The organism is Paenibacillus sp. CF095, from assembly GCF_900101225.1.
Lineage (GTDB): Bacteria > Bacillota > Bacilli > Paenibacillales > Paenibacillaceae > Paenibacillus.
In genome coordinates this window covers 692058-807400 of the sequence record NZ_FMZN01000001.1, presented here as the reverse complement: position 1 = coordinate 807400, position 115343 = coordinate 692058, and the positions used below count along the sequence as shown (strand labels likewise).

The 115343-nt window shown below is 46.6% G+C and carries 104 protein-coding genes and 1 tRNA gene (2 of these 105 cut by a window edge); 22 read left to right on the top strand and 83 right to left on the bottom strand.

Features of this window, described 5'->3' with window-relative positions; genetic code table 11:
- From BLS69_RS03540 to BLS69_RS03515, 6 genes are all read right to left on the bottom strand, one after another.
- A protein-coding gene (locus tag BLS69_RS03540; RefSeq protein WP_091028680.1) for a LytR/AlgR family response regulator transcription factor crosses the window boundary here: on the bottom strand, positions 1-391 show its start. It extends 404 nt beyond the left edge of the window; the window shows 391 of its 795 coding nt (coding positions 1-391); it begins with the start codon at positions 389-391; its stop codon lies beyond the left edge, outside the window.
- 10 nt (positions 392-401) lie between these two features.
- Positions 402-2054, bottom strand: a complete 1653-nt coding sequence (locus tag BLS69_RS03535) for a LytS/YhcK type 5TM receptor domain-containing protein (protein ID WP_091034814.1) — start codon at positions 2052-2054, stop codon at positions 402-404.
- Positions 2055-2723: 669 nt separating this feature from the next.
- On the bottom strand, positions 2724-4277 hold the full coding sequence (locus BLS69_RS03530) for an alpha-L-rhamnosidase-related protein (protein ID WP_091028679.1): 1554 nt from the start codon (positions 4275-4277) through the stop codon (positions 2724-2726).
- 12 nt (positions 4278-4289) lie between these two features.
- Positions 4290-5126, bottom strand: a complete 837-nt coding sequence (locus tag BLS69_RS03525) for a carbohydrate ABC transporter permease (RefSeq protein ID WP_091028676.1) — start codon at positions 5124-5126, stop codon at positions 4290-4292.
- Positions 5123-6001 carry a carbohydrate ABC transporter permease gene (locus BLS69_RS03520; protein WP_036614579.1) on the bottom strand — a complete coding sequence of 293 codons (879 nt, stop codon included), beginning with the start codon at positions 5999-6001 and terminating at the stop codon, positions 5123-5125. The genes BLS69_RS03525 and BLS69_RS03520 overlap by 4 nt, the downstream gene beginning before the upstream one ends.
- A gap of 85 nt (positions 6002-6086) precedes the next feature.
- Positions 6087-7418: an ABC transporter substrate-binding protein gene (locus BLS69_RS03515; RefSeq protein WP_091028675.1), complete on the bottom strand. Its 1332-nt coding sequence runs from the start codon at positions 7416-7418 to the stop codon at positions 6087-6089.
- A 131-nt stretch (positions 7419-7549) separates the two neighbouring features.
- Here BLS69_RS03515 and BLS69_RS03510 point away from each other — a divergent pair, with 131 nt between their 5' ends.
- Entirely contained in the window at positions 7550-9358 is a 1809-nt protein-coding gene (locus BLS69_RS03510; protein ID WP_091028672.1) for a sensor histidine kinase, read from the top strand.
- Positions 9359-9365: 7 nt separating this feature from the next.
- Positions 9366-10946 carry a response regulator transcription factor gene (locus BLS69_RS03505; protein WP_091028671.1) on the top strand — a complete coding sequence of 527 codons (1581 nt, stop codon included), beginning with the start codon at positions 9366-9368 and terminating at the stop codon, positions 10944-10946.
- 33 nt (positions 10947-10979) lie between these two features.
- Here the strand turns inward: BLS69_RS03505 and BLS69_RS03500 are convergent, their stop codons facing one another.
- From BLS69_RS03500 to BLS69_RS03480, 5 genes are all read right to left on the bottom strand, one after another.
- Positions 10980-15416 (bottom strand): glycoside hydrolase family 3 C-terminal domain-containing protein, encoded by a 4437-nt coding sequence (locus BLS69_RS03500; RefSeq protein ID WP_091028669.1) that lies wholly within the window; start codon positions 15414-15416, stop codon positions 10980-10982.
- A 627-nt stretch (positions 15417-16043) separates the two neighbouring features.
- Entirely contained in the window at positions 16044-16331 is a 288-nt protein-coding gene (locus BLS69_RS03495; RefSeq protein WP_036614589.1) for a stage VI sporulation protein F, read from the bottom strand.
- A gap of 115 nt (positions 16332-16446) precedes the next feature.
- Positions 16447-18492, bottom strand: coding sequence for an ATP-dependent DNA helicase RecG (gene recG, locus BLS69_RS03490; protein ID WP_076250891.1), 2046 nt, complete (start codon positions 18490-18492; stop codon positions 16447-16449).
- A 10-nt stretch (positions 18493-18502) separates the two neighbouring features.
- A complete protein-coding gene (locus tag BLS69_RS03485) occupies positions 18503-19366 on the bottom strand; it encodes a DegV family protein (RefSeq protein WP_091028666.1) in 864 nt (287 codons plus the stop codon).
- Positions 19367-19394: 28 nt separating this feature from the next.
- The gene (locus tag BLS69_RS03480) at positions 19395-21206 is read right to left on the bottom strand and encodes a DAK2 domain-containing protein (RefSeq protein ID WP_091028664.1); all 1812 of its coding nucleotides are present in this window, start codon (positions 21204-21206) and stop codon (positions 19395-19397) included.
- Between the two features lie 637 nt (positions 21207-21843).
- Here BLS69_RS03480 and rpmB point away from each other — a divergent pair.
- Entirely contained in the window at positions 21844-22032 is a 189-nt protein-coding gene (rpmB, locus tag BLS69_RS03475) for a 50S ribosomal protein L28 (protein ID WP_017687459.1), read from the top strand.
- A 194-nt stretch (positions 22033-22226) separates the two neighbouring features.
- Here rpmB and spoVM read toward each other — a convergent pair whose 3' ends face one another.
- From spoVM to BLS69_RS03380, 19 genes are all read right to left on the bottom strand, one after another.
- Positions 22227-22307: a stage V sporulation protein SpoVM gene (gene spoVM / locus BLS69_RS03470; protein WP_019424875.1), complete on the bottom strand. Its 81-nt coding sequence runs from the start codon at positions 22305-22307 to the stop codon at positions 22227-22229.
- Positions 22308-22474: 167 nt separating this feature from the next.
- Positions 22475-22726, bottom strand: coding sequence for a hypothetical protein (locus tag BLS69_RS03465; RefSeq protein WP_091014322.1), 252 nt, complete (start codon positions 22724-22726; stop codon positions 22475-22477).
- 3 nt (positions 22727-22729) lie between these two features.
- Complete coding sequence (rpe, locus tag BLS69_RS03460) at positions 22730-23389, bottom strand: ribulose-phosphate 3-epimerase (protein ID WP_017687456.1); 660 nt, start codon at positions 23387-23389, stop codon at positions 22730-22732.
- Position 23390: 1 nt separating this feature from the next.
- Positions 23391-24299, bottom strand: coding sequence for a ribosome small subunit-dependent GTPase A (gene rsgA, locus BLS69_RS03455; protein WP_017687455.1), 909 nt, complete (start codon positions 24297-24299; stop codon positions 23391-23393).
- A 61-nt stretch (positions 24300-24360) separates the two neighbouring features.
- The gene (gene pknB, locus BLS69_RS03450; protein ID WP_091028661.1) at positions 24361-26571 is read right to left on the bottom strand and encodes a Stk1 family PASTA domain-containing Ser/Thr kinase; all 2211 of its coding nucleotides are present in this window, start codon (positions 26569-26571) and stop codon (positions 24361-24363) included.
- A complete protein-coding gene (locus tag BLS69_RS03445; protein ID WP_091028658.1) occupies positions 26568-27344 on the bottom strand; it encodes a Stp1/IreP family PP2C-type Ser/Thr phosphatase in 777 nt (258 codons plus the stop codon). The genes pknB and BLS69_RS03445 overlap by 4 nt, the downstream gene beginning before the upstream one ends.
- Before the next feature lie 7 nt (positions 27345-27351).
- Positions 27352-28392, bottom strand: coding sequence for a dual-specificity RNA methyltransferase RlmN (rlmN, locus tag BLS69_RS03440; protein ID WP_036614609.1), 1041 nt, complete (start codon positions 28390-28392; stop codon positions 27352-27354).
- Positions 28393-28645: 253 nt separating this feature from the next.
- A complete protein-coding gene (rsmB, locus tag BLS69_RS03435) occupies positions 28646-30124 on the bottom strand; it encodes a 16S rRNA (cytosine(967)-C(5))-methyltransferase RsmB (protein ID WP_091028656.1) in 1479 nt (492 codons plus the stop codon).
- Entirely contained in the window at positions 30121-31074 is a 954-nt protein-coding gene (fmt, locus tag BLS69_RS03430) for a methionyl-tRNA formyltransferase (protein ID WP_091028654.1), read from the bottom strand. Before fmt ends, rsmB begins: the two co-directional genes overlap by 4 nt.
- A gap of 12 nt (positions 31075-31086) precedes the next feature.
- Positions 31087-31575 (bottom strand): peptide deformylase, encoded by a 489-nt coding sequence (gene def, locus BLS69_RS03425; RefSeq protein ID WP_017687449.1) that lies wholly within the window; start codon positions 31573-31575, stop codon positions 31087-31089.
- A gap of 116 nt (positions 31576-31691) precedes the next feature.
- On the bottom strand, positions 31692-34241 hold the full coding sequence (gene priA / locus BLS69_RS03420; RefSeq protein WP_091028651.1) for a primosomal protein N': 2550 nt from the start codon (positions 34239-34241) through the stop codon (positions 31692-31694).
- Positions 34242-34244: 3 nt separating this feature from the next.
- Entirely contained in the window at positions 34245-35480 is a 1236-nt protein-coding gene (gene coaBC / locus BLS69_RS03415; RefSeq protein ID WP_091028648.1) for a bifunctional phosphopantothenoylcysteine decarboxylase/phosphopantothenate--cysteine ligase CoaBC, read from the bottom strand.
- A 138-nt stretch (positions 35481-35618) separates the two neighbouring features.
- Entirely contained in the window at positions 35619-35831 is a 213-nt protein-coding gene (rpoZ, locus tag BLS69_RS03410; RefSeq protein WP_091028645.1) for a DNA-directed RNA polymerase subunit omega, read from the bottom strand.
- A gap of 157 nt (positions 35832-35988) precedes the next feature.
- Positions 35989-36561, bottom strand: coding sequence for a guanylate kinase (gene gmk, locus BLS69_RS03405; protein ID WP_017687445.1), 573 nt, complete (start codon positions 36559-36561; stop codon positions 35989-35991).
- 13 nt (positions 36562-36574) lie between these two features.
- Positions 36575-36835 carry an extracellular matrix/biofilm regulator RemA gene (gene remA / locus BLS69_RS03400; RefSeq protein ID WP_006209218.1) on the bottom strand — a complete coding sequence of 87 codons (261 nt, stop codon included), beginning with the start codon at positions 36833-36835 and terminating at the stop codon, positions 36575-36577.
- 51 nt (positions 36836-36886) lie between these two features.
- The gene (locus BLS69_RS03395; RefSeq protein ID WP_076211386.1) at positions 36887-37786 is read right to left on the bottom strand and encodes a YicC/YloC family endoribonuclease; all 900 of its coding nucleotides are present in this window, start codon (positions 37784-37786) and stop codon (positions 36887-36889) included.
- Positions 37787-37805: 19 nt separating this feature from the next.
- Positions 37806-39695, bottom strand: a complete 1890-nt coding sequence (locus tag BLS69_RS03390; protein ID WP_091028643.1) for a bifunctional homocysteine S-methyltransferase/methylenetetrahydrofolate reductase — start codon at positions 39693-39695, stop codon at positions 37806-37808.
- Positions 39696-39909: 214 nt separating this feature from the next.
- Entirely contained in the window at positions 39910-40743 is an 834-nt protein-coding gene (dapF, locus tag BLS69_RS03385; protein WP_091034812.1) for a diaminopimelate epimerase, read from the bottom strand.
- A gap of 182 nt (positions 40744-40925) precedes the next feature.
- Entirely contained in the window at positions 40926-43784 is a 2859-nt protein-coding gene (locus BLS69_RS03380; RefSeq protein WP_091028641.1) for a calcium-translocating P-type ATPase, SERCA-type, read from the bottom strand.
- Positions 43785-44141: 357 nt separating this feature from the next.
- On the opposite strand from BLS69_RS03380, the gene BLS69_RS03375 reads away from it, so the two are divergent.
- On the top strand, positions 44142-45914 hold the full coding sequence (locus BLS69_RS03375) for an Rqc2 family fibronectin-binding protein (RefSeq protein WP_091028639.1): 1773 nt from the start codon (positions 44142-44144) through the stop codon (positions 45912-45914).
- A 192-nt stretch (positions 45915-46106) separates the two neighbouring features.
- Positions 46107-46553 (top strand): GNAT family N-acetyltransferase, encoded by a 447-nt coding sequence (locus tag BLS69_RS03370; protein ID WP_091028636.1) that lies wholly within the window; start codon positions 46107-46109, stop codon positions 46551-46553.
- Between the two features lie 144 nt (positions 46554-46697).
- Here BLS69_RS03370 and BLS69_RS03365 read toward each other — a convergent pair whose 3' ends face one another.
- The 8 genes from BLS69_RS03365 to BLS69_RS03330 all read right to left on the bottom strand — a co-directional run bounded on the left by BLS69_RS03365 (position 46698) and on the right by BLS69_RS03330 (position 54987).
- Complete coding sequence (locus BLS69_RS03365; protein ID WP_091028633.1) at positions 46698-47567, bottom strand: PHP domain-containing protein; 870 nt, start codon at positions 47565-47567, stop codon at positions 46698-46700.
- 67 nt (positions 47568-47634) lie between these two features.
- Entirely contained in the window at positions 47635-48558 is a 924-nt protein-coding gene (locus BLS69_RS03360) for a selenium metabolism-associated LysR family transcriptional regulator (protein ID WP_091028630.1), read from the bottom strand.
- Between the two features lie 132 nt (positions 48559-48690).
- On the bottom strand, positions 48691-49128 hold the full coding sequence (locus tag BLS69_RS03355) for a hypothetical protein (RefSeq protein WP_017687436.1): 438 nt from the start codon (positions 49126-49128) through the stop codon (positions 48691-48693).
- 165 nt (positions 49129-49293) lie between these two features.
- On the bottom strand, positions 49294-49557 hold the full coding sequence (locus BLS69_RS03350; RefSeq protein ID WP_026080981.1) for a YlbG family protein: 264 nt from the start codon (positions 49555-49557) through the stop codon (positions 49294-49296).
- 30 nt (positions 49558-49587) lie between these two features.
- Complete coding sequence (locus BLS69_RS03345; RefSeq protein ID WP_036614642.1) at positions 49588-50025, bottom strand: YlbF/YmcA family competence regulator; 438 nt, start codon at positions 50023-50025, stop codon at positions 49588-49590.
- A 152-nt stretch (positions 50026-50177) separates the two neighbouring features.
- Positions 50178-51896 (bottom strand): helicase-associated domain-containing protein, encoded by a 1719-nt coding sequence (locus tag BLS69_RS03340; protein WP_091028628.1) that lies wholly within the window; start codon positions 51894-51896, stop codon positions 50178-50180.
- Between the two features lie 34 nt (positions 51897-51930).
- A complete protein-coding gene (locus tag BLS69_RS03335) occupies positions 51931-53625 on the bottom strand; it encodes a DNA repair helicase XPB (RefSeq protein WP_091028625.1) in 1695 nt (564 codons plus the stop codon).
- 192 nt (positions 53626-53817) lie between these two features.
- Entirely contained in the window at positions 53818-54987 is a 1170-nt protein-coding gene (locus BLS69_RS03330; RefSeq protein WP_091028622.1) for a M20 family metallopeptidase, read from the bottom strand.
- Between the two features lie 210 nt (positions 54988-55197).
- On the opposite strand from BLS69_RS03330, the gene BLS69_RS03325 reads away from it, so the two are divergent.
- On the top strand, positions 55198-55545 hold the full coding sequence (locus BLS69_RS03325; protein ID WP_017687430.1) for a YugN family protein: 348 nt from the start codon (positions 55198-55200) through the stop codon (positions 55543-55545).
- A 13-nt stretch (positions 55546-55558) separates the two neighbouring features.
- Positions 55559-56848 carry a putative lipid II flippase FtsW gene (ftsW, locus tag BLS69_RS03320; RefSeq protein ID WP_091028619.1) on the top strand — a complete coding sequence of 430 codons (1290 nt, stop codon included), beginning with the start codon at positions 55559-55561 and terminating at the stop codon, positions 56846-56848.
- Between the two features lie 175 nt (positions 56849-57023).
- Here the strand turns inward: ftsW and BLS69_RS03315 are convergent, their stop codons facing one another.
- Positions 57024-57386 (bottom strand): Asp23/Gls24 family envelope stress response protein, encoded by a 363-nt coding sequence (locus BLS69_RS03315; RefSeq protein ID WP_017687428.1) that lies wholly within the window; start codon positions 57384-57386, stop codon positions 57024-57026.
- 183 nt (positions 57387-57569) lie between these two features.
- Here BLS69_RS03315 and cax point away from each other — a divergent pair, with 183 nt between their 5' ends.
- Positions 57570-58640, top strand: a complete 1071-nt coding sequence (gene cax / locus BLS69_RS03310; protein WP_074095776.1) for a calcium/proton exchanger — start codon at positions 57570-57572, stop codon at positions 58638-58640.
- Positions 58641-58826: 186 nt separating this feature from the next.
- Here the strand turns inward: cax and BLS69_RS03305 are convergent, their stop codons facing one another.
- From BLS69_RS03305 to BLS69_RS03285, 5 genes are all read right to left on the bottom strand, one after another.
- Positions 58827-59120, bottom strand: a complete 294-nt coding sequence (locus BLS69_RS03305; RefSeq protein WP_017687426.1) for an Fpa/YlaN family protein — start codon at positions 59118-59120, stop codon at positions 58827-58829.
- 225 nt (positions 59121-59345) lie between these two features.
- Entirely contained in the window at positions 59346-59591 is a 246-nt protein-coding gene (locus tag BLS69_RS03300) for an HPr family phosphocarrier protein (RefSeq protein ID WP_036614658.1), read from the bottom strand.
- 96 nt (positions 59592-59687) lie between these two features.
- Positions 59688-60803: an aminopeptidase gene (locus BLS69_RS03295; RefSeq protein WP_076211404.1), complete on the bottom strand. Its 1116-nt coding sequence runs from the start codon at positions 60801-60803 to the stop codon at positions 59688-59690.
- 111 nt (positions 60804-60914) lie between these two features.
- Positions 60915-61772: a hypothetical protein gene (locus BLS69_RS03290; RefSeq protein ID WP_091028617.1), complete on the bottom strand. Its 858-nt coding sequence runs from the start codon at positions 61770-61772 to the stop codon at positions 60915-60917.
- A gap of 136 nt (positions 61773-61908) precedes the next feature.
- A complete protein-coding gene (locus BLS69_RS03285; RefSeq protein WP_091028615.1) occupies positions 61909-63900 on the bottom strand; it encodes a sensor domain-containing diguanylate cyclase in 1992 nt (663 codons plus the stop codon).
- 465 nt (positions 63901-64365) lie between these two features.
- Between BLS69_RS03285 and rpsD the strand changes: the two genes are divergently transcribed.
- From rpsD to BLS69_RS03270, 3 genes are all read left to right on the top strand, one after another.
- Complete coding sequence (gene rpsD / locus BLS69_RS03280; protein WP_062835377.1) at positions 64366-64965, top strand: 30S ribosomal protein S4; 600 nt, start codon at positions 64366-64368, stop codon at positions 64963-64965.
- Between the two features lie 188 nt (positions 64966-65153).
- Complete coding sequence (locus BLS69_RS03275; RefSeq protein ID WP_091028613.1) at positions 65154-67259, top strand: methyl-accepting chemotaxis protein; 2106 nt, start codon at positions 65154-65156, stop codon at positions 67257-67259.
- Positions 67260-67488: 229 nt separating this feature from the next.
- On the top strand, positions 67489-70590 hold the full coding sequence (locus tag BLS69_RS03270; RefSeq protein WP_091028610.1) for a transglycosylase domain-containing protein: 3102 nt from the start codon (positions 67489-67491) through the stop codon (positions 70588-70590).
- 237 nt (positions 70591-70827) lie between these two features.
- Here the strand turns inward: BLS69_RS03270 and acsA are convergent, their stop codons facing one another.
- On the bottom strand, positions 70828-72552 hold the full coding sequence (gene acsA / locus BLS69_RS03265) for an acetate--CoA ligase (protein ID WP_091028608.1): 1725 nt from the start codon (positions 72550-72552) through the stop codon (positions 70828-70830).
- A gap of 294 nt (positions 72553-72846) precedes the next feature.
- Between acsA and BLS69_RS03260 the strand changes: the two genes are divergently transcribed.
- Positions 72847-73479 (top strand): GNAT family N-acetyltransferase, encoded by a 633-nt coding sequence (locus BLS69_RS03260; RefSeq protein ID WP_091028605.1) that lies wholly within the window; start codon positions 72847-72849, stop codon positions 73477-73479.
- Between the two features lie 138 nt (positions 73480-73617).
- Here the strand turns inward: BLS69_RS03260 and BLS69_RS03255 are convergent, their stop codons facing one another.
- From BLS69_RS03255 to BLS69_RS03240, 4 genes are all read right to left on the bottom strand, one after another.
- Complete coding sequence (locus tag BLS69_RS03255; RefSeq protein WP_091028604.1) at positions 73618-74313, bottom strand: 5'-methylthioadenosine/adenosylhomocysteine nucleosidase; 696 nt, start codon at positions 74311-74313, stop codon at positions 73618-73620.
- 119 nt (positions 74314-74432) lie between these two features.
- Positions 74433-75446 (bottom strand): catabolite control protein A, encoded by a 1014-nt coding sequence (gene ccpA, locus BLS69_RS03250; RefSeq protein ID WP_062835383.1) that lies wholly within the window; start codon positions 75444-75446, stop codon positions 74433-74435.
- 92 nt (positions 75447-75538) lie between these two features.
- A complete protein-coding gene (gene ytxJ, locus BLS69_RS03245) occupies positions 75539-75886 on the bottom strand; it encodes a bacillithiol system redox-active protein YtxJ (RefSeq protein WP_091028599.1) in 348 nt (115 codons plus the stop codon).
- Between the two features lie 122 nt (positions 75887-76008).
- A complete protein-coding gene (locus tag BLS69_RS03240; protein WP_091014249.1) occupies positions 76009-76422 on the bottom strand; it encodes a hypothetical protein in 414 nt (137 codons plus the stop codon).
- A gap of 275 nt (positions 76423-76697) precedes the next feature.
- Between BLS69_RS03240 and BLS69_RS03235 the strand changes: the two genes are divergently transcribed.
- Entirely contained in the window at positions 76698-77222 is a 525-nt protein-coding gene (locus tag BLS69_RS03235) for a type 1 glutamine amidotransferase domain-containing protein (RefSeq protein WP_036674874.1), read from the top strand.
- 120 nt (positions 77223-77342) lie between these two features.
- Here the strand turns inward: BLS69_RS03235 and ptsP are convergent, their stop codons facing one another.
- The 4 genes from ptsP to aroA form a co-directional block, all read right to left on the bottom strand.
- Positions 77343-79103, bottom strand: a complete 1761-nt coding sequence (ptsP, locus tag BLS69_RS03230; RefSeq protein WP_036614699.1) for a phosphoenolpyruvate--protein phosphotransferase — start codon at positions 79101-79103, stop codon at positions 77343-77345.
- Positions 79100-80980 (bottom strand): glucose PTS transporter subunit IIA, encoded by a 1881-nt coding sequence (locus BLS69_RS03225; protein WP_036674872.1) that lies wholly within the window; start codon positions 80978-80980, stop codon positions 79100-79102. The genes ptsP and BLS69_RS03225 overlap by 4 nt, the downstream gene beginning before the upstream one ends.
- A 197-nt stretch (positions 80981-81177) precedes the next feature.
- A complete protein-coding gene (locus BLS69_RS03220; RefSeq protein WP_017687409.1) occupies positions 81178-81612 on the bottom strand; it encodes a CoA-binding protein in 435 nt (144 codons plus the stop codon).
- A 59-nt stretch (positions 81613-81671) separates the two neighbouring features.
- Positions 81672-82967: a 3-phosphoshikimate 1-carboxyvinyltransferase gene (gene aroA / locus BLS69_RS03215; protein ID WP_047843705.1), complete on the bottom strand. Its 1296-nt coding sequence runs from the start codon at positions 82965-82967 to the stop codon at positions 81672-81674.
- A gap of 105 nt (positions 82968-83072) precedes the next feature.
- Between aroA and BLS69_RS03210 the strand changes: the two genes are divergently transcribed.
- Positions 83073-83378, top strand: a complete 306-nt coding sequence (locus BLS69_RS03210) for a rhodanese-like domain-containing protein (RefSeq protein WP_017687407.1) — start codon at positions 83073-83075, stop codon at positions 83376-83378.
- A 136-nt stretch (positions 83379-83514) separates the two neighbouring features.
- Here BLS69_RS03210 and BLS69_RS03205 read toward each other — a convergent pair whose 3' ends face one another.
- Together BLS69_RS03205 and gndA are read right to left on the bottom strand one after the other, a co-directional pair.
- Positions 83515-84024, bottom strand: coding sequence for a shikimate kinase (locus tag BLS69_RS03205; protein ID WP_223868845.1), 510 nt, complete (start codon positions 84022-84024; stop codon positions 83515-83517).
- A gap of 591 nt (positions 84025-84615) precedes the next feature.
- Positions 84616-86025: an NADP-dependent phosphogluconate dehydrogenase gene (gndA, locus tag BLS69_RS03200; protein WP_036614715.1), complete on the bottom strand. Its 1410-nt coding sequence runs from the start codon at positions 86023-86025 to the stop codon at positions 84616-84618.
- A 270-nt stretch (positions 86026-86295) separates the two neighbouring features.
- Between gndA and BLS69_RS03195 the strand changes: the two genes are divergently transcribed.
- Complete coding sequence (locus BLS69_RS03195) at positions 86296-86901, top strand: suppressor of fused domain protein (RefSeq protein WP_091028598.1); 606 nt, start codon at positions 86296-86298, stop codon at positions 86899-86901.
- Positions 86902-86977: 76 nt separating this feature from the next.
- Here BLS69_RS03195 and BLS69_RS03190 read toward each other — a convergent pair whose 3' ends face one another.
- Positions 86978-87577 (bottom strand): hypothetical protein, encoded by a 600-nt coding sequence (locus BLS69_RS03190; RefSeq protein ID WP_091028595.1) that lies wholly within the window; start codon positions 87575-87577, stop codon positions 86978-86980.
- Positions 87578-87830: 253 nt separating this feature from the next.
- Positions 87831-89123 carry an MFS transporter gene (locus BLS69_RS03185; protein ID WP_091028592.1) on the bottom strand — a complete coding sequence of 431 codons (1293 nt, stop codon included), beginning with the start codon at positions 89121-89123 and terminating at the stop codon, positions 87831-87833.
- Positions 89124-89299: 176 nt separating this feature from the next.
- Between BLS69_RS03185 and BLS69_RS03180 the strand changes: the two genes are divergently transcribed.
- Positions 89300-90775 (top strand): aminotransferase class I/II-fold pyridoxal phosphate-dependent enzyme, encoded by a 1476-nt coding sequence (locus BLS69_RS03180; protein WP_047844430.1) that lies wholly within the window; start codon positions 89300-89302, stop codon positions 90773-90775.
- A 209-nt stretch (positions 90776-90984) separates the two neighbouring features.
- Here BLS69_RS03180 and BLS69_RS03175 read toward each other — a convergent pair whose 3' ends face one another.
- From BLS69_RS03175 to BLS69_RS03150, 5 genes are all read right to left on the bottom strand, one after another.
- Positions 90985-91302, bottom strand: coding sequence for a DUF1292 domain-containing protein (locus tag BLS69_RS03175; RefSeq protein ID WP_036614722.1), 318 nt, complete (start codon positions 91300-91302; stop codon positions 90985-90987).
- A 97-nt stretch (positions 91303-91399) separates the two neighbouring features.
- Positions 91400-91954, bottom strand: coding sequence for a copper amine oxidase (locus tag BLS69_RS03170; RefSeq protein ID WP_036614723.1), 555 nt, complete (start codon positions 91952-91954; stop codon positions 91400-91402).
- 474 nt (positions 91955-92428) lie between these two features.
- A complete protein-coding gene (locus tag BLS69_RS03160) occupies positions 92429-92608 on the bottom strand; it encodes a hypothetical protein (protein ID WP_017687398.1) in 180 nt (59 codons plus the stop codon).
- A gap of 110 nt (positions 92609-92718) precedes the next feature.
- Entirely contained in the window at positions 92719-93285 is a 567-nt protein-coding gene (locus BLS69_RS03155; protein WP_091034810.1) for a YdhK family protein, read from the bottom strand.
- 171 nt (positions 93286-93456) lie between these two features.
- Complete coding sequence (locus tag BLS69_RS03150; RefSeq protein ID WP_091028591.1) at positions 93457-93876, bottom strand: organic hydroperoxide resistance protein; 420 nt, start codon at positions 93874-93876, stop codon at positions 93457-93459.
- Between the two features lie 257 nt (positions 93877-94133).
- Between BLS69_RS03150 and BLS69_RS03145 the strand changes: the two genes are divergently transcribed.
- Positions 94134-95345, top strand: a complete 1212-nt coding sequence (locus BLS69_RS03145; RefSeq protein WP_091028588.1) for a chromate transporter — start codon at positions 94134-94136, stop codon at positions 95343-95345.
- 171 nt (positions 95346-95516) lie between these two features.
- On the opposite strand, the gene BLS69_RS03140 is transcribed toward BLS69_RS03145, so the two are convergent.
- The 5 genes from BLS69_RS03140 to BLS69_RS03120 all read right to left on the bottom strand — a co-directional run bounded on the left by BLS69_RS03140 (position 95517) and on the right by BLS69_RS03120 (position 100129).
- Positions 95517-96203 (bottom strand): hypothetical protein, encoded by a 687-nt coding sequence (locus tag BLS69_RS03140; RefSeq protein ID WP_091028587.1) that lies wholly within the window; start codon positions 96201-96203, stop codon positions 95517-95519.
- Positions 96204-96205: 2 nt separating this feature from the next.
- The gene (locus BLS69_RS03135; protein WP_091028584.1) at positions 96206-97201 is read right to left on the bottom strand and encodes a glycoside hydrolase family protein; all 996 of its coding nucleotides are present in this window, start codon (positions 97199-97201) and stop codon (positions 96206-96208) included.
- Between the two features lies 1 nt (position 97202).
- A complete protein-coding gene (locus BLS69_RS03130) occupies positions 97203-97460 on the bottom strand; it encodes a hypothetical protein (RefSeq protein ID WP_091028582.1) in 258 nt (85 codons plus the stop codon).
- Positions 97461-97659: 199 nt separating this feature from the next.
- On the bottom strand, positions 97660-99870 hold the full coding sequence (locus tag BLS69_RS03125) for a M1 family metallopeptidase (protein ID WP_091028581.1): 2211 nt from the start codon (positions 99868-99870) through the stop codon (positions 97660-97662).
- Between the two features lie 186 nt (positions 99871-100056).
- Positions 100057-100129 (bottom strand) — tRNA-Val (locus tag BLS69_RS03120).
- 144 nt (positions 100130-100273) lie between these two features.
- Between BLS69_RS03120 and BLS69_RS32395 the strand changes: the two genes are divergently transcribed.
- The 3 genes from BLS69_RS32395 (at position 100274) to BLS69_RS03105 (ending at position 101562) form a co-directional block, all read left to right on the top strand.
- Complete coding sequence (locus BLS69_RS32395) at positions 100274-100531, top strand: hypothetical protein (RefSeq protein WP_091028579.1); 258 nt, start codon at positions 100274-100276, stop codon at positions 100529-100531.
- A gap of 238 nt (positions 100532-100769) precedes the next feature.
- A complete protein-coding gene (locus BLS69_RS03110; RefSeq protein ID WP_091014406.1) occupies positions 100770-101213 on the top strand; it encodes a GNAT family N-acetyltransferase in 444 nt (147 codons plus the stop codon).
- A gap of 112 nt (positions 101214-101325) precedes the next feature.
- On the top strand, positions 101326-101562 hold the full coding sequence (locus BLS69_RS03105; protein ID WP_017687389.1) for a DUF3892 domain-containing protein: 237 nt from the start codon (positions 101326-101328) through the stop codon (positions 101560-101562).
- Positions 101563-101981: 419 nt separating this feature from the next.
- Here BLS69_RS03105 and BLS69_RS03100 read toward each other — a convergent pair whose 3' ends face one another.
- The 4 genes from BLS69_RS03100 to BLS69_RS03085 all read right to left on the bottom strand — a co-directional run bounded on the left by BLS69_RS03100 (position 101982) and on the right by BLS69_RS03085 (position 103299).
- Complete coding sequence (locus BLS69_RS03100) at positions 101982-102263, bottom strand: hypothetical protein (RefSeq protein ID WP_176872553.1); 282 nt, start codon at positions 102261-102263, stop codon at positions 101982-101984.
- The gene (locus tag BLS69_RS03095; protein ID WP_017687387.1) at positions 102247-102468 is read right to left on the bottom strand and encodes a hypothetical protein; all 222 of its coding nucleotides are present in this window, start codon (positions 102466-102468) and stop codon (positions 102247-102249) included. The genes BLS69_RS03100 and BLS69_RS03095 overlap by 17 nt, the downstream gene beginning before the upstream one ends.
- Positions 102469-102613: 145 nt before the next feature.
- Entirely contained in the window at positions 102614-102934 is a 321-nt protein-coding gene (locus BLS69_RS03090) for a DUF3889 domain-containing protein (protein ID WP_091028576.1), read from the bottom strand.
- Positions 102935-102990: 56 nt separating this feature from the next.
- Positions 102991-103299, bottom strand: a complete 309-nt coding sequence (locus BLS69_RS03085; protein ID WP_091028573.1) for an ABC transporter permease family protein — start codon at positions 103297-103299, stop codon at positions 102991-102993.
- A 262-nt stretch (positions 103300-103561) separates the two neighbouring features.
- Here BLS69_RS03085 and BLS69_RS03080 point away from each other — a divergent pair, with 262 nt between their 5' ends.
- Positions 103562-104464 (top strand): manganese catalase family protein, encoded by a 903-nt coding sequence (locus BLS69_RS03080; RefSeq protein ID WP_091028571.1) that lies wholly within the window; start codon positions 103562-103564, stop codon positions 104462-104464.
- A gap of 201 nt (positions 104465-104665) precedes the next feature.
- Here the strand turns inward: BLS69_RS03080 and BLS69_RS03075 are convergent, their stop codons facing one another.
- The 9 genes from BLS69_RS03075 to BLS69_RS03035 all read right to left on the bottom strand — a co-directional run bounded on the left by BLS69_RS03075 (position 104666) and on the right by BLS69_RS03035 (position 112976).
- Positions 104666-104959 carry a DUF6809 family protein gene (locus tag BLS69_RS03075; protein ID WP_091028568.1) on the bottom strand — a complete coding sequence of 98 codons (294 nt, stop codon included), beginning with the start codon at positions 104957-104959 and terminating at the stop codon, positions 104666-104668.
- 143 nt (positions 104960-105102) lie between these two features.
- Entirely contained in the window at positions 105103-105282 is a 180-nt protein-coding gene (locus BLS69_RS03070; protein WP_017687382.1) for a ribbon-helix-helix domain-containing protein, read from the bottom strand.
- 300 nt (positions 105283-105582) lie between these two features.
- Positions 105583-106668 carry a DUF3626 domain-containing protein gene (locus BLS69_RS03065; RefSeq protein ID WP_091028566.1) on the bottom strand — a complete coding sequence of 362 codons (1086 nt, stop codon included), beginning with the start codon at positions 106666-106668 and terminating at the stop codon, positions 105583-105585.
- 179 nt (positions 106669-106847) lie between these two features.
- Positions 106848-107429: a DUF3221 domain-containing protein gene (locus tag BLS69_RS03060; protein ID WP_091028563.1), complete on the bottom strand. Its 582-nt coding sequence runs from the start codon at positions 107427-107429 to the stop codon at positions 106848-106850.
- A 126-nt stretch (positions 107430-107555) separates the two neighbouring features.
- A complete protein-coding gene (locus tag BLS69_RS03055; RefSeq protein ID WP_091028560.1) occupies positions 107556-107885 on the bottom strand; it encodes a hypothetical protein in 330 nt (109 codons plus the stop codon).
- A gap of 231 nt (positions 107886-108116) precedes the next feature.
- Positions 108117-109832, bottom strand: a complete 1716-nt coding sequence (locus BLS69_RS03050; protein ID WP_091028558.1) for an ABC transporter ATP-binding protein — start codon at positions 109830-109832, stop codon at positions 108117-108119.
- A gap of 44 nt (positions 109833-109876) precedes the next feature.
- On the bottom strand, positions 109877-110908 hold the full coding sequence (locus tag BLS69_RS03045; protein WP_091028555.1) for a FecCD family ABC transporter permease: 1032 nt from the start codon (positions 110906-110908) through the stop codon (positions 109877-109879).
- A 2-nt stretch (positions 110909-110910) separates the two neighbouring features.
- Entirely contained in the window at positions 110911-111966 is a 1056-nt protein-coding gene (locus BLS69_RS03040) for a FecCD family ABC transporter permease (RefSeq protein ID WP_036614761.1), read from the bottom strand.
- A gap of 272 nt (positions 111967-112238) precedes the next feature.
- A complete protein-coding gene (locus BLS69_RS03035) occupies positions 112239-112976 on the bottom strand; it encodes a glycerophosphodiester phosphodiesterase (RefSeq protein WP_091028554.1) in 738 nt (245 codons plus the stop codon).
- Positions 112977-113207: 231 nt separating this feature from the next.
- On the opposite strand from BLS69_RS03035, the gene BLS69_RS03030 reads away from it, so the two are divergent.
- Positions 113208-113474 carry a hypothetical protein gene (locus tag BLS69_RS03030; RefSeq protein WP_036614763.1) on the top strand — a complete coding sequence of 89 codons (267 nt, stop codon included), beginning with the start codon at positions 113208-113210 and terminating at the stop codon, positions 113472-113474.
- 218 nt (positions 113475-113692) lie between these two features.
- Here the strand turns inward: BLS69_RS03030 and BLS69_RS32485 are convergent, their stop codons facing one another.
- The 3 genes from BLS69_RS32485 to BLS69_RS03020 all read right to left on the bottom strand — a co-directional run.
- Positions 113693-113821, bottom strand: a complete 129-nt coding sequence (locus BLS69_RS32485; protein ID WP_255319930.1) for a hypothetical protein — start codon at positions 113819-113821, stop codon at positions 113693-113695.
- Positions 113822-113941: 120 nt separating this feature from the next.
- The gene (locus BLS69_RS03025; RefSeq protein ID WP_091028552.1) at positions 113942-114526 is read right to left on the bottom strand and encodes an LOG family protein; all 585 of its coding nucleotides are present in this window, start codon (positions 114524-114526) and stop codon (positions 113942-113944) included.
- Between the two features lie 423 nt (positions 114527-114949).
- On the bottom strand, positions 114950-115343 hold the 3' portion of the coding sequence (locus BLS69_RS03020; protein ID WP_017687369.1) for a hypothetical protein. 26 nt of this gene lie beyond the right edge of the window; 394 of the gene's 420 nt are visible here — the last part of the coding sequence; the start codon falls outside the window, past its right edge; its stop codon occupies positions 114950-114952.

Here is a 115343-nt window from a genome sequence, read left to right as displayed (position 1 = left end):
CAACATGTTGCTCCACCTGCGTATGATCACGTTTGAAAGCCATCTCCAGCTTATGGAGCATTGCAGCAATTCGTTTCTCGTCATACGGCTTCAGAATATAATCAAACGCCTCCAACTCAAAGGCTTCCGCTGCATGTTCCTTATACGCCGTAGTAAATACAATGTAGGGTTTCGTTGCAAACTTTCCAATATGATGGGCCAGCATCATACCGTCCAGCGAGGGAATATTGATATCGAGAAAAATCACATCTACTTCTTGTTCCTGCAAAAACTTCAGTACATCCAGCCCATCTTCAAGGCGATCCACCACTTCAATCTGACTATGTTCCTGGATTAAATAATTCAATTCCTCACTTGCCAGAATCTCGTCTTCCACAATAAGAGCTCTCATTGATCCATCATCACCTTGTTACGACATCTCCTTTGGGCACATCAAATAAAATATCGGTTCCTTGTTCCAGCCTTGTAATGGTTACACCTTGTCCGTAGATAAGCTTAACGCGGCGATGCACATTATATAGCCCGATCTGGTTACCAGGCATACGGTCATGGTAGACACGTTCAATAATATCTGCACTGATGCCTGCCCCTGTATCACTGACACTGATTCGCACAAACTCCGGATAATCCTGTACCCGAATTCGAACAGTCCCGGGTCCTTTGACCTTGAGAATGCCATGAATAATTGCATTTTCGACGAGCGGTTGGATAACAAGACTCGGAATATGCACCGCGACCTCATCAATGTCATAGATCACGTTAAGTCGGCTACCAAAGCGAGCTTTCTCAATCTCTACATAATTACGGACCTGCTCTAGTTCCTTATGAATATCGATCAACTCATCCGACAGCTCCAGATTGTAACGCATGTACCCGGATAGATTCACAATCAGCTCGCGTGCTCGATCCGGTTTGGTTCGGATGGACGAAGCAATCGCATTTAACGCATTAAACAGAAAATGAGGATGAATAGTTGTCTGTAACGCACGCAGCTCCGCTTTGTTGGCAGCAGCCTTGATCTCCTCTACCCGCGATACCTCCATCTGGGTTGAGATGATCTGCGACAGACCTACAGCCATCGTTTGTAATGGATACGTAATTTTGTACGCTTTGCGATAATAGATTTTGAGCGCACCTGTAATGTCTCCTCGTTCTTTGAGCGGAATGATTAACAGCGAGTGGATATCGGGTGTTTTTTCATCAATGACATCATTACTGATCGTAATCTCCCCGCTGGATATCGTCTTCTTGGTCATCTCACTTATAATTTCATTACCGATATGATATCGTTCCTCACCAAATCCTACATAAGCCAGTACATTCCGGGTATCCGTAATTGCAACCGCATCAGCCTGAATATCCTCCTGAATAATCCGGCAGATTTTGCGCAGAGAATCCTCGTCAATCGAACGGAAATACGGCAAGGTTTTGTTTGCAATCTCCAGCGCGAGCTTCGCCTGACGGGCTGCAATCATTTCCTTTTCCCCTTCGACACTCTGTACCAAGAGCACAATCAGCCCAATGTTGACTTCACCCAGAATCATAGGCAGCGCAATCTTCGAAACAATGTCGGCACCCAGTGGATCGGGATAGGAAAATAGCAGGATGAATAACATCGTGAGCGCTTCACAGATCATTCCGGCACCAATACCGATAATCCATCGCTTGGGCTTGGGCGTGTACTTATGTATATATCCGGAGACCAGACCCGCAAGAATACTTGTAATGAGACAAGGTATGGCTGTGACGCCATCCATATCGATCAAATACCGATGCACCCCGGAGACAATCCCCGTAATAATACCCACAGGCGCTCCGAACAAAATACCACCCGATAACACGGCGATGATCCGTACATTCACCAGTGAACCTTCAACATTAATGCCCGTATATGTCCCGAAAATGGCAAAAGCACAGAATAACAAGGTAACCGCAATAGACTCCTGCCACCTTAATTTCCCCTTTTGCAGAATCTGCCTAAATCTCGGCACCCTCGACAGAAAGAATAAAAATATAATCAACAGCGCCGCCCGTTCAAACAAACCCAGCAGCATCGTAAACATTTCCAATCGTACTTCCTCCACATCTGTCTGAAAATAACATGCATACCAACACAGCCACGCCTTTTTGAAAGAACATCCAGGACATTAAACCATAAGGCTCTTATACTCGTATGCAACAGTTTACCGCTCCCCCCAGAGGAAAGCAAAGTCCATCTTGTGAAAATGCATCAACAAGACTGCACCAAGCACACAATAGTTCATCCCTTAACTTCTATGAAAATCTGCGATTCCAGAAAAACCTATGTTATAATTAGTTGTCATGTTATTCCAATTATTGAGTGAAATTAATTACAGAAAGGTGTTCATGCATGCTTGCCATTCTACTCCTGGGTTCACTTCTGCTTTTTAGTTTTCTATGGTACACCCTGTACTTTATCTCCAAACGAAGCCATCATCCTGATCGCTCATCGGCGATTGTCCTGCGAATAATCTTAAGCATCTCAACTCTGACACTCATCGTTCAAGTCTACATACTTAAAGGAAACCCATATAACTTTATTTTAATATTCGTATTAATCGCTTCATTAATAGCCACTCGTTCTTTTAACGGTACGAACAAAAACAGATAAATAAAAACAATAGGCCATGGCAGGCTCTATGCTACCTGAAACTAATCCAAAAAGGCCAACCAGACGTTCCCGGTTGACCTCAAGTCCAAAATTATAAAAAATTTCGCCTGATAAAATAACTTGGTGTGCAGCTCCAAGCATGGCAATAACTGTTGACCAAATTGCTGCCATAAGGAGAATACGTTTTGTCGTCCGGGTCGTAGAGCTCCCAGAAAGTGTCCGCTCCATCCTTCAGCATACCGCCCCAATACCTTCGGATCTGCTCCAGTGCCTTCTCCTCTTCCCCGCACATAAGCAATGCATCAACATAATGATGAACCATGTACGGCGTGGTCATGCCAATAGCTTCTCCGTTACCCGTTAACCGATCAAGTAATTGCCGGGCCGTCGGAGCATCCATGATCTCAGCCAGAACCATCCATACTTGCGATGCCCAGGATACCTGTCTTTTTTCACCACTGACGAAAAACCCCTGATCACCATCCCACAGATATGTGAGGGCTGCTTGCTCAGCGTCTTTGATGTATGCGTTAATCCATTCCTCATACTCCGGCAGCCCTAGTTCTTTGGCAATCGACCTTCCCCTTTTCATACTATAGATGAGAACTGCCTGAGCACCAGCCTGTTTATTTAATTCTTCATGCCAGTCCAGAAAACAATACCACGTATCGTCATCCTGCACGATGCCCCGCTCATCAAGCCGACTCAGTGAAATGTCAATCTGTTCTCGAGCCACCGGCCAAAGTTCTTCCAGCGTTTTCCTGTCCTTGGTAGCTTCAAAATAGTCCCATAACGTCGCAATAAAGAATAACGCATAGTCATATAGGTAAATATCGTCCACGTACGGTTCCGGTTGTTCGTACAAACAGGCTCCTACCTGGCCGCCTTCCAATCTCGTTCCGGCAAAGAGATACAGACAGCGCTTGACAAGATCATTACAGCCGAATGTTTCATAATTGACGAGGGCCTGAAGGCGAAGATCCCCAATCCATAAACGTCGATCACGCTTCGGCCCATCTTCGAATACCGTCTGCATGCAATCCCCGAGTGTCTTCACGGACACGCGATCCATTTCCACCAGCTCCATGTCGATACCTTCAGGCAATCGAGGTACTGACCTCATGTCTGCTGAGGTCACCGTCATGCAATATACATCGTTAATTCGAATATCGTAACGAATCGACGTTTCTACGACTTCGATTTTCAGATACCGAAAGGCATACCGACGGTTAAGTGTTAGCGTACTGGGTAACACGTCCACATTCACAATCTCATCCTGAAACCACGAACGGCTAAGCCAACCCGAATATGTTGCAAAATCCTCACCGACCTCACAGGGCATTTCTCCGAATGTGAGCTTCAATCTGAGAGGTGCATCTGCATTACTGCGCTCGTTAAGTAGCGACAAGGTCAGAAAACCGACGAGATGCTCCCCGAAATCCAGCGTAACACTGTCTCCCTTACACAGCACTTGATCGGACAAGTGCTCCGCTGGGCCAAGCGGCTCAATACGCCATCCCTGAAAAGCCGCTGCATCCGGAACTGCGCTCACGATATGTTCCGGATAGACCTTTTGCTGGTGAAGCTCCGGAATCAGCTCTTGGGCCTTCTCCAGCCAGGCTGTGTTTATCACTTTTTCACGCATTACAATGCCTCCTTATCCTTTGACCGCCCCAACGGTCATGCCACCGATAAAATATTTTTGCAGGAACAGAAACGCCAGCAGCAACGGTAGTGCGCACAGAAAGCACGCTGCAAACAGGACATTCCACTGCGTGGGGTTTTGCTGATCGCCCAAAAATCCGAGCATGGCCAGCGGTAAGGGTGAATCTCCTGCGCTGGAAATAAAGATCATATTGAAGAAATAATCGTTCCAGATCCAGACACCTTGCGTAATAATGACCGATACCGTTACCGGAATGAGCAAAGGGAATACGACGGTCCAGAACCGTTGGAATAATCCCGCCCCGTCGATGTGCGCCGCTTCTTCTACCTCCTCAGGCACACCGCTTCGAATGAAGCCCGTGTACAGGAAAGTTGAAAACGGCAGACTGCACGTAATGAACATGAAAATAGGCGTATATTGATTCGTTGGAATATGTAGCGCATTAATCATTTGCACAATCGGTATCAATACCATTTGCGCAGGTACCACGAGTCCGGACAAAAAAAACAAATACATGAACTTACTTAGCTTTGTCTTCAAACGGGCCATCGGGTAGGACGCCATCGCCGCAAACAGGACAACGAACACGACCGATACCCCGGTTAACACCACGCTGTTCCATAGTGCTTCCGGAAAGTGCATGCGGTCGAAGGCAGCCTTGTAACTTGCAAAGGACATCTCCCGGAACAGGACCAGCGGATTTGTGTTGTTGCTTGGATCGCGGAGTGATGTCGAAAAGGCAATAATTAATGGAATCAGATTTAACACCATCACCAACAACACGACGACCTGAACGGACCCTTTCCCCAAAACTTTACGAAGCGTCATGCCGACACCTCCCGTTTGTTCATTTTCAGGACAAAGACAGCGGTAATGACGATGATCACGGCAAAGGAAATGACACCAAGAGCCGAAGCTTTACCAAAGAGTTGTTCGGTAAATGCCATCTTGTAGATGGTATAAATCAGCGTGTTGGTAGCCGTGCCGGGACCGCCATTCGTCATGATAAACGGGAAGTCGAACGCTTTGAGTCCATTGATCAAACTTAACGTCACGTTGATTGTAATCGCTGTTGCCAGTAATGGAATTTTTACATGTCGCAGCAATCTCCATGAGCCGCAGCCATCAATCCGTCCGGCTTCCAACAAGTCGCTCGGAACAGTCTGTAGTCCTGCAAGGAAGATAATCATTGTCGTTCCGATCGTCTTCCAGATTTCCACGAAGATAATAGAATACAGCGCGGTCGAGTAATCACCCAGGAAATTCAGTTCATTTGCGATACCCAGTTTATCGAGAAAGGAAGAAATCAGCCCGTAATCCGGCATATAGACGTAGCTCCACAAAAATCCGACGACGATCGCACTGAACAATGTGGGAATATACGCCAGGGAACGGTAAATCCCGGTTCCTCTTATTTTCATGTTTAACAGCAATGCCATTGCCAAACCGATGATATTGCCAGCTATGACGGTGACGAACGTATAGATCAGTGTATTTTTTAAAGAAATGCCTAGGATGTCGCTCCGGAACAATTCCTTATAGTTGTCGAAACCGATATAGTTATAGGCTTGGGCGTACCCGTTATAGTCCGTTATACTGTACTGGAACAACCGCAGGATCGGGAAGATCCAGAAGGTCAGGTAGAAGATCAATGCCGGCAAAGCAAACCAGTACATGGACTTTTTCATTACAGTAGAGCTCATCCTGCTCCATCCTTTCCAAGAGGGCCTGCGGCAAGGGAAGAAGGACAATCATTCTCCCCTTTACAGCAGACAGCATCGTTTTGTTCTAATTTTTCCACAGCTCTCTGAACTTGGTTTCCATGGCGTTTGCCACATCTTCTGGTGTTGTTTTCTGTCCAGCAATAATTTCGGCAAACTTTGCCTGCATGACGTCCGATACTCCAGCTGGCCACATCTGGTTGCTGAAGTAGACGGAATTTCCAGTTTGTTGATAGTTGTCATTCACTTCCTTGAACAATTCATTTTCAAGTTCTACGTCCTTATACACGCTGATGGAACTGTTGGCTTCCACAAATGCTTTGAACAGATCTGATTCACCATCAAACAGGTAGTTCAGTACTTCCTTGGCTGCATCCAGGTTTGCCGATTTGGCGTTCAAAGCGTATCCGGCAGATGTTGCAGCAGATACAAACACCGGCTGTTCCGACTCGTTACCTGGCAATGAAGCGAATCCGCGAGTAAAATCGGTAGCGCCTTTGGACGTCATGGAGGCATAATCCCATGTTCCCGTAAAGGTCATTGCTGCTTTCCCGTCGATAAACAACTGCGCAGATTGGGCACTACCAATGCCAAGCGAGTTTTTGACGACGTAGTTGTTATCATAGAGCTCTTTGTATTTGGATATGGTTTGAACCCACTTTGGATCAGTCAGCGATTTTTCGCCGTTCTGCAGTTTGACATCAAAATCCAGTTCATTTGGATACACGACATTGGCTGCAATCGGATACATTCCGAATTGGATCATCCAAGGGTCCTTGTCTCCCATCGCAATTGGTGTTACGCCCGCTGCCTGCAACTTTTGACACAAATCCAGAAACGAAGGCCAATCCTTCGGAAACTCGGAATATCCTGCCTGCTGTAACAACTCCTTGTTGTAGTAAACGCCGAGGAAGTCCAGTCCTTCGGCCACGCCGTAAGGTTTACCCTCATAGGACATATCTTCCTTCGCTCCTTGGCTGATGTTGTCCCAGAACTTCAGATCTGACAAATCCGCAGCGAAGCCTGCCTTTGCAAAATCAATGACACCGCCAGCCGCATTTTTCGGGAAAATCCAGAAAATGTCCGGTCCCTGTCCAGCCGCAAGCTTGGTTCGAACAGATGTATTGTATTGATCATCAGGCAACTTTTGTACTTCCAAGTTAATGTTCGGGAACTTCTCTTTGACTAGGCGCGGCAAGGTCTCCAGCTCAAAATCCTCTCCCTCGGATGCCTTGTTTCCCGAAAGCATCATCGTCAGCGTAATTGGCTTTTCTGAATCATCTATACTCCCGTTATTGGTATCCGTACCGCCCCCCTCCTCGCTACTGGAGCTGCATGCGCTCAGAAACATCATGAGCAGTACCAAAGTTAGGGACCACAGTCGTTTTCTTTTTTTCATCTTGTCATTCCCCCAATTCATGTTTATTCTTGCTTTGTGCACATTCTCATCATACTGTGGGCAAAAGTGCATTTGCTTTGGCTCGTATGGTGCACTATTTTTAGAATTGACAAATGGCGGGAGGAGCACGTATGATTCTGTTCAACATCAAAACTAAACTTTTTCTGGTCCTCGTCCTCGTATCGATCGTGCCAATTATCGTTGTTTCTGTCAGTTCCTATCGCAGTTACACGAAGCTGGTGAATGAGCAGACCTCTCTCGTGACGTCGACAACTATAGGCAATTCGGTCAAGAGCATGGAGGAAATTTTGCAGAACATCGACCGGATCTCCGTCACACTCCTTCAGCAGTCTTCAAATGCAACCGCTTACAGCACTGTGAGTGATGAACTAATCAAGTTGAACGGTACCAACGATCAATATGAAATCTTCATGATCCGCAGCAAATTGAAACTGATCTTTGAAAACATTCTGCTTGGTTACAATTACATCAATGGTTTGTACCTTTTCACACCTGATGGCAAATGGATAAGCTATGGCAGTAGCGGCACAGACCTACGCCTTGATTATGTCGCACTTCGCGATGAGTGGTATCTGGATACGATCAAGCGCAAAGGCGATTTGTATATTGGTGAAGTTGGCGTCAAACCTTACATCATTAACGCCAAGGAATCCATTGGCTTCTCCAGAGCTCTCTACGATCCCAACAACAACGAGTTCCTAGGCGTGTTTATGCTGGATTGCAGTATGAACATTTTTGACGGTCTAAAACGTAATCCGGCACCAAGCTTGTCCAATCTATATCTGGCGAACGACGCTGGCGAGATCCTGTACTCCAGCGACGGAAGTAGAGTTGGCACTCCTCTCTCCGATACTCTGGCTGCGGCAACGCATCAAGTCAGCAACAATTCACAGTACAAATCCATCCAAGATAACATGATGACGGTAATCCAGAAAGTTCCCGGCCGCAATTGGAACGTGATTGCCAACATCTCTATGGATCGGTTGTATGAGGAGTACAACATCTCGCAAAAGTTGCTGTTATACGTGGCCATAAGCTGTGCCGTCATTTTCCTTCTACTTTCCTTTTTCTTGTCCAATCTGATTACCAAACCCATCATTGAATTGACCAAACTGATGCGCAAAACCAAATCTCATCGCTTTGTGACCATCAAGCCTCAAGTAACGAGGCAAGTCGACGAGATTGGAATCCTTTACCATGAGTTCAACAAAATGATGAAAGACATCGATACGCATATCCGAGAAAGTTACCAGAATAAAATCCTCATGCTGGACTCCCAGATGAAGGCATTGGAGGCACAGATCAACTCCCATTTCCTCTACAATACGCTGGAGTCGATTAATAGCATTGCCGAGATCGAAGAAGTTGAGAGTATTGTGGTGATGACCAAGTCACTCGGGGACATGTTCCGCTACAGCATCAAAACGGATAGCGAGCTGGTCCCGGTCAGCGAAGAACTTCAACATGTAGAAAACTACATGGCCATCCAGCAGATTCGGTATGGTGACAAGTTCGCGTTCAACCTTAATGTAGACCCGGAAATTCGGAGTCGTCGCATGCTGAAGCTTCTGTTGCAACCACTCGTGGAAAATGCCATCTATCACGGGTTGGAGAACAAACGTGGGAAGGGTTCCGTTACCATTACCGGTTTGTTTCAGGAGGACAGCATCGTGTTCGAGATCTGGGACGATGGCGTGGGCATGTCCTCAACACAAGCGGAAGAACTTCGACAATTGCTCCAGCAGCCACCTGAATTCGTCGCCGTTGGTCAAAGGCATAAACAAAGCATCGGCATCAAAAACGTGCATTCACGAATTGCTTTGTATTACGGAGAGGGTTACGGCCTTTCGTTTCATACCGATTTGAATACAGGAACTCGAATTACACTCGAAATTCCGGCCAATTGGGAAAAGAGGTGACCAAGAGATGTACACGTATATCGTTGTGGACGATGAACCCTTGATCCGCAAAGGTTTGTTGAAAAAAATCGGGACTTTTGAGCACTCGCTTGAACTCTTAGGCGAAGCAGATAACGGAGCAGATGCCCTAGCTTTGATTGAATCGTTCAAGCCGGACATTATCTTTACGGACATGCGTATGCCTGAGGTCGACGGCAAGCTGTTGATCAGGACAGTATGCCAGCAATATCCGCGCATCAAGTTAATTGTCATTAGCGGACATACCGATTTTGATTATATGCAGGAGGCAATCTCTGCGAAAGTTGTAAATTACCTGCTGAAGCCTTTTAGCCGGGACGAGATTCACGGTACGCTTCACCAAGCCATCCAAGCCATCGAACAGGAGCGCTCTCTTCAGCGGGAAGTCGTTCTAAGAGAAGTAGAAACGGAGCAGATGAAAAGGGATGCAGACATGCAAGCCTTCCTGAATTATGTGCTGGCTCCCCATTCATCCATCAAAACACCTGTGTTCCGCTCTGCGGAATTTGCCGCCATCATGGCTTCTGACCAGTTCATTTTCTTGACGATTTATGGTCCTCAACCGCTTACCGCACAGCAACTGCCTACCTTTTCGAATGGCCTGTACATTCCTCATCCACAAACGGATCAACTACTGTTTTTCCTGATGCATGATCTGGGTTGCTCAGGCCAGCTTGATTTGCAGAAAATGGCGGAACAAACAGCAAGTATAATTTTGACCAAATCCGAAACTACGGATTGTTGTGTGGGGATCAGCTTGCCTCATACAGGCATTGGTGGGGTCCGAGAAGCTCATCATCAAACAATCCTTGCGTTGGACGAACGAGCCATTACCGATTTTGGCAAATGTTACGTATTTTCACGGGAGCAAATTCCTTTACATCAACTGAAGTGGGCTCGAACGTATGAACTGTTATTTTTTATAGAGAGCGGGAATGTACCGAAGGTGGAAGAGCTCATCACCGATTTCTTTGCTTTCTACATACGCCAGCCTGACGCTTTGCTTGCCCACCTGAAGGAGCAGTGCAGAGACATTATCACGGAAACCAAACGGCTGCTGAGTAACTATATCCAGAACGGAGGTAACAGTAGCGCCTCTTCCAGCTTGGAGGCCGTCCTGAACGTCTCGTTCGATATGGAGTGCATTAGGCATTACATGGTAAAGGTGCTGACGGGAACAGCTCTTCTGCTTAAGGAAGACAACCCCTACGCATCAGATCAAGTGATCGACAACGTCAGGACATATATCGATAATCACTATACTAAGGATTTAACGCTGGAATGGGTATCGTCCCTGTTCTACCTGAACCCGAGTTACCTCAGTCATTTATTTAAAGAAAAGACATCCGAGAACTTCACTGATTACGTAAACCGACTACGGATCAGTCAAGCCAAGCAGCTCTTAACGAGCACAGACGATAAAATCTACCGGGTTGCCAAACAGCTGGGTTACGACAATCCAAAATATTTTTTTCGGGTGTTTAAAAAATTGACTGGTTGGACTCCAGAGGAATACCGAAAGCAACACAAATCCTTCACCGCAAACAACAAGGAACCAGGCCATGCATGATGGCCCAGTTCCTTATTTTCGTTGTTCTGGTTCTTAGTGATCCAGCCGTTCTATTATCCGGTCATGCACACGGACAATAACAGTTGCAAGTTGTGCCCGTGTAAGGGTGCTCTGTGGTTGTAACAGTTTATCCGGCGTACCTTGGAATATACCAAGCTGAATGGCCGTTGCCATGACTGCCCGGTTATTTGGTGTCAGCTGGGCCTGATCCTTAAAATCTTCCAGCCATGATTCAACCTCTGCTTCTGGCAGTTTCGTATCCACCCCAGACAAGTTCAGCGCACGAACGAGCACCATTGCCATGTCCTCACGTGACATTGGGGCATTTGGCAGGTACTGCCCTTCTTCCATCAGGCCATATTCCTTGGAGGCTCGTAAAATCGGATCAAACCATTTCTCGTTTGCTGCCGCTCCCATCGGTTCAATTCCTAACGCATTCAAGGCAGCCATCAACGTTTGGGCCGATGTTGTCGTTCCTTGGGGTTGCATGCGGCGTTCCGATACGCCATTGATCAACAGCAAGCTGTTGGCTTTGGCAATATCTTTGGCATACCAAGCTGAAGGCTTAACATCAACAAATTCGCGGAGCGAGTGAATCGCAACGTACGTGCCTCCTTGGTTTAACAGTACTTTCCATACCTTGTTTCCGTTTGTGTCTTTGGTCAACACGCAAGGCACCGGCGTAAGTTGTCCTCCTTCCCCAACGTATGCGATTGTTGTGGAGTTTGCAGCTACGACATCGTTAACAGGCAGCGCTGCAATGACATACGTGTTCTGCTTATCTTTGATGGATACATTCCATGGATCGCCGATAACCCGGATGCCAGATGAACGGATATTTGCTGCCTTAGCTTGATCAGCAACATCCCCCGTTTGCACGGTCACGACAGCAGAAACATTGCCCTCCGAATCCGTTTCGCCTTCAGTCTCGGACCCGGATGCTGGTGGCTTAACAGGAGTTCCAACACTACCTGATCCAGGCGTGCTTGGCGAATCTGGATTTGTTCCTGGATTTGTTCCCGGCTCTTTCAACGTAAATGACAAACTGTCAATCCGAAGATCCGGTTCATGAAACACCAGATACAGATCATGTACGCCGCTCACGGCAGCAGAAATATCCGCCTCTACGTCAACGTACCCTAATTCCTTGACCGTTACGTTAGCATTGCTAATCTTGTAGGAGACAGGTTCTGTCACCGGTACGTTCCATACAGCAAGCGGTGCAGTATCGAGCGCATCCGCATGCAACGAGATCGTGCCACCCTGCACATTAGATGCGACAGTTGCCTTCACCTTCTGCGCACCTGTCAAGTCAGCCTTAGGCAACGCGATCCACGATCCATTTTGTTTGGACCGAACTGCATAATAACCTCCAACAATCGCTTTGGCTTTTAATTGGGCTGCCGTGCGTTCCTTGGATACTTCGTGGTAAACGACCTCGTTCGAAGCAAACGCATGATCAAATACATTTATAGGCTGGGTAAGGGGTAAGGTCGAAACCGACTTCCCACCAATGCTTAATGCCTTCGATACTTGCACGTCTGCATCACCAGCTGAGGTTCCGATCATGAATTCATAACTGCCCTGTTCAACGATCCATTCGCTCTGATTCACATCCCATAATGCCAGCGTTTGTGGATCGACCTGCAACAGGACTTCTTTTGTTTCACCCGGAGTGAGATGGATCTTCTCAAATGAAACCAGCTTCTTTTTAGGCGCATGTTCGCCGTATGCAGAGTTGCTGTTACGGGCGTACAGCTGCACGACCTCGGAAGTGGCCACATCTCCTGTATTGGTTACGCGGACCGACACCGTGAATGGTTCATCTCCCGTTACAGAAGACGGTACGGTCAGGGAATCGTACGTAAAATCAGCATATGATAACCCGTAACCAAACGGATAGGTCACCGTGGCATCTGTATACATATAAGTCAACTCAGATTCAATGGGGTCTGCATTCGTCATATCAACCATAAATCGGGGGTCGATGTCGTCAAGGCCAGTAATGTTACCTTCTGGTATAACATATGGACTAATGGAAGGGAATGCATCAATGCCTGCATACCATGTGGACGTCAGGCGGCCTGTCGGCGCGTAATCTCCGTACAATACCTGGGCCAGAGCATACGAATCGTATTGACCGCCATATGGCTGGTAAACGATCGCCGAGACGTTAGGGTTGTTCTGAATGCGCTCCATGTTTACAGGGAAGCTCGATTTAACCACGACAACGGTTTTCTTGCCCTGGGTTGCAAAGGCAGCAGATACTTTGTCGACCAGTTCATAATCTGCCTCGCCCATATCGAGGGTAGACCGGTCGTTACCTTCTCCTGCACTATGTCGTGGAATTGCGCCGACAAAGACGATGGCATAATCGTCTTCTGTGGCTCTTGCTACTGCCTCTTCGTCCACGTTCTTCACCACGGTCTTCTCAAACTTCACCTCGTCCGGGCGATTCGCAGCGTTGACCTTGCTTCCTAGTGGAGATGATGTTGTCACGAGCTTACCAGCATCATCTACCTTGATAAAGCGTCCGTTGGCATAATACCAATTTGTAAAGTCACCAGAGAATCCTGTACGGTACCCATTGGTAACAATAGACATTGAGCCATCCTCGTTCGTTTCCATTCGTAATGTTGGGGGTATGGCACTCGTATCACCCATCATCTCAGGAAGGTTCCAATCATTGTTCGTCAGATTGAGGCTGGTACGATCCGTATTGCCAACTGCGGCATGATTTGTCGCAGGGGAAGTCACCCAACGCTGGTTATACAGCGACAATAAACTTGAACCCGCCTGACCCCAATCGTATACTCGGAACAAGTGGGAGAAACTGGCCTCATCTGGGGCATCCGAAGTTGTGATGAGCTGCGCTCCCTCCGTGCCTGCATTTGGACTATACACGTCTGCCGTGACCGTTTGTTGATTCGCTTTAGAGGTTAGTGCAATGACTTCATTTCCTGGGGCATAGTTTACGTTACTGCTACCATTCATTTTAATGATTGAGAGCAGTGGAGATTCACCCGAGTTTTCCAGCGTAGGTGTCGCGCCAACTGAATACGTTGTCTTGAAGCGTGCGTCGGCATACACCCCAGAAACAGCAGCGTCATTTCCTTTTTCCAGCGGAAGTGTGTCATCATTTTTCAACAAAACAACGCTCTCCTGTGCCGCTTGAAGTGCTATTTCCTGATGGTTCACTTGGTTATAATCGGAAGGCGGAGACGTCCTGACGTCTCTTGCTTCCTGGGCAAAAGGGTAGTTTTTCGGTATGCCCTGCTCATCAGTTTCATTGAAAATCCCCAAACGTACCAGCTGGTTTACATGTGGTCTGGCTGCTTCTATAAGTTCTTCCTCGGTAATTCCATATTCCCCTTGCTCTACGAGCGCCACGAGATCGGTCACATCCGCAGGTGTCGTCCCTGACGGCCGACCCGCATTCGCCTGAGCAAGCGCCATGAGAACGGTTGCATGACCGCGGTCCACGGCATAGCGGTCGTCATATCCATTTCCGAGTTGGTTCGCGTTGGATACAATTGCATCTCCATTGAAATCAGGCGAGCTGTATACACCATATTTCGCGTCCAAATTGGCCAATAATTGTAGCGGGGAAAGGATGTTTGGAATGCCGTTAGTCCGGCCATAAGATGTCATTGTGCCCGCCAGCGCACCTGATTCAAATCCAGGGAGCGCGGCTCTGGTTTGGTACTCAAACAATGAACGCGCGCTTGCACTGTTATTCGCTGTCTGCCTGAACCACTGCGCGTTATATACGGAGTAATGCTTTGTCCCCACCGCTGCCCTCATCCAGAATCCATCTTCGCTGGTGGACTGATCAATTCCGCTAAGACCCGAAGCCATCTTGTCGATCAAGACTCCGGCCATATTGGGATCTTCAGAGAACCCTTCATCGAAACGACCGCTAAGCGGATTGATACGCATATCACTGACCACACTGAACGCCACGCTGAGGGAAGGATCGTTGCCCCCATGAATGTTGGATTCGCCTTGCTTGACCTTTAATTTGCTGATTTTCTCGTTCCCCATCACTTCACCGATATCGGACAAAAGTTCTTTGTTCCAGCTCTGTCCCATGCCGATCAGAGCAGGAAAATCGGTCGAGACACCCTGAACATTATCTGCAGCAGATAACGCACCGGGAATGACCTTGCCCGCATGTTTCCCCTGCTTCAATGTGTAATGGTTTCGCGAACCCGTCACATAAACGGCTGGACCTTCGAGGCCAGTGTATTCGAAATAGGTGTCTACGTATGCATCCAGATGCGCTGGCACGCCATCAAATAATGGCATCCCGTCAAAGACACCTCCTTGCTGAGTTTGGAACTTTAACGTACTTGTCGTAGATGCTGATAGTGGCGTAGCTCCCCAGGACCCCCATGTCAGACTGACCACGGTGATGACCGCAATCACTTTGCCACTAATCTTCTGCTTGAAACCTCTAGCCAAAGTCAATGTTACCCCTCCTTTATTTGTAATCGCTTACAATTTGGTACTCACTCATTATAGTTGGAGGAATGGTACATTTTGTTTATGGGTTGAGGTACAGTATTTTTAGATATTACGGTTATGTATCGTTAAAGGATAAATTTGGATTTATATTAAATATAAGCCTCATACTCCATCAATCACTTTACTAAGATGCTCGATTCAACCAACATAACAACTCATTGAAAACTTTGTTTCTGCGGTAACACAAGCCAGGTCATGGGTCATTTCGATAACTTCAACGAATATTCAACCAAGTAATGCCACAAGGCTTGTCTCTAGTTATAACAATCAAAAGGGCGTTCCAAAAGTCATCTTCCTGACTTATGGAACGCCCCACCCACTAAAATTACTTCATAAACATTCGATGTAATTTGGTTTTTTATAAAATGAACTCCAGCTACACAGTAACGAAGAGTGCAGAACCAATCTGGAGAAGCGAAGCGCTCGCCTTTATCCCCGGATTTTACCCTTTCAAAGGGTGATTCAAAAAAATCCGGGGATAACAGCGATCGAAAGATGGTACTGCACTCGTAGTGGCCATGTGTAACACCCTGTAGTTCATTTTACCCCACCCAACATGACATCGAATCCCTACCTAAACATCCCCCACAGCTTAATCAAATGAAATGTATTGTTCGGATCAATCTTCTGCGCGAGTACAAACGCAACAAACTGCTCCTCCTGCGCCGGAGAGAAATTCTCATTCATAATGACAGCTGAAGACTTGACCAACCTTCTGACCTTGGCCTTATCTTGCAGATCAGACTTGGTCACGCCATCAATCAACTTTTTGATACGCTCTTTGACAGCGGGATTTTTCATCTTTAATTTGATCCGCTCCACCAGCTGCGGACTAATTCCATATTGTTGATAACCCAAAACGTATAGCACCTCCCAAAAGAATGAACTCACTTCTTATTCATATGTCGGGAGGGCTTGTACACTTGTCTTTTTTTACAAAGTTAATACGCAAAAACCGCTATCATGGCAAACATTAGTCAATCAGATCACCCTTGAATACTTGCTGTTGCTGTAGGAAATCACGCAGAGGTGCATAGTCCATAGAGGTCCAGAAGGTCGCATCCTCAATTAAGTGGGTCACGTCATCTCTGGCCTGTTCCAGCACAGCAAAATCAGCAACCATATCGGCAAGACGGAACTCGGGTAGTCCGCTCTGTTTGGTACCAAAGAAGTCACCCGGACCCCGGAGATCCAGGTCCCGCCGGGATACCTCGAATCCATCCTCCGTTTCCGTCATGACCTTCATACGTTCTTGTCCAACCTCCGTCTTGGGATCAGCAATGAGTACACAATAGGAAGCATGTGCACCACGACCGACCCGACCACGAAGCTGATGCAGCTGAGAGAGACCGAAGCGGTCCGCGTCCATAATGACCATCAACGTTGCATTTGGCACATCGACCCCAACCTCGACAACGGTGGTGGAGACAAGCAACTGAATATCATTGCTGTAGAAGTCGCGCATCATCTCTTCTTTCTCCGCAGCCGTCATCCGGCCATGCAACAGCCCTACACGATATTTCGGAAAGTTCTGCTGCATCTGCACATGCAGATCAATGGCATTCTGCACATCCAGCTTCTCCGACTCTTCAATGAGTGGACAGATTAGATAGGCCTGACGGCCCTGATCCACTTCTCTGGAGATAAACCCGAGCACCCGCTCCATCATATCGTGCTTAACCCAATACGTAGAGATCGGAATCCGTCCTTTCGGACGTTCCGAGATCGTGGATACCTCAATATCCCCAAAAGCGGTAATGGCAAGAGTCCGTGGAATTGGCGTTGCCGTCATCGTTAACACATCCGGGTTATATCCTTTGCGTCGTAAAACGCTGCGCTGATTCACCCCGAAGCGATGCTGCTCGTCCGTCACCACAAGACCCAGATCACGGAAGAAAACATCTTCCTGAATCAGGGCGTGTGTACCTACCACGATATCAATCATGCCCATTTGCAACGAGGCGATCAGATCTTTACGTTTACGCCCATTTACACTGCCCGTTAACAGCCCTACGGTTACCCCAAACGGTTCAAACAGCTTTTGCAGTGAGCGCATATGCTGCTCCGCCAGAATCTCCGTAGGCACCATCAGAGCCCCTTGGAAACCGGATCGAACAGTCGTGTATAGTGCAATTGCCGCAATAACCGTTTTACCCGATCCTACATCACCCTGCAATAACCGATTCATTGCATAGGGCGAACGCATATCATGCAGAATTTCAAGCTCCACCTTTTTCTGAGCATCTGTTAATTCAAAAGGTAAACTGCGTACAAACTCACGGATCGTCGTATTGTCCGTTGTATGTACCACACCATCCATGCGATTTCGGTTGAGCGCACGATACGCCTGCATTTTCAACTGGAACAGAAACAGCTCCTCGTACACCATCCGCTGTCTGGCCTGCTGACCTTCCCGGTTGTCCTGTGGACGGTGGATTCCAGCAATCGCTTGTTTACGAGGCATCAAGCTGTATTTCTTCATCAAGGACTGAGGCAGAATCTCAGGAATCATATCTCCGAATTGGATTAGTCCCTGATTGATCGTTTTCCGCATCCATTGTTGCGTCAACTTGCCGGTTACCGAATATACAGGTTGCAGTGTGCCTGAACGCCCATCGCCTTTATCGGGGAACTCCGAGTCAGTAACTGTCATCTGCATGCGTTTTTGTTCCCATTTGCCCGTAATCACAATCTCCCGATTGGGGGTAAGTTGTTCTTTGAGGAAATGGCGATTGAACCAGGTGGCTGTAATCATCCACTCTTCCGTCATGATCTTACAGGTGAGACGGGACTTTTTACCGTATCGTTGTAATACAGGAATACCCATCACCTGTCCCTGGACCGTAATCTTGTCCCCATCCTTCACTTCACTAAGTGAACGCAGACGATAATCCTCGTAACGGAACGGATAATATTCAAGCAGGTCTTTAACAGTAGAGATGCCAAAGGCGTGAAGCTCTCCCTCTTTGAGAGCACTCACGCCGTTAATTTGCTTAACTGATATTTCTTCCAATTTCATGTCTAATCCCTCATTCCGGAACAGGCCACATAAAGATCGCAATGACACCAGGTCCAACATGACTGCCTATTACGGCTCCAATATTGGTATAGATCACTTCGTTCAGTGTAAAATGACCCCGCAGCTGCTCTGCACAAGCGATCGCTGATCCCGGGTCAGCGGTATGACCTACCGCCAGGTTAACCCGTTTGCCTGCAAGATCCTTCTGGAACAGTTCAATAATGCGTGCCATTGCTTTTTTATGACCTCTGACTTTCTCAACTGCGTAGATAACGCCTTCTTCATCAATAGACAGGATCGGCTTAATGTTAAGCAACGTTCCCAAGATGGCTGAAGCTTTGCCAATCCGACCGCCCTTTTGCAGATACTCCAAAGTATCCACGAGAAAGAACAATTTGCGAGATTGTTGCATCCCTTCAATGGCAGCAGTGATTTCGACTGCTGACTTGCCCTGTTCGGCAAGTTCAGCAGCCTGTACTACCATTAGACCGTATCCATACGATGCTGACTTCGAATCCAGCACGGTGATGTCACCCTCACGCTCCAGCAAAGACTTGCCAAGCATGGCCGATTGGTAGGTACCACTCATGCCAGATGACAGGTGGATCGATACAATCGGGCGTTCCGGGTTCTCATCAAGCAAAGCTTGATATACATTCATGAAATCGGTTGGAGATGGCTGTGAAGTTGTAGGCAACACAGATACTTTCTTCAACTTTTCGTAGAACTGTTCCGAAGTCAGATCAATACCATCTGCATAGGTCTCTTCTCCGAACAGTACACGCAGCGGAACAATGTGAATCCCGTATTTGCGAATGAGTTCTTCGGGAATATCCGCCGTACTGTCTGTTACTATCGCAACCTTGTGGCTCATGACTCTCCTCCTCTTCGCTAGAGTGCTATTAGGACTCTACGGAGAACAGATAATAATACACCGGCTGTCCTCCAAGATGTACCTCTACCTCAGCATCAGGATACTGTACTTCAAGCCATGCAGCGAGGGCAGCAGTAACCTCAGGGTCAGCTTCGTCCCCTTCAAGGATCGTCACCACTTCATCTCCACTCTCCATCATCTGTTTGAGCAGACCTTCACATGCTTGAAGCATGGTTTCATCTGTCGCTACAATTTTGGAGTTATGAATACCGATATAGTGCCCCGCCTTAATATCCAATTCATCATATTGCGTATCACGAACCGCATGAGTCACTTGACCGGACTGTACCCGGCTAATGGCTTCCAACATTTGGTCACGGTTTGTTTCCGCAGACTCATCTTCCTGGAAAGCAAAGGCAGCAGCCATCCCCTGTGGAATGGTCTTACTTGGTATAACCGTAATCCGGCGCTCATCTTCAAGCAGTTCACGTGCCTGCTCCGCTGCCAGTACAATATTCGAGTTATTCGGGAGTATAAATACCTGCTCCGCAGCAATGGAACGAACGGCTTTTACAAAATCCTCAGTACTCGGATTCATCGTCTGTCCACCGGACAGAACCACATCAACGCCAAGACTCTGGAAAATCTCTGCAATACCGTCACCGGAGGATACCGCAATAAAACCATACGGTGCCATCTCATCTGCAGGAAGTACAGCCTCTTCCATACTGCGCGCTGCCTCAGGTGGAATCTCTGCAAACAATTCAGGTGATGGAGCAATGTCCATGCCTGCTGTCAGGAGATCCCGATGCTGTTCACGCATATTGAGAATATGAATCTGTGTAATCTCACCATAATGTAGCGCCAGGTTTAATACATCGCCTGGTGTCTTGGAATGGACATGAACTTTGATGACTTCATCATCGGCAATGATAATGATCGAATCCCCATTAACTGACAACGCTTTCCGGAATGCTTCGTCATCGAATGCCACTCCTGCGTTCTCTCCAAGCTCACGATTAATGAAGAATTCCATATCATAAAGAAATTCAATATCTTCCGTTTCCAATCTCGCCTGAGCAGATAATGGCATCTCCGGCGCAATCACCTGCTGCTGTGCAGGCTTCTTGATATCCACTTCTGCCGGTGCAGCCGGTTTCAAAGCAGATGCTGCCACGGATGGGGTTACTTCTTTGTTCAGCGAAGTACGATTCACACCGTCACTTTGCAGCAATACTTCCATAAAGCCCTCGTAGATATATACAAGCCCCTGACCACCTGAATCCACAACACCAACCTGTTTCAGTACAGGCAGTAATTCCGGAGTCATTGCCAGTGCTTCTTTTGCTTTTAACAAAACTTCATTCATTAATTCAGTAATATCATTCGTCCGTCTTGCGTAGTAGTTGGCATGTTTCGCCGCTTCCTTGGCTACGGTAAGAATGGTCCCTTCAACGGGCTTTACGACTGCTTTGTAAGCTGCGTCAACACCGTTCTGCAGGGCTGCTGCAAATTGGAGCGTATTCAGTTCCTCATAGGGAGCAGCTGAACGACTAAAACCACGGAACAATTGCGACAGAATAACTCCTGAATTCCCCCGTGCGCCCATAAGCAGGCCTTTCGATAGAATACCGGCAGCTTCGCCGATGGAGGCAGAACTTTTTCTTTTAATCTCTGCAACTCCTGCACTCATTGTCAAATTCATGTTCGTTCCCGTGTCACCATCCGGCACAGGGAAAACATTCAGGGAATTGACGTGCTCTGCATGCTGTCCAAGTTGTTCCGCTCCGGCAAGTACCATTGCGGTGAAATCTGTTCCATTTAAAGAACGTATACTCAAGTGAGAATTCCCCTTCCTAGCTTGATACACGAACACCTTGCACCAAGATGTGTCTGGTCTGTTCATGCGCTAACGCGGACTGCGTTATTCTTCGTCCATACCTTGTCCGGCACAGGCATACAATACAACATGTCAGCCGGATTAACGGTCTGGGCGGCCGGGCTACCAATATCCTGCACTCTCTGCACCCCTAACTTCGGGGCATACGGATATGCACCGGTATCAAGAGCCGGCATGAATGCCGCATGGAGACTGGTGCCAATGATGGAATGCCGCAGCTCACAGCGTTGCCAAAAAGCAGACCACCGACCTCTAAGTACGGTTTATTCTCCGACTTCCTCGCGGCAACAGCCTGTTCACCACTGTATTATGGACTACTCAACATTGTACTATATTAGACAGGAGAAATAAATAAAGTTTTTGGATCAGTTGACGAAGCTTTTTTAATTATGATATTATATTCAAGTATTGTTTTATGCAGGTTAAGTAATGGAAATGATCCGGTTCATGCCGGCTTAAACAACGCCATTAGCTACTGAAACCTGATCTTTATGATCGGGAAGAACAATTTAGCCCTTATGGAATGACTTTTCGTTTCTGAAGGCAACTGGTTATTTTAGGATAGGAGGTGTAATCTATGTCTCGCAAATGTTATGTGACAGGTAAGAAACCGGGCACCGGTAACCACGTATCCCACGCTAACAACCGTAACCGTCGTACTTGGGGCGTAAACGTTCAGAAGGTCCGCATTCTCGTTGACGGCAAACCAAAACGTGTATACGTAAGCACCCGTGCACTGAAAGCCGGTAAAGTGACTCGCGTATAATCACGCAAAGCTACTATAAATCGGGTAAGCAAAAAGCACCTTGTTCCTTGCAGGTGCTTTTTTGGTATTCAAAAAAGGGATTCTTGAATACGCTCATTAACATGTGAATGGCCGCCGCATGGCGCTTCGCAGGTACGAATTCCAGATAAGCCTGAGCCAAAGCGGCGGTATTCCCTGTTACCTTATCAATCGGATCAGTTCTTTTGAAACGTATTAAGAATCGCCTTTACAAACCCTCCCAAAAACTTCGGCAGTTTGAATGTGTAAAATTTCATAATTCACCCTCCCCATCATGCTCATGCGTCCGCCGTATCCTATGCTTCAGGCCTTCTTTACCTCAAACACGACAAAAAAGGCTACATGAGAAACCTGCTCATGTAACCATATTTATGCGGAACCTTCGATCCCTATTCCACAATGACAAGCCCGAAGATCAGGTCATTTACGTTTGGGCAGGAATATATTGATAGACAGCGATCATGAAAACACTCAGTACATAATACAGTATGCTGAATATAACAAAAGTAACCCGATGCCCGGTACGATCAAATTTGCGGAAATACATAATAACAACGCCCACCCCGATTAATGACGTGATGGCATTAAACGGGGATTGAATAACCGCAAACAAAGCAAGCACAAGTCCCGTCACGAGACTCGCAGCCATCGTCCACAGTGTCTCCTTGAGGGTCATAGATCAGCCTCCGTAGCTACGGCGAATTTCAGTAATCGCGGCAGCACGATCCTCACGTCCAAATACGGCACTCCCAGCAACGAGCACATCTGCTCCAGCTTCCACTACAAGCGGGGCTGTATCGGCTGCAATTCCGCCATCTACTTCGATATGTACATCATGGCGTCCCTTTTCGTTCAACCAGGTACGAATCTGCTTGATTTTGTTCATGGTACCCGAGATGAAAGCCTGTCCGCCAAAACCAGGATTGACCGTCATAACAAGAACCATGTCCACATCATCCAGTACTTCAAGAATGGCAGACGCTGGCGTTCCCGGATTAAGGGCAACTCCTGCCTTCACTCCTTGCTCCTTGATCAGGTGAATAACTCGGTGCAGATGCACACAAGCCTCAGCATGAACGGTAATTACCGCTGCACCCGCTTTGGCAAATTCCTCAACATAACGCTCCGGATTCTCAATCATCAAATGCACATCGAGCGGCAAGCTTGTATGTGGAGCGATCGCCTTCACAATCGCAGGTCCAAGCGTAATATTAGGGACGAAATGACCGTCCATAACGTCAACATGAATCCAGTCTCCTCCTGCAGCTTGAGCTTCTGCAACTTCCGCACCAAGGCGGGCAAAATCAGCTGATAATATCGATGGGGCAATTTTAATCATGTTAATACCTCCGCTTCTTATCTTTCATTTCGGTCAGGAACAGCACATAGTGCTGATATCGGCTTTCAGAGATCAGACCTTCCTCCTTGGCCGCAAGCACACGACAGCCTGGTTCATGTGTATGGGTACAACCTCGGAATTTGCACTGATCTGCAAACTGGGCGAATTCCCGGAAACAAGTGGAGAGTTCCTCCACACCGATCTCCAGAAAGTCCAGTTGGCTGAATCCTGGCGTATCCGCAACAAATCCACCATTATCCAACGGAATAAGCTCCACGTGCCTGGTGGTGTGTTTCCCTCGTCCTAGACGCATGCTGATCGCATTTGTCTCCAGCGTCAGGCCCGGCATCAATGCATTTAACATCGAAGACTTGCCTACACCGGATTGTCCGGAGAATACGCTGATCTTACCAGCCAGACGGTCTCTGAGCAGTTCACTGCCTTCACCGGTACGTGAACTTGTGGAGATCACTTCATAACCAACCTGTTCATACAATGCTTTCACTTCAGCAACAGTGTCTTTGGCTGGATCAGCCAAATCCAGTTTGGTCAACACAATGAGTGCATCCAGCCCCGCCTGCTCGATGTGAACAAGGAACTTGTCCAACAGGTTCAGGTTCATATCCGGTTCCTTCACAGAGAACACGAGAACAGCCAAACTTACATTGGCTACAGGAGGACGGATAAGTTCCGTCTCACGCTTCCGGATTTCATCTACCGTTCCTTCTCCGTTCTCTGTCAACATGTAGCTGACGCGGTCACCTACAAGCGGTGATGTTCCCCGTTTTCTGAAGATACCTCTGGCTCGACATTGAACGGCGGAACCTTCAACCGAAGGAACCCCGTTGTCTTCCACTGGCATGACATAATAGTAACCGCTTAGCGCTTTAACGATGATACCTTCTGGCATAGCTCCGTCGCCCTCCTTTAGATGGTGGTACATTTACTCCAGACGCCAGCATAAGCCGCCCTTATGGACGGCTTGATGCGTTAATGACTTCCTTTTTCTTCTCTTTTTCCTTACCGTGCCCCTTACCATTATTCATGGCAGAAGTGTCCTCATCTACACTGTCACCTTCACCGTCTGCCGGTGTGGACTCAGGTTCACCTTCCTGATTGGGATCAACACTGCCTTCATCAACGCTACCTTCACCTGGATCAGGCTCGTTTTCTGGCGGCGTCTCAGTGCTTTGTTCCGGGTCAATGGAAGGTACATTTACTGTTCCGTTTTTGGCGTCACTGTAGGAGACAAGATACGTATCCAGGAACTGTCCATCACGATATACGGACACAGCCCCATTTTCATTTGGAGCGAGCACAAGTGGAATGGTCAAGGTCTGGGTTGAGTTCACAGTGCGTGTTCCCCATTCCTGATTCTTGCCGCGTGCATCTTCATATGTGATACGAATTTTACTGTTTTTGCCCTCTTCTTTGGGTGACACATTGATATTAAAAGGATATTGCAGCGCTTCAGGCGGATACCCTGTACTAATAAAGATCGTAATCTTATCACCAGGACTCACCTCTGTGCCCGCTTCCACAGGCCATTGCTGCGTCACTTTGCCCTTTTCTATCGTATAGCTTGGTTCTTCCTGCACCTGAGCAAGTTCCAGTCCAGCAGATTTAAGCTTTTCTTCAGCTTCACTGCGGGTAAGATTTTTCAGTTCAGGCATTTTGACCGTTTCAGTGCCTTTACTTACGGTTAACTCAATCTGAACTATCGCAGGATCAAATTCCTCATTCACACCCGGTGTCTGGGAAATAACAGAACCTGAAGCCACATCATTGGAGAAGTCATCTTTCCGCTGAATCTGATCTTCCTTAATGCCAAGCGCAGTCAACTTCTTGACAGCCTCATCATAAGGGTCTTGTTTGACATCAATCATCTTCACCAGTTCTTTTTCTGCACCAACACTGATCTGGACCTCCGAACCTTCTTTGACAACATCGCCTTCTTTTCTGCTCTGGTCAAACACAATACCGGGTTCGACACCTTCCTGGTACAGACGGATGACCTCATCACTGACGACGAGTCCTTTCTCTTCAAGTAGTTCCCGAGCCTTTTCTTCAGTCTGGGTGATCACGTTAGGTACGGTAACTTCAGGTACAACCAACATACCCTTGACATACCATACAACGCCCACCATGGCGATTAGAATAAGAACGGTTAATGAAATGAGTAGAGCTGGCTTCTTCCAGCTCTTCGATTTTGTCTTACCCTTGCCAGTTTCTTCGTCAGACTCCATCACAGGCACTGCACCCGTCGATGTAACTCCGCGAGGTTCAGGCTTGATCGCTGGCATAACGCGAGTCTGGTCTATATCATCCTCATCTGGAAAATCAATCTTCGTTTCATTACGTCTCTCCGGCATCAGGCAAGTTTCCAGATCGGTCTGCATTTCTTTGGCCGACTGATAACGTTCCTGCGGATTTTTACGCATGGATTTTAAGATGACATTTTCCACACTTTGCGGAATCAATGGATTGAATTTGCGTGGTTCATCGAACTCTTCCTGCAAATGCTTCAATGCCACACTGATTGGACTTTCACCCAGAAACGGAAGTTGCCCGGTAAGCATTTGGTAAAGTACGATCCCAAGAGAATATAAGTCCGATTTTTCACCAGTAACGATGCCTTTGGCATGTTCCGGTGAAAAATAATGTACAGAACCAACTACAGAACCCGTCTGCGTAATCGTTGTAGATGTAACGGCACGGGCAATCCCGAAATCCGTTACTTTCACACGGCCATTCCGGCCTATTAATATATTGTGGGGTTTGATATCCCGATGAATAATTTGATTATGATGTGCATGATCAAGAGCATCTGCAATCTGGGAAGCGATTCGGACAGATTCGTCCACTTGCAGCGGCGCACGTTCTTTAATAATTTCATTCAGGTTTTTGCCTTCCACGTACTCCATGACAATATAATGAACGTCATCTTCCTGCCCCACGTCATAAATGCTAACTACATTCGGATGAGACAGTGATGCCGCCGATTGTGCTTCCCTCCGGAAACGGCGAATAAACTCTTCGTCATGCACAAACTGTTGTCTAAGGACTTTAATCGCTACATTCCGGTTTAACAGAAGATCCTGTGCTTTGTACACAAGAGCCATGCCGCCACCGCCGACACGCTCAATCACTTCATAGCGTCCGCCTAGCTGGTGCCCAATCATGACTCACACCCCGTTTCCGTATCCACGGAACCTTCCCTCTGCAACTCGAACAAAGCAACCGTGATGTTGTCGTCTCCCCCAGCAAGTAAAGCCAACTGAAGCAGTCGGTCTGCACGATCTTCCAATGCAAGTTCCAGATTGCCGGCAACCTGAATAATCTGCTCATTACTGACCAGGTTACTGAGACCATCGCTGCACAGGAGAAGAACTTCGCCTTCCTCCAGCTTGACGGTATCCAGATCTACCTTCACCTCGGCATCTGTTCCAAGCGCACGAGTTAGTACGTTGCGACGTGGATGATGGGACACATCCTCTTTGCTAATCTGACCATTTTTGAACAATTCATTCACCAGTGTATGGTCCTCGGTTAGCTGGATCACAGCTTTGTTCGCAATTTTGTAGGCTCTGCTATCACCGATGTGTCCAATAACACCTTCTGTATCGTTCAATAAAGCCGCAACCACTGTTGTTCCCATGTTGTGGTACTTGTCATCTGTGGATGCCGTACGGAAGATAACTTCGTTGGCATGCAAAATAGCATCGCTGAGAGCTGCAGACAGAGACGCATGTGACAGACCTGGTTCCAGTGTTCCCAGATCTTGTACCAACGTCTCTACTGCCAAGCGGCTTGCCGTATCCCCTGCAAGATGTCCACCCATGCCATCGGCAACAATACCCAGAATATATCCTGTATCGAGATTACGAATCCAGGCTGAATCTTCATTCACCGAACGCACTCGTCCGATATGGCTCACATGAACTGTTTTGATCAAAACGTTCTCACCTCAACTCCATATGCTTTGCACGAAGCTGACCGCAAGCGGCAGCAATATCATGTCCCTGTTCACGACGAATGGTTACATTAACACCCTGTTCCGAGAGAATCTTCTGAAAATTGAAAATGTCACTTCTCGATGTTCTTACGTATTTGCGTTCAGGTACATGGTTAACCGGAATCAGGTTCACGTGACACAACATGTTCTTAAGCACGCTTGCCAGTTCTGCTGCATGCTCTGGCTGATCGTTTACCCCACCAATAAGTGCATACTCAAACGTAATTCTCCGACCTGTTTTGGCCAGATAATAACGAAGGGACTCCATCACGTCTTCAAAAGGAAAACGACGGTTAACCGGCATCAATTTCGAACGCAGTGCATCATTTGGTGCATGGATCGAAATGGCGAGGTTAATCTGTGTATCTTCATCTGCAAACTTGTAGATGTTCGGAACGATTCCGCTCGTGGATACCGTGATGTGACGCTGACCAATGTTCAGTCCTTTTTCATGAATCATAATGCGCAGGAAAGTCATCGTAGCTTCATAGTTTTCGAAAGGTTCACCCGAACCCATGATTACAATGCTGCTGACACGCTCGCCGCGTTCATCTAAAATTTTCTGAGCCTGCACAACCTGGGCAACAATCTCCCCAGCCGTAAGGTTACGCTTGAGACCACCCAATGTGGATGCACAGAACGTACAACCAATACGACAACCAACCTGTGTGGTTACACAGATGCTGTTCCCGTAGTTATGCTTCATGATTACCGTCTCAATGGCATGATCATCATGAAGACCAAAGAGGAATTTAACCGTTCCATCCTTGGATTCAAACTTGGTAATTTCCTTAAGCGTTACAAATTCAAATTGCTCTGTCAGTTTTTCACGCAATGGCTTGGACAGATTGGTCATTTCACTGAAATCATTCACGCGTTTTACATAAATCCAGTCAAAGATTTGGCCACCGCGAAACGCCGGCTCCCCATTCTCAACGGCCCATTGCTGTAGTTGTTCCAGAGAATAATCATATATAAAAGGTTTCATTTTGTTGTCAACACCTATTCCTTCTTTTCTTTTCGTTGGCTTCCTTCTTTTCGTTCCATTCGTCCTATTCTATCACAAAGACCACGTTACATCCATGTATACCCTTGATATCTGTACTTCATGCATTATAACACCTCAATGCCGCCATCGCACCCTGTCATCACTTTTCTCTGACAATTATATCGAAGTCCCATCACAAAGAAATCCGCCGAAGTTCCCCTCGGCGGTCATGCTTCCGTGCTCTATTAAACTGTTATTTCGCTGTTTTTGTCAACCGTGCGATGAAAAATCCGTCGCTGTGAGCGTATTGTGGCAAAATCTGAATACCACCGTTCACTGCCTTCAAGTTCGCTGTCTCCGATTCAGACCAGACAGATGCTTCTGCTGGACTATATTCCGGATGTCGATTCAAGAAGTCTGCCACCATATCCTCATTCTCAGCAGGCTCAATCGTACACGTGCTATACACCAGAATACCACCTGGTTTTAACAACGGCGCAACCCGATCAAGCAATTCACGCTGCAAGCCTGCGATATCTTCGATATCTTCTACGGTTTTGGTCCATTTCACATCTGGCTTGCGTCGAATAACACCGAGACCTGAACATGGTGCATCCAGCAAAATGCGGTCAAACGACGCTTCCGGATACCGCTCGTTCAGATCAAGAGCATCTCCAGTTACAGCATCGATGCAACTCAGACCGAGACGCTCCGCCTGATCCAAGATCAGCTGGCGCTTGTGAGCATGTACATCATTCGCGACAATACGACCGCGATCCTGCATTTTCTCCGCCATGTGAGCTGTTTTACCACCTGGAGCTGCGCAGCAATCCAATACAAGTTGGTCTTCTTCCGGCGCAACGGCTTCAGCGACAAGCATGGAACTTTCGTCCTGTACAGAGAACAGGCCATCCCGATACCAGGACGTTAGAGCCATATTTCCGCCACTACGTACAAGAATACCATCGGAACTAAGGCGAGAAGCTTCAACGACTGCACCTGTGCTGGCCATCTCATGCATCAGTTTCTCCCGTGTGGTCATTGTGGTGTTGACCCGAACACTCACCGCTGGCGGCTCGTTATTCGCACGACAGATCGCTTCTGCCGTCTCTTCGCCGTACTGGGCAATCCAACGTTTAACCATCCATAACGGGTGGGAATGCTCCAGTGAAATACGTTCGGCAACGGGCAGATGTTCTGGAATACGAAGTTCATCCCGATTACGGATCATATTGCGAAGTACACCATTCACCATGCCCGAGATTCCCTGATGGCCCAGTTTCTTCGCCAGATTAACCGCTTCGCTCACCACGGCATGTTCCGGAATACGATCCAGGTATATCATCTGGTATACGCTGATTCGCAGCAGGCTACGAACCCATGGTTGCAGTTTGGATACTCCTTTGGCCACGTAACGTTCCAGAAAATAATCAAGTGTATTCAATCTGGCGATTGTTCCATACACCAATTCGGTAGCGAGTCCAGCATCTGCGGGGCTTAAATCCGCCTCTTTCAGACGACGGTTCAACTCCAGATTACTGTATGCTCCATCTTGCTCAACAGCACTCAGAACTTTGACTGCCAATGCACGAGCAGATGTTTTGGGTTTCTGGGAGCGAGATGCACCATCCGATTTACCCGAATTCGGACGACGGTTTCCTTCACGCCCGGATGAATTTCCAGTAGCTTTCTGGCCTTTTCCTGACGAACGACCTGGTATGTTACCGCTCATCGCAGCACCGTTCCAGGTTTAAGTGTACCACCACGAGCAAAGTCAGCAGCTTGCATCACCTTTTTGCCTGCAGGTTGCACTTCAGTCAACCAGAGGGACCCATCGCCTGTGCGAACTTCAATCCCTGCCTTGCCCAATTGAAGCACGGTTCCCGGCTCTGCTTGTCCTGCATCCGAAGAAGTTGCCAGATCCACCTGATCGGGGTTAGCCGCAGCCCAGACTTTGAAGACCTGATCATCCCACATCGTAAATGCACCGGAGAACGGCACAAGACCACGAATCTGATTGAACAATTCGCGTGAAGTACGACTCCAGTCCATCTTCTCGTCATCCCGAGTCAGATTGCGAGCATACGAAGCCTCGGCATCATCCTGAGGGACAGCCGTTGTCTCGCCTGCAATCAATCGTGGCATTTCAGCCTGAAGCAGTTTGGAACCCGCCTCACTTAATTTATCAAACATCGATCCTGATGTATCTTCATCCGTAATTGGCAGTTCCACACGAGAGATCATATCTCCGGTGTCCAGGCCTTCGGCCATATACATCAATGTGACTCCTGTCACGGATTCACCGTTAATAATGGAACGTTGGATCGGGGCTCCACCGCGATATTTTGGCAAAAGTGAGCCATGCACGTTCACACAACCGCGAACAGGCATATCCAGCACGGCTTTGGGCAGAATCTGTCCAAAGGCCGCGGTCACGATCAGATCCGGCTTCCATTCAGCCAAGCGGGCTACGGCTTCCGGATCACGCAATTTAACAGGTTGAAACACCGGCAGACCGTGGCGTTCTGCCGCGGCCTTAACCGGTGTTGGCGTAAGTACTTTTTTGCGTCCCTGTGGTTTATCAGGCTGAGTCACCACACCCACCACATTGTATCCCTCTGCCATCAGCATATCGAGAGAAGGAACTGCAAATTCAGGTGTTCCCATAAAAACAATATTCAAATCGATCACTCCTTAATTACGACGCGGTCCCGTTTGATCGGCTGCAATTTCGTACACTTTCTCGGCGACATCCGTAAAGAGTACGCCATCCAGATGATCAATCTCATGCTGGAATGCACGGGACAGCAAGCCACTACCCGTAATAATCAACTCTTTGCCTTCACGATCCAGACCTTTAACCGTAACGGTCTCGAAACGGCGAACATCACCATTAATTCCAGGGATACTCAGACAACCTTCCGGTCCAAATTGTTCTCCCTCACTTGCAATGATCTCCGGGTTAATCATCTTGATCAGCCCTTGCTCATCACCTGCGTCGATAACAATCAGACGTTTCAAAATTCCAACCTGCGGCGCAGCAAGACCTACACCTTCCGCATCGTACATGGTATCAGCCATATCATCCAGCAATTTTTGTACGTTCGGTGTAATTTTAGTTACTTCTTTGGCTCTCTTGTGGAGCACCTCATCTGGTTCTTGCACGATAATGCGAATCGACATGTTGTAAGCACCTTCCTAATCCTCATCATAATTTCAGGACGATATCTGTATTTTTGGGGTATTCATTTTAATCTATGTTTATACCGCTTGTTTACATCCGCATTGCTGCAAAATGCTTACATTAACATTTGCGGGTCTACATCCAGACTAATAAGCAATTTCTGCGCCTGAACATCATCGTCCATGCGCCGGGCCGTAGCCAGAGCGAGTCCTATGGCGTCTACATCCCCCCGCCATTTTATCATACATTGGAATCTGTATCTATTCTTGATCCGTGGAATTGGGGATGCTACCGGCCCTAGTACATCAAAGGCATCATTGCTGAAACGATCCAGACTGCCGAGCCATCCGGCCGCATTAGCCTTCTCTTTCAGTATTCGCGTATAGTTCTCGGCAAGACGAATCAATACCGGAAGCTGCTCATGCGAAAAGGTCACCAGAATCAGGCGACAGTATGGCGGATATTGCAAATTGCGACGGTGCAGCAATTCCTCACGTACAAACGACACGTAGTCATGCTGACTCGCATGACCAATGGAGTAGTGCTCCGGCGTATAGGACTGAACAAACACTTCACCAGGCAATTGGTGCCGACCAGCTCGGCCCGCTACCTGTGTTAGTAACTGAAACGTTTTTTCCGCAGCCCGGAAATCAGGTAAATTCAACGCTGAATCGGCTGTTATCACGCCAACCAGGGTTACATCCGGGAAATCAAGTCCCTTCGCAACCATCTGGGTGCCCAGCAATACATCCGCCTTTTTCTCACGAAACTGTTTCAGCAGCTTCTCGTGAGCCCCTTTTTCCGTTGTTGTATCCACATCCATCCGAATGACCCGAATACCCGGAAAGAGCTTGGCAAGCTCTTCCTCGACTCGCTGTGTACCTGTACCAAAGTATCGAATATGCTCACTTCCACAGTCCGGACACACTTCCGGAGCCGCTTCCGCATACCCGCAGTAATGACAACGAAGATTATTCGAGCGCTGATGGTACGTTAATGAAATATCACATTCGGGACAACCTGCCACATATCCACAACTTCGGCACATAACAAAGGTCGAATATCCACGGCGATTCAGCAGAAGCACCGTCTGTTCACCACGTTCCAAGCGCTCCTCCAACCCTTTGTGCAAAGCCCTGCTGAACATGGAGCGGTTGCCATCCTTCAACTCTTCACGCATGTCAACGATTCGCACTTCAGGCAACTTGTTACCCAGTGCCCGTGTTGGCATCTCCAGTAAAAGTGGTGCAAAATCATCATTACTTTGCGAGCGTGCCGCATAATAACTTTCCAGCGAAGGTGTCGCTGAACCCAGAACAACCACGGCCTGATGCTGCTGTGCTCTTTTTACCGCCACATCACGGGCATGATATTTCGGAGTTTCTTCCTGTTTGTAGGAAGTCTCGTGTTCTTCATCCATAATGATCAACCCAAGCCGACTGAATGGAGCAAATACGGCTGAACGCGCCCCAATCGCAACCTTCACCTGACCTTCACGAATCTTGCGCCATTCATCATAACGTTCACCGCCAGACAGACGACTGTGCATAACAGCAACTTGGTCCCCAAATCGCCCTTTAAAACGTTCTACCATCTGTGGTGTGAGTGCAATCTCGGGAACCAGAACGATAGCCTGCCGATCCTGCTCGATGCATTGTTGAATGGTTTGAAGATAGACTTCCGTCTTGCCACTTCCCGTAACACCATGTAACAAAAATACCCCGTGGCGTTGTTCCTGCAATCGGCCATTGATATTGTCGTAGACAAGTTTTTGCTCATCAGTCAGAACCAGCGGTTCAGTCGCTTTGAACTTCCTGCCCTGATAAGGGTCACGAAAGACCTCAACGTCCTCGGTGACGATCAGTCCCTTATCCTCAAGCCCCTTAATCGTCGCAGCCGATACCTGTAGTGTAGATAACACTTCTTTCATCGGCATGGGCAGCAGTTCTTTCATTTCCAGCAAAAAAGCCAGAATCTCCTTCTGTCGCTGTGCTTTCGCCGGGAATGAAGCAAGTGCTTTCTCTGCAGCAGCAATATCTACAGCCAGATCAACGGACTTCATCGTTTTTTTATTTAACTTGTCCTTGATGGCCTGACTTTCCAGCAGCACGCCACCAAGCAATAATTTCTTAATTAGTGCAGCATGATTGGGATATTTTCGACTCAGTTGTTGCAGCGGTACCTGACCCCGACTTTTGACAAAACGGATGATATCCTGCTGTACTTTCTCGGTCGTAGACTCTTCTCCCCAAACAAATAACACCTCATCATCCGGTTGTGCACCCGCCATCTGTCCATCAAGTGCATCTCCCAGCGAGATGTATCGCTCTGCTTTCCCTTTCAATGCCGTCGGCACCATGACCTGCAATGACAAAATCCGGTTACTGGCGTAACGTCCACTCATCCATTCGGCCAACTCAACCAAATCCTTTGACAACGGGGGAACAATGTCCAGCAACTCCTGAATCTGCTTAAGCTTGAATGATTCCTCTCCGGTACGCGGCACAAGATCAATCACGAATCCCTGCACCGTCCGATGACCAAAAGGTACACCCACCCGGCTGCCAATCTCGATCCATTCCCTCATCGATTCAGGTACCAGGTAATCAAACGGCCGGTCTGTTTCCTTCACGGGAACATCGACTATGACCTTGGCAATCTCCATATCCTAATTCCTCCCGGCAATGCGCTCCGCCGCAATCCGGAGCAACCGGTGAGCCACATCGTCCTTGGCCAACACTGGAAGCTCCTCCACCAAACCTTCCCGGTCATAGATATGTACCGCGTTGGTGTCTGTTCCAAATCCTGCACCCGTGCGGGTTACGTCATTGGCTACGATCAGATCACAGTTTTTCCGTTCCAATTTCTCACGTGCATACATCTCAACCGACTGAGTCTCCGCAGCAAAACCAATCAAAAACTGATGGGTTTTCTGTTTGCCCAGCGTTTCAAGAATATCTATATTTTTAACAAGTTCGAGCGACAGCGTGTCGCCTTTCTTCTTGATCTTCTCGGTATAAACTTCCTTTGGACGATAATCGGCAACTGCCGCCGCCTTAACCACGATATCAGCATCGTCCCATTCGCGTGTTACCGCTTCATACATATCCTGTGCAGACTGTACAGGGATCAACTCAACGTTCTCCGGTGGCTTGGCTTGGGTATTGCCCATAACCAATTTCACATCTGCCCCCAGATCACGCGCAGCTGCAGCTATGGCAAATCCCATTTTGCCAGATGAATCGTTCGTAATGTATCGTACTGGGTCAATGCGCTCAATCGTACCTCCAGCCGTAACGACAACCTTCTTGCCTTGTAACAATGGAGCTTGTCCCTGCCGACTACGTTCTGCAGAATCGCGCTGTTCAAAGAAACGTTCCACCACATCCACAATGCTCTCCGGTTCTTCCAGACGTCCCTTGCCCACATATCCACACGCAAGCAAACCTTCACCTGGTTCAATCATCATAGCGCCCCGTTCAACAAGCAGGTTCATATTATGCTTTACAGCTGGATGATCATACATATGTACATTCATCGCTGGAGCAATCATAACAGGGGCTGTCGTGGCAAGAAGAGTTGTTGAGAGCATATCATCTGCCATGCCATGCGCCATCTTGGCAATTACATTAGCTGTTGCCGGAGCAACCAGAACAAGATCCGCCAGATCGGCCAGATGAATATGAGATACGACTGCTGGTTCACGCTCATCAAATGTATCGGTATATACGGTGTTTCGGGTCAACGTTTGCAGCGTCAATTCGGTAATAAACTGTGTAGCGGAAGCTGTCATAATTACATGAACATCCGCTCCCTTTTGTACCAGTCTGCTGCATAATGTTGCCGCTTTGTAAGCGGCTATGCCGCCAGTCACACCAAGCACGATTTTTTTACCGTTCAACATGTTTATTTCCCCCGATATTTATACGACGTCTAAGTAAGATTCCGTTAAAATATGCTTATTCGTAAAAAAATAACAACCTCGCGGTTGTCAATTAATCCGGCTTGCGCCGTATGCAGTTGAAGAGCAGCCGCAGGCGGCTTACTCTTCTTCTTCGTCCTGTCCTTTGATGACAACGAGCAGGTCTCCATAGATTTCTTCCAGTGCAACGCCCACTTGTTTATGGGATCTCGCACCTCTTAAATCCGATTTTTCACCTTCACGTAGCTGTCTAGCCCGGCGGGAAGCAGCAACAACAAGGGAATACTTGCTGTCGACTTTGTTCATCATTTCATCAATAGAAGGATACAGCATATTAACAAACACCTCTTCGCATTAGTATAATCGCAAGTTGCCGCCTGACAGAACTGATGTGGCATGTCTTCACACCCGGGCATTCCGAGAAGGAGTGCTTCAGTATATGATATGACAACTGCCCCACTTATATCGCATTCTGCAGCGGCAAAAGGGATTATTTATTGATCTTACAATGTTCGGCGATTATGATGCTTTCTATTCTCTTGCACGCCAAATCAATTTCATCATTAACAACAGCGTAATCATACTGCTCCAGCAGACTGATCTCATCAACCGCCACGGACATCCGGTGATCAATGGTCGCTTGGCTTTCGGTACCACGGCCCTGAATGCGATCTTTCAGCTCGTCCAATGAAGGAGGAAGCAGGAAAACAAAGATCCCTTCCGGGAATTTCTCTTTCACTTTTAACGCGCCTTGAACCTCAATCTCCAGAATGATGTCGCGGCCTTCGTTAATCGTTTTCTCTACAAAATCACGCGGTGTTCCGTAATAATTACCAACATACTCCGCATGTTCCAACAATTGATCTTCAGCAATCATGTTCTGGAACTCTTCATGACTTCTGAAGAAATAGTTCACACCATGTTCTTCACCAAGACGAGGCTGACGGGTTGTTGCCGATACGGAATAGATCAATTCCGGAACCCGTTTGCGCAAAGCGCTGCATACAGTACCCTTCCCGACCCCAGATGGGCCGGACAACACTACAAGTAATCCCTTAGACATATTACACTCCATTTTATTCGTCGTTATCATCATCTTTCGAAGAAAGACGATGGGCGACCGTCTCAGGCTGAACTGCAGACAAAATGACATGATCGCTATCCGTTATAATTACGGCACGAGTACGTCTTCCGTACGTTGCATCAATCAGCATGTGACGATCTCTTGCCTCTTGTATAATTCTCTTGATCGGCGCCGATTCCGGACTCACGATGGATATAATCCGGTTCGCCGATACGATGTTACCGAATCCAATGTTAATGAGTTTGATTGCCATAATCAGGTTCTTCCCCCTATACATGCGACTCTTTTGCCGAAATTAGGCCGATCATTCGATATTCGCAGCTTGCTCGCGAATCTTCTCCAGTTCCGCTTTCATCTCGACAACACGATTCACCAGAGCCAAATGGTTGGCTTTTGATCCAATCGTATTGACTTCCCGATTCATCTCTTGAATTAGAAAGTCCAACTTACGACCTACCGGCTCATCACTCTTCAGCAGTTCCCTGCTCTGTCCAAAGTGACTCTGTAGACGCGTAAGCTCCTCTTCTATGTTAGAACGATCGGCAAACATTGCAATTTCCATACCCAATTTATGCTCATCAAAAGGGAAAGAGCCTTCTTCCTGCATTTCCGTAAGCCTTTGTCTTAGCTTGTTGCGATAATCACTTACCACAGTCGGTGCAAGATCAAGCATCTCGGTATGCAGTGACTCCAGACGGGTAATCCGCCGTTCCAGGTCACTGGCCAGATGAAGACCCTCGCGAGCGCGCATCTGTTCAAGGCTGGACAGAGCCTCTTTCAATCCTTCCTGCAGAACTCGCTCCCATTCGTCCTTCTGCTCTTCGGGAATGGAACTTGTCCCATCCGAATGAACCATGACGTCCGGCAGACCAAGCATATCCACAATACTTGGTTTGCCCTGCATTCCATATTGGGTCTCCAGTTGCTCTGCAGCCTGCAGATAGGCCCTGACCGTCTGTTCATTCAGAACAGCGGGAAGAGCCTGGTCTTCCTCTTTTTCTTTCATTACATAAACATCAATCCGCCCACGTTTCAAACGACTCTGTACGATCTTCCTCAAACCGTCTTCATAATACGTCCACTCTCTTGGCAGACGCATCATCACTTCGCAATAACGATGATTAACAGATTTGATCTCTAATTGTACCTTATAGCCGCCAAAATGAAAGGCGGATTGACCGTATCCGGTCATACTGAATGACATCGGCATCACATCCGTTTTACTATTGTAATTGATTATTAGGGTTGAAACAAGTAGGACATTGATGCTCCGACTTCTCCCATACGTATTGAGTCAGTTCGGCCGTCATGCCGTAGAACATAAACGGTGTCATAAGATAGATGCCTTTGAAATGCGCTGTTGCTACGTCCAGCAATTCTTTGGCAATTTTTACCCCCATCGCACGGCCTTCTTCGCCTTCCAGACCTGCCATACGGGAACGCACTTCATCCGAAAGCTGAATTCCGGGAACCTCGTTGTGCAGATACTCTGCATTCCGTCCACTCGCCAGCGGCATTACACCTACAAAAATGGGCACATCCAGATGTTTGGTCGCCTCGTGCATTGCTACAATCAACTCAGGATCATAGATCGGTTGTGTCATGATGTAATCTGCACCAGAGGCAATTTTCTTCTCCAGACGCTGTACAGCTTTCTCCAAATATTTCACATTGGGATTAAATGCTGCTCCGATGACAAAACCCGCTTTTTGCTTCAGCGGTTTACCTGAGAAAGCCACTCCATCGTTCAACTGTTTGATCATGCGTATGATTTCAAAAGAAGTCAGATCGTATACCGAGCTTGAACCCGGCAGATCACCAAATCTTGCAGGATCTCCTGTTACAGCCAGTACATGATTAATGCCCAGAGCATCAAAACCCATCATGTGGGACTGTGTTCCAATCAGGTTCCGGTCACGGCAGGCAATGTGCACAAGTGGACGAAGGCCCGTGCGATCCTGAACAAGGTGACCTAGCGCCATGTTGCTCATCCGTGTAACCGCGAGTGAATTATCGGCCAGTGTCAGGGCATCGGCTCCTGCTGCTTTTAATGTCTCGGCACCTTTCATGAACTTGGCAATGTCCAAGTCACGCGGCGGGTCAAGTTCAACAATGACCGTGTGACGCTGCTTGACCAGATCAACGATCGTAGGCTGTCCTCCACGCCCGGAACGCTCATCCACATGTTCATGCAACACAATACGCGGTTTGGATTCTGACGGATCAGGCTCCAAAATAGGCGAAGGTATATAGTCAGCAAGCGCCTCTTTCATGGCGGTAATATGATCAGGTGTCGTACCACAGCAACCGCCGATAATACGAGCGCCCAGTTCGGCAAATTGCACTGCCGTCTGACCAAAGTACTCCGGAGTTGCTCCATAACGGAACTGACCATCTACATAATCTGCTGCACCCGCATTTGGATAAACAGACATTGGGATACCAATACGTCCAGAGACGGTTTCCATGGCACGCATAATCCCGTTTGGACCTGAGCGACAGTTAAAACCAATGACGTCCGCGCCCTGCTCCCGCATAATCCGGAAGGCTTCAGGCATCGTATATCCGTCCAGTGTATGTCCTACATCCTCTACAGCGAACTGTCCAATTACAGGCAAATCACTCAGCTTGCGCGCTTGCAAAAGGGCAATATCCATTTCCTCGATATCATAGAAGGTCTCAAGCAAAATGCCATCCACGCCTTCATCAAGCAGTGCAGAGATCTGTTGTTGATAAAAGCGCTTCAGTTCACTCGTTGACACGTTCGTCCGCTTGCCACCTCGAATGGAACCAACTGCACCAAGCACATAACCGGTATCCCCAGCTACCTCTTTGGCAATGCGTACGCCGGCACGATTCACGTCCTCCACCTTGGACTCCAGACCGAACTTGGACAACTTGTCGTAATTGGCAGAATACGTATTTGTTTCAAATATTTCTGTACCTGCATCCCGATAACGGCGATGTACATCCGCCACTACTTCAGGTGAAATCAAGTTCAATTCTTCATATGAAATCCCCACTGGGAACCCCATTTGGTACAGATATGTTCCCATGGCCCCATCTCCAACGAGAACCCGTTCCTGCATAACTTTGCGCAAATCCGCCTTCATCCCATTTCCCCCCGCCTAGCTGTGATCATTTACATACTAATGTAACACAAAAAACGCTAAAAAACGAAGAAAAACACAGGTTTTTGATGAGTATCCAGCTCATATGGACTTTCTTGCCATACAGCCCCCAATATGTCTCTGTACAGGAGACACGACCTGTTCTTTTTAACAAAAAAAGAGGCCCGCAGGCCTCTTTGGTTACACCTTCCACTTTTTATGAAGTGATTCCCTTAAAAACAACTTCAGCAGGTCCAGTCATGTACACATGATTGTCAGCTTCATTCCACTCAATGTGGAGATCCCCACCCTTAAGGCTGATGATTGCTGTACGATCCGTATGTCCATTCAGGACAGAGGATACCAGTGTTGCACAAGCTCCGGTTCCGCAAGCAAGTGTTGGACCAGCTCCGCGTTCCCATACACGCATGTCCACATATCCACGGTCACGAACTGTAGCAAATTCCACATTGATTTTTTTCGGGAACATGGGATGTACTTCAAGAAGTGGGCCCCAAGTCGTGAGGTCAAAATTAACAGCATCATCTACATAGATAACCGCATGCGGGTTACCCATGGATACGGCAGTGAATTTGAACGCATGTCCATTCGCTTCAATGTAGTGATCAACCACTGGATTGGCATCCACCGTTGTAGGCACTTGAAGACCGTTCAGAATCGGCTCCCCCATATCGACACGAACCGTTTCCACTTTACCATCACGAATATTGAGACTCACAGGTTGTACCCCTGCACCAATCGTTTCAATGGTGATCTGCTCCTGATTCACGTGACCATGATCGTATACATATTTGGATACACAGCGAATGGCATTACCGCACTGCTCTGCTTCCGAACCGTCCGAATTCATGATGCGCATCTGAAAGTCCGCCTTCTCCGAAGGCAGTATATAAACCAGGCCGTCCGCACCGATGCCAAAGAAACGGTTGCACCAGTTCACAGCCAGTTCTGCTGCATCTGCCGGAAGCTCCTTTTCACCAAATACAACGATAAAATCGTTACCAAGTCCATGCATTTTCGTAAATTCCATAATCTTGCCCACTCCTTTTGGCAGTCTGCTGCCAAAGCTATATTCTTGCTCTTCTACAGGATTACCATAGAAATTCATATTCAACATTTACACAAAAAAGCTATCCTGCAAAATGCCAAAGCTCTCGCTTCGAATCATTTTGAGGATAGCATAACGAAATAGGTCAGGAAAAGGTATTGATTTTATGCCGAAAACTTTGTACTTTTCGGTACGAAGCGGCCAGAACCACCCATACGGCGGCGGTTACGACGACCACCCCAGACGCTGCCTGCGCCCATAAGGAACGTTGGAATGCCCGCTGCAACGATGCAGATCGCCCATTCACGCAAACCAAGCGGTACGGTTTTGAAGATCGGCTGCAACGGTTCAACGTACATCACAACCAGCATCAGTACAACGGATGAAATAACCGCAAGAACCAGATATTTGTTCTGTAAAGGATTCCGGTGGAAGATGGACCGCGAACTACGGCAATCAAAGACATGAATAAGCTGCGCCAAAACGAGTGTAGCAAAAGCTACCGACTGTGCCTTAATCAGTTGACCCGGGTTATCCGGTGCAGCCTGAAGGGTAAGCCAGAAAGCTCCGAGTGTACATAATCCAATTAATACACCCCGGCTGACGATTTTCCAACCCAGTCTGCGGGCAAAGATATTCTCCTTGGCTCCACGGGGTTTGTGTTCCATCAAATCCTTCTCAGGCTGATCTACCCCGAGCGCCATTGCAGGCAAACCATCCGTCACCAGGTTAACCCACAGAATTTGAATAGGTACGAGTGGTAGCGGCAAGCCCATCATCATCGCAAAGAACATTGTCAATATTTCGCCAACGTTCGATGCCAGCAAATAACGGATAAATTTGCGAATGTTCTCATAAATATTACGGCCTTCTTCAATGGCAGCCACGATCGTTGAGAAGTTATCATCACTCAGAATCAGCGCCGAAGCTTCCTTCGTGACATCTGTACCCGTAATGCCCATCGCAATCCCGATGTCTGCCGCTTTAATGGCTGGAGCATCATTGACTCCATCTCCTGTCATGGCGACGACATGCCCTTTGCGCTGTAACGATTTTACGATGCGAAGCTTGTGTTCTGGAGATACCCTTGAGAACACGTAGATGCCCTCTACCTGTTTATCCAGTTGCTCGTCTGTCATGCCTGCCAGTTGCTGACCACTTAACGACGCGCCTCCGCGGGGAAGAATCCCCAGCTGATGCGCAATGGCTTCTGCCGTTGTTCCATGATCACCTGTGATCATGACGGTACGAATGCCCGCTTTGCGGCATGTGGCAATTGCATCTCGTACTTCACGACGCGGTGGATCTATCATACCTGCAAGTCCTACGAAGACAAGTTGACTTTCGGCGGCGTGTTCGTCAGCCACTTTTTCTTCCGGCCGCACTTCACGATAGGCCATTCCGAGGACACGCAGTGCTGCTCCAGCCATACTCTCGTTAGCTGCCATCACTTTCTGCCGCAGCGTTCCAGTGAAAGGTACGACCTTGCCTTCCCACAAAATATAACTGCAGTGTCCGATTAACACATCCGGTGCACCTTTGGTATAGATCATTCGGCCCCCCTGGTGATGAACCAGGACCGACATGCGTTTACGCTCCGAATCAAACGGGAATTCCTGCTGGCGGGCATACAACTCTTTGAGTCCGGCAGGAGTAAGCCCCATTTTGGAGGCCAGTGTGACCAGTGCCCCTTCCGTCGGATCACCTTTCAGCTCCCAGAATACATTTTCTCCCTTGGCCGCTTCTTCTTGGAGATCATCTTTTTTCGTATTTTTCTTACTTTCCTTTTTGGTATCCTTGCCCTTTTTCTTGTTCCCCATCTGGCTTGCAACGCTCTCCACAATACTCGCATTGTTGCAAAGCGCACTGATCTGAAGCATCCTGCGCAGGGACTGGTCACTCTTCAGTTCCACCGTACGACCGTTCTCCAGCATCTGCCCTTCAGGTGCATACCCATCCCCGGTAACCTTGATGTTACGTCCCTCCAGCCACACATCCGTTACCGTCATCTTGTTCTGGGTGAGTGTGCCAGTCTTATCCGAACATATTACGGATGCACAGCCCAGAGTTTCGACGGAAGGCAGTTTGCGTACAATGGCTTTACGTTTGATCATTCGCTGCACGCCAAGTGCGAGTGCAATGGTTACAATAGCCGGCAGACCCTCCGGTATGGCAGCCACCGCGAGGCTAACCCCTGCCAGAAACATGCCAACGGCTGGTTGACCGTGTAATATCCCGGCGACGACAACCATAATGGTTAATCCCAATGCGACAAAAATCAGAATTTTGCCCAGTTGTTCCAGCCTGTGCTGTAACGGTGTTTCCTGCTCCTCCGTATTCTGGATCAGATCGGCGATTTTGCCCATCTCCGTCTCCATCCCCGTACGGATAACCACGCCTTTGGCTGTACCACGAGTGACCATGGTACCCATAAAACCAATATTCTTCTGATCACCCAGCGGAACATCCTCATCGGCAATCGGAAGGCAATGTTTGCTTACAGGAACCGATTCCCCGGTAAGTGCTGACTCCTCAACATCCAGACTGTTTGTTTGCAGCCAGCGCACATCAGCGGGTATACGATCCCCACTCTCCACCATAATAATATCCCCGGGGACAAGTTGTTTGGCGGCAAGGTGTACTTCCTGGCCTGAACGAAGCACTTTGGCAAGAGGTGCAGACAACTGTTTCAATGCACGAAGAGATCGTTCAGCCCGGAATTCCTGTACAAACCCCAGAATCGCATTCAGTACGATAATAGCCACAATCGTTACCGCATCCAGATACTCACCCAACAATCCGGATACCAACGTTGCTCCCATCAACACCAGCACCATAAAATCCTTGAACTGATTCAAGAGCAATGTAATCGGAGATATGCGTTTCCCCTCGCTCAGCTCATTCGAACCGACCACTTTCCTCTTCTCTGCTACAGCTTCATCCGTCAATCCTTCCTGCGGGCTGACGCCAAGAGTGTTACGAAGCTCTTCATCACTAAGTTGATGCCACTTGGTATGTTCCATGCTTCAAGTTTCCCTCCCAGTCTGTATTTCATCTGCAAAATAAGCTCACATGTTTCACCGGCGTGCTGGTCGACAGGCTGTACACTATGCCGGACAAACTACCTGCTCTATATGTATTCGGACAGGTCTGTGATTAGCACCCGGAAGGTGAATCCTTTCCCTGATGGACAGAATAGGATAAAATATAAGTCTGCGATGTTCTGCGCAGTACCGATTCCAGCGTTCAACAGGCAAGCAACGAAGAATCTGCAGCCAGTCCTTGTTTTTTTACATACCTGGTTGCACGGTTTCAGTTATATAGATGAAGCATTTGGCATGATAAATGCAGATGCTCGATAGAGAGAGGAAGTGGAAAAAATGGCATTGGACGGCATTGTAACACGGGCCATTGTTCATGAATTGCAAGGCTGCATTGGTGGACGTATCAGCAAAATCCATCAGCCGAATGGCCATGATGTAGTTCTCACCCTGCGTGCTCAACGCGGTAATAGTAAATTGCTTGTTTCGGCAAGCCCAACCTATCCCCGTGTGCATTTTACGGAAAAGACATTCCTTAACCCTACTGAAGCACCCATGTTCTGCATGCTGCTCCGCAAGCACTGTGAAGGTGCAATCATTGAGGAGATCCGTCAGATTGGCATGGAACGTATTATCCACATCAATGTGCGCCAGCGCGACGAACTGGGGGATGTTTCAGTTAAACGGATCATCATTGAATTAATGGGGCGTCACAGTAATATTATTTTACTTGATCCTGTAACTGGAACAATTCTGGATGGCATTCATCATGTGACTCCTTCCATCAGCAGCTACCGGGTAATCATGCCTGGATTCTCGTATACCGCTCCACCCGAACAACATAAAAGTAATCCGCTCGAAGTGAGCCGGACAGCATTCGAGGACAGCTATCATGCCGTTGAAGAAGAGGCATCACGCTGGCTTGTGAATTCCTTTAGCGGTCTTAGCCCGTTAATTGCGGGAGAGATTGCTGCCCGTGGGATTGCTCTTGAAGGCACCGTGAGCACTCCAGATGTGGTTGAGGGTGAGAGCCGAGTTGAGGCTGGTGCACTCTGGAACGCTTTTGAAGCCGTGATGGGACCTGTCAGAGATCATATCTACACGCCTGTAACCGGAACAAACGCCAAAGGCAAAATGATTTTCTCGGCCGTTCATCTTCAGAGCATTCAGGACTTGGAGAAAACCTATGACACGATGAGCAAGTGCATGGAAGATTATTACGGAGACAAAGCTGAGCGGGACACGGTAAAACAAAGAGTAAGTGATCTGCTCCGTTTTCTGCAGAATGAGCGAAGCAAAAACATCAAAAAGCTGGACAACCTGAACAAGGACCTGCTGGAAGCGGACGATGCAGACAAGTTCAGACTATGGGGTGAGTTGCTATTCGCCTCCCTGCATCAGGTCCACAAAGGGGACAAGAGCGTGGAGCTTGTGAACTTCTACGATGAAGACCAAGCCAACATTACCATTCAGCTTGATCCACTGCTCACACCGTCTGACAACGCACAACGTTATTTCAAGCGGTATAACAAATACAAGAACAGTCTGGCTGTCATTCATGAGCAGCTTGGCAAAACCAAAGACGAGATTGACTATCTCGATAACCTGTTGCAGCAATTGTCCATCGCATCTATGAACGATATTGAGGAAATACGGGATGAGCTTGTGCAACAGGGATACCTTCGTGATCGCAATAAAAAGGGTAAAAAGAAGAAGAAAAGTGACCGTCCGACCGTACACCAGTTTACCTCTTCTGAGGGAATTGATATTCTTGTGGGCAAAAACAACCTGCAAAATGAGTATGTGACCAACCGTCTTGCTTCTTCCAACGACACCTGGCTGCATACCAAAGACATTCCAGGTTCACATGTCGTTATTCGCAGTACGGACTTTGGTGAAGCTACATTGGAAGAAGCAGCACAGCTTGCTGCCTATTTCAGCCAAGCCAAGGAGTCCAGCAGTGTGCCTGTGGATTACACGTTTATCCGTCATGTGCGCAAACCAAGTGGTGCGAAGCCTGGTTTTGTGATCTATGATCACCAGAAGACCTTGTTTGTCACGCCAAATGATGAATTGATCAAAAGTCTGCCATCAACCATTAAAAATGGATAAGGCTATATAGATGTAACAGTAGCAATAAGAAAATCCCCTGACCATTAACGGTTCAGGGGATTTTTGTGGTTTCACTACTTGTTTCAATGTTATGTGAAGCTCAGCTTATTTAGTTTCTCATTGAATATTAATTCATTTATATGTATAATAATTCAATTGTGATAATTAAAACTACTGTTAAGGAAGTGTATCATGACCATACATATCAGAGAAACTCAACCTGATGATCTGAAACCCCTGATGGCATTAATGCATGACTATGTGGTGGGATTCTACAACAACCCTTGGCCTGGTGATCAATCCATCCAGCTTTTGATCAACAACCTGCTTAATCAGCAGATCGGTGCTCAATTCGTGGCAGAAGAGGACGGGAAGCTTATCGGATTTTCCACCCTGTTCTTTACTTACAGCACGATGAAAGCAGAGCGTGTCGCCATCATGAATGACCTATTTGTTACGGAAACATTCAGAGAGGGCGAAGCAGAAGCCAAATTATTTGCACACTGTCAGCAGTATACGCGTGACCATGGATGTGCATATATGTCTTGGATCACAGCAGTGACCAATGAGCGGGCACAGCAATTATTCGAACGTCTTGGGGCTAACCGTGGCGCTTGGGTAAACTATTCCATTACGTAGACTCTTTTGAAAACAAAAAAAAGGGACATGCAAACATGAAGGTTCAGCCCTATCATGATTGCATGTCCTTTTCTCCTTCGATCTTAAAATGTAGCCAGTAATACAGAATTTATTATAGTCAGATGGAGCGTTGCAACGTCTCGCTTACTCTACTTTTTGCTGTGAAGCAGCTGCCTTCAGCCTTTCCAACACATCAACCGTTACGGTCTTGCTACCAAGATCCCCGTGGAAAACAACACCTTGCCGTTTGCCATGATAATCAGATCCACCTGTTTCAATGAGGTCGTATTCCTTGGCCAGCTTACCATACCTGCGTTCCTCTTCCGGGCCATGGTCCGAATGAAACACCTCAATGCCATCTGGACGAGAGTCTTCGATGATACGTCGCACCAATTCATCATCATTATAGAGACCCGGATGGGCAATCACAGCGGCTCCACCAGCGGCTCTGATCCACTCACACGCATCCTCGGGTGCAACTCGGGGTACAGATACGAAGCCTGGCTTGCCTTCAGCAAGATACCGATCGAATGCATCCCGCATGTCAACTGCGTATCCCTTCTTCACCAGCACATCCGCCATATGAGGCCTTCCAATACTCTCATCCGGCTCTAATGGTCGTCCCAGCTCATCCAGTACCTCCTGCCAGCTTATATCAAGCCCGAGTTCTTGGAGCTTGGCGATAATCAGATGATTCCGCTCATCTCGCGCTTCTCGTAATCCGCGCAACCGTTGCAGGAACTGCTCATCCTCCGTATTCACATAATACCCGAGCACATGAATATCTTTCCCACCAGCCCGAGTGCTGATCTCCACTCCGGCAACAACATCAATATCGTACTCTTTTCCCGCTTGCTGAGCTTCCGCTACACCAGCTACTGTATCATGGTCCGTTAGGGCAACCGCAGATAGCCCTTTTTGTTTGGCAAGCTTCACATTATCAGCAGGTGGCTGCATTCCATCGGAAGCCTGACTATGCGTATGAAGATCACAGCGTCCTTGGCGCTGATCCATGAACAACAGCTCCTTTGTGTAAAATTGATTATGATTCAATCTTATCTATCATTGATGTTGCCAACTATTATGCCTTCCCCGTCTTATGTACCGACTCAGGCCGCTCCTGCTGACGCAGATAATTTAGGAAAGCGACTGCTGACAGGGGCAACAAGGACGATTTTAGATGGATGGCATAGAACTGCCTTTTGAATTCGAGTCCGCGGATATCCACAATATGAACGAGTCCCAGAGCCAGTTCATGCTGCACCGAAGAAGGAGATAACATCGTAATACCTACCCCTGCCTCCACGGCTGATTTTACCGCTCCTGTACTGCCAAGTTCCATTACAACATTCATATCCTGTGGATCAATCTTTTTCTTTTGCAATTGGTCTTCCATCACCTGACGAGTACCCGAGCCCTTCTCACGCAGCACAAAAGGATAATTCATGACATCCTCAATATTCACTTTGCTACGCTTAGCCAGATCATGCCCGGCAGGTACAATGAGTTTCAGCTCGTCCTGCATGACAGGCTCTACAATCATGTCCGGGTGGTGCACTGGCGCTTCAATCAGACCAAAATTAAGCTGGTGCTTTAATATATCATCCATAATTTGCGTTGTATTCATCACTTTCATGACGATTGAAATATCCGGATATTGAAGCGCAAATGGTCCGAGCATGCGCGGAAGCACATATTCCCCGATCGTTAAACTGGCTCCCAGCTGGAGTCTGCCCTGTAACATCTGGGTAAACGCCGACATCGCTTCGTCCGTCTGTCTGACCAGCTCTACACTCCGTTTCGCATGAGGTAATAAAGTCCGACCCGCCTCGGATAATTCTATTTTTTTGGTGGAACGATGCAGTAACTTGGTGCCAAAATAATCCTCCAATGATTGAATCTGCATCGTTACTGCCGGTTGAGTCATATGTAATGCTTGTGCAGCAGCCGAGAAACTCCCCTTCTCTGCTACCGTATAAAAAATATGCAATTGGTGAAAATTCATATCTTCGCCCCTCTTCGATTACACTCTCTACATTGTAGCCGATTTCCCGCTTGGCAACAAAAAAAGCATGCAGCTTGTCTGCATGCGATAATACTTGAATCTATGATTTCAACATATTGAATCTACTCAGGCTTACTTATGCTTGCGGCTATTTTTGACCAACGTCATTCTTCTTGAATGTCTTAACCATGAATAATATGATTTCAGGTCCCTCAACTCAATAGTCTCCGACATACGTCCCAGAAACGTAACCACAATCATTTTGTGCAGCGGGTTGCCCGCAATATCATATTCTCCTTCAAGTTCGGAAAATTCGGCGACCACCACCAGATCCTCATCAATCAGGTAGACGTCCTGTTCATTACGGTAGTATGGTGTTATACGGTCCTGCTTCAGACACTCCCATAACCACGCCGCAATATGGTCATCATCACTACGTGCAGGCTCAATACGGTCTGCATACCGCATCTTGGCATGATGGGTAATGACGATGTCGGCCACTTTCTTGTCTCCAAGAGCCACGAAAAACGGCTCGTAGGTGCTCCAACGTTGCATCACCTTATCACGCATGGGAATCACTCTCCACCAGATAGGACTTTCTATCTATTTATTACCAAATATATTACAACATTAGTCCCGCAACCTCAAGGCGTAAGTTTAACTTTTTTTCATAAGAGTCCATTTGTGCATAATTCAAGAAAAGAGCGACCCCAAAGGGTCCCTCCAGTTTCTCGTCTATATTCCGTAAAAGCTCGTTTTGTCCATCGTTTTGCTGGCATACTCGGTTTTGATCTCATTACGATACGAGCGTTCGATCTTGCGCACGTAGGAAAGTCGCTTCACATTTTTCATCGTATCATCAGCCCGTTCTGCATTAACATACATGACTACATAATGCATACGGCGGGAGATATAATGCACGGTGCCATATTTTTCGAGATTACGGGCAGCCTTCAAATCACTGACCCAAATAATGAATCCTGTCCTTTCCGCAAACATCATCGTTCCCCGCCCTTCTATAATGATTACTTAACTGCAACCACACTTGCCGCCACTACCGCAGCCGCCCTTCGGATTCGGGTCATTGCTCGGTACTTTAATGGTTGTTGACACTGCGAATGCAATGGTCTCTGACATCTGGAATAACATATCATCCAGGGACTTCTCTGCCTGTTTGAAGCGGATTACCGCCTCGAAATTTTCCAACTCCTGTTCCAGAGCCTTCACCTGGTCTTTTGCTGCATGATAATCCGGGTGAAAATGACCGAAACGCTGTGTTTCTTCAAACAATTCCTTCTTGGCATTCAGCTTCCGAATCCCCATCTGAATCTCAGGGGTAGTCTCGACTTGCTGCTTCCAATATAAATAATCCGATACTTCGGCAGATTGGTTAATCATGTCGCCCAGTTCATATGCGCCCGTTAACACTTGGGCCATATCGACCGTGTTCATTTCCGCTACGCTCATGAAATATTCATCCTATCTATATATAAAGTTCTACTTAAGGTAGACTACCTCATCATAGCATATCCATGAATAGTTAAGAAGAGTTTTTCCTGCAATTAGAAATAGGGGGAGCTCGAAAATTCGCCTTTCAACCTGATATTTACGTGAAATAGTCAGGTTATGACATCATCTGGCAAGATAAGACGCATTGTATCCCACTCTGACGGGGAGAATGTACGCCATTCCGTCTCTGATGTATGTTCATTTGAATCCAGCATGCACCAACCGCTTAAAGTCCATTGTTCATGACCCTCTACCTGATGTGGAATGAGGTATTGCGTACGATTCTCCTGTTGTATCCCCAGCTTAGTCTGCCACTCAATGGCTTTGGTAGCAATCTGTCGTGCGGTTGAACTATGATATCGACGCCACTCCCTGTACCAGGTCTCCGGTATCTCTTCAAATCCCAACAGAGAGAACTTCTTCTCAATGACAGAATGATCACGCTCCAACCCATGCAGAAATGCAGGGACATCAACCAGACCTTGATTATCCGGTGTGTAGAAAGAAGAATATACATCGCTCAACACATCTTTTTCTAATAACTTCGGATCATCTGCGGAGCCTGTACTTGCCTCCATTACCTTCAAACTCCGATTTACAGTCAACAGTGCAGCATCGGTCTCCTTGCCCCAATCTGCTAACGCAATCCGTACATTCTCCGGTATACCTGTCAGAGCATATTGATCCAGAAACTCCATCACTTCATGTAATCCATACCCTCTGGCTATGGCCGAAATGAATCGTTCTCTTGTCAAACGGTAGATGGACATTCGATCACACGTCACCCGTTCTGCGCATTGCTCCAGCATCCAGATCACATCAGGCCCTGCGTCCGGTGGCACCAACATTTCAAAATCAGGCTGGATGTAAAATCCACACGGCTCCGTCCCACTTACCATCTCATGTGCCCGATTTAACAGGCTCTGTGGTTCGATCAACCAGCGGAATGCCAGCTCTCCGGACTGATCTTCTCCTACTTCACCATAACCCCAGCCAGCCAGTGCGTAGAGCCAGCCCCTGACCCGTGGTGTCAATTCCGAATTCTCTATATGGCACCATATATTCTTTTCGGGAGCAAACACTGCCAATTGATAACGGAAATGCTGCAACACGGGTTCAGCTTCTCCGTATCTTTCCATACACGCTTGATATATTTCCCGATGCATATGTCTCCACGAGAGCTTCAACCATTTTTGTAATCGATGATCTACAATCTGAATTCGGCCATCTGACTTCTGAACCAGATTCAAACTGAGCAGTAGATCGAGAAGGATCGCTACGTGGGTCGGATACAAATCCGAATGTTCATATTGGATGCCCAAACCATCAAAATCTGTAGCGGATAGTACTGTTATTGCACTTAATTTTTGAACCATTCTCTTATGTATCGTACCTTTACCTGTCAAAGGAAGTCCTTCTCTTCCGATCCAAGCGATCAGATGAATCAACTCTGCAGCGAGATCCGGCTTTCCTTCCTGTAGTACATGAGCATGCTGTGCCATCTTTTCAACGGTTATACCCACTCTTTGTGCGTAAGCAATCGTCAATGTCTCCATCAGCGAAGCAGGTATATAGAATAATCGCTCCCCCCAACTCTTATATACAGATTCAATCCATCTTTGCTGCCTAAGGTTGGCGAATGAAGATTTGGCTTCTGCCACACTTAGTCCTTCGATGGCCCACTGTTCTCGCGGCAGGAGGGAGGAAAAAGGCTGACCGGCATGTTTGTGAAAAATTGCACCAAGCACTTTTTGTTCCACCAAAGTAAGCTTTGACCATGAATCAAGGTTCAGTACCACAGGCTCATCTATTGGTTCAAATAAAGACATATCCAATCCCTCTCTTTTCGCGAGTATAAATGGACTATTCGTTCTCATGAACGATGGCATATTCATATCCCTGCTCCACCAAGAACATCTGACGGTTTAATGCAAACTCCTGTTCCTTACTATCCTCTGATACCAGCGCATAGAAATATGCTTTATTTTCTCCAGCTTTCGGTCTCAGAATTCTCCCCAAACGCTGTGCCTCTTCCTGCCTTGACCCGAAACTCCCGGATATCTCAAGTGCAACAGCAGCATCGGGCAGATCCACAGCAAAATTGGCAACCTTGGATACCACAATCGTTTTAATCTCTCCTCGTCGAAAAGCGGCAAACCACTTGATTCGCTCTTGCTGTGACATGGTCCCCGAGATTAGAGGTGCTTCAATTTCCCGGGCAATCAACTTGAGTTGATCCAGATATTGTCCAATCACAAGTGCAGGCAAATCCCGATGACGTTCAAGCAAACGCTTGACTACACGTACCTTCGCCGGATTCTCGGCAGCCAATCGAAATTGGTGCTTAACCTCGGCTTGCAGATAATTCGATCTTAGTTCCGGGGAAAATGGGATACGTATCTCCTGGCATTGTACATCCGCAATCCACCCTTGCTGCTCCAGTTGTTTCCACGGCATATCATAGAGCTTCGGACCAATCAGCGAGAAAACATCCTGTTCACAGCCATCCTCTCGAACCAATGTAGCCGTTAATCCCAGTCTTCGCGTAGCTTGAATATCCGCAGTTGCACGAAACACTGGTGCTGGCAGCAAATGTACTTCATCATATATGATCAGCCCCCATTGCCGCTCACTGAGCAGTTTGATATGAGTAAAATCAGCATCCTTTGATTTCCGGTGTGTCAGAATCTGATATGTAGCTACTGTCACAGGTTTCACCTGTTTTTTCTGACCTGAATACTCACCAATCTGTTCACTGGTAATCGTGGTTTTGTCTTGAATTTCCTGAATCCACTGTCGGACAGACGTTGTATTGGACGTCAAAATAAGGCATTCACATTGGAGCCGCTCCAGCACGGCCATGCCAATGACCGTTTTGCCTGCTCCGCAAGGAAGTACGAGCAAACCGCTTCCTCCCATGCCCTCACTGCCTTCGAATGCATCCACAGCCTCTCTCTGGTAAGAACGCAGCGCAAATCGCTCAGAGTGGTCCCCTGGATCATTAGACCGCCAATCAAATGAAAGTTTGGTTCCCTCCCGATACCCCACGTAATCAAGCACAGGGTAACCCAATCGTGTTAATTCCCTTTTTAATAACCCTCGCTGTTCTCCTGGGAGCAGAAGTTCATGAGCGTCCTTACGTTCCATCCGAAAAGCAGCTATCGTTTTCAATCCACTTAATTCATCCAGCAACCGCTCATCCTCACTGTAAAGACGCATTCTGGTGTGATCTGCTTCGGAATGCAGCTTTAATTTGCCATACTGTTCCATGATTCTCCGAACATCCTGTATCAGTGCAGCAGGCACGTTCCAGCGGGATACCAGCTCCAGACTTGCGATGACTTGATCTGCATTCCATCCCAGCGCAGCCGCATTCCAGAGCGATAACGGAGTGATTCGGTAGGTATGAAACGCTGCTGGTGTCTTAACCAGTTCTGAATACATCCCAAGCTGTTCTCTTGCTCTTTCGAATCCGGGGTGGCCAACTTCCAGCAAAACTGTAAAATCTCGCTGAACGATACAAGCATCTGTCCTTACCATATGTTCTGTTCCTTCCATTTGGAGCCTTCCTCCTATCACAAAAAAGTTCAGTTCCGGCAGCTTCCGAAAATGAACCTGTATAATTGCGAGTTCAAAAAGTCTGGTTTTCAGTACCGATAAGTGGACTTTTTGAACAACATCTATAAAAATCCACAAAAAAACATCCTGCCCATACCTCGGTATGAACAGGATGCCCAACTGCATCTAAAGTCATTCGGCTGTGTAACCCTTGGCCATAGCTATGAATAATCTAACGGCCGTCTGCATCGCGTCTTCATCAAAATCAAACATCGGATGATGATGCGGATAGATCGCATTTTTATCCGGGTTGCCTGCTCCAACAAACATAAAGCACCCTGGCACCTTCTGCAGATAATACGCAAAATCTTCCGCTGGCATCAGCATCGGGGATGCTTGCACTCGTTCTGCCCCAAATAATTCTGTAGCTTCTCTGAAGAAACGCGCTGTCTCCTGCTCATCGTTCACCACAGGCGGATATCCCATAATATATTTCACTTGCGTCTCTGCCCCATACGCTGCCCCTGTCTGGGCTACCATGGTAAGCACGCGCTCTTTCATCCCGTTTCGGGTCTCTTCATCAAACGTTCTTACCGTACCGCTCATTTTGCATTGCTCTGCAATTACATTCTGAGCCGATCCTGCCTGCATTGTACCAATGGTCAGCACCGCCGGTTGTAATGGATCCACCGAACGACTGACAACGGTCTGAAGCTGCATCACAAGCGCAGAACCCGCAATAAGACTATCTATCGTGGATTGCGGCATCCCGCCATGTCCACCTTTACCTTTGATCTCAATGTAAAAATCGTCCGCCGCAGCCATCATCGGTCCTGCTTTGCTGGCAACCACACCTACAGGCAGCGGGGTCCACAGATGAATGCCATATATGACATCCACGCCTTCAAGCGCACCATCCGCAATGACCTGGACTGCACCGCCCGGAAGCAGTTCTTCTGCTGGCTGAAACAAAAAACGAATCTCTCCTTGGATCTCCTGCTTGTGACGGCTGAAATACAATGCCGTACCGAGCAGGATTGAGATATGACCATCGTGGCCACATGCATGCATCGCTCCTGCTTGTTGTGATGCATACTCGATATTCTTTTCATCCTGAATTGGAAGTGCGTCCATATCAGCTCGCAGCATGACGACAGGACCCGGCTTGTCCCCACGAAGGGTACCGATGACCCCGTGACCACCAACATGACGCCTCACTTCCACGCCAAAACTCTCCAACATATCCGCTACAAAAGAGGATGTCTTCTCCTCATGAAAGGAAACCTCTGGATTGCGATGAAGGTGACGCCGCCATTCCACCATGTGGATCTGCAGATCTTCCCACCATATATTATTAGTCATTTCTCTCCACCCTTTCAATCTTGAACGGGACTTATATCAAGCCCGAACCTTCCTCTTCAAACCTATTGCTGTATATTGTAGCAGAATTGGAAGAAAACCGATACGAAACGCCTTTGGAAAGCTTGCACGGGAAGGGGAAACATACTATCATGAACTAGAGAAATACTCGAGAAATTATACTCGGAAGCTTATGAGGAGGATCAAACGCTTATGATTTTTGAGAATACAGGCTTGGATGGCTTGAAGAGCGACTTGGCATACCTGGATGAGAGCGCCGAGAAAGTCGGATTTGTCCGGTGGCAATGGGAATATTACCGTGCTACATATGACTACAAAATTGAAGATGAACAAACCAACTCAGAATACTTTGTACGCATTAATACCCGCGCTGTGGAAGGCAAATTGGAAAAACCGGATACCGTTCTTGCTGTTGAAGCAGTATACCTTGGCAAAGCCACTTTCCCTCACGGCCTGGATTATGACTCTTCCGTTCCGCAACCAGTCGTGAAGCTGGCAGCCCAAAAATTACAGCAGCTTAAAGAACTGCTGGAAGCATAGGCTGGGCCAAACGATGAAACAACAAACGGCCCAAACGAAAACGAAGAGAGGCACGCCGGATTTTCAACTGCTAATCCTCACTTTATTGTTGGTGGGCTTTGGACTGGTGATGGTATTCAGCTCCAGTTCCAGCATTGCAATCGCAAGCGATAAATTTAACAATGATGCCCTTTACTTCACGAAAAAACAACTTATGTGGGCGATTATCGGTCTATTTGGCATGTTTTTTGCCATGAATATCCGCTTCAACAAGTACAAAAAGCTCTATGCACCCTTTTTCCTGCTCACTACGGTCATGCTGGTGATTGTTTTAATCTCAGGTGCAGTATTGAACGGTGCACGAAGCTGGATTCACATTTTCGGTTTTAGTCTTCAGCCTGCAGAGTTCGCGAAAATTGCTATCATTCTCTATCTCTCTGCTCTTATTACCAAAAAAGGTGAGAAATTCAGGGTTTTCAAGACAGGGTATTTTCCCGTCTTGTTCATCGTTGGATTCATCGCAGGACTGATTATGCTGCAACCAGACTTCGGTACCACCTTTATCCTGGTGTCCACCTGTGGTCTCTTGATCTATGCCGGGGGAGCCAGTATGAAACATATCCTGGGTTCGATTCTCTTGGTGGTACTCGGTGGGGCACTGGCGTTTGGAGCGAATTCTCTGTTTTCTTCCATGTCTCCTTCCGACACAACAACTGCTACAACAGCAGTCACTGCGGAGCAGAACTACAAAATCGGACGTATTCAGGCTTTCCTTGATCCATTGTCCGATATTAATGGCGGAAGTCTTAACCTCTACCGTTCTCTTGTTGCCATTGGTGATGGCGGCATGACAGGTTCCGGGATTGGACAAGGTACGATGAAGCTGCACTATTTGCCAAATGCGTATAATGACTTTATTTTCTCCGTAATTGGGGAAGAACTCGGATTCATCGGAAGTTCATTATTCCTGCTAGTTTACCTGTACTTCATCTGGCGCGGAATTATTGTCTCTCTCCGCTGTCCCGATCCATTCGGAACATTGGTCGGCATAGGTATCATGGGACTGATTGCGATTCAAGCATTTATCAACATTGGTGGTGTAACTCAGACCATACCGGTGACGGGGGTTACGCTTCCGTTCATCAGTTATGGAGGCACCTCACTCTTTGTGATGATGGTTGCCATGGGCATTCTGCTCAGTATCTCACGCACCAACAATCTGGACGTGATCAAGGAAGAGAAAACGAAGTCCGTGACTGTACAGACACAGACTCGTACCTCTCCTGCTCTTCGTTCACGGGAGTCCATCCGTCGGATTCGATAAACGGGAGTATACCTTCAGAAACAGAACAGGTACCCATTCAAAAGAAAAAGAAACATAAAAAAAGCTGTGCACCCAATGGATGCGCAGCTTTTTTTGTGTGTACTAGGTATAATTCTGTCTATCAAGATGAAGAACAGGTCAATGTAGCTCTGTCCCCCATTGCGGATTGCGAATTCTACAGATCGTCGCCTTTGAAAGATACGCCTTCTACCTTTACATTGACTTCAACCACGCGTAATCCGGTCATGGTCTCTACCGCTTCTCTTACATTCTGCTGAAGCATACGGGAAACTTCATGAATCGGGGTTTCGTACAGGACGATGATGCGCAGGTCAATGGCTGCTTCCAGCTGGCCGACCTCAACGCTCACGCCTTTCTGTACGTTTTTACCGCTGAGTCGCTTCGCCCAGCCCTCTGACAATCCTCCAGACATTGCGGCAATTCCGGGTGTTTCCATTGCAGCCATTCCGGCAATTTTTGCAACCACGTCATCGGCAATCCGGATGTTTCCGCTCTCCAGTTGAAGTTGTTCTGCCATGCCACATCCTCCTTCACTTCGTTACTCGTATTTTAAATCCTTTCCACCCCAAAAAGCAAATTAAACTCAAAAAGATGCGTTTACAACCTACCACCATTTGGTTATATTGAAATATGAAAATAATCTCATAAGCGATTTACAATGCAATTCAAAACAAAATAATTTATAACCGAGGTGTTTGTTGTGAGAAACCGGATTTCATCCATTTTGCTGATTGCGTTCTTTGCACTCAGTGCCATCGCCCACTACATGAAATGGGATTCGATTCTACAGTTCGTGATATCAGCCATTTCGGTTATTTTTGTGGCCGGTTTTTTAGGCAAAGCCACCGAAAATGTGGCCCACTACGCCGGACAGCGGCTGGGTGGATTCTTGAATGCAACCTTCGGCAATGCAGCCGAATTGATCATCGCCATTTTCCTCGTGAAAGAGGGACTGTTCGACATGGTCAAAGCAAGTCTGACAGGCTCCATCATCGGAAATCTGCTGTTAGTGCTCGGGTTAAGTATTTTTGCCGGAGGACTCAAGTTCAAAATCCAGAATTATAATGTTTCACTCGCAGGTCTGAATGGTTCCCTGATGATTGTTGCCATCATTGCCCTGTTTATCCCGGCAGTCTTTCTTAATACACATTCCATTACACAGAAAGACACGAATACCCTTAGTCTCATTGTAGCCGGATTGCTCATTCTCGCGTATATTGCGTGGTTGCTATTCTCCATGGTGACGCATAAGAACTACCTTGCAGACGTTACTGAGGATCGCGATGAAGAGCTACCCCACGAGCATGCTCCGGCATGGTCCAAGAAAAAATCTATTCTCTACCTGGTGCTCGCAACGGTCATGGTTGCCTTTGTCAGTGAATGGCTGGTGGGCACGCTCGAAGTCTTCACTTCGGAATTTGGACTTAGCGAGCTGTTTGTCGGTGCATTCCTTGTGGCCATCATCGGTAATGCGGCCGAACACAGTGCAGCCATCATGCTTGCCATGAAAAATAAAATCGGAGCAGCCGTCGAGATTGCGGTTGGCAGCAGCTTGCAGATCGCGCTCTTCGTCGCTCCTGTTCTGATTTTTGTCAGCTACTTCACAGGCAGAACCATGGATATCGTATTTACAACGATTGAACTGGTCGCCATCGGCGTATCCGTATTTATTGCAAAGTCCATTACCCAAGATGGTTCAACGAATTGGTACGAAGGTTTACTCCTGCTCGTGGTATATATCATACTCGGTGTATCCTTCTTCCTGGTGTAACCAGGTCCTCACGTAGCCATCGTTAAAAATAAACAAGCCACAGAGGCAGCCCGAGTTTACCTTCGGTGCTGTCTCTTTGCTTGTATACGCCTTCCGGCTGGCTTGCATCCCAATCCCGTTCAGACGCACAAAAAAAGCATGCATAAACGCCTGCATGCCTTCTATTCTGACCCGCGCATTTGCAGGCTATTGCTCATTCTTCTTGTTCAAGGCTTCATATAGAATTGCCAAATTCCGCTCAAGCGCGCTAACCAGCTGCTTACCTGCACCTTCTGGAAGGAGCCCTGCACGAACAGCAAAATCAACTTCCTTGGAGAACCCATACATCTGTGTATCCAATACTTCCTCATAGAGAGGGCAGTAGCGGGTAGCCAGATTCTCCATCTGTACTTCAATAAGCTTCTGTATTTTATCTGCATCTTCTTGAAGAAGACTGATCGCTTTCAAATTCAGCTGGTCCTGCAGATCAGATGAAGTCATGCATTTTTCCCCCCTATGTCCCAAAAATCGCGTAAAGACGTTCTACCTCTAATATTAGACGAAATGAAGAGCTAATACAAGAACCTGACCAAAATAAGCCCGCAAAGTTAAGCCTTCTGTTGAAGCATAATCCACCTGTTCCAGTCCCGTCCAGACGAGTATTCAGATCATTCCATGGCAAAAAACACCCCTGCCTAAAAAGGCAAAGGTGCTTCTTGATAGCTATTACTCAGATGCGATGCTTACATTCAGTCCATGCTTGGCAAATACTTCTGACATGGCTGCTTTTGCTTCAACTGCATCTGGACCATGAACATGCAGTTCATAGCTGTGCGTGCTGATCAGCGTTGTAAACAATCCGAGAATACTTTTTACATCGATATACTTGTTCTCCGAATGAAGCACGATTGAAGAAGTAAACTTGCCTGCTGTTTGGGCAATTTCCACTACAGCCGCGTTATTACTCGACATAGGAATCCCTCCGTCTTTTTACTATTGGTATCATCTATTAATTACCACTACATGATACCGTGAATCCGCTTTCCTAGCAACAGCAAAATCCTGTTCCTACTTCAAACGGTCCGGATTCAGGCATTCCAGCTCAGGAATAACAAAAATACCGTCTTTACGAATCAGCACATCGTCAAAATAAATCTCTCCGCCGCCATAATCTGGACGCTGGATCAACACCAGATCCCAGTGGATGGATGAGCGGTTGCCATTGTCTGTTTCTTCGTAAGCCTGACCTGGTGTAAAGTGCAAGCTGCCTGCGATTTTTTCATCGAACAGGATATCTTTCATCGGATGCAGAATATGCGGGTTGAATCCGATTGCGAATTCACCGATATGACGAGCACCCTCATCCGAATTCAGGATTTCATTCAAACGCTCTGTATCGTTGCTTGTCGCTTCAATGATTTTTCCATTCTCGAACGTGAACTTGATATTTTCAAATGTCACTCCGTTATACAGCGTTGGCGTGTTATAACTAATCGTTCCGTTCACGGAATTACGCACAGGGGCACTGTACACTTCGCCATCCGGGATATTTTTTTGCCCAGAACATTTCTCTGCACCGATATCTTTGATGGAGAAGCTCAGCTCTGTTCCTGGTCCGGTGATACGAACTTTGTCCGTCCGCTTCATCAGATTAGCGAGCGAGTCCTGCGCTTTGTCCATTTTGGCGTAATCCAGGTTACATACGTCGAAGTAGAAATCTTCGAACGCTTCTGTACTTGTGTTGGCGAGTTGCGCCATACTTGCGTTAGGGTAACGAAGCACAACCCATTTCGTATGTTTGACACGTTGTTCACTATGTACCGGGTGGGAGTACAACGAATTGTACATTTTCATTTTTTCTTCCGGCACATCAGACAGATCATTCACATTTTCTCCCGCACGAATACCGATATAACAATCCATCTGTTTCATCCGGTTCAGATCAATCTCTGCCCATGTTTTCATCATTTCTTCTGTGGCATTTTTCAGCATCGCACGCTGTACGGTTTTATCAGTCAACTGTACAAAGACGTTACCACCTTTTTTGCCTACCTCTTCGATAATGGCGTTAATCAGATCACGTTCCGATCCAATCATCTCAACCAATACATTTTCACCAGGCTGTACATCTACTGAATAGCCCACCAGGTTTGCTGCAAGCTTTTGAATTCTTGGGTCTTTCATCTTGGTAAAATCCTCCTGTCATCTGCCATACTTGAATTGAACAACGGTAAATTACGATACTATTGTAGCACGCGAACAGTCATCCCGTCAGCAGGCAGTCCCTCACTTCGTTTATTGATATGCCTTGAAGTTTACATCGGTGACAAGGGCTTCTTTGTTACTTTTACGGTTGTTGTCCGTGTAACTCATCTGACTTTCAGAGGATAAGCGAAGAGGCAGACTGCTCTTCCGATCTACCGTGAGATGATATACCGTCTGCACGCTCGCTTGTTTCATCATCTGTTGCATCGTTGTTTCACCCTGTTTCCAAACTTTCTCCAGATCCTTCTCAAGCTTCTCCTTACGCGCCCCTTTCACCGTAGCTGCCTTATGCATATATTCTGCCCGAATGGCGTTCATCTCGTCGTTTAGCTGGGCTACAGCCCATGATTTGGCGTCTTCCGGTGCAAGTTCAATCCGTAATGTTCTGGTTCGACGACCATCCCCATACTCGGATTGAATGGTTTTGTTCATCTTATCGATCTTCTCCATTTGAGCAATTGGATTAAAACGAGAAAGAGACCCTCGCAGCGGCTCATGCTGCGCCGACAATGCCATCCATTGCCCTTGTTTCCGCTCGAAAGAAGCGCTAAACCCACTGGGCTGTCCATTATTTTTTACGGCAGACGTTTGAATGCCTGTCCCCACAGCAGTTACTTCTCCAGGTAATCGGGTCTGAAGGGTCAGACGATCATGATTCTCCAGCTTGCCTTCAAATTTGAATTGATTCTCAAACAACCCGCTGTTCTCCCGTCGAAGTCCTGCCTCTCCTTCAAAACTCAACGTTTCTTTTCCCGCTATCCCGGATAAAGCCAAGGAAAAAACCTCTTCAGGCGTTCGATCTCGCTGGATGAATCCACAACCTGGAACACCAATAATCACAATGCTCACAAATAACCATAATGTACGTACCGAATGGCGGTTAAACATGTCTATCTTCACCCTTCCGTGAACTTTCTCCATAGATTGCCCTGCCCGTATACGCTTATACTTCCTTCTATACATAACTTGATCTCAAATGCACAAAAAAAAAAGAGAACGACTCCGCAATTGGAATTGTTCTCTCTTAACGAGTTACATCCTGTTCCTCTACAACGATTCTGTTACGACCACCATTCTTGGCGCTGTACAAAGCCATATCAGCCCGATAAAACAAGGACTCTACACTGACCTTTTCATCCATCCAATTCCACTCTGCGATGCCACTGGATACCGTAACGGGCGGTCTCGTCTCTTCTGCGACTCTCTTTCGAATCACTTCCGCATAATCTAACGCTTGCCTTACACTCACCTGTGGCATATAGATCGCCAGTTCTTCTCCACCCCATCTGGCGCAGACATCCTCCGAGCGAACAGAGCTGGTGACGATCTCACTCACTTGCTTCAATACTTGATCCCCCGTCTGGTGTCCAAATGTATCATTCACCTGTTTGAACTGATCAATATCCACCACAATGAGGGAGCCACAGAATTCATGAGCCTGTCGCTCGTGAATCACACTATCCAGATAATGCCTCACGTACAGACCTGTCAACATATCCAGATTAGCCAAGCGCCGAACCTCGGCATGCAGCGTGGCATTTGACAGGGCAAGCCCGATATGAATGGATAACATCTGCAAGAGCCGATAGTTATCATATGAAAAGTAGTGCTCTCTACTGTGTCCAAGCAAAATGGCACCCTTCACTTCACCATTGACTCTGATCGGTGATGCAATCAGTGACATGGATCCCGTATCTTCCATGAAAAAGGAGGATACTTTATCAAATTGCGCATAATTGGCTATAATAAGCGGTTCCTCTGTTCGATACACCAAGCCTGCGATACCGTAGTCTACAGAAAAGGATTGGTGAAAAACATCTTTCACGTTAGAGGACATGACTTCGAAGTCATTGGTACTTTCATTGAGTTGAAGAATGCAACACGTTTCAGCCTGGAATATTTCCTTTAACTCTTGCTCGGATAGTTGATAAATCTCCGAAAGATGCAGGCTTTTGTTCAACCGTTGTGTAAGATCATTAATTAAACGAAGTTCCTGAATTAACATATTGGATTGTTCATGCAACTTGGCGTTCTCAAAGGCCGTTCCTGCAGTGTCTACCATCATCGTAATCAATTGCAAGTCCGATTCTTCCATAATCTCTTCATTCATTTCGATATGGAACACACCGTATATGCCTTGTTTGCCTTTCAGCGGAATCCCTACATCTACAATGCGGTTCTCTACATCATCTGAGCGAGCAACGATTAGCTTACCTTCCATAAATGAACGCACACAAATATCTTCTCCTCGCTCGTGAACAAGCAACGGTTTAATCCGTGGATCAGAGTTGCTCTGATCCTGAGACATATACAATTTGATATAAGTGGCCGGGTACAAGTAGTCCATACTGTCAAATACCTCATCCAATATGGCCTCGACATCCATTTTGTCATGCATTCGCTGAACAATCTGAAAGAGGATGGACCTCCGGTGTTCCTCACGGGCTGTTTGTTCATGAGCATGTAACAGGTCCGTCATAAATATGTATTCAAATCTTCGGTAAAAGCAGGTGCGATAATGCAATGCCTCAGATTGAACCACAGCTTCAGACGTTTCATATCCATTGGATTCATAGATCACAGCAGTGAATACGGCAAACATATCCTTGTTTGTTCTGGAAAATAAGGGATGTGTTATTATAAAATATTCTCCGTGTTCGCTTGTCCCTTTAAGAGACAGGACCTGTTTCTTATCCAAACATTCCAATACCAGCCTGCGTGCATTTACGCCCGGATTAGCTTCATGATCGCTATCGTATCCTATGCAATCGCCTTCCGTGTTCCACACGCTGTAAAAGGTTGATGGTCTGGCCAGCCTTGAACCCACTCTGGAGTTCCAGTCACTGTATGCCTGCTCTAGCAAGCTGCCCAAATATGAAAAATCAAAAGGTGTGATATCCATTTTTTGCATCCACAACACATGCTCTTCATGAGAACGAGGAGCGGCAAAAGATGCGGAATCGCCCGAACTTCGTGAATTCAAGCTGGCAGGTAAACTTCTTAGATGTTCTAACATGTCAGGCGCTCCTTTGCACCGTTTTTGCATCCACCAGGATGCATTAATCTGCAGACGTTATCGCAAACCTGCAATTTCGTTGCGATAACCTTGTTACATAAAGATGATTTAAAGTTAAGATACAATCTATTTTACTCTGTTTAAAGCTTTTTTGCATCCATATTTCAGAAAATTGTCCCATTATTTTAGGCCCAATGACCTATCGACAAATTTAGACGTTTTTTTGCTTTTATTCTACGCTTGACTTTGTTTCTCTTAAACTGTAATATAAATTGTTGATGAAGACTACTAATGGGTCTTTAAATTTGGGCATTACCGGTTGTGTCACCCTCATTCTTTTTGTTGCTTTCAGGACAGCGGCTGAACTTTCCTGATCGTTCTATGCGAGGCCAAGCCCGCATCAACAAATTGGAGCGCAAACAGAGCCCTAATATGAACTTTAACTAAAAAGGAGCTACTTTAAACATGGCACGTTACACTGGTCCTAAATTTAAATTGAGCCGTCGCCTCGGCATTTCCCTTAGCGGAACAGGCAAAGAATTGAAACGTCCTTTCCCTCCAGGTCAGCACGGAGCTAACCAACGCAGAAAAATGAGCAACTACGGTATGCAATTGCAAGAAAAACAAAAATTGCGCCACATGTACGGTTTGGGCGAGAAGCAATTCCGCACACTGTTCTCTAAAGCTCAAAAAATGCAAGGTATTGCCGGTGAGAACTTCATGTTCTTGCTTGAGTGCCGCCTTGACAACCTCGTTTACCGCCTTGGGTTTGCTAACTCCCGCGCTGGAGCGCGTCAGTTGGTAGCACACGGTCACGTAACTGTAAACGGCAAAAAAGTCGATATCGCTTCTTACCAAGTAAGCACTGGCGATGTAATCGGCTTGCGTGAGAAGAGCCGCGCTCTTTCTTCCGTTAAAGAAGCTTTGGAAGGCCGTTCGCATCTTCCAGCATACGTTGAATACAACGAAGCAGCTGTAGAAGGTAAATTCATCCGCTTGCCTGAGCGTGCTGAATTGTCCCAAGACATCGATGAAAAACAAATCGTCGAGTTCTACAACCGTTAATCGTTGCAATCACATTAAAGTTTCAATCCAAACAGCTGTCGAGATTTTCTCGGTGGCTGTTTTTCTATGCTTTTTTTTAATTATCTTCATTATAGGAACGTAAATAACGATATAAAATATAGACTCCCTTCAGGAGAAGCACACATCCATATATACATCACAAGAATGACATCGAGGGGGATTAAAACATGCATTTTTTTCGCAATCGCAAGCTCGCTGTTAAGCTTGGACTTTTACTCGGTATCGTATTACTCTGTTGTATTGGAGCCCTGATTGCATTTAATACCAAATCCATTTACGACAAAAGCCTCCAGTACGGCGAAACCGTTGCTGGACAGGCAGCAAACCGGGCTACGAATGAGTTTATGACTGACATTAATCAGGTCAAAAACACGTTGGACACCATGAGTACCACGTTATTGGATGCTGCTCAGAACGGATCACTCAACCGTGAAGAAATCGTCAGACTTCTTGAACAATATCTGAAAAAGGACGAGAAAGTTTTTGGCTTTTATACGGGCTGGGAACCTGATGCCTTTGATGGAAACGATGCGGAGCACATCAACAAAAAAGAATATGATGATGCTACGGGTCGATTCGTTCCATACGTTATACGTGATGGCAACTCCCTGCATTTTGAGCCTATGCCGACTTATGAGGGAAGCGGTGAAACTAGTACTTACTATCAGCAGCCAAAGAAAACCAAATCCATCTATTGGTCCGAGCCTGTTACCTATACGGTTGGCGGAAAAGAAACACTGCTCGTTTCGATTGTCCTCCCTCTATTAGATGAAAACAAAAAATTTCTGGGCATTGTGGGGGCCGACTTTACCATTGATCGTTTTCAGCAAAATATAGCATCACTTAATCCGGATCAGGGTTATGCCATGCTTATTACTAGTGAAGGACAGATTGCTGCACATGGCTCCAAACCGGAACTGGCTAATGAAGGAGCCGTAATTCCATCTGAAACGAAGACAGTCATTCAGCGTATACAGTCTGGCGAGTCCCAGTTTTACGCTACAGACCCTGAAGTAGGGGAAGAACTGTTTATTGCCGAGCCTGCCAGGTTACAAGGAACGGATTCAAACTGGTACCTTGTATCGGCGCTGCCAAAGAGCCACATCCTTCAACCTTTCTATGACAGCTTGAACTGGTCCATACTGATTGCCGCACTGGCAGTACTTCTGCTTGCAGGTGTGGTTACCTACACTATCGTCTCCATTGTAAGGCAGTTGAATCAAGTCAATATTGTCGCTGGACAGCTCGCTGGCGGGGATTTGACACAAAAGTTACCTGTACGATCCAAAGATGAATTTGGCATCATGGCGGGTCATATGAATCAGATGATGGATACACTGCGACATACCATCTCGGTTATATCCGAACATGCTTTATCTGTCGGCTCCACTTCTCAACAATTGACCGCAGGTGCCGAAGAAACAGGTAAAGCAGCCGAACTGATTGCATTAACAGGAGTCGAAGTTGCAGATAAAGCAGGTAAACAGGTGCAGGAGCTGCAAGAGTCCTCCCGTTCCATGAATGAAATATCTGCAGGGATCGGAAGAATTGCAAAGGCTGCCTCCGATGTATCGGATTCATCGCGAGCTGTGGCTGAGCGAACAACTGTCGGAACCGATAAGATTCAGTCCGCCATGCGTATGGTCGATAGTGCCACCTCTTCTGTGCAGACGTCCATGACCGCACTGGAGAATTTCCGTCAACGTTCTGAAGAGATTGGTCATATTACAGGCATGATCACGGAAGTTAGCCGTCAAACCAATCTTCTTGCCCTTAATGCTTCCATTGAAGCATCACGAGCAGGTGAACACGGGCGTGGCTTTGGTGTTGTTGCTTCCGAGATCCGTAATCTGGCTGAACAATCCAGAACATCAGCAGCGCAGATTGCAGCGTTGATTCATAGCGTTCAGCAAGAGGTCCTTTCTCTCGTTGAAAATATGGAACAGGGGAACGCCGAGGTAAGCCATATAGCGGAAGTGATTAATGAGAGTGGTGAACTATTCCTCTCCATTTCATCACAGATTACAGATGTTAATGAGCAGATTGAGCATGTCTCAGCCATTGCGCAGCAGATGTCAGCTGGATCACAGCAGGTTGATGCCACGTTAGCGCAACTCAAAACCATTGGTCATGAGACAGCAGATCATGCAACTCGTGTTGCCTCTGCCTCTGAAGAACAACTCGCATCCATGGAAGAGATTACGGCGGCATCTGCCTCACTGGCTAATCTTACCCAGGAACTATTAGAACTGATTCAACGCTTCAAAACCTAATGTAGGAGACCTCCAAAACGACAAATCATTCAGGCCACCCTATGCACCTCAGCATGGAGGTGGCCTGCTTATTTTGGCTTACAACTCATGAAATGTGCTTCAATATCGCATCATATATAGCATAATGCATGGCAGAATGGCAAATTTCGACCATTACTTGTATTTCTCAGGCATGCAAACCCGCCTTTTTATGCTATAATAAGTGCTGTTAAAAGGAGGAAGACACTGAATGGTTGATGTTAATAAGAAAAAGCCCGATGAACAGCCTGTACGCAAACGCAGCTTTGCCCGCAGACTGGGAAGTTTCGTCAAATGGATGGTTGTCCTTGGATTTATGGGGGCACTATTTGTAGGCGGTGCTTTGATGGGATACGTCAGTTCCATTGTGAAAGACGAGCCTGTCCGTTCAAGGGCCCTGATTGAACAAAAAGTCAGCGAAAACTCCATCACAGGCTTTGCTTACTTTGCCGACGGCAGTCCGATCGGTCAATTACGTACGGAAGAAGACAGGCGTCCGGTCACTACGGACCAGATCCCACAGAAGGTTATTGATGCTGTCATTTCGATTGAAGACAATCATTTTTACGAACATAAAGGTGTAGACATGAGCGGAACACTACGTGCCGTGAAACAGAAAGTGCTGAAAGAATCAGTACAAACCGGCGGTAGCACACTGACTCAGCAATTGGCGCGTCGTGTGTTTTTGAATCTGGATCGCACAGAAGATCGGAAAGTGAAAGAAATTTTGCTCTCACTCCGACTCGAACGTTTCCTGACCAAAGACGAGATCATGACAGCCTATCTGAACAAAGTTCCTTTTGGTAATGGTTCCAGCGGATACAACGTTTACGGAATCAAAGCGGCCGCCAAAGGATTGTTCAATATTAACGATCTGGATAAAATCAACATTGCTCAAGCTGCTTATCTTGCTGGATTGCCACAACTCCCCTCCTCTTACTCCGCTTTTAACGGTAAAGGTGATTTTGTAGAGGAGAATTTTGACCGCGCAATCAACCGTCAGCATCTGGTACTGCGTCGTATGCTTGAACTGGGCAAAATCAATCAGTCCGAGTATGACAAAGCTCTTGCTTTTGATATCAAAAGCTCTCTCGCTCCGAAGACCATCAAGGCTTACAACACTTATCCATATCTTATGATGGAAACGGAACGACAAGCTGCACAGATTTTGATGAAACAGTTGAATTCCGACACAGATGAATCTACAGACACAGACAAAGCTACGGATGCAGACACACCTCAGAAGGAAAGCAGTGCATTATTAGAGGAAGCTCAGACGCAACTGCGGACAGGTGGATATCGTATCTACACGACCATCAACAAAAGTATCTATAAAACGATGCGTACCATTGCGGAAGATGACAGCAATTTCTCAGCAGATGATCCTGTCAAAGGAAAAGAACAAACTGCTGCCATGCTGATTAATCACAAAACGGGTGCTATTCTGGGTATGATTGAGGGCCGGAATTTCCAGGATGAACAGATGAACTATGCAACGCAGATGATACGTCAGCCAGGTTCAACGATGAAACCTATAGCCGCTTATCTTCCTGCGCTAGATGAAGGTCTTGTCCAACCTGCTTCTATTATTGATGACTCACCGATCATTCTCAAAAATGGTCCGAGCGGCTACCACATTGCCAAGAATGCCAATAACCGGTATCAGGGACTGGTCACTGCCCGCAGAGCACTGAATTATTCTCTTAATATACCGGCTCTGAAGTTGTTTAATGAAGAAGTAGGAATCGAGAAGGCTTGGACCTTCGCCAAGAAACTGGGTATTACCACCATTCAGAAGGAAGACTATCAGGCTCAGACCGGTGTTCTCGGAGGTCTCCAATACGGTGTAACCGTTGAAGAATTAACCAGTGCCTATGGTGCGATCGCCAATAATGGTGTATATAACGATTCTTACATGATTAGCAAAATCGTAGATTCCAAAGGCAACATCGTTTATAAACACGATACTGAACCTGTCCAAGCCTTCTCGGAGCAGACAGCATACCTGATGACCGATATGCTGCGGACCGTTATTACAGAAGGAACGGCAGATAAAGTACGTGAAAATTACAAATATTCCAAGAGTGTACCAATCGTAGGTAAAACGGGTTCCACTCAAAACTACGCAGATGTCTGGTTTGAAGGTTATACACCAGATGTCACACTTGGCGTGTGGGTTGGATACAAACAGCCGGTGAATACGCTGGAAAGTAAATCACAGAGAAAACGTGCGCAGCAACTGTGGTCGAAAATCCTGAACGAAGTGATCGATACGCAAAAAGATCTGTTCGTCACGGATTCGTTCAAAAAACCATCTGGCATCGAAACACGCACGGTGTCGGCATACAGCGGCAAGTTGCCAACATCCATGACTGACAAATTTGTTACGGATATTTTCAACAGCAAGTTTGTTCCGAAGGATAGCGATGACGGTGTAGCCAAAGCCAGGTACATTACTTACAATGGTGTAAACTATATTCCGCGTGACGGAACACCTTCGGACATGTTGAAGGAAAAAACAGTAATCAAGCGTAAAAAACCAATCTCGGATCTCATCAAAGAATTGCAAAATGCATTCTCACGTATGAGTCGACATGAGTCACTTGCTTATTACCTTCCTGAAGATGCTGATGCAGACATGCCAACACAGATTGATCCAAGGACAGATAACGGCAAAGCTCCTGATGCACCAGGCAACGTACGCATCTCAACCTCAGGTGACAGAGCAGTCATTACATTTAATGCCACACCTGAAAATGATGTCGTCGGTTATCGTCTGTACCGTTCTGTAAACGGTGGAGGATTCCAGAACCAGGGTCAAGTTGTCCTGACTGGTGAATCCAGATCATTCTCTGCATATGCAGCGCAAGGCGGTAACTTCGCCTTCTATGTAACGGCAGTGGATGTTGCAGGCAGAGAGTCTGCTCCTAGCGCTACAGTAAATAGTGCTGGTGTAGCTCCTCCTGTGGAAGAAGAGATTAATGAGCCGATTGAAGTTCCAGGTACAGTCATTACGCCAGGAGAAACGCAGACCGACAATACAACAACGACAGCCCCAGGCACACCTGGTCAAGTCAGCGTATCTGCCCTCTCTCAAGGACTGCGTATTCAATGGGCGTCCAGTCCAAACGCAGATAGTTATGCTGTATATTACAGTGAAACAGGCTCAGCTCCTTACACCAAAATCGGAACAACAGCGGGTAATACAATGGATTATGGAGTACCCGCATCGACCAGTGGATGGTTCAAGGTATCTGCCAGTAACAGTGCGGGTGAATCCGAACCTTCTGCAGCCATACATTTTCAACCCTGATTCAGGCATAGCGTTCCAAAACAAGCCGCATTCTCAGACTGTATCTGAGGGTGCGGCTTTTTATTTGTATTTACAGCAGCCAAAAAGCCTGCTTCATGCCATTGGCATAAAGCAGGCTGTTACAACCGATTTTAATGGGTAGAGTCACCGTATTTGGCTTAGTAAAGTATTAACTCTCCCCATAGTCATTTGTATTACCATCCATACCAACACATTGATGATCCTGGCACTGTCGCGTTAGTCTTCAATGGTGGATAGATCTCCTGTTGGCAGATCAAGCTCCCAGGCTTTCAGGACACGGCGCATGATCTTGCCGGAACGTGTCTTGGGCAGTTTATCCTTAAACTCAATCTCACGCGGAGCAGCGTGGGCAGACAGGCCCTCTTTGACAAAACGATAGATCTCTTCTTTCAGCTCCGGTGTCGCCTCATACCCTTCACGAAGCGCCACAAAGGCCTTGATGATCTCCCCACGTGTCACATCCGGCTTACCGATTACACCCGCCTCTGCTACCGCAGGATGCTCCACGAGCTTGCTCTCCACCTCAAAGGGGCCGATACGCTCGCCTGACGAATTAATCACATCATCAATACGTCCCTGGAACCAGAAATATCCTTCTTCATCCATATAAGCGGAGTCACCGGATACATACCAGCCCGTAAGCCTGAAGTACTCCTCGTATTTCACAGGGTTATTCCAGATCTTCGCCATCATGGATGGCCAAGGTGCCCGTATGGCCAGATTACCCATGCTGTATGGCGGCAATTCCTGCCCGCGATCATCAATAATGGCTGCTTCGATGCCAGGCAACGGACGTCCCATGGAGCCAGGCTTGATCGGCATTCCGGGATAGTTACAGATCAGCTGTGCCCCTGTTTCTGTCATCCACCATGTATCATGAATTCGCTGACCATAGGCTTTCCATCCCCAACGAACAACCTCCGGATTGAGCGGTTCACCGACAGACATGACATGACGCAGACTGCTCAGATCAAACTGGGCGATGGTCTCTTCTCCCGCTCCCATCAGCATACGGAAGGCCGTTGGTGCACTGTACCAGATCGTGACTTTGTTCTTCTGGATGGTGCTGTACCAATCTTGAGGGCTGAAACGACCGCCCCGTATCACATTGGTCACTCCGTTGAGCCATGGAGCAAAGATACCGTAAGAAGTCCCTGTCACCCAACCAGGGTCAGCAGTGCACCAGTACACATCATCCTCACGTAAATCCAGAACAACCTTACCTGTATAATAGTGCTGAATCATGGCATTTTGAACATGGTACACCCCTTTGGGTTTACCCGTAGAGCCTGAGGTATAATGAATAAGCAAACCATCCTCACGATTCAGCCACTCTACTTCCATCTCATCCGAAGCGGCAGACATCTCTGCATCAAAATCGATGAGTCCTTCTTCAGTCTGCACGCCCCCACCCACGATAAATATATGTTTGAGTTCGGGCAACTCGGAACGTTTGATGCGTTTCAGTAATTCTGGAGTTGTGACGAGTGCTACTGCTCCGCTATCTTCCAGCCGATCCTTCACAGCCGTTTCCATAAAAGCTTCGAACAAAGGGCCCGCGATGGCTCCAGCTTTCAATATGCCCAGAAGACTAAAATACAGCTCAGGACTTCGAGGCATAAAAATAAACACCCGTTCCCCTTTGGCTATGCCATATTTGCGGAGAACGTTCCCGAACCGACTCGACTGTTCACTCAGATCAGCGAAAGTATAGGACTCTTCACGTGAAGCATCGCTATACAATAAAGCGGTTTTCCCGCCCCTTCCTTCCAGTACATGACGATCAATCGCTTCATGCGCCATGTTTACTTTTCCGCTGGCGTGCCACGTAAAGTGCCTTTCCACCGATTCCCAATCGAACCGGCTTCTCGCCTCCGTGTAATCGCCCAGATTAGATTCAGACACAACCGTTTGCAGCATCTCACCATGTGCTTGACTCATGCTTGCCAGCCTCCTTCAACTCGACATTTCGATTCCCGTTAGGGGTCATTTCTCATTGCCTTTGTGTTGACTGAACTTCCAGTTAGCGCTTACATTAGTAGAGAGAACTTCTCATCATGTACTTGCTCGGCCAAACAGATGTTAACTATACTGTATTGAATTGTGAACATTTTTTGTCTACGCAATTATAGCAAATCTTTTCAATTGTCGTCTATGGCTTTTCAATTTTTTGGATTTTTGCTATAGCGTTCTTTTTGAAGAACCTCTATAAGTAGGGAGAGAGGAGCATGAACCATGGAACATATCAAAGAACATCACATGCGTTCCATCTTCAAGTCCGGCCACCGGATTACTGTTGAAGGCCCCGTGCAGGCCGAGGAGATAACCCGTCTTGCCTTCCATCCGGATCTGGATGCCTTTCGGCGCCCAACGGAGCAGCAGGAAGCTCTCGCAGAGATCGCTGCATTACCTGAAGGTCGAATTATCATTGCACATGAAAATGAGACGATTATTGGTTATGTAACCTTTCACTATGCGGATGATTGTGAACGCTGGTCCGAGGGTAATATGACTGATCTGATTGAGCTTGGGGCAATCGAGGTTGCGGACGACTATCGCTCGCTTGGCATTGGACGTGAGATGTTGCTTACCTCTTTGGAAGATAAATACATGGAGAACTACATTATTTTCACCACAGAATATTATTGGCATTGGGATCTGAAGGGCAGCGGACTAAACGTATGGGATTATCGCAAAATGATGGAGAGGCTGATGGAAACGATCGACATGACGTGGTATGCAACAGACGACCCCGAAATCTGTTCACATCCTGCGAACTGTTTGATGGTACGTATCGGAAGTCAGGTGCCCATCACATCGGAAGAACAGTTTGATCGTGTACGCTTTCGCCATCGGTTCATGTACTAATTCGATGATCTGCTCGAAAAAAAGATATACATAACAAAAACCGCCTCTCGCAGCGTTGCTCCATACTTCATGGAACAGCTAATCGAAAGGCGGTTTTTCATTGATTTTGGATGGATTTTGTAACTGAAGCTTATGCCATTACATATTTTCTAACATATGTTCCACAATACGGTGTGAACGCTGAGAAGATTCCACGGTAAATTCAGCAAAGTTAACATGCGCCGAACCATCCGCTTTATCTGACATCCCACGCAGGACAACAAATGGTACACGATTCATGTAACAGACCTGAGCGACTGCAGCCCCTTCCATCTCAGCACATGCACCGTCCATTTCGGTATATAACATGTTAACCGTATCTTTATTAGCAATAAATTGGTCTCCAGATAACACTTTACCGATCAGGTAATTGGCTCCCTGAGCTTTACACGCTTCTTCAGCCAGTGTAATAAGCGAAGCCTCGGCAGGGAATGCAGATGTCTCTTGGTAAGGGATAACCCCGCGTGCGAACCCCAGTGGCGTTACATCCATGTCGTGCTGAATACATACAGACGATATAACCATATCTCCAATGTTCAGCTCCGGGTTAACTGCACCCGCAACACCTGTGAAGATAATACGATTAACCTGAAAACGATCAATCAAGATCTGCGTCGTAACCGCTGCATTTACTTTACCTACGCCGGATTTGCACACGACAATTTGCTTGCCCAGCCACTCGCCTGCAACGTATGTAATCCCGGTTTGTTTGACCGTCTCAAGCTGCTTCATGCCTGCCAGCAAAAGCTCAACTTCTTCATCCATCGCTCCGATAATCCCAATCGTTTCACGCATCTTCCGATACCTCCTGTTTTCACTTTTAACCTCATTCAGCACAAAAGCTCCGTCTCCGGAGCTTTCGCATATCCACTATGTAGAGAGAATGACTTCTCCCTTACTGTATATAATCCCGATTAAACTACATCTGCGTGACTTACAGACAGACGAAGAATCGTTTCATGCGGCAAAATAACCCGTGGGTTCTCCACATTTTCTTTCTTCATCAACTTGGTCAGCAAACGCATCGCTACTGCACCCAGGTCGTACATTGGCTGAGCCACTGTTGTCAACTGAGGACGCACCATGGAAGCCATACGGATGTTATCCACACTAATGATGGAGAAATCATCCGGTACTTTCAGGCCTTCATCCTGAATGCTGTGAATGGCACCAATCGCCATTTCATCTGTTGCAGCAAAGATCGCCGACGGTTTTTTCTTCAGTCCGAGGAAATACTTCATCGCTTCCACACCGGATTCGTAACGATAGTTACCGATACGTACCAGATCCTCTTGGTATTCCATGCCTGCTGCTTCCAGTGCTTTCTTGTAACCTTGGAAACGGGCATATCCATTCGCCGGATCTTGCAGTGTACCACTGATCATCGCAATTTCCTTGTGTCCATGACGAATCAGGGTGTTTACCGCGTCAAACGCAGCCGCCTCATGGTCAATATCCACCGAAGGGAATGTACCCTTCTCATCACTCGTTGCACAAAGTACGATCGGCACAGCCGCAGACTGGAACGCCTGAATGTGTTCGTCCGTTACTGTTCCACCCATGAAGAGCAGTCCGTCTACTTGCTTTTCGAGCAACGTGTTGATAACACGAATTTCTTTTTCTTTCTTCTTATCTGCATTACACAAAATAATATTGTAGTGATACATATTGGCAATATCTTCAATTCCGCGGGCAATCTCCGCGAAGGTTGAGTTCGAAATATCTGGAATAACGACCCCGACCGTGGTTGTCTTCTTGCTTGCCAGACCTCTGGCTACCGCATTCGGACGATATCCCAACCGTTCGATAGCTTCATATACTTTTTTCCGCGTTTGCGGTTTGACATTAGGGTTATTATTAACTACCCGTGATACCGTTGCCATAGACACTCCAGCTTCACGTGCCACATCATAAATGGTTACCGTCACAGTACTTCTCTCCATTACCAGTAAATTTTCATACCATTTTCATTAAGATTTATATTACGACAAATTTTTGCATTAATCAATTAAAATAGGCTTTAGGACTCACTCAAAACATTCGTAAGTGTGGTTCTAGTAATATCTGAATGGGAAGTATGCCATACAGGAATTCCCTTTTTGATCAGGATTGCCTGTGGAGATTCGTGCTTAACACCCAGCTTGTCTGCTGCTTCGTTCGATACCGGGCGATCTTCCACAACATAGATGATGCCATATTTCACTTGTTCATTGGCATTGTTAAGCAAATAATCGTTCATCTCCTGATAAGCGTTCGAGCTGATCGGACAGCGCGTGCTATGCTTAAACAGAAGCAAGGGTTGATCCTCGGTAGCCTCCACTGCGGAGTTTAGCTGTTCAATACTTGTCATTTTAGTCATGTCAGCCATTAGATATACATCCCCCTTTACCAGGAATACCGCTATGTTGAGCGTTTTCACTCTTCGATATCTTAACAAAAAGTGCGCGAAAAAGCCAATTTTCATGAAAACAAGCATTTTACACGTCAAAATTAGACAGCATTTGAGAAGTACTCCTGCCACACAAATCCGGATAATTGACTTAATCTGCGCTCCGTGGTCTCAATCCACGCTGTATCACCAGACTTCGTTGCGTAACCCATAATGTCCAGCAACAGATTGATACGCTCCTCCACTGCTTGCTGCATTCGATATTCCATCTCCCGATCGGTCGCATCCGGCCAGGCCAGCAGTAGCTCATGAAACAGGTCCGCCAGTTCATTACGTTCACCAAAAGATACGTCTTGCTTCACGGGCTGTTCACCCAATGTGTTTATGCATTCTGTTAAGTCCGGCTTGACCGGCGGAAGCACTTCGTATGATACACAGTCTGTACACGCAAATACGGGTACGTTTCGAATCTCCACTTTTTTGGCGTATACCACTGTTCTTAATTCCAACTCCATTACATGTCCACATCTGCACGACTTGCGCACCACCATCACCTCATTCGTTCTATACTCTATATAAGTACCATTCGACCTATTTCGGCTCAAATCCTGCTATAAACGAAAGGTTGCACAAATTACCACTCCCTCCAGATGAAGGTTGTCGAATGCAGGCAGTTACTGACTTGTAATCGCTTCCTACAAACTGAATATGCACTTCCATGAAGTCCCTTGGAGAATCTGTTACAATTAAAGACGCAACAGACATATCACCGCAAAAAGGAGAGATGGACATGAGATTAACCGGTAAAAAAGTCATCGCTCTGGTCGATGAAGAATTCGAGGATTTAGAATTGTGGTACCCTGTACATCGGGTTCGTGAAGAAGGTGCAGAAGTGCATCTTGCTGGTGAGAAAAAAGGAAAAACCTATATTGGCAAATACGGTGTGCCTGCTGAAGCCGAATACAGTTTCGATGAACTCGACAGTTCAGATTACGATGGTATTCTCGTGCCAGGCGGCTGGGCGCCAGATAAACTGCGTCGTTATCCCAAAGTACTGGAGCTTGTGAAGGAAATGAATGCAGACCGGAAACCGATTGGACAGATCTGTCATGCGGGCTGGGTGCTGATTTCAGCCAAAATTCTGGACGGAGTTACAGTAACCTCTACACCAGGCATTCGGGATGACATGGAAAATGCAGGTGCGATCTGGAAAGATGAAGCGGTTGTTGTTGATGGACATATCATCTCGGCACGTCGTCCGCCTGACCTTCCACCTTATGGCAAGGCATTCTGTGATGCACTCGCTGACAAGTAAAAATAACCCCATTGTGCTCTCATGCACATTGGGGTTATTTTATATAACAAGTTTTCCAATAAATAATTATCACAAATGTAAATATATTAACTTAAAGGTATTTATATCCATTTTACCTAATCACGATGCGTTCGAACCACTTTGTTCATCTGGACTTCCCGTGGAGTCATTAAAGACTTGCAGTCGCTCCTCAATATCTCCGCTGGTCCGTAAGGCGAAGCACTTTCGCGCTTCTTCTTTGGCGGCCGATGCTGTTGTGTTCAGCACTCTGTGCTTCACACGTAACAGGGATTGTGGAGACATACTCAAGTGGCGAATGCCAAGCTCCAACCAAAGCGGAATGGCGCGTTCGTCCCCTGCCATCTCTCCGCACACACTGACATCAATTCCAGCCGTATGAGCTGCATCTGCTGTCGCACGAAGCATCCGCAGAACAGCCGGATGATAGGGGTGATACATATGAGCGATCTGCTCATTCATTCGATCTACTGCCAGTACATATTGAACCAGGTCGTTCGTACCAATACTGAAGAAATCAGCTTCCTCTGCGAGCAGATCAGCAATCATCACCGCTGCAGGAACTTCGATCATAATTCCCACCTGAATGTGAGGGTCGTATGATAATCCGCGCTCGTCCAGATCAGACATCGCCTCACGGAGAATCTCATTGGCCTGCTGAAGTTCTTCCACCGAAGAGATCATCGGGTACATGATTTTGACATTTCCAGCAGCGCTGGCACGCAGAATGGCTGTAAGCTGTGTTTTGAACAGATCCTTGCGGTCCAGACTAATCCGAATGGCACGGTACCCCAGAAACGGATTGTCTTCCTCCGGCAGTTCAAAGTAATCGAGTTGCTTGTCACCACCGATATCCAGTGTACGAATAACAACGGATTGTCCTGCTGTTTTCTCTGCCACAAGACGGTACACCTCATACTGTTCTTGCTCACCCGGGAACGTAGCACGGTCCATATACAAAAACTCTGTCCGGAACAAGCCCACACCTTTGGCTCCTTGTTTCAAAGCAAGGTCCAATTCCTTTACCGAACTGATATTGGAAGCCAAGTGCAAAACGGCCCCATCTTTGGTTACGGCATCCACGGTAGCAAGGACTTGAAGTTGTTCCTTTTTCTTCAGTTGTTTGCTGCGAAGCATGGTATACCGTTCAATCGTCTTGCGATCCGGGTCCGTAAATACCAAGCCATTGTCACCATCCACCACAAGCATATCCCCTGTCTCTACCGGCATGCCAAGACTCGCTTCCAGACCGGAAACGAGAGGAATACCAAGGGCACGAGCCATAATCGCAGAATGTGATGTTTTCCCGCCAATCAAGGTCACAATGCCTAGTACATGGGTCGGATTCAGATGCGCCAGTTGAGATGGCGACAGTTCTTTGGCAACGAGCACATACGGCTGGGTATCCGAAGGAAGTGTAATCTCCGGTGCACCGAGCAAATGCTTGAGCAGACGGTTACCCACATCCTTGATGTCAATGGCCCGCTCCTTCATATACTCGTCTTCCAGCAAGTCAAACATCGTGACAAAGTGATCAATGGCTTCTTTGACCGCCACTTCTGCTGCCTTATATTGACGCTCAATAATACCGCGAATTTCGTTCATGAATACCGGATCTTCCAGGATTGCCAGATGTGCATCAAAGATACTGGACTCCTCTGGACCAACAACTTCCTTGAACTCATTTTTGATATATTCGATCTCATCCTTTGATGTCCGTATGCCCTCATACAGCCGTTCGAACTCTTGGGCAAGATCCACCGAATCCATCTTCTGATCCGGCAGATCCCATTCCCAACTGGGCAGGACAAATGCTTTGCCGATGGCTATGCCTGCAGCTCCGTTGATGCCTTGTATCTTCATTCTACCCCTCCAACGTTCCTGTCATAGAGCACCACGGACATAACGGATGCCTGACCTTTCTTAACTTGCTTAAATGGAGCAAAACTCCATGATTTTACACGATCCGGATTCGTAATTACCATTGGTGTTGTTAGTGACGCCGCTTGCTCGCGGAGTACTGCCAGATCAAACTTGATCAACAACTGCCCTGGCTCCACCGTATCGCCCTCCTGAACAAAAGCTTCAAAATGGCCTTTCAACTGAGAGGTATCGATGCCGATATGCAGTAACACTTCAAGCCCCTCACGGGTAGAAATACCCAAGGCATGCATAGTCGGGTACAAGTGCATAATCGTTCCGTACACGGGTGAGACCAGCTCTCCCTTTTCCGGAACAAAGGCTACACCATCACCGACAAGTTTGGCTGCAAAGATCTGATCCGGCACCTCTTCAATCGGGAGCATTTTGCCCTGAACGGGGGCACAGAACAGCACCTGTTGCAGATCTCTTTCCAGCAGCTTCGCGATTTCTTCCCGAATCAATTCCGAGTAGGTCCCGAATACCACCTGTACGTTACCGCCACCCAGCTTGATCAGTCCAGCGGACCCCATACTCTTCATGGCACCCGTGTCGATCAGGCGGTCATCATGCACAGTCAGGCGAAGACGTGTAATACAAGCTTCAACCTGTACAATGTTACTCTTCCCACCCAATGCTTCGAGGATTAAAGGTGCCTGATAAGGAATGTTACCTACCCAATCTTCCAGCATAGAGCCCTCTTCACGTCCTGGTGTTGGAATCTTGAACGTACGAATCGCCCATCGGAACAGGAAGTAGTAAACCAGCCCATATAGTATGCCAATCGGAATGAGCTTCCAAGCATTCTCCGATAGATGGAAATTGAGTATGTAATCAATAATTCCTGCGGAGTAAGAAAATCCATGCCGGATATCAAGCCAGTAACTAATCCACATGGCAACGCCGGACATCACTGCATGCACGATGAACAGATAAGGTGCTGCGAACAAAAAAGCAAACTCAATCTGTTCCGATACCCCGGTTAGAAAACAAACGAGTGCCGATGTCAGAAAAGTTTTCTTGATTTTTGGTTTCAGATCTTCCCTGGCTTCCTGAATAATAGCAAAGGCTATTGCTGGAATGGCAAACATCATGATGGGAAACAAACCTGCCATAAAGAATCCTGCTGTTGGATCACCTGCAAAAAATCGAGGCAAATCCCCTTGCACAATGTTACCATCAGGCGTTTCAAACGTCCCTAACTGGAACCAAAACACATTGTTAAGCAGGTGATGAAGCCCAAAAGCAACCAGCACCCTGTATAACACTCCGTAGATGAACAGTCCAAAACCCCCGAGACTGTATTCCCAGGTAGCAATACCGTTCAATCCATGCTGTAGGATCGGAGCGAGCCATAACATAAAACAGGAGAACAATGCCGAACAGAGTCCGACGATGAGCAAAACAAACCTTGAACCTCCAAAAAATTGTAAAATTTCAGGCAGTTTAATGCTTTTAAACCGATTATGCATCCCACCGGCAAGCGCGCCGAGTATGATTCCGATTAAGGAAGCGGGCTGAACGGTGCCATCACCAAAGTTCCGAGTTACCTGATCATATATCACGATACCAGCCAGAGCAGCAAGTCCCGCTTGTCCGGCCTGGTTGGAGAGTCCCAGTGCTACACCGACAGCGAACAAATACGGTAAGAAATAAAAAATACCGTGTCCGGCCACGGTAGACACTTCACCGACAATATCCAATCCCCAGGCGTCCCAAGGCAGACTGCCAACACTGAGCAAAATTGCGGCGGCGGGCAGGACCATTGTAGGCAGCATTACCGCTCGTCCGAGCTGCTGCAAGGATCCGAGCCAATTCATGGCGACCTCTCCTTTCTATCCTAGATGGTAAGCTTTACGCAACGTTTTGTCAAAGCAAAACAGTAACCAATTGGTAATTAATAACGGCAAAAATAGAACAGAAAAAATCCCGTCAACTTCAAGTTAACGGGATTCATCCTATAATCATTCAATTGGTTCAGATCAGGAGATCATTCGATCACAGGTGAACGAGCCTCTCAGCCGCGTCCAGCGCCGCGCAGAACGATGGAATCCTCTACCTTGATACAACGATTCGTTACCGCTGTCATGCCGTTCTCTGCAGCAATCTGGACCGCTTCATCACTATGGATGCCAAGCTGCAGCCACAGCACATTGGCTTTGATGGCAGCGGCGTCACGAGCGACATCCGCGCAAAACTCTTCGCGACGAAACACATTGACAATGTCTACCGGCTCTGGAATATCCGCGAGTGTGGCATATACCGTCTCGCCAAGGATTTCACCTTGCACCTGTGGATTAACCGGGATGATGCGATAACCTCTGCTCTGCATGGCTTCTGCCACCATATAGGAAGTGCGATCTGATTTGTCTGATAAGCCGACGACTGCGATGTTGCCTGCCTTGCGCAAAAGTTGTCCAATTTCTTCACGAGTAGGGTTGTTAAATTCCATGTTCAAGCACCATCCTTTTCTGATTAAAGTGCGTGTTCAAAAGACTGATTTTCAGTTATTTACTCTTTTACCCATTGAACCGAGGCGCCAAGCGCCTGCAAATGATCGAAATATTGCGGATAAGACTTGGCTACATGGTGTGCATCCCGAATACGAAGCGGCTCCTTGGAACGCAGACCAACAACAGTGAGCGCCATAATTACGCGATGATCGTAGTGAGCGTTAATCTCAACGCCGCCTTCAACGCCTTCTGGACGTCCGTGTACGATAATCTCAGCTTGACGCTCTTCAACGTTCGCTCCTGCCTTCCGCAGTTCGTTCAAGTAATCGGTGATTCGGTCACATTCCTTGTAACGCAGGTTCTCTACATTATAGAACCGTGACGTTCCTTCCGCAAACACAGCTGCGGCTACCATAGCCAAAACGGCGTCCGTCGCGGCATCCCCGTCGAATTCGATCGCTTTCAGTCTGCCATTACCTTGAACGTGTACAACATCGTTCTCATGTGTCAATGGCACTTCCATCATGCGCAGCACGTCAACGATGGCACGTTCACCCTGTTTGCTCTGCTCCATCAGGCGCAGAATTTTCACATCAGACTGTGTAACCGCTGCCGCGGCAAGAACGGCTGCCGACCCCGGATAGTCCCCTTGAACCGTGTAGGTCGTTGGCTGGTAAGCCTGTCCACCTGGTACACGGAAGGACATGTAATCATCACTTGCATGGATAACGATGCCTGCCTGCTCCAGCACTTCCAGGGTCTGTCCGATAACAACCTTGGACTTCAGGTCATTCAGCACTTCGATGGTGCTGTCTTCTGCAAGCAACGGCGTAACAAACAACAATGCACTCAGATATTGGGAGCTGACGGAGCCGGATACACGAATGTGTCCACCCTTGGCATTGCCACCCTTAATTGTAATCGGCAGGCGTCCTTGTTCGTGTTGTACATCTACACCCAATTGACCAAGCGCATCGATCAGGTCATCATGAGGGCGTTTGCCTAGCGAATCAGGGTACGTGTTCACAAATGTAACGTCAGGGCAGAGCGCTGTAACGCCCATCAGGAAACGAAGTACAGCACCCGCATTCCCGACATTCAATTCACGCACATCACGGGGATGACTGCCAAAGCCCTGGATCACAATCTTGCTGTCGTCTTCTTCAAGTACTGCCCCCAGATCACGAATACATCTGCGCATGGCGTCACTGTCTTCACTGTGTGCCGGGAAATGAATGGTACTTGTGCCTTCTGCCAGCGCAGCAGCCAGCAAATAGCGGGTAGTGTAGTTTTTAGAGGACAGAGCCCCGATTTCCCCGTTCAGCGTGGGGGTTGGTTTAACAATAACGTCCATGGATGAAATTCTCCTTCATTGATTATATTGTGGCCAAATTGACATTCCGTGCATCGCTTGGGTATCATTATAGCGTTAAGTCCATACAGAAAAGAGGACCTGAATATGACACAAATAGCTGAAATTGAAACGTCTGAGCTGCGCCGCCGTTTACAGGCGGGAGAGAAGCTGCAGATGATAGACGTCCGCGAGGACGATGAAGTCGCGCAAGGCATGATCGAAGGAGCCAAGCATATTCCGCTTGGACAGATTCCAGACCGACTGTCTGAGATTGAGAAATCAGGCGAAATCGTGATCATCTGTCGTAGCGGTTACCGCAGTGAGCGTGCGTGTGAATATCTGCAGCAACTGGGATATGAAGGCTGTACAAACATGGTCGGCGGTATGCTTCAGTGGCAACAGGAAGACTAGAGAAACTAGGAGAGAAGCGAAGTCATTTGTAGCCTTATGACTTCTGCTCTGCTCCACTTCTAGAAACGGGCCTATATGGCCCGTTTTGTTATATCTGCCACCACCTATCAACCATCAAACTTCGATGATAACAAGCTTAGACGCGGTAATGCGCTAAAATTAAACGAGTCACTTCAGCAGCGGATAACTCCGTTGTATCCACCGTATAATGTGCGAACCGATATGCGTCTTTCCGTTCTTCCATAATTGCCTGAATGCGTTCCTCTGCATTGCCTGCGAGGAGTGGACGATTGTCACAGCCACTAACACGCTCTACAATCACTGCCGGATCAGCAGTCAAGGCAACAACCCATCCATTTTTCAACATCACGTCACAATTATCCGAACGCAGCACTACGCCACCTCCGGTCGCTATGACCTGTGACTTCTTCTCCAGCATCGAGCACAACATGCGGCTCTCGGCATCACGGAAATACGTCTCTCCCTTGCCAGTGAACAATTCTGGAATCGTACAGCCTTCCTCTTTTTCCACCGCGGCGTCTACATCAATCAATCGATAACCAAGCTCGCGTGCAAGCATGTCAGCGACGGTTGATTTGCCGGTTCCCATCATACCAATGAGAATAATATTGTTAGACTTGCTCAAGGTGTACACTCCTTTAATTCAAGCAATTCGTGAGCACTTTTGTCCTATCATAACACAGCCCTGCGGACTGGGAAAGACCATCTCCTTACCGACTTCCTTTCGACCATCCGCAACCTTCCAAGACAGATTAAGTAACTCCCGGCATCTAAGCCTACGTCAGATCACCCTCAAGCAGTTTTGAGCCCCCAAACATCTCAAGCAGTAATCATCCAGCATCCTAACGAACTCCAATGAGCTTATTTACGTAAAATAGGCGCAGTTAAACTTCTAACGAATCTCAGTAAACTTATTTCAAAAAATCACCGTCAAAACATCGACATCTCACTGCGAATTATTGAAATAGGGCCATCTGAGTTCGTTAAAAAATAGAACCGGCTCATTTTGCCAAAATAGCGTGTCTCATGTTCATTAGGTCTAGAATCAGCTACATATCTTCTCCATCAACACTATTACTGTATAACAAAGTAAAAAAAGAGGCCTGGCGTTAACCGGCAATCACCGGAACGCCAAACCTCTTTTGAACCTATTAGCAGGCCAAACCTCCTGCTTAAGGGCACTTTGACCAAATCTAATAGACTTGTATATGTGGTACTACTCCATCCAGTTGTGGTGGAAGCTGCCTTCTTTGTCCACACGTTTGAACGTGTGAGCACCGAAGTAGTCACGTTGAGCTTGCAGCAAGTTTGCTGGCAAACGCTCTGTACGGTAGCTGTCGTAGTAAGAAAGAGCGCTGGAGAAGCCAGGTACCGGAACACCTTGTTTTACAGCAGCAGCTACAACTTCACGCCATGCGCCTTGATAAGACTCAACGATGTTTTGGAAGTAAGGGTCCAAGAGCAAGTTTTTCAGTGCTGCGTCTTTATCATAAGCTTCCTTGATGTTTTGCAGGAACTGCGAACGGATGATGCAGCCACCGCGGAAGATCATGGCAATGTTGCCGTATTTCAGATCCCAGCCATACTCGTCGGAAGCTGCACGCATTTGTGCAAATCCTTGTGCGTAGGATACGATTTTACTTGCGAAGAGGGCTTTACGAACGCTCTCGATGAACGCTTTTTTGTCACCGGAGAACGCTTCAGTTGCTGGTCCATTCAGGATTTTGCTAGCTGCTACACGCTCGTCCTTCATCGCAGACAAGAAACGGGAGAATACGGATTCCGTAATCATGGACAATGGTACGCCGAGATCCAGCGCGCTTTGGCTTGTCCATTTACCTGTTCCTTTTTGTCCAGCCGCGTCCAGAATAACGTCAACCATTGGTTTGCCTGTTTCCGGATCGTATTTGGAGAAGATATCTGCTGTGATTTCGATCAGGTAGCTATCCAGCTCTCCTTGATTCCATTCCGTAAAGATCGCGTGCAGCTCTTCAACGGAAACGTTCAATACAGATTTGAGCAAGTGGTACGCTTCACCAATCAACTGCATATCTCCGTACTCGATACCGTTATGCACCATTTTCACATAGTGTCCGGCACCATCAGGTCCAATATATGTACAACATGGATCGTCACCGACTTTGGCGGAGATCGCCGTCAGGATCGGTTCAACCAGTTTATAAGCACTTTCCTGTCCACCTGGCATGATGGAAGGGCCTTTCAGTGCGCCTTCTTCACCACCGGATACACCTGTACCGATGAAACGAATGCCTTTGTCTTCCAACTCTTTGCTGCGACGTTGCGTGTCAGGGAAGTATGCGTTCCCTCCGTCAATGATGATGTCGCCCTCATCCAGGTGAGGAAGCAGTTGTTCAATGGTAGCGTCGGTCGCTTTGCCGGCTTGTACCATGATCAAAATTTTGCGCGGGGATTCCAGGGATGCTACGAACTCTTCAATGGAGAATGAGCCTGTCAGGTTTTTACCTTCAGCTTCTTTCAGAAGATCATTGGTTTTCTCCGGGGAACGGTTAAATACCGATACTGAGAAACCTTTGCTTTCAATGTTAAGGGCCAAATTTTTGCCCATGACAGCCAGGCCAATTACGCCAATTTGTTGTTTTGTCATCTGGTCCTCCATCCTTTTCTCCAATTAATTTTATTGAAATAAATTCTCAACAATACTCCCATTTTAACGGTTTTATGTATAGAAGTGAACCCCGTGGCACAGCTACGCAACGAGAAAACACTCCAATCTGCTGAGGTGTTCATCGTATTTTCATAAATAGAACCGTGAAGACAATACATCATGCCAGAGAAATCCAATTAATCCAATATTGTATTGTACAATGTTATAATTATATCCAATGAAGTTCGAACAAAAAGGAGGAGTGTACATATGGCGTTAGAGCAGTTCTCAAAAGAGGAACGGTTTTCCCTGGATATTCGAAGAACATTTCTTCTGGGGGCGTATATGAATGAATGGGGGGTGCCAGAGCTCAGGATCATTCTTTCGAAGCCAGAAAGAAACATTCATGTAGAAATCTATTATTTTCCTGCCACAAGTCAATCTGGCATCGCAAGATTCGTGACGGTAGGGTTGTCTCAGGCAACGCGGCCCTCAGGAGAGCTTGTAGCTGCTGAATGGATGCTTGCGCTGCAACCGGATCTTGGCGGAGAAGAGGTGGAGCGTGTCAACACCTACCTGGTCGATCTGATCTCCCATCACATCGAAAATGTGCCGGATTCAACGGTTCCCCGTGTGATGGAATCAAGCGAATTAGCACCAGCCCGATGGAATGCGACTGCCTTTCTCATTGATGAATTGCGGGGAGAAAAAGAATCCCTTGAACAGATTCAAGTGGGTCATGAAACGATAGCATTACTGTGGGCAGTACCCATCACTTCTTTTGAAGCCAACCTATTGCTCACCAAAGGATTGGATGAATTTGATGCCTGGATTGAAAGCTCGCAATATTCCATCATCAACCCCTGTCGTCCGTGATGCCCGTTAGGCACAAAAATAGAGCCCTGGCTTCCGCCGGGGCTTTGGTATAGATGACTTTCAAAAGAAATATTCATCAACCTTCCAGCATTAACAGATGTCCAGACAACTGTTTCAATGCTTCGCGGCAGGCATTTGCCTTTTCCGTATTATTCAGCTGAACAGCCGTATACAGGCGTTCCAGTTCATCGTCCACTTCCATGCGCAACAACATGAGCCTCTCCTCACCTTCACGCGAGAGGAACATTTCTTCCATCTCTTCCGCCGTCGGCGCAGGTTCCTTTTGAAAAATGACACGCTGCTTGAACCCGGACACTTCCACGAGCCGAATCACTTCACCGAATAAAATGTTCTCCACGGTCATCTGCTGATCCTTGAACCGCTTCACAACTGCATGCCCGCGTGTATCTCCAATCAGCTTCTCCAGCCACTCTGCAAGCTTGGCATCCTTAATGATATAATCCCCAGTCATCTTGTAGTTCCCCGTGCGTGTCTGTTGAAAGCGGAGCTTTACCAGCTTGCGGCCGGTCCGGACTGACAGGATAAAAAAGGATTCGTCCTCGCTCCAATATAGTGAATATCCCTCACGAATAAGGTCTCTGATCAAATTTTGGATATGCCGACGGTTGAACCGCAGCTCCAGATTGCAATATTCAACTTCATAACTCTTATTCACGGCACTCCCTCCATCTGTACCGGATCAACTCCGGCCCTCGTCTTCAATCGCTTCTACTCAATCGGCTTACCCTATTTTATACTTCATTTTATGTAAGGGTACTTGGTTATTTGACTATTTTTCACCGAAAGGACCGCCGGATTGCAGCTTTCCGCAGACGCACAGGGGCAAGCCCCCGATTATCATGATATAACGGACGCCAAAAAGGGAGTTCCACAACCATGATGGTTAACGGAACTCCCTTTTCTTTCACTTATTTGGCTGGAGCGGTGCGAAACGGATTGCGGGATAACACAAAGTGCACAACGGCAAGTCCTGCCATGACGATGGCACTGCCAATGAATGGAGCCGGATGGCTAACGTGGTCCCACAGCAGTCCGGAAACAATAGGGCCTACAACCATGCCTGATCCTTGCAATGTAAGGAAGAATCCCCAGATTGCTCCCCGCTCCCCTTTGGGAATCAGTGTGGCTACAAAAGCATTCCAGGCGGGCAGAATCATGGCATAACTGATGCCCACCAACATGACAACACCAAACACCACCGGAATGGATGTTATGGAGGAGAATGCGAACAGACTCGCCGCCGCCATCAAAAAACCAACGTTCAGGAACGGTTTCGTGCCAAACCTGTCTACCATTTTACCTACAGGCAGTAAGGCAATAACGGTTATTCCACCTCCCGCAATCAGCAACAAACTGTAAAGGTTCGGTGAGATGTGCAGGTCTGTGCGTGTATATAGCGTGATGACTGGACTGAGCAGCCCGATGACAAACGACTGCATAAACAAGGCAGGATACACCAGTGGATTAACATTAAGCGTGCTGCGTACCCGTTGCAGTGTGCCCTTCACACTCTTTTGCAGCCGGATGAACGGTGTGAGCAGATTCGGTTTGGCTGGATATTTCGCATCGCTATTCTTCGCCGCTTGCTCGGCATGCTCGCCTTCAACAATGACACGTCCGGGAAGAATCATGGCCACCAGAATAACGAGAATGGCACAACCCATCAGCACGAGGAATATAGTTCGATAATCATGATGCGTGCGCTCCAGCAGCCAGTTCATGCCTATTGGTCCAAGTCCCGTTCCGCCGAGAGCAGCCATCTCCAGCGCCCCCATTGCTGTACCATTTTTGTTCTGTGGGCCAGACATCGCCGTCACCCCTGTCATGGCGCAAGGCCAAAGTGGTGACGTACCAATGCCAAGAATGAGACAGGCCATGGCCAGGCCAAAGGCACTTTTGAGAAAAAGGATCATAATAACAGCGATTAAGGTACAGATTAGTGCTGTAACCATCGTTGCGCGGAACCCGATCCGTTCTGCTGCCCAGCCGGAAGGCGCCCGGAACAGATTATCTCCCAGATATTGAAGAGCAAATGCCACACCAATGACGCCTGCAGACAGACCCAGTATATTGTCCATATACACGGGCAGAACAGCTACCAACAAGGCTCCTTTGATAATTTCAACTAGAAAAAGTGTCAGCCACATCGCGATAAAAAATGGTGATCGCAAAATTTTGGCTGGTTTTGTATCGGTTTGCATTCTTTTTCCCCTTTCGGCTTTCATTTGCCTATTCCCTATCCTTAGTGTAACCGTGGGGAATGTGTCCAAATCTCGGCAATTCAAAAAATTGTCGATTATACTGTTGCATTCGGTTCTTAATTTGCTATACTCATCTTTGTTTACCAATTTTATTAGGAAGGGTTGTGACAGCACTGATGAATCACCACCGTACGCCGCTGTTTACCGCTTTAAAAAATCATGCGGCACTCAATCCGGTACAGTTTCATATTCCGGGCCATAAAAAAGGATTGGGAGCGGATACCGAATTCCGTGAATTTATTGGCGATAATGCCTTCTCCATAGATTTGATTAACATCGCACCGTTGGATGACCTGCATCAGCCAACCGGTGTCATTCAGGAAGCACAAATTTTGGCAGCAGATGCCTTCGGAGCCGATTATACCTATTTTAGTGTACAAGGCACAAGCAGTGCCATTATGACCATGATTCTGTCTGTATGTTCACCGGGTGACAAAATTATTGTGCCCCGTAATGTGCATAAATCAGTTTTGTCCGCCATTATTTTCTCAGGCGCCAAACCCGTATTTGTTTCTCCTTCACAAGATGCCAATCTGGGCATTGACCACGGAGTGACTACACAGTCTATCCGTCGCGCACTTGAGCGTCATCCAGATGCCAAGGCATTGCTTGTAATTAACCCGACCTATTACGGCGTGGTTACCGATCTAAAAGAGATTGTTGAGCTTGCACACAGCTATCAAGTCCCTGTCCTCGTTGATGAAGCACACGGTGTACTCATTCATTTCCATGAGGATCTGCCGTTGTCTGCGATGGCAGCAGGTGCCGATATGGCTGCAACCAGTGTTCACAAGCTTGGTGGCTCCATGACACAGAGTTCCGTACTCAACTTGAATACAAAGAATGGGTTTGTGAATCCACAGCGTGTACAGACGATTCTGAGTCTGCTCACCTCAACATCAACTTCATACATTTTGCTTGCTTCACTCGATACGTCAAGACGTAACCTGGCACTCCACGGTCGTGAAATTGCACAGAAGGCCATTGAACTAGCTGAGTTTGCCAGACGTTCGATTAATGATATGGATGGCCTGTATTGCTTCGGTAGAGAGTTGCTGGGTACAGAAGCAACCTTCAACTATGATCCAACCAAAGTAACGATCCATGTTCGCCATCTGGGCATTACAGGGTATGAGACAGAGAACTGGCTGCGTGAACATTACAACATCGAGGTCGAACTTAGTGATATGTACAATATTCTGTGTCTCATCACGCCAGGAGATACGGATGACAGTGTGGATATCTTGCTGAACGCTTTGCAGGATCTCTCCCGTACCTATTATCAAGTGAACCCGGCCCATGAACTGGTCGTAAAAGTTCCGGACATTCCACAGTTGATGCTGACTCCACGTGATGCATTCTACGGTGATACCGAAGTGATTCCGTTTAAGGAATCCGCAGGACGTATTATCTCGGAATTCATCTATGTCTATCCGCCAGGAATTCCGATCCTGTTACCGGGTGAGGTTATCACCCAGGAAAACATCGACTACATCATCGATCATGTCGAAGTTGGATTGCCTGTCAAAGGACCCGAAGATCGCAGCGTAACCAACGTTAAAGTGATCGTGGAAGCCGATGCCATTTTCTAAAACAACCCCATTTGCGCTGTAAATGGGATGAACTTAAAGGACCAAGCCTTAAGCTTGGTCCTTTTTTATTTTATGGGACAAGCGAGTTTGCATTTTCCCGTCTATTTCGTCGTTCAAATCGGTGGTGTAAATGCTCGTATACCTCTTAAAAAACAAACAAAAGGCCCCCTGAGATCAAGGAGCCTTCATGTTATGTTCCAAAAGAATGACTATTCTTGTGATGCAACGAGTTCGTTGTAAGCCGCTTCAACGCGGTTCCACTCTTCTTCGTCTTCAATATTGTAGAGCACCATTTCCTCGTCTTCTTCTTCCATACGCAGGATGATGCCGTCAGCTTCAGGATTGTTACGTTCCAGCAGGAGCGCATAAACATGCTTCTCCACGTCAAACGTCTCCACCAAAACCATCTCCACGTCTTGGCCGTTCTCGTCTGTTAATGTGAGAAGGACTTCTTCATGCTCGTGGTCGTGGTCGTGGTCTTGCCCGCATCCGCAGCCATCGCCGTGTTCATGTGTGTGATCGCTCATTGAAATACCTCGCTTTATAAATAGAAATTGTGTAACCTTGCATATCGTAACATGTTCAATGACCCAGGTCAATTTAACTCACAGGGTTATTTTTGCTTCAATCGTTCAGCGCTGTAATGATTTTCTCCGCTACCAGGACGTAGCTGCTGTTTGCATTTTCTTTAATATGAAAGCCGACTTGATACTTGCCGGCACGACTGAAATCGTACGTAAAATCGTATGTGCGGAACCAGAAGTTATCCTTCTGTGTCGTAAGCTCCTGGGACTGGATATCCTTCACCTGACCGCTTGGATTGGTAATTGTTACTTTCACCGCAGCTACATCTGCTGTCAGACTGTCCACTTGTGAAAATACATTGAATTTCAGCTTACCTACGTTAACGTTGCCAAATACAGTGTCTCCCTTGAAGAGAAAAATATGTACATTCGGTTTGATCACCGTTACTCTCTTGTTACTGCTGTCCCATTTGACGACGCCTCCGGCTTCCCTGACAGGTACATAGGTCGTTCCATCAATGAGATAACCTCCATCAGCTGCTTCCTTGCCGTTAATGAGAACACGAATCTTCTCGTTCACCGAATCTGCAAACAATAAAGACCCGCCGAGCAAGGAGAATACCGTGACACAAAGCAATATTCGTTTCCATTTCATCCCGTCAATATTCCCTCCCCTGCTGCTAGCTGTTGTACATTTATACTGCAGATTCATCCACAAAGTTGCGCTGTTTTTCATCATTTTTCATTTTTTATCCAGAATTTTTTCCACCCCTTGGAATGCACAAAAAGAGGCGATCCTCATTAAAGGATGCCCCTGATCTATAATTGTTATATACACGGGATTATACGAAGAGTTATGAAGAAGTATGCCGGGTCAATATACAAGGAACGCCCTTGCCTAAAGCCCCTTCAATTCTCATACGTGCAGCATAATCCATTCCTCGTGTACATGGTGTCTTACATCTCTCACATACATCCGAAGTGACCAACTTCATGGATACACGTATTTTATCACTCTTTAATGCGGGAGCTTTCTTTCCTTTTGCCTTTGCCATCCCGGATTCCCCATTTCCCCAAGTGCTTACTAATGTAATGCATCATATGGGGATTCGCCCGGTTGTGTGTCTATTTAGAAAACGTATTTAAATAATAAAAATATGACAAGCAGGATACCTCCAAGAATGAGCCAGTTGCTGATTTCATACCAAATGCTCTTGCCTCCGGACAGGTATTTCTGTTCATTCTCCTGATGACGCTGACGGTGTGTATCGGTCTCAGAGCCATGGGGCGGTTTGCTAAAATCCATCATAAGTACATTCCCCTTTCAGCAGTTGTGTGTAAACTTACTACCATTATAACCCATAATTGAGTATTAAATTGATTTTTCTGTATAAAAAGGGCTGTTTTATACAAATGGTTCTATTGGATAGCAGTTAATTCTTCTTCTGTGACCCATTTGTGATTCTTAATCAAATCTCCCCCTGTTGTCGGGGTATAATCAACCATATATACCGTTGTCTCTTCAGCAGAATCAATTGTGGCCTTCACACCCTTCATCCCTTTCATGTGATCAGCGCTCAACACTACCTCAGAACCTGCCGCATACGGTTGTTCCTTATGGTCCTGTATTTCCTCATGGATAACCCATTTATGATTTTGCACGGGATCTCCGCCTGTTGTTGGTGTATACGTAACTGCATATACCGTAGTTTCATATGCTCCAACGATCTTTGCTTTTGCACCCTTCATGCCTGACATGTGGTCGGCACTCATCAGCGCCTGGCTTCCTACTGGGAAGGTGGGATTGTTTTTTTCCCGCAGTCCTTCCGGTAGCTCTCCCGATTCAGAATGGTGCATCTCACCTGCGGTAGCTGTATGACTGTCATCGTTGCTTTCAATAGTTTGCCGAGTCTCCTTGCCACAACCACTCAAAATCAAACTGCCTGTAATCAATATAGTCGATAGGGTCAGTAAATATTTTTTCATGGTTTGCACTCCTTTAATTCTATTTGTATCATTCATTATACCCCCTATAGGTATATTGTAATCATTATTATTGCTTTTTCTGGGCAAAGCACATCTTACAATGGAGCAAAATAATACAAAAAAACCTCCGATTTCTCGGAGGCTTCTTATAACAACAAATAGTTTCAATGATTACGCCAATTCCACGTTAACATTCACGTTCCCTTTGATTCCTTTGGAATATGGGCAGTAGTCATGGGCAAATTTCACAAATTTCTGTGCTGTTTCCTCATCCAGACCGAGAATCTTAACTTCCAAATCGACTTGAAGCTTCACACCGTTGTCCTCAGAGTCCGTCACCAACATTACAGTAGCAGCTACTGTACTTCTTTCAATTTCAACTTTGTGTTTCTTCAATTGAAACTCCAGTGCGGAGTTAAAACAAGCACTATACCCTGCTGCAAACAACTGCTCCGGATTGGTAGCTGTCGTCACTTGTCCTCCGAGTTCAGGTGGTGCAGCAACATCCAACATAAACACGTTATCTGGGGATTGTACGATTCCTTGACGTCCGCCTGTATTAATGACTGTTGTTTCATATAATGTTTTCATTTGTGAAAACTCCTTTAGTTAATTAGATTTATTTTGACTACATTTCGATCTCTTTTGTATCACCAACAATTACATTGTACACAATTAAATTGTGTATGTAAATAGCTAATATAAAAAAATAATATAGTTTAATGCTGCGTTTAAATGAATAGCGATGAGGAGGATTATAATGTAGTTATCGGTAGAGGAAATGTATCCTTCCTTAACTTTCATCCATCGGATAACCTAAATCGAACCGTTAAGGAGGAATAACACGTTTGGAGAATAATTCATTTCTAACCCCGGACAAGCCCAAACATACAGTCAGAGCACTTTCTGAGGTGTTGGCTGTATCAACCAAACTTGGCCTGACTTCATTTGGAGGACCAATCGCTCATCTTGGTTACTTTCATGAAGAATATGTTCGCCGTAGAAAGTGGATGAATGAACGAAGCTATGCAGATTTAGTTGCGCTATGTCAATTTTTGCCCGGGCCTGCCAGCAGTCAAGTCGGGATTGGAATTGGCATCATCCGCGGCGGTTTGCTGGGGGGACTGATGGCTTGGCTTGGTTTCACACTTCCTTCTGTCATTGCGTTAGTTTTGTTTGCTTTCCTTATGCAAGGATTTGATATCAGCAGTACTGGCTGGATTCACGGTCTGAAAATTGTTGCTGTAGCTATTGTCGCTCAGGCGATATTGGGTATGGGGCAGAAACTAACTCCTGATCGTTACAGGGCAACCATCGCTATCTTTACTGCAGCGGCGACTCTTGTGTGGCCAACTGCGTTCACCCCAATCCTTTTTATTGTTATTGCAGGCATGATAGGTATGATCTATTTTAGAAAAATGACAGGGATTAATACAGTAGACTTGTCTGTCCCTGTGAGTCGTAAGTTGGCAATCATTTGTTTGGCTACGTTCTTTGGAATCCTGGTTCTTCTCCCGTTACTCACACCCTTTGATCGTTCGGGGTGGCTGTTATTCTTTGATAGCTTCTACCGTTCAGGCTCACTTGTATTTGGTGGAGGGCATGTTGTACTTCCGTTACTGGAACGTGAATTCGTCCCTGCAGGTCTGATGAACAAATCCGACTTTTTGGCGGGATATGGAGCAGCACAAGCTGTACCTGGACCATTGTTCACCTTTGCCAGTTATTTAGGTGCGATGATGCGTGGGGTTCCAGGTACTTTGGTTGCAACGATTGCTATCTTTTTGCCAGCGTTCCTTCTGACCGTAGGAGCATTGCCCTTCTGGAATTCTTTATGTAAAAGTTCAAAAATTCAAGGAGCATTAATCGGAATTAATGCAGCCGTTGTAGGTATTTTGTTGGCATCGTTGTACGATCCGCTTTGGACAACTGCGATCCTAACTCCTGTTGATTTTGCACTGGTATGTATGTTGTTTCTAATGCTCGTTTTTTGGAAAGTACCACCGTGGATCGTTGTCGCTGCTGGTGCAGCAGGCGGTACAATCATGAACCTTCTCTAAATAAAAAAGGTACCCAAACACTGCACTTCTTTTTCAAAGTGTCCGTGCTTAGGTACCAAATCACTGCACGTATGTCTTTTTACCGATCCATGCAGATTATCTATTTATTCTCTTCGGCATTCCAATTCAAATCATGCACCTAGTTCATCTTCAGACATCTCTCCAGTTTAATTAGTTACTCCAGATATCCACTTTCATCTGTGCACATTTGAAATACTTGGCCTCTGCCTTGCTTGTAGTCAGTTTCAAAAGACATTGCAGTTCTCCATGTTGGAACAACCCACCGCTAAGGTCAGCAGCAACACCACCATACTGATCATCCGCACCAAGCCATACGGACGGTCTCTCGAGTCCAGCTGAGAACTGTAATCCGGTACAGAGTAGCACAGTGAGATTTTTACGGTTCTGTGCTTCATCTCCTGCTACGCCATGTGTAGTGAAGAACACCATGTTTTGATTAAAATCCGTGTACGTTCCATCTGCTTTATAGGCACGGACCATACCATACTTCTGATTTACGTTTTGAAAAAAAGTGATTCCGGCCTTGCTATCCTTCGATTTAATGCCAACCTGAACTGAGATTCCAATGTTCCCGTTTAATTGTAGCGCTTCCAAAGTGATTGCAATTGCTGTTACTTTCGAGCTGTCAATCAGATGTTTCATTTTCAACTCTGCCGTGGCTCCTGCCGTTGTCGGTGTTGTAACGGTTATGGTTCCTCTGTCGGGCAAAGGCTCAAACGTAGGGGTGCCCACCACCTCCACCCAATCCGGTAACGTTCCGTAAAGAAAATCGGCCACAAGCTGTTTGTGGACCTTTCCAAAGGGCACGATCTGACCCGCTGCATCACGTATAACCATCTCTACACCCCCACCGAATAGGCTACACCGATATTATGATCGGTATTGTAATACACGTACACTACACCGTCCATAACGGACACCATCAAGGATTGCATGTTGGTCGTCTCCCAAGTCAATGCCGGAAAATATATATCTGTAGGTTTGTACAGCAGTTGACGAAAGTCTGCGCTGATCTTGGCAATGGCAGGTCGAGCTACTGTCGTAACCCCACCGGAAGCATAAGCCGATAACATGCCCAGCCACCACATGCTCCCTTTGTACATAAATACACCAGCATTGGATCTCGAAATGTTTTCTCCCGCTGTTAAAGTGGCATCATTACCACCCATTAATGGTCTTGGATCAGCTAACCAGCTACGTCCGTCATGTGAATGCCAGATACATTTACGACCAAAGTCACCGCCGCCCATCACTGAGAAACCGATCCATTTGCCGCCATTTCTGAAACACGAGAAGTAACCAGTATGACCATCACCTGGGAACCCGGGAGGTTTGTCCAAAATCAAACCCACTCTTGTCCAGTTAATCATGTCTACAGAGGTCGCAAGTGCCGTTGATTGATTGATCCCCAGTCCGTTTTGTTGATAATACATAAAGAACAATTGTTCTTCATCGTTCCAGATCACAAATGGAGTTTCCGTTGAATTCCCAACCACAGTATCGAGATACACCTGTCCGTGTTTGGTCCATGGTCCTGTCGGGCTGTTCGAATAGGCTAGTCCAATTCCTCCGATGTGATTATGGTTGGTAGAATACGTAGCATAATAATCTGCTTTTGCATCAGGGATAAGCCCCTTTACCTTGATCGCCCGAAACCAATAGATCGATTGAAGACCCGCCATTGCAGCGGTATACATAGGATTGTCCATTTTTTTATCAAATTGAGGTGTGTACATCCGTCTGGTCTCTGCATCGCAATAATCATAAGGCGAAGTGACACTGTTGGCTGCATTAGCAGTCTGTTCTGCCTGGATATTTTTTTCAACCATTGACATGTTACACAACCTCCTTAACATGCAGGGTGACAATGTCCAATGGAGAGAAGTATACTAATTCCGATGTGCCCTTTAGTAGATTTGAGAGATCAACAACATTACCCATATTCGCAGCCGGCCCCTGAATAAAACGAATGATAGAGCGAATGCCTGCATTATATGAATACGCTTTCATTTTGTTCATTCCTTTGCTTTTCTTACCGTTGCGATCAGTGACTGTCTCTTTCCATGGCATGCCCGGATAATGTTGATCCTTCATATTAATCCCTCCTATTGTTTTCTCACGATAAGTATATTCATGAAGTTGCCTTTGTGTTAAAGCATTATGCCCATCTTACAGCCTATTATTCTCAGTCTGGTTTTCATGCTTATGTTAAACATGACTAAACAGAAAACAGGCTAACCAATACAAATTGGCTAACCTGTTTAAACGAAGAAACTGCAAAACCAATTACTTATTACTCCGCAAAAAATGAAGATATGGGATTCGCTATTTTTTTATTGGATTTCTCCTTGCCTTGGTTATCCAATACATAGTGCTGGTAAAAGTCGTTAGTGAATCCGATAGACTCCTGTATTTTCAGCTTAAAAGCTTCAAATGCCGCATCACTCAGATGATCCTCATTCCAGAAATAGTGAAGCATCAATCGATTCTGGTTATAGGGATGTTTGATAACATATGCACCCGCGGCGAGAGGTTGATTCATGGTATTCTTCCAAGCGAAACCCGTCTGTTTCGTCCGATCGATAATGTTAAATTTTAAAGCCTGCACCAATCCGTTTGACTTGGCATTACCAATGACAATAAGGTTGCTGTTGCCAATCTCTTTTTTCATCTTTTGCTTCAGTTCCTTGCGATCCCTTATAATGTCGTATCTCATACCGGTCATATCAAGGAATCCGGTCAACTGATTAACCATATCTTCTTGCTGTTTAGTTGCAAGCTTACTCACCTGATCGCTGAGCACAATGGTTAATTCCTCGCCTTGAAGGACTTTGTCCATCAATCGATTCATCACTTCATAAGGCAGATTAGGGATCATGCCCATGACAGCCTGATACTGTTGTTGTAACATGTCATGTACATAGGCGGCGGTCTCTTCCTGTGATAATTGGTATTCCGGCTTTAAGACAAAGTTAGGCTGATATAGGGCCATCTGCATTTCTGAACGTACTTCCTTACTAAGCACATCTTCAATGGTATGAAGCAGCCCCTCTACCGTTGCATTCTGGTACACGTAGCGTTTGAAATATGTCTTCATCAACTCGTCAAATTTCTCTTCACCGACGGAACGGTAAAGCTGATAGATCGCTTGTCTTCCCTTCTGATAATATACCAAACCTGCCAAATCCCCAGCTTCATCGTTTGTTGACGCAATCGCCATATCTACGGGCGCAGTATCAAACTGTATGGATCTGAACCCATTTAACTTGTCTCCCTGTTTCTCGGCAAAATACACCATGGAGAAATCAGCAAAGCCTTCATCCAGGAAGGATTCTGTCTCCGAGTTATTACCGATCAATGCATGGAACCACTGATGCGCTATTTCATGAACAAATGTTGTGTCTTCTTCTGGAATAGCACCATTTTGAATCTGTCCCATCTGGATGAGCCTCGCATACTCCACGGCAACGCCTTGTACATAAGTCTCGACAATTCGGAACTCTGGATAAGGATACTTGCCATATTTCTCACTATAAAAATCAATGACCTTGAATGCCTGATTAATGTACCGGTCAACTATCTTTTTCTTGGATGGATCATCGTTGTAATAATAGTATTCCACCGTCAGACCGTTACGGGTAGCGCGTTCCACTTGAAGATTAGGACTTGCAAAGAAAACAAACTCCCTCGTATTCTCGGCTACAGCAGATACAATCTTACGTCCATGTTCTGTACTGTCTTGAGTGGTGATCGTGCCTGGCATGGCTACCTGGTACTCATCAGGAACATTTAATTGAACTTCAAAGTCCGATGAGGTGTAATAATCGCTCTCAAATGTTCGACTATACGGTGCCTTGTTCCATTGATGTTTAACCTCGTCGTATACAGACATCACCGGGAACCAGTGCGCACCATTGATCATGTCCATGTAGTAGGAAACTCGCTGTGAGCCATAGGGTATATTCAACTGAAACTCCAGTTGGAATGATACCGATTCGCCTGGTTGAACGGGCTCTTTCAACTGCACGGTCAACGCTTGGTTTTCCTTATGGAAATCCAGCGATTGACTATCTGCTGTTACAGCCTGAATATCGATGCCACCCAGAAAGTCCTCCGCTGTCTTCTCCGGGTGATCTTCACTAATCTTTTCATTATGCTGTTGGTACATGCTCGCCTGTGTAGACTTGGAGAGGTTTGCATCAGCATATGTATGAAGGACCAGCTGCTGGAGGGTATCCTTGCTTGTGTTGTGATACGTTACCTTCTCGCTCCCCTGGATCGTCATCTCCTTCTCATTTAACCGAGCCTGGATCTGGTATTGAATCGGGGTCTGCTCTAGAGAGTCTTTCGGTGTGTTATATATCTTCGTAGATACAGGTAGTGGGACAGCTTCCGCAGCAACAACCCCAATGTTGGCAAGTGGACTTGTTGCCAGTATGAAGGCCAGTGTACCCGCGATCCCTACTCTGGCTAACTTTGATGTAAATGGTTTTGAATAATTCATAGTTCTCTCCTTCTCCTGTTCTATATTGACCTCAGAACCAAGTATAGAAGACGAACCTTACGCTGAATTTATGTTTTATTTAAGTTTTGTTTAAAAAGAGGAAGAGAAACTGAAAATATCGCAAATCGCATTCATGTTTGTATGTAAAAAAGAAAAGAAGCCTTACATTGTAAGACTTCTCGTGTATGATCTGTAGTGGGCTCGAACCACTGACCCCTACCCTGTCAAGATAGTGCTCTCCCAGCTGAGCTAACAGATCATGATATATAATTGTTTCCCAATCAAGTAACAGTATCATATCAAGTAACCGTGTTCATTGTCAATGATTTATTTGGTTATAATTCACCCGAAATGGTGCACAATAAAGGAAAGATTACCATTTCTACAACGAGGTGAATTCCCTATGAGAAACATAACAAAACGGTCAAAATCCAATAAATATACATTTACCAAATACTTCTTCCCCTTCGTTGGGCTTGTGATTCTCATTACAATCGGTACTGGTTGCAGCTTAGAGAGGGATGAACATACAGTTCAATTCCAACAATTACAACAGCCCAATGAAAATGGTGAATCTCTGCCCGTTTGGCTGGACGTATACTCCAAATCTGTAATTCAAGATGTGTATTCTCCGCGAGGAAGCAATGAAGTCTTGCCGTGAAGGTTAACAGATGAATTACTCATCTTCATCCCACTTGCGTGAGTATGCTTTCTTCGTTACGTAATACAACAGAGCAATCATTCCCGCCGACATTAACAATGTAATTACCATGATGCCTGTCATGCCCATCACTACCCCCTCCTCTCCCAATATGTTCCAGACTTCACTATACAGGAAAAACATTTTTTTGTATAATTCAGTCTGATATGTCGCGCAAGAGCAGAAAGAAGGAATGGAATTGGCAGCTGAGATTAGTTATGTATCAACAGAAGAACAACTGGAGCAAGCCCTGGGAATTCGCCATCACGTTTTTGTGATCGAGCAACAGGTGCCTGCCGAGATTGAGATTGATCAATATGATGTCATCAGTCCAGATGTGCATCATGTATTGTTAAGTACGGATGGCCAAGCTGTAGCCACAGGACGTCTGATCTATTACAGCAAGGATACGGCCAAAATGCAGCGGATCGCGGTGCTTGAGTCTCATCGTTCATTCGGTTATGGACGTGTGCTTCTTCTCGCGATGGAGGAGCGAGCACGTGAACTCGGCTTATCCTATTCTGTACTGGATGCTCAATGTCAGGCACAGAAATTCTATGAAAAACTGGGTTATGAAGTGATTTCGGAAGAACCTTTTTATGATGCAGATATTCTGCATGTTCGTATGAGAAAGAGCCTGTAAAACCTCGGCGTTGGCAGGTCTTATCAGCATATGGTGCATACTTCCGATGAATTCGGATAGGCTAATCAGGTAAGCAGATTCCTATCTCGTCATATAAGGAGAGTGTGACATCATGGATCAAACAACACGCGAGAGTTTCACAGCCGTACAGAAAAATGGCGACGGTGACCTGACAGCATTTCAGACTTCAGCAGGACGTGTACTGGATTATCAGCAGGCACTTGCAGAAGTAAAGGCTGGCGCTATTGCTGGTGTGAATGTATTTAAAGGCAAGGATGGCGAAATGTACATTCGCGGCGATGCCGACGGTGACCCCACCAACAACTTGGACCAACTTCCCCATTTCTAAATAGATGTACATGTCGTATGTGTGACACAGTAAGCGCCGATCCGGATATCCGGGTTGGCGTTTTCTTATGTTCCCTGGAGGGTGTCTTCAACCTACTCAAAGCCAAACTCAGGCCCACGAGCGGCAACGAATCTGAGGCGTCTTATTCAAGGATTTGAACCCCCCTTAGAAATCTAAGGAATCTGAGACACGCTATATCAGAATTTTTGGCCTTTATAGCGTTTTTGTCAGGGGATTTCGGGAAATAAGGTGTCTGATGTTGCTTACAATCTAAAAAGAGGAGCGGAAGGCCAAATAAGACGTCCTGTGTTCCTTAGAAAATCATCTACTCATTCGCCAGGATCAGCCAACTTGGACTTCCAGACTGTTTAGATGCTGACATCCATCATCGTATAGCTTGCTTAAGTTGAGAACACTTCCTAGTAGTCCGTAAAATATTTTGCGGAGTCCCCGGAAGGTTGGCTTTTGCGAATCGGCTGTTGTACCTGTTCCCATGCCTGCAAAATCTGTATCCCTTCCAGAGTAGACCGATTCTCCCACGCGATGTGCCCGCTTCGTTCAAGTTCCAGCAAAGACTCATGAATGTAAGCTCTGCTTCGTCCCGTCTTGTTCTCCAGTTCATCCATTCGCGGCAACCTGCGCCGTTGTCCTGCATAGTTCACCATAATACGCAAAATCTTGCGTTCAAAGTCGTTCAGCATACTTTACCTCCCCATTCAGATCGGTAACAGGACGCCATGCCAGAATACCTTGCTCCAGAAATGTTCTAGGTGAGCCTTCTTTTCCCGCTGATGCTCTAATCATCCCGCCACGTACACTGTTAATTCGAATCTGTCGCTGCGTAATCTGCCCTGCACGATCCATGTAGACAAGCTCCACCATCTGGCCAATATATTTCCCTAGCATAATCATCCCTCCGATAAGAACGTTTGTTTGTATTTCATATTATATGCGAACATAAGTTCTTTATTCAATAGTAAAAAAAGGGTTTTGTAAAATAAAAAAACCAGACTTTCACCTTAATGATTAAGGCAGTCTGGTTCATAACTGATCAGTGTCGATCCGATTCCGAAAATTGTACTTTCTTTAACTGCTGTGTAGATGGATTAAAATCAACATTCACATAGACTGCGAATTGTTTGCCGTCTTTAGCACGAACCCATAGCTTGAACTGTTCCCGTGATTGGTCCGCTGTTAGAGAGGTGCGACCGATATGCTTATAGTCCAAAATATCCACATTATACTTGGTCTGTGTTTCTTTGACCGCAATAATTCCCCACTTCGCATAATCAGGGATAGTTCCACCTGTTCCTGATGTAATTCCGGCTAAACTCAGGACTACCGACATGACGGTAACGATGAGCATTCTCATTTCACTCACTCCTTGGGACAATATGTTTCTGTTATATTGCCCGTCCGGCTTTCATTTTACACGAATAAACGAAAGATCCAGGCCAGTAGCCGCAGGGAAAAAGGAACCACATGAACAAGCCGGTCAAACGAATCAGGAGGCTCCGTCCGAAAGCTCATTCCCCAGTCACCCGAGAAAACGTGTTGTTGTGTCTGTGGTTCCTGAGGACGTTCCAACCCATATTTCTTTTCAAGTAACTCCCGCGTTTCTTTATCCACCTGAACCTCGTTCGTAACGACATATGCTGTGGCAGGCTCGCTGCTTATGTATATCAGAATCATTAGAAACATCAAAATCCCAACTATTTGTATCCAACGCTTGTTCATCTCTTACTCCTTTATGGATTCATGACTCTCTTCTCTTGTATGTGAAGAATCGTTTGAATGTTTGATTATACATAAATTTTACCGTATTGGAAATAATAAATGGAAGAAGAGTTGAGACATAACGTTATACAATGCTTAAGTCCCATTTGGTTGATTTTTTGTTTGAAAAATCCAATAGACGTGTAATAGGCCATGACAGAGAGACTTCACAATCTGAAATTCTACACGATCTGCCATACCAATTTGAGGAGGTTACACCCGAATGTTCAAACGCTTGGATGAAATCCTGATTGAGATTCCCAATGTCGAGAAGCCAGATCCGAATGCTGCGGCAGCCATACAAGAATTGCTCGGCGGCAAATTCGGAGAAATGTCAACGTTGAACAACTACCTCTATCAATCATTTAATTTTCGATCCAAAGAAAAGCTGAAGCCCTTCTATGACCTCGTCATGAGTATTACCGCCGAAGAATTGGGTCATGTTGAGCTCGTGTCTCATGGCATTAACAAGTGCCTCAGAGGTTCAACCGAGTACAAAGAACCCGACGATACGCCGCTAGGTTCGGTGAAAGATGCTCGTCTGTCGTATCACTATCTGGCAGGTGCACAAGGCGCAATGCCTTTTGACTCTATGGGTAATCCATGGACGGGAGCAAACGTCTTCAACAGTGGCAACCTGGTGGAGGATCTGCTGCATAACTTCTTCCTAGAATGTGGCGCTCGTACCCATAAGATGAAAGTATATGAGATGACGGATCACCCGGCAGCCCGGGAAGTGGTTGGTTTCCTGCTGGTACGTGGCGGCGTTCATGTTGTCGCATATGCGAAAGCACTTGAGATTGCAACTGGCGTAAATGTGACCAAGCTGGTTCCTATCCCTTCACTGAACAACAAAGCCTTCAACGAGGCTCGCAAATATGAAGAAAAAGGGGTACACACCAAGCTGTACACCTATAGTGATAAAGATTTCAACACAATCGGCCAGATCTGGAAAGGAACTCATCCCGAAGATGGACAACCCCTGGAAGTCATTCAAGGGATACCAAAAGGATTCCCGATTCCGGAAGCTCCTGCGGTCGAGGAAGAATTCGCACCAGGTATATCGCAAGAAGACTTCAAAGAAATTGCGCGTCGTCTGAAAATGGCGGGGAATATTGCGGATTAAACTGGAGCTGTATTGTAGTTAAAACGGATTAATGGAGTGACTGATTGTTAGTCATTTGGCATGGAAAAATAGATAAAGCCCTCTGATCATGCTGCTGTGATTCCAGCATGACCGAGGGCTTATTTTATTGCGTATAGGTTAGGATATATATATAAGATGCTGATGTATGGAAATAATCTTAACTCATATCACTTATTAAGCCTAGGAGGTCGTCAAGATCGACTCCTCGCGTTGACTCATTACTTCAATTAACATGTTGGCTCCCAGCCGAAATCCTTGGACAAAAGTAGCTTCGCTGTGTATACCATCACATTGACCACACAAGTCGAACAACTGTTCAAGCTCACGGAATTCGTCCTCGCTCAATCGATTCTTCCATTGCTCTGTCAGAGCTGCAATCTGCCGCCCTAACGCTTGGTATTCAGGATGTGTCGGCATCATCATCTCATCCGGTCGAAGTCGTCCATTATATAATGCTTCTAATATCGAATTCATGTGCATCCTCCTGTATATCAATTCGCACCTCACTTGAATGAGCGTTCTGCACATGGTAGGATATTTATGCAGTCGCTCATTCAACAAGTGATTGCGGGATAGGAAGCAGCGTGTTCTTCGCGGGACTAGCGCTGCTTCCTTTTTTATTTTTGGAGTTCGTCGTAAATCTTCTCAATCCCTTTGCGAACGATGTCTGATCGATTCGTATTCAGCTTCTCAGCCGAAATATCGAGCTTGTTCATAATTTCCTCATCGACACGTATTTCAATCGTTCTGCTTTTGGGTTTGTCAGATTTAGGCCGCCCCATCTTTTTGGCGGACATTGCTTCACCTCTTTTTTTGTCCTGACAATAATATATTATTGTCAGGACAAAAAGTCAATTTAATTATAAAACATACGTTCGTTTTTGTGACAGCAGATTCATAGATAAATTTATAGTCTGTAATCCGTTTGAATGATAAAAAAAACAACCTTGAACGGCTAGGAGCTCAAGGTCGTTAGAGTACTATTATTGAGTAACAATTTAAAATTCAGGAGATAAGCAAACAAGTAGGGAAAAGAAGTTGGTATTTTAGCATTTTTATCACTACATATTAAATATTTTTAATTTCGAAAAATGTTTTCACTCTTCCATTGGCTTTCCATATCTCACTAAGACATGCCAGAGTAATTTCAACTCTTGTAGAACTTCTTTGTAGGTTCCTCTATCGCTCCAATGGCTTGGGTTTCGTTTCAAGTCCATAGCTGCAGAACCAATGATATTTGCATCAATCAAATCACTTTTTGCAATTCTCTTCGCTAGTGAAGGCATCGAAGGACCTCGAAAATCCATAGGAACGTCATTAACTAATAGTGTAAAGCCCATGTGCCAGTGGAGATCAATGGAATACTTTAAACATATCTGCTCTAAGATTCTTCCTGTATGGGTGCCTTTAAATGATGGGTCGGCAACAAGTATCTTTACATCTTTTTCAAGGGAAATATCACCATGAACCTGAGCTTCGATATAATGGTCCAGATTTCGGTTTGGCTCTTGGTTTGATGGATTTTGGAATGGTTTCTCAAGATTGACGTGCATATGATCGATTAACTTTTGAACCGTTAGATTTCTTTCACCAATGGCAAAATTAATATAGAATACATCCCTCATGAGAGCAGCCAAAATGAGGTCAAATTCCTCATACGTTCCCTTTTCCTCAGGTTCTTGATGAGAATCCAAATATGTATACGTACAACGTTGAGAGACCTCAGTGGATAAAAGGAAATAACATGATCCAAAACGCGGAGCAGGTCCATCGGGATGTAACATAACATTGAGTGCCCCATACTTGGGCCGTTCGCTATTGGTTGAGCCATTTATTTGGTACGCTCCGCCAAACATTTTATTTTCCCAAACGTCACGTTCACCGCCTGAAAATGCGGATACACTTCCATTCGATAAGAAAGTCTCAAACTGACTTTTATAAACCCCCTGCTCAAGTAGTGCCTCAGCCACGCTTTTCATATTCGGATCTAATCGATCTGGGTGAAAGTGTAGCGCGATACTTGCATGAGATTTTAGTTTAGTGATAGCATCTACAAATGTATTAAGCTCGATGTTGGACATACGAAGGATTTCCCTAATGGTTTGCTCCGCCTCATTTTTGCGGCTTCTTGCATAAAAGGTTACATGCTCTTGAGCTAATTGCTGAGACCTTGATAATTCCATGGGCAGAAGATTCCTTTCTATTTTTATAAAATCATAATACATGATGGACAGTAAGGTAACTTACAGTCGGTTCAAAATTATGATAGTTTGCAATGAATCCAACCCGTGTCACTTCTTTCAATTTGAATCATATCCATGTGCAACGCGCGTTCCTCCAACATCATAAAGCTATGAACCCCTTATTCTCCGCCTTGTGTATTAACTTTCTCCTCATCCTTCACGGTCACATGAACTACTTGCCCTTCATTCGCTGTATTCGCATCTCGCATCTGAATGGTCCATGCCCCTGTATCTGCATCAAACCGTGTGTCCTCTATGACGGGAATATGCATGTTCTCTGTATCAAGTGAACGCAGTCCGCTACGAATCGCATCCGCATCCGTCATGTGCGCACCGTCTGGAGTATTTGGACAAGATACCTCTATCTTTTCTGCTCTGGCCTGCCCAGGATAGGGTTGATTTTCCGGGCCTCCATCCGTCCAGACTTCAACATAGGAGCCGATCTGCGGATCAGGTGCATTGGAGAACCATTTTGCCGGATAATACCGACTTTTTCCTCCATTGGAACTGTAATTTTGAAATGCAGGATCAACCACAAGAATGGAATTGTCTTTGCGTTCAACCACATAACCAGTGAATCCATCTTCACTTGGTGCATTGGCTTGAGCCTGCACAGAGTTGCAATCGATATGTCCTGAACATCCCGTAAGGCATACGATTAGGATTGAGAGCAATATGAGGACTCGACGAAGATTGGACATATGTACATCCCCCTTTAGTAACACCTCTTTCTAAATTTAACGTTCCATATCAGTTTATTGTTACAAATACAGCTGTTAGCTCACCCTTAACTTCCTGACGGACCCAGCACCGATCAACCCAAATATTCACTTCTTCATATCCCTTTTGTACACGTACCTTCCCCATACCACCAACGCCGCGCACAACAAGATCACACAATAAGCCCATACAAAAAACATGGCAAGCCCCAAACCGATGTTGGCATCCAGGCGCTTATCATAGATCTCTGTGTATAGCGAAAAACCAAGTGGCACAGCGCCAACAATGAAAAGTCCAATGGACCATCCACCCCAGCGTTGGAAACCAGACCCCGCACGAGTACTGGAAAGTTTGCGAATCCCTTGAGTCAGAAGCCACCAAATCAGAATAAATAATAGACAGGTTATAAGAATTTTCAGCATATCGTTCACTTGCATCTTGTTCGCCTCCTACATCTTGCAAGATGATGAACATATCTTACACGTTAAGCGTTCTCTTTACTATATTACCCGTTTCCATATCCATGATCACAGGCAGATAAGAGCACAGTACCCCTGACCCACACTTGATCATAAAATAGAAAATAACGCCACCGACATGACTCCTTCCAAGTCATGAACGATGGCGTTATTTTCTATAACCACGTTATTACATCCACATCGAACAGGCTACGCGCCAAACTGTGCATAGTGAAGGCGGCTGTACACCCCACCTGCTGCGAGTAATTCTTCATGACGTCCCTGCTCCGTAATGCCTTGTTCGGCAACGACAATAATGCGGTCTGCATTTTTGATCGTAGCCAGCCTGTGAGCGATAACCAGGGTGGTCCGGCCCTCGGACAACTCAGCCAGCGATTGTTGAATCGCTGCTTCCGTTTCTGTATCCAGAGCGGATGTGGCTTCATCCAGAATCAGAATTGGTGGGTTTTTCAGGAACATACGGGCAATGGACAAGCGCTGTTTCTGTCCACCGGACAGCTTCACGCCGCGTTCACCAATTAACGTATCCAGCCCTTCCGGCATCGATTGAATCAAAGGTTCCATCTGTGCACGTCTGGCAGCCATCCAGATTTCTTCTTCGGATGCATCCAGCTTGCCGTAGGCAATATTCTCCCGAATGGTTCCATCGAAAAGGAATACATCCTGTTGTACAATACCGATCTGGCTGCGCAAGGAGTCCAGTGTCATGTCCTGTATCTCCTGACCATCAATCGTGATGCGACCTTCCAGCACATCATAGAATCGTGGTAGCAGACTGCACAGCGTTGTTTTACCTGCACCCGATGGACCGACGAGGGCCACGGTTTCCCCTGCATGTACATTTAAATCGATACCTTTGAGTACTGGCTCCTGATCCGAATAACCAAAGGTCACTTGCTCATAACGAATATCTCCACGCAAATGGGATACCGCAACGGCCCCTGGACGATCTTCCACATCCGGTTCCATATCGAGCAGCTCCGTATAACGTTTGAAGCCTGCAATCCCCTTGGGATACGTCTCGATAACCGAGTTGATCTTCTGAATTGGTGTCAGGAACACATTGGACAGCATAATGAATGCAATGAACTGACCGTAGGTCATACTGCCATTAATGACAAACCATGTTCCGCATACCAGGACAAAGAGGGATACCAGCTTCATCAGCATATAACTGACAGAAGAGTTCCAGGCCATGATTTTGTATGCGATCAGTTTGGTCTGACGGAAACGACCGTTGTTTACAGCGAATTGTGCTTTTTCATGCTCTTCATTAGCAAAAGCCTGAACAACACGGATACCTGTGATATTGTTCTCAACACGGGCGTTGAAGTCCGCAATATCTCCGAACATTCGGCTGAATGCCTTGGACATTTTACTCCCAAAGTAGAGCGAGAGATAGATAATCAGCGGTACGATAATAAAGGTTAACACCGCCAGATTCCCGTTAATGCTCATCATGATGCTAAATGCACCAATTAGAGTCATGACCGCGATAAATACGTCCTCTGGACCATGATGGGCAATCTCACCGATATCCATCAGGTCGTTAGTCATGCGGGAGACGAGGTGTCCTGTTTTTGTATTATCGAAGAAACGGAACGATAACTTCTGCACATGATTAAACAGACTTTTACGCATATCCGTCTCAATGTTAATGCCCAGCTTGTGTCCCCAATAGGTAACCACGAAGTTCAGAAATGAATTCAGGAAGTAGATGCCTAGCAGTGCTAGACACGCCCATAGAATCCAGTCCCAGCGGCCGCCTGGCAGCAGATCATCGACTACCCGGTTGACCGCCAGTGGAAAAGCCAGCTCCAGCAGCGCGACCAGAATCGCACAACTGAAGTCAAGAATAAAGAGCTTTTTGTAAGGCCTATAATAGGCAAAGAAACGGCGAAGCATGGACTGAAGTCCTCCTTATGCAACCACACAATGATGATTACGTTCTATTTCGTCTTGCTTAAGAGGTACAGGAAGTATGGCGCACCAATAATGGCAACCAGGATCCCCGCAGGAATCTCCGAAGGCTGTAGTATGACACGACCCAGCGTATCTGCAACCAGTACGAGCAATGAACCGATCAGTGCAGATGCGGGTAAAAGAAATTGATGTTTGGGACCGACCAGACGACGCGCCAAATGCGGTCCGATCAGACCAACAAAACCGATCCCCCCACTTACAGATACACATGAGCCGGCAAGTCCTACAGCAGCCGCAAGCAAAATCAGTCGCTCACGCTCAACCGGAGTCCCGAGTCCGCTTGCAGTCTGGTCCCCCAGATTCAGTACGTTCAATACACGTGCCTTATACAGAACAAGCGGGACAAGAATAATAAGAAACGGTAGCAATGCCGTTACAAATTTCCAGTTCGAACCCCAGATGCTGCCTGCCATCCAGGTAGCTACAAATTGATACTTTTCCGGACTAAGCCGTAACGTAAGCACGATCATGGCAGAACTGATTCCCGCCGCTACCCCGATCCCCGTTAGCAGCATACGCGTAGGCAGGATGCCTTCTCCTTTTTTATAAGAGAGAACGTAGATCAGAAATGCAGCAAAACCAGAACCGATCAGGGCCAGAATTGGTAAAAGAAATACCGGCGCTGCTGTCGTTGTGGGGAAAAAGGAAACAAATAACATGACGACCAGACCAGCACCTGCATTAATCCCGAGGATCCCCGGATCTGCCAACGCATTCCGAGATACTCCCTGCAAAATACAACCAGATAACGCAAGTCCGGCCCCGACCAGCACCGAAATTACAATACGTGGCAGACGGAATTCAAACAGGATCAATTCCTGTTTCGCCGTGCCTCCACCAAACAGGGTTCGCATCACCTCAAGCGGCGAAAGCTTGGTAAAACCTGTGTTCATGCTCACCACAAAAGCCGTAATAATTAATAGGGCAAGCACAATGAGGACAATCGTACTCTTGGTTCTCTTCTTGCGCTCTGCTCCAACTATTGTTGAGGATTCCATCGTTACAGAGTCCTCCTTTCTTTACGCGCCAGATACAGGAAGAATGGTACCCCGATGAGGGCAACCAATGCGCCAATTGGCGTCTCGTACGGCGGGTTAATCATACGTGCAGCCAGATCCGCAAATACAAGCAACAGACTGCCCATCACAGCGGAACATGGAATAATCCAGCGATAATCGACCCCAACCAGCTTCCGCGTGAGATGGGGAATAATGAGTCCAACAAAACCGACCGCACCCACCACGGACACAGCCGTACCCGCGAGAATCAGTACAACAATCAGGCCTATGAGCTTGATCAGCCCAGTACGTTGCCCCAAGCCCACCGCAATATCTTCTCCGAGACTAAGCAGAGTAATGGAACGGGAGATGAGAAGACCTGCGATCAGTGCCGCGAGTACCCATGGGAACATGACCTCAAGTTGAGACCACTTCGTTCCGGCTACACCACCGGCTGTCCAGAAAGCCAGATCTTGTCCAATTCTGAAATATAATGCAATCCCTTCACTGAGTGCCGACAACATCGCTGATACAGCCGCACCTGCAAGTACAAGGCGTAGTGGTGTAAGGCCTGATTTGGAAGCTGCACCAAAACCATACACCAACAGGACACCAAGCCCTGCCCCAAGGAAGGAATACATGATGATATACATAAATGGCAATCCAGGGAAGAAGGCAAAACAAACTGCAAGCGCAAATCCAGCTCCCGCATTTAACCCAAGCAGACCTGAATCGGCCAGCGGGTTACGAGTCATACCCTGCATGATCGCACCAGCTACAGCGAAACATGCACCTACCATTGCTCCTCCAAGGATACGTGGTAATCGAATCTCCCATATGATCTGATGTGGTGTCAGCTCAGGATTGAAATCAAAGATAGCCTTCCAGACTACACTAAGCTTAATATCAGCAGCACCAAATGAAATGGACAACGCCATACCCAGAGCGAGTAACAAAACTCCCCCTGTAAGAATAAGTGTGGCTGCCCACGGACGAGTGTGTATCTTCGCTGTGGGTGAATCCGGATTATGTTTTTCTGGTGAAGCTTGTGAACTCATACGCGCCCACCCTCGTTATGAGTGGAGCTGCTCAAACCTATGTACATAACAATCACCTCTCTATAAATACCGAACTTTAATGATATTGATTCTCATTCCCATAGACCATTGTAAGTGAATCCACGGGCTCTGGCAATGGACAAATAGGACATGTTTATTGCATATATGAAGATTTGCACACAATTTTACACGCAAAAAGGCTGCGCAAGAGCCAAATAGCTCGAACACAGCCTTATCATTGCATATGTAGAACATGTAAAATACAGACTCGTTTAACGAGCATGTACCGTAAGTAAGGATGCCAGGACATCCGGAACATCAGTAATGATCCCTTGCACACCCATGTCAATCATGGCCTGCATCTCAGCAGGATCATTCACCGTAAATGGATAGGTAACAACGCCATGTGCCAGTGCAGCAGCAACATCTTCTTGTGTCACCGCCAGCTTGTAGGGATGAAGGCCGGTAGCCTCGAGTTTGGCGGCATAATCATAGGGACGATACAACTTTTCCATATATAGAAGTGCTGTACGAATCTCCGGGGCAAGACGTTTACATCTCACGAGCGATGCATGATTGAAGCTGGACAGCACGACCTGTTGCTCCAGATTCCAGTCCCGGATCGCCTGTATAACCATCTCTTCCATCCCTTTATAACTCACAATACCATTTTTCAATTCCAGATTAAGCAGGGTTCCTTTCCCCTGTACCAGCTTAAATAACTCCTCCAGAGAAGGAATACGTTCGCCGGCAAAATCAGCATGGAACCAGGACCCCGCATCCCGTGTGCGCAATTGATCGTAAGTCGTATCCTTAACCCAGCCTTCTGTGCCGCCAGTTCGGCTTAACGTCTCATCATGAATCAGTACCAGTCTGCCATCACTCGTCATCTGCACATCAGTTTCAATGCCTGTTGCTCCAAGCTCCAGACTTCGTTCAAAAGCGCTCATCGTATTCTCCGGGCATACGGCAGATGCACCACGGTGGGCAATAATCTCCATGTTCCTCATTCCAGCGCCTCCTGTGTTCAAGCTTCACTCTATGATCCTTACTATAAACAACGTTTGTTAGACCTGTATTAACAGAGCGTATAATGGGTTACCTGCTTCGCTGATACTAGCGACCGGGCCCAACATCTAACGGGCTGGGGATTCACTCATTTTTGCGAACTCAATCTGAAAATCGACATAACATAGTATGAACGATGGAAGCACTGAACTCCGTTATAAGGAGGTTGACTATTGAATCCCTCAAAGAAAAAATCGATACCTACGCGTCCTCACACATCCCAGTTACAGTCGGCTTCCAGGCTTTCCAGATCATCTGTCCATATCAAAAACAAATCCGGCAAGACGGCTAATCAGCGTTCTCTTAACTCCAGTTCACCCAACACACTGGATCAGCTGGCTATTGTTGCAGCAATACTCTCCTTAATTGCAGCCGCCATCGGGCTATATATCGCCTGGAAATCGTTAAGTAATCCGGATCAAACTGCTGTTGTGGTGTAAGCTGCTTGTTGCGCAGCTAATGGCTCAGGAGGCTCTCTCCTGCTTCTGACCTTATTCAGGGGCAGGTTTTTGCTTTTTCAAATACTCAACGTATGCTGGAAACGTCAAAAAACCGTTCCCCTGAAACGCCGGCATATACCAGCGTCTCTTTGGAAAGGTCATTTTTTATTCGGGCGCTGCCTCTGCAGCGTCATCCCCGTCCCGGGATACTGACCGAATTACAGAATGAATGTGCGAGAGATAATAACCAACAGAATGAACAATACCAGAATTGCACCTGTCGATGTCCATGCTCCACCACCGAAGCCTCCGCAATATCCGTAACCTGTACCTTTGAGTTCGCTCATCAGTGACACTCCCCTCTTCATCGAAGTACACTATAGACTATGTCCGATAGCGCAACTTGCTTGGGCAGATCGAAAATTCTCCCGAGGAACGATTGGGTACAGGCCCGTCTTCTTATGCACTCATTTCCCGTTGAGTTGTGACCACTTCTGAGTCAGCTCTGCAGGAATATAGGATGACATTTGTTTGATCAGTTCAGCCGGATCAGCTTCCAGACTCCACAGACTGAGATGCGAAGTGTTGGAGAATCCTTCCTGTACGCTATGTTCTACCATCTTCATTAGCGGTCCATAATATCCGTTGACATTTAATAAGCCAACAGGTTTACGATGAATACCGATCTGTGCCCAGCACAGTACCTCGAATAGTTCTTCAAATGTACCCATGCCGCCGGGAAGTGCAATGAATCCATCGGATAATTCAGCCATCGTAGCCTTCCGTTCATGCATGGTTCCCACTTCAATCAGTTGTGTGAGCCCTCCGTGAACAACCTCGCCCCGGAACAATCCGGTAGGCATTACCCCGATTACCTCTCCCCCTTGCTCAAGAGCAGCATCTGCTACTGCACCCATCAAACCCATACAAGAACCACCATAGACCAGTGCATAACCACTATCGGCAATTTGTTTTCCCAGTTGAACAGCCTTCTCTGTATATTCGGGGTGATTTCCCGGATTGGAGCCTGCAAAAACAGCTATACGTTTCATTGGGTTTCACTCCTTCTCATGATCTTTTTAGATTGAACTAAAGAATATTTACACTTGCCACTTCAATGACAGAACAACCTTCCGATCGCTGTTATCACCAGATTTTTTGATTCAATTTTACAAAGGTGAAAATCTGTTTATAAAGGCGAACGCTACGCTTCTTCAGGTTATTTCTGCCCTCTACGTTCTCGTGTAAATGTTTAGTTCAATTTATCTATTTTAATAATATATAACATGAATGTTATGGGTATGTACAACAGGTTAACAGAACTAATGGACAAAAAAATACCCGACCGTTTGCAGCCGGCCGGGCTCCCGTTTTAATACACATCAATTTAGAAGGGGTTGTTACTATCTAATATACAGACCGAACATTAAATCCATATGATCTTTGCATGAAATGAATATTAAATCTTCGTATAACTAACGTATCCCACGGCGTGAACGCACGACAAACATATGCTTGTCTTTACGCAGAACCCGGCCATCTGCAAGTTCGACCTGATCCTCATCATGACGCAGAATCGTTGTGGATAACGCTACAATCTTGGCCCGGCGCCAGATCATCACCTGTGACTTGAAATAGATTGCATTTTCGAACTGAATCGCCTTTTTCATCACATATCCAACCTTGTGCACTTCAGAACGTGCTTTCTTTAAGGGAAGACTCTCTTCGGGAAGAGGTCTGATCATTGCGATATTGTCAAACGATACCTTAATCCGTTTTGGTCCGATCCGTACACATTCCGCTTCTTCATCCCACTCGACCAGCGTTCCCTTCAATGGCTCCCGTATGCCTGTTGCACGATATACCGCT

What these genes read in the sequence shown, in the direction of transcription:
- BLS69_RS03485 (WP_091028666.1), bottom strand. Translation starts at nt 19,366, where the DNA reads ATGAGCCACAAGGTTGCGATAGTAACAGACAGTACGGCGGATATTCCC.
- BLS69_RS03130 (WP_091028582.1), bottom strand. Translation starts at nt 97,460, where the DNA reads ATGAAGGATCAACATTATCCGGGCATGCCATGGAAAGAGACAGTCACT.
- rsmB (WP_091028656.1), bottom strand. Translation starts at nt 30,124, where the DNA reads ATGAGCGGTAACATACCAGGTCGTTCGTCAGGAAAAGGCCAGAAAGCT.
- BLS69_RS03510 (WP_091028672.1), top strand. Translation starts at nt 7,550, where the DNA reads ATGATTCTGTTCAACATCAAAACTAAACTTTTTCTGGTCCTCGTCCTC.
- BLS69_RS03055 (WP_091028560.1), bottom strand. Translation starts at nt 107,885, where the DNA reads ATGCAAGTGAACGATATGCTGAAAATTCTTATAACCTGTCTATTATTT.
- BLS69_RS03105 (WP_017687389.1), top strand. Translation starts at nt 101,326, where the DNA reads ATGGATCAAACAACACGCGAGAGTTTCACAGCCGTACAGAAAAATGGC.
- BLS69_RS03155 (WP_091034810.1), bottom strand. Translation starts at nt 93,285, where the DNA reads ATGAAAAAATATTTACTGACCCTATCGACTATATTGATTACAGGCAGT.
- BLS69_RS03390 (WP_091028643.1), bottom strand. Translation starts at nt 39,695, where the DNA reads ATGAAGGCGGATTTGCGCAAAGTTATGCAGGAACGGGTTCTCGTTGGA.
- dapF (WP_091034812.1), bottom strand. Translation starts at nt 40,743, where the DNA reads ATGGAATTTACGAAAATGCATGGACTTGGTAACGATTTTATCGTTGTA.
- BLS69_RS03185 (WP_091028592.1), bottom strand. Translation starts at nt 89,123, where the DNA reads ATGCAAACCGATACAAAACCAGCCAAAATTTTGCGATCACCATTTTTT.
- BLS69_RS03235 (WP_036674874.1), top strand. Translation starts at nt 76,698, where the DNA reads ATGAGATTAACCGGTAAAAAAGTCATCGCTCTGGTCGATGAAGAATTC.
- BLS69_RS03065 (WP_091028566.1), bottom strand. Translation starts at nt 106,668, where the DNA reads ATGGAATTATCAAGGTCTCAGCAATTAGCTCAAGAGCATGTAACCTTT.
- BLS69_RS03530 (WP_091028679.1), bottom strand. Translation starts at nt 4,277, where the DNA reads ATGCGTGAAAAAGTGATAAACACAGCCTGGCTGGAGAAGGCCCAAGAG.
- BLS69_RS03395 (WP_076211386.1), bottom strand. Translation starts at nt 37,786, where the DNA reads ATGTCATTCAGTATGACCGGATACGGTCAATCCGCCTTTCATTTTGGC.
- BLS69_RS03135 (WP_091028584.1), bottom strand. Translation starts at nt 97,201, where the DNA reads ATGTCAATGGTTGAAAAAAATATCCAGGCAGAACAGACTGCTAATGCA.
- BLS69_RS03045 (WP_091028555.1), bottom strand. Translation starts at nt 110,908, where the DNA reads ATGGAATCCTCAACAATAGTTGGAGCAGAGCGCAAGAAGAGAACCAAG.
- BLS69_RS03170 (WP_036614723.1), bottom strand. Translation starts at nt 91,954, where the DNA reads ATGAAATGGAAACGAATATTGCTTTGTGTCACGGTATTCTCCTTGCTC.
- BLS69_RS03465 (WP_091014322.1), bottom strand. Translation starts at nt 22,726, where the DNA reads ATGACCCTCAAGGAGACACTGTGGACGATGGCTGCGAGTCTCGTGACG.
- BLS69_RS03035 (WP_091028554.1), bottom strand. Translation starts at nt 112,976, where the DNA reads ATGAGGAACATGGAGATTATTGCCCACCGTGGTGCATCTGCCGTATGC.
- recG (WP_076250891.1), bottom strand. Translation starts at nt 18,492, where the DNA reads ATGAAATTGGAAGAAATATCAGTTAAGCAAATTAACGGCGTGAGTGCT.
- BLS69_RS03355 (WP_017687436.1), bottom strand. Translation starts at nt 49,128, where the DNA reads ATGCGTGATAAGGTGATGCAACGTTGGAGCACCTACGAGCCGTTTTTC.
- BLS69_RS03525 (WP_091028676.1), bottom strand. Translation starts at nt 5,126, where the DNA reads ATGACGCTTCGTAAAGTTTTGGGGAAAGGGTCCGTTCAGGTCGTCGTG.
- BLS69_RS03025 (WP_091028552.1), bottom strand. Translation starts at nt 114,526, where the DNA reads ATGAAACGTATAGCTGTTTTTGCAGGCTCCAATCCGGGAAATCACCCC.
- gndA (WP_036614715.1), bottom strand. Translation starts at nt 86,025, where the DNA reads ATGACAAAACAACAAATTGGCGTAATTGGCCTGGCTGTCATGGGCAAA.
- BLS69_RS03505 (WP_091028671.1), top strand. Translation starts at nt 9,366, where the DNA reads ATGTACACGTATATCGTTGTGGACGATGAACCCTTGATCCGCAAAGGT.
- ytxJ (WP_091028599.1), bottom strand. Translation starts at nt 75,886, where the DNA reads ATGGCTGACATGACTAAAATGACAAGTATTGAACAGCTAAACTCCGCA.
- BLS69_RS03275 (WP_091028613.1), top strand. Translation starts at nt 65,154, where the DNA reads ATGCATTTTTTTCGCAATCGCAAGCTCGCTGTTAAGCTTGGACTTTTA.
- BLS69_RS03340 (WP_091028628.1), bottom strand. Translation starts at nt 51,896, where the DNA reads ATGTCTTTATTTGAACCAATAGATGAGCCTGTGGTACTGAACCTTGAT.
- BLS69_RS03285 (WP_091028615.1), bottom strand. Translation starts at nt 63,900, where the DNA reads ATGTTAGAACATCTAAGAAGTTTACCTGCCAGCTTGAATTCACGAAGT.
- BLS69_RS03070 (WP_017687382.1), bottom strand. Translation starts at nt 105,282, where the DNA reads ATGTCCGCCAAAAAGATGGGGCGGCCTAAATCTGACAAACCCAAAAGC.
- BLS69_RS03365 (WP_091028633.1), bottom strand. Translation starts at nt 47,567, where the DNA reads ATGGATCAGCGCCAAGGACGCTGTGATCTTCATACGCATAGTCAGGCT.
- BLS69_RS03255 (WP_091028604.1), bottom strand. Translation starts at nt 74,313, where the DNA reads ATGCGTGAAACGATTGGGATTATCGGAGCGATGGATGAAGAAGTTGAG.
- BLS69_RS03220 (WP_017687409.1), bottom strand. Translation starts at nt 81,612, where the DNA reads ATGGAATTTAACAACCCTACTCGTGAAGAAATTGGACAACTTTTGCGC.
- BLS69_RS03210 (WP_017687407.1), top strand. Translation starts at nt 83,073, where the DNA reads ATGACACAAATAGCTGAAATTGAAACGTCTGAGCTGCGCCGCCGTTTA.
- rpsD (WP_062835377.1), top strand. Translation starts at nt 64,366, where the DNA reads ATGGCACGTTACACTGGTCCTAAATTTAAATTGAGCCGTCGCCTCGGC.
- aroA (WP_047843705.1), bottom strand. Translation starts at nt 82,967, where the DNA reads ATGGACGTTATTGTTAAACCAACCCCCACGCTGAACGGGGAAATCGGG.
- BLS69_RS03535 (WP_091034814.1), bottom strand. Translation starts at nt 2,054, where the DNA reads ATGCTGCTGGGTTTGTTTGAACGGGCGGCGCTGTTGATTATATTTTTA.
- BLS69_RS32395 (WP_091028579.1), top strand. Translation starts at nt 100,274, where the DNA reads ATGAGAAACATAACAAAACGGTCAAAATCCAATAAATATACATTTACC.
- BLS69_RS03370 (WP_091028636.1), top strand. Translation starts at nt 46,107, where the DNA reads ATGACCATACATATCAGAGAAACTCAACCTGATGATCTGAAACCCCTG.
- BLS69_RS03315 (WP_017687428.1), bottom strand. Translation starts at nt 57,386, where the DNA reads ATGGCAGAACAACTTCAACTGGAGAGCGGAAACATCCGGATTGCCGAT.
- BLS69_RS03195 (WP_091028598.1), top strand. Translation starts at nt 86,296, where the DNA reads ATGGCGTTAGAGCAGTTCTCAAAAGAGGAACGGTTTTCCCTGGATATT.
- rpoZ (WP_091028645.1), bottom strand. Translation starts at nt 35,831, where the DNA reads ATGCTGTATCCTTCTATTGATGAAATGATGAACAAAGTCGACAGCAAG.
- BLS69_RS03380 (WP_091028641.1), bottom strand. Translation starts at nt 43,784, where the DNA reads ATGGAACATACCAAGTGGCATCAACTTAGTGATGAAGAGCTTCGTAAC.
- ftsW (WP_091028619.1), top strand. Translation starts at nt 55,559, where the DNA reads ATGAAACAACAAACGGCCCAAACGAAAACGAAGAGAGGCACGCCGGAT.
- BLS69_RS03150 (WP_091028591.1), bottom strand. Translation starts at nt 93,876, where the DNA reads ATGAAAACATTATATGAAACAACAGTCATTAATACAGGCGGACGTCAA.
- BLS69_RS03060 (WP_091028563.1), bottom strand. Translation starts at nt 107,429, where the DNA reads ATGTCCAATCTTCGTCGAGTCCTCATATTGCTCTCAATCCTAATCGTA.
- BLS69_RS03090 (WP_091028576.1), bottom strand. Translation starts at nt 102,934, where the DNA reads ATGAGAATGCTCATCGTTACCGTCATGTCGGTAGTCCTGAGTTTAGCC.
- BLS69_RS03260 (WP_091028605.1), top strand. Translation starts at nt 72,847, where the DNA reads ATGGAACATATCAAAGAACATCACATGCGTTCCATCTTCAAGTCCGGC.
- BLS69_RS03075 (WP_091028568.1), bottom strand. Translation starts at nt 104,959, where the DNA reads ATGAATTCGATATTAGAAGCATTATATAATGGACGACTTCGACCGGAT.
- BLS69_RS03085 (WP_091028573.1), bottom strand. Translation starts at nt 103,299, where the DNA reads ATGAACAAGCGTTGGATACAAATAGTTGGGATTTTGATGTTTCTAATG.
- BLS69_RS03180 (WP_047844430.1), top strand. Translation starts at nt 89,300, where the DNA reads ATGAATCACCACCGTACGCCGCTGTTTACCGCTTTAAAAAATCATGCG.
- BLS69_RS03360 (WP_091028630.1), bottom strand. Translation starts at nt 48,558, where the DNA reads ATGAATTTTCACCAATTGCATATTTTTTATACGGTAGCAGAGAAGGGG.
- BLS69_RS03325 (WP_017687430.1), top strand. Translation starts at nt 55,198, where the DNA reads ATGATTTTTGAGAATACAGGCTTGGATGGCTTGAAGAGCGACTTGGCA.
- rpe (WP_017687456.1), bottom strand. Translation starts at nt 23,389, where the DNA reads ATGATTAAAATTGCCCCATCGATATTATCAGCTGATTTTGCCCGCCTT.
- BLS69_RS03095 (WP_017687387.1), bottom strand. Translation starts at nt 102,468, where the DNA reads ATGCTAGGGAAATATATTGGCCAGATGGTGGAGCTTGTCTACATGGAT.
- rlmN (WP_036614609.1), bottom strand. Translation starts at nt 28,392, where the DNA reads ATGAAACCTTTTATATATGATTATTCTCTGGAACAACTACAGCAATGG.
- BLS69_RS03350 (WP_026080981.1), bottom strand. Translation starts at nt 49,557, where the DNA reads ATGTTTGCGGAAAGGACAGGATTCATTATTTGGGTCAGTGATTTGAAG.
- ptsP (WP_036614699.1), bottom strand. Translation starts at nt 79,103, where the DNA reads ATGAAGATACAAGGCATCAACGGAGCTGCAGGCATAGCCATCGGCAAA.
- BLS69_RS03125 (WP_091028581.1), bottom strand. Translation starts at nt 99,870, where the DNA reads ATGAATTATTCAAAACCATTTACATCAAAGTTAGCCAGAGTAGGGATC.
- BLS69_RS03160 (WP_017687398.1), bottom strand. Translation starts at nt 92,608, where the DNA reads ATGATGGATTTTAGCAAACCGCCCCATGGCTCTGAGACCGATACACAC.
- remA (WP_006209218.1), bottom strand. Translation starts at nt 36,835, where the DNA reads ATGGCAATCAAACTCATTAACATTGGATTCGGTAACATCGTATCGGCG.
- coaBC (WP_091028648.1), bottom strand. Translation starts at nt 35,480, where the DNA reads ATGTTGAACGGTAAAAAAATCGTGCTTGGTGTGACTGGCGGCATAGCC.
- BLS69_RS03300 (WP_036614658.1), bottom strand. Translation starts at nt 59,591, where the DNA reads ATGTCGAGTAATAACGCGGCTGTAGTGGAAATTGCCCAAACAGCAGGC.
- spoVM (WP_019424875.1), bottom strand. Translation starts at nt 22,307, where the DNA reads ATGAAATTTTACACATTCAAACTGCCGAAGTTTTTGGGAGGGTTTGTA.
- BLS69_RS03330 (WP_091028622.1), bottom strand. Translation starts at nt 54,987, where the DNA reads ATGACTAATAATATATGGTGGGAAGATCTGCAGATCCACATGGTGGAA.
- BLS69_RS03080 (WP_091028571.1), top strand. Translation starts at nt 103,562, where the DNA reads ATGTTCAAACGCTTGGATGAAATCCTGATTGAGATTCCCAATGTCGAG.
- BLS69_RS03270 (WP_091028610.1), top strand. Translation starts at nt 67,489, where the DNA reads ATGGTTGATGTTAATAAGAAAAAGCCCGATGAACAGCCTGTACGCAAA.
- BLS69_RS03345 (WP_036614642.1), bottom strand. Translation starts at nt 50,025, where the DNA reads ATGAGCGTAGCGGAAATGAACACGGTCGATATGGCCCAAGTGTTAACG.
- rpmB (WP_017687459.1), top strand. Translation starts at nt 21,844, where the DNA reads ATGTCTCGCAAATGTTATGTGACAGGTAAGAAACCGGGCACCGGTAAC.
- BLS69_RS03175 (WP_036614722.1), bottom strand. Translation starts at nt 91,302, where the DNA reads ATGAGCGATCACACACATGAACACGGCGATGGCTGCGGATGCGGGCAA.
- BLS69_RS03515 (WP_091028675.1), bottom strand. Translation starts at nt 7,418, where the DNA reads ATGAAAAAAAGAAAACGACTGTGGTCCCTAACTTTGGTACTGCTCATG.
- BLS69_RS03100 (WP_176872553.1), bottom strand. Translation starts at nt 102,263, where the DNA reads ATGCTGAACGACTTTGAACGCAAGATTTTGCGTATTATGGTGAACTAT.
- BLS69_RS03375 (WP_091028639.1), top strand. Translation starts at nt 44,142, where the DNA reads ATGGCATTGGACGGCATTGTAACACGGGCCATTGTTCATGAATTGCAA.
- BLS69_RS03305 (WP_017687426.1), bottom strand. Translation starts at nt 59,120, where the DNA reads ATGACTTCATCTGATCTGCAGGACCAGCTGAATTTGAAAGCGATCAGT.
- BLS69_RS03040 (WP_036614761.1), bottom strand. Translation starts at nt 111,966, where the DNA reads ATGAGTTCACAAGCTTCACCAGAAAAACATAATCCGGATTCACCCACA.
- rsgA (WP_017687455.1), bottom strand. Translation starts at nt 24,299, where the DNA reads ATGCCAGAAGGTATCATCGTTAAAGCGCTAAGCGGTTACTATTATGTC.
- BLS69_RS03140 (WP_091028587.1), bottom strand. Translation starts at nt 96,203, where the DNA reads ATGGTTATACGTGATGCAGCGGGTCAGATCGTGCCCTTTGGAAAGGTC.
- BLS69_RS03335 (WP_091028625.1), bottom strand. Translation starts at nt 53,625, where the DNA reads ATGGAAGGAACAGAACATATGGTAAGGACAGATGCTTGTATCGTTCAG.
- priA (WP_091028651.1), bottom strand. Translation starts at nt 34,241, where the DNA reads ATGGAGATTGCCAAGGTCATAGTCGATGTTCCCGTGAAGGAAACAGAC.
- BLS69_RS03240 (WP_091014249.1), bottom strand. Translation starts at nt 76,422, where the DNA reads ATGGAGTTGGAATTAAGAACAGTGGTATACGCCAAAAAAGTGGAGATT.
- def (WP_017687449.1), bottom strand. Translation starts at nt 31,575, where the DNA reads ATGTCGATTCGCATTATCGTGCAAGAACCAGATGAGGTGCTCCACAAG.
- BLS69_RS03520 (WP_036614579.1), bottom strand. Translation starts at nt 6,001, where the DNA reads ATGAGCTCTACTGTAATGAAAAAGTCCATGTACTGGTTTGCTTTGCCG.
- gmk (WP_017687445.1), bottom strand. Translation starts at nt 36,561, where the DNA reads ATGTCTAAGGGATTACTTGTAGTGTTGTCCGGCCCATCTGGGGTCGGG.
- BLS69_RS03050 (WP_091028558.1), bottom strand. Translation starts at nt 109,832, where the DNA reads ATGCTTCGCCGTTTCTTTGCCTATTATAGGCCTTACAAAAAGCTCTTT.
- acsA (WP_091028608.1), bottom strand. Translation starts at nt 72,552, where the DNA reads ATGAGTCAAGCACATGGTGAGATGCTGCAAACGGTTGTGTCTGAATCT.
- BLS69_RS32485 (WP_255319930.1), bottom strand. Translation starts at nt 113,821, where the DNA reads ATGAGCGAACTCAAAGGTACAGGTTACGGATATTGCGGAGGCTTCGGT.
- BLS69_RS03295 (WP_076211404.1), bottom strand. Translation starts at nt 60,803, where the DNA reads ATGAAAGACCCAAGAATTCAAAAGCTTGCAGCAAACCTGGTGGGCTAT.
- BLS69_RS03225 (WP_036674872.1), bottom strand. Translation starts at nt 80,980, where the DNA reads ATGAATTGGCTCGGATCCTTGCAGCAGCTCGGACGAGCGGTAATGCTG.
- BLS69_RS03290 (WP_091028617.1), bottom strand. Translation starts at nt 61,772, where the DNA reads ATGTTTAACCGCCATTCGGTACGTACATTATGGTTATTTGTGAGCATT.
- pknB (WP_091028661.1), bottom strand. Translation starts at nt 26,571, where the DNA reads ATGATTGGGCACCAGCTAGGCGGACGCTATGAAGTGATTGAGCGTGTC.